Source organism: Winkia neuii subsp. neuii DSM 8576 (genome assembly GCF_000420405.1).
GTDB classification, from domain to species: domain Bacteria; phylum Actinomycetota; class Actinomycetes; order Actinomycetales; family Actinomycetaceae; genus Winkia; species Winkia neuii.
Genome location: NZ_ATUW01000004.1, coordinates 57672 through 173014, shown reverse-complemented (window position 1 = coordinate 173014; position 115343 = coordinate 57672). Strand labels below are relative to the sequence as shown.

110 protein-coding genes, 3 tRNA genes and 1 pseudogene (1 of these 114 only partly in view) are annotated in these 115343 nt (G+C 55.6%); 95 read left to right on the top strand and 19 right to left on the bottom strand.

What is annotated here, in order from left to right; genetic code table 11:
* Positions 1–131, top strand: a pseudogene (locus G437_RS11190) (anchored repeat-type ABC transporter permease subunit) (its annotated part extends 712 nt beyond the left edge of the window); the annotation flags it as partial.
* Here the strand turns inward: G437_RS11190 and G437_RS0105435 are convergent.
* A tRNA-Ile gene (locus G437_RS0105435) sits at positions 117–190 on the bottom strand. The pseudogene G437_RS11190 and the gene G437_RS0105435 sit on opposite strands and share 15 nt — an antisense overlap.
* Positions 191–250: 60 nt before the next feature.
* Between G437_RS0105435 and G437_RS0105430 the strand changes: the two genes are divergently transcribed.
* Both G437_RS0105430 and G437_RS0105425 read left to right on the top strand, forming a co-directional pair.
* The gene (locus G437_RS0105430) at positions 251–781 is read left to right on the top strand and encodes a hypothetical protein (protein ID WP_024331564.1); all 531 of its coding nucleotides are present in this window, start codon (positions 251–253) and stop codon (positions 779–781) included.
* Positions 782–822: 41 nt separating this feature from the next.
* A tRNA-Asn gene (locus tag G437_RS0105425) sits at positions 823–894 on the top strand.
* Between the two features lie 410 nt (positions 895–1304).
* On the opposite strand, the gene G437_RS0105420 is transcribed toward G437_RS0105425, so the two are convergent.
* The 4 genes from G437_RS0105420 to G437_RS11330 form a co-directional block, all read right to left on the bottom strand.
* A complete protein-coding gene (locus tag G437_RS0105420) occupies positions 1305–1565 on the bottom strand; it encodes a hypothetical protein (protein WP_024331563.1) in 261 nt (86 codons plus the stop codon).
* Positions 1566–1590: 25 nt separating this feature from the next.
* Positions 1591–2334 carry a hypothetical protein gene (locus G437_RS0105415; protein WP_024331562.1) on the bottom strand — a complete coding sequence of 248 codons (744 nt, stop codon included), beginning with the start codon at positions 2332–2334 and terminating at the stop codon, positions 1591–1593.
* A 384-nt stretch (positions 2335–2718) separates the two neighbouring features.
* Positions 2719–2937, bottom strand: a complete 219-nt coding sequence (locus tag G437_RS0105410) for a helix-turn-helix transcriptional regulator (RefSeq protein ID WP_024331561.1) — start codon at positions 2935–2937, stop codon at positions 2719–2721.
* Between the two features lie 324 nt (positions 2938–3261).
* Positions 3262–3849, bottom strand: a complete 588-nt coding sequence (locus G437_RS11330; RefSeq protein WP_141739503.1) for a hypothetical protein — start codon at positions 3847–3849, stop codon at positions 3262–3264.
* A 446-nt stretch (positions 3850–4295) separates the two neighbouring features.
* Here G437_RS11330 and G437_RS0105400 point away from each other — a divergent pair, with 446 nt between their 5' ends.
* The 27 genes from G437_RS0105400 to miaA all read left to right on the top strand — a co-directional run bounded on the left by G437_RS0105400 (position 4296) and on the right by miaA (position 32844).
* The gene (locus tag G437_RS0105400) at positions 4296–4751 is read left to right on the top strand and encodes a ribosome maturation factor RimP (protein WP_024331559.1); all 456 of its coding nucleotides are present in this window, start codon (positions 4296–4298) and stop codon (positions 4749–4751) included.
* Between the two features lie 12 nt (positions 4752–4763).
* On the top strand, positions 4764–5810 hold the full coding sequence (gene nusA, locus G437_RS0105395) for a transcription termination factor NusA (protein ID WP_024331558.1): 1047 nt from the start codon (positions 4764–4766) through the stop codon (positions 5808–5810).
* Positions 5807–6190, top strand: a complete 384-nt coding sequence (locus G437_RS11185; RefSeq protein ID WP_060798046.1) for a YlxR family protein — start codon at positions 5807–5809, stop codon at positions 6188–6190. The genes nusA and G437_RS11185 overlap by 4 nt, the downstream gene beginning before the upstream one ends.
* A gap of 57 nt (positions 6191–6247) precedes the next feature.
* On the top strand, positions 6248–9052 hold the full coding sequence (infB, locus tag G437_RS0105390) for a translation initiation factor IF-2 (protein WP_024331557.1): 2805 nt from the start codon (positions 6248–6250) through the stop codon (positions 9050–9052).
* A gap of 45 nt (positions 9053–9097) precedes the next feature.
* Positions 9098–9532: a 30S ribosome-binding factor RbfA gene (rbfA, locus tag G437_RS0105385; protein WP_024331556.1), complete on the top strand. Its 435-nt coding sequence runs from the start codon at positions 9098–9100 to the stop codon at positions 9530–9532.
* Between the two features lie 2 nt (positions 9533–9534).
* Positions 9535–10479 (top strand): tRNA pseudouridine(55) synthase TruB, encoded by a 945-nt coding sequence (gene truB / locus G437_RS0105380; RefSeq protein WP_024331555.1) that lies wholly within the window; start codon positions 9535–9537, stop codon positions 10477–10479.
* On the top strand, positions 10472–10627 hold the full coding sequence (locus G437_RS11325) for a hypothetical protein (RefSeq protein ID WP_155845684.1): 156 nt from the start codon (positions 10472–10474) through the stop codon (positions 10625–10627). Before truB ends, G437_RS11325 begins: the two co-directional genes overlap by 8 nt.
* A gap of 2 nt (positions 10628–10629) precedes the next feature.
* The gene (locus tag G437_RS0105370; RefSeq protein ID WP_024331554.1) at positions 10630–11616 is read left to right on the top strand and encodes a bifunctional riboflavin kinase/FAD synthetase; all 987 of its coding nucleotides are present in this window, start codon (positions 10630–10632) and stop codon (positions 11614–11616) included.
* Between the two features lie 241 nt (positions 11617–11857).
* A complete protein-coding gene (locus G437_RS0105365) occupies positions 11858–13879 on the top strand; it encodes a neutral/alkaline non-lysosomal ceramidase N-terminal domain-containing protein (RefSeq protein WP_029769330.1) in 2022 nt (673 codons plus the stop codon).
* A 116-nt stretch (positions 13880–13995) separates the two neighbouring features.
* The gene (locus tag G437_RS0105360) at positions 13996–14439 is read left to right on the top strand and encodes a GNAT family N-acetyltransferase (protein ID WP_158237524.1); all 444 of its coding nucleotides are present in this window, start codon (positions 13996–13998) and stop codon (positions 14437–14439) included.
* A gap of 148 nt (positions 14440–14587) precedes the next feature.
* Entirely contained in the window at positions 14588–14857 is a 270-nt protein-coding gene (gene rpsO / locus G437_RS0105355) for a 30S ribosomal protein S15 (protein WP_024331551.1), read from the top strand.
* Positions 14858–15065: 208 nt separating this feature from the next.
* Entirely contained in the window at positions 15066–17444 is a 2379-nt protein-coding gene (locus G437_RS0105350) for a polyribonucleotide nucleotidyltransferase (RefSeq protein ID WP_024331550.1), read from the top strand.
* Between the two features lie 318 nt (positions 17445–17762).
* Entirely contained in the window at positions 17763–19100 is a 1338-nt protein-coding gene (locus tag G437_RS0105340) for a M16 family metallopeptidase (RefSeq protein ID WP_024331549.1), read from the top strand.
* 4 nt (positions 19101–19104) lie between these two features.
* Positions 19105–19836: a 4-hydroxy-tetrahydrodipicolinate reductase gene (gene dapB / locus G437_RS0105335; protein WP_024331548.1), complete on the top strand. Its 732-nt coding sequence runs from the start codon at positions 19105–19107 to the stop codon at positions 19834–19836.
* Entirely contained in the window at positions 19833–20411 is a 579-nt protein-coding gene (locus G437_RS0105330; protein WP_024331547.1) for a GNAT family N-acetyltransferase, read from the top strand. The genes dapB and G437_RS0105330 overlap by 4 nt, the downstream gene beginning before the upstream one ends.
* A gap of 54 nt (positions 20412–20465) precedes the next feature.
* On the top strand, positions 20466–21353 hold the full coding sequence (gene dapA, locus G437_RS0105325; RefSeq protein ID WP_024331546.1) for a 4-hydroxy-tetrahydrodipicolinate synthase: 888 nt from the start codon (positions 20466–20468) through the stop codon (positions 21351–21353).
* Between the two features lie 63 nt (positions 21354–21416).
* Positions 21417–23108: a ribonuclease J gene (locus G437_RS0105320; protein WP_024331545.1), complete on the top strand. Its 1692-nt coding sequence runs from the start codon at positions 21417–21419 to the stop codon at positions 23106–23108.
* A gap of 3 nt (positions 23109–23111) precedes the next feature.
* The gene (locus G437_RS0105315; protein ID WP_024331544.1) at positions 23112–24047 is read left to right on the top strand and encodes a PfkB family carbohydrate kinase; all 936 of its coding nucleotides are present in this window, start codon (positions 23112–23114) and stop codon (positions 24045–24047) included.
* 60 nt (positions 24048–24107) lie between these two features.
* Entirely contained in the window at positions 24108–26681 is a 2574-nt protein-coding gene (locus G437_RS0105310) for an FtsK/SpoIIIE family DNA translocase (RefSeq protein WP_029769325.1), read from the top strand.
* 51 nt (positions 26682–26732) lie between these two features.
* Positions 26733–27374, top strand: coding sequence for a CDP-diacylglycerol--glycerol-3-phosphate 3-phosphatidyltransferase (gene pgsA, locus G437_RS10545; RefSeq protein ID WP_231782357.1), 642 nt, complete (start codon positions 26733–26735; stop codon positions 27372–27374).
* A gap of 136 nt (positions 27375–27510) precedes the next feature.
* Positions 27511–27837 carry a helix-turn-helix domain-containing protein gene (locus G437_RS10540; protein WP_051141895.1) on the top strand — a complete coding sequence of 109 codons (327 nt, stop codon included), beginning with the start codon at positions 27511–27513 and terminating at the stop codon, positions 27835–27837.
* Positions 27837–28058: a DUF3046 domain-containing protein gene (locus tag G437_RS0105295; RefSeq protein ID WP_024331540.1), complete on the top strand. Its 222-nt coding sequence runs from the start codon at positions 27837–27839 to the stop codon at positions 28056–28058. The genes G437_RS10540 and G437_RS0105295 overlap by 1 nt, the downstream gene beginning before the upstream one ends.
* A 202-nt stretch (positions 28059–28260) precedes the next feature.
* Positions 28261–29352, top strand: a complete 1092-nt coding sequence (gene recA / locus G437_RS0105290; protein WP_024331539.1) for a recombinase RecA — start codon at positions 28261–28263, stop codon at positions 29350–29352.
* Positions 29352–29924 carry a regulatory protein RecX gene (locus G437_RS0105285; protein ID WP_024331538.1) on the top strand — a complete coding sequence of 191 codons (573 nt, stop codon included), beginning with the start codon at positions 29352–29354 and terminating at the stop codon, positions 29922–29924. The genes recA and G437_RS0105285 overlap by 1 nt, the downstream gene beginning before the upstream one ends.
* A 10-nt stretch (positions 29925–29934) precedes the next feature.
* Positions 29935–30423: a CinA family protein gene (locus G437_RS0105280; RefSeq protein ID WP_024331537.1), complete on the top strand. Its 489-nt coding sequence runs from the start codon at positions 29935–29937 to the stop codon at positions 30421–30423.
* A 34-nt stretch (positions 30424–30457) separates the two neighbouring features.
* Positions 30458–31954, top strand: a complete 1497-nt coding sequence (gene miaB, locus G437_RS0105275; protein WP_024331536.1) for a tRNA (N6-isopentenyl adenosine(37)-C2)-methylthiotransferase MiaB — start codon at positions 30458–30460, stop codon at positions 31952–31954.
* Positions 31951–32844: a tRNA (adenosine(37)-N6)-dimethylallyltransferase MiaA gene (miaA, locus tag G437_RS0105270; protein WP_024331535.1), complete on the top strand. Its 894-nt coding sequence runs from the start codon at positions 31951–31953 to the stop codon at positions 32842–32844. Before miaB ends, miaA begins: the two co-directional genes overlap by 4 nt.
* Here the strand turns inward: miaA and G437_RS0105265 are convergent.
* A complete protein-coding gene (locus tag G437_RS0105265) occupies positions 32837–33430 on the bottom strand; it encodes a class I SAM-dependent methyltransferase (RefSeq protein ID WP_024331534.1) in 594 nt (197 codons plus the stop codon). The two genes, miaA and G437_RS0105265, sit on opposite strands and share 8 nt — an antisense overlap.
* 32 nt (positions 33431–33462) lie before the next feature.
* On the opposite strand from G437_RS0105265, the gene hflX reads away from it, so the two are divergent.
* From hflX to G437_RS0105250, 3 genes are all read left to right on the top strand, one after another.
* On the top strand, positions 33463–34938 hold the full coding sequence (hflX, locus tag G437_RS0105260) for a GTPase HflX (protein ID WP_024331533.1): 1476 nt from the start codon (positions 33463–33465) through the stop codon (positions 34936–34938).
* Entirely contained in the window at positions 34925–36820 is a 1896-nt protein-coding gene (locus G437_RS0105255; protein ID WP_024331532.1) for an ATP-dependent DNA helicase, read from the top strand. The genes hflX and G437_RS0105255 overlap by 14 nt, the downstream gene beginning before the upstream one ends.
* Positions 36821–36896: 76 nt before the next feature.
* Positions 36897–37886 carry an L-lactate dehydrogenase gene (locus G437_RS0105250; protein ID WP_024331531.1) on the top strand — a complete coding sequence of 330 codons (990 nt, stop codon included), beginning with the start codon at positions 36897–36899 and terminating at the stop codon, positions 37884–37886.
* A gap of 8 nt (positions 37887–37894) precedes the next feature.
* Here the strand turns inward: G437_RS0105250 and lexA are convergent, their stop codons facing one another.
* A complete protein-coding gene (lexA, locus tag G437_RS0105245) occupies positions 37895–38554 on the bottom strand; it encodes a transcriptional repressor LexA (protein WP_024331530.1) in 660 nt (219 codons plus the stop codon).
* 169 nt (positions 38555–38723) lie between these two features.
* Here lexA and G437_RS10535 point away from each other — a divergent pair, with 169 nt between their 5' ends.
* Both G437_RS10535 and nrdR read left to right on the top strand, forming a co-directional pair.
* The gene (locus G437_RS10535; protein WP_060798054.1) at positions 38724–39137 is read left to right on the top strand and encodes a LysM peptidoglycan-binding domain-containing protein; all 414 of its coding nucleotides are present in this window, start codon (positions 38724–38726) and stop codon (positions 39135–39137) included.
* A 28-nt stretch (positions 39138–39165) separates the two neighbouring features.
* Positions 39166–39621, top strand: a complete 456-nt coding sequence (gene nrdR, locus G437_RS0105230) for a transcriptional regulator NrdR (protein WP_024331528.1) — start codon at positions 39166–39168, stop codon at positions 39619–39621.
* Here the strand turns inward: nrdR and G437_RS0105225 are convergent.
* Positions 39618–41309 (bottom strand): AMP-binding protein, encoded by a 1692-nt coding sequence (locus G437_RS0105225; protein ID WP_024331527.1) that lies wholly within the window; start codon positions 41307–41309, stop codon positions 39618–39620. The two genes, nrdR and G437_RS0105225, sit on opposite strands and share 4 nt — an antisense overlap.
* Before the next feature lie 118 nt (positions 41310–41427).
* A complete protein-coding gene (locus G437_RS0105220; RefSeq protein ID WP_029769319.1) occupies positions 41428–43602 on the bottom strand; it encodes a HelD family protein in 2175 nt (724 codons plus the stop codon).
* 143 nt (positions 43603–43745) lie between these two features.
* On the opposite strand from G437_RS0105220, the gene G437_RS0105215 reads away from it, so the two are divergent.
* From G437_RS0105215 to G437_RS0105105, 23 genes are all read left to right on the top strand, one after another.
* Entirely contained in the window at positions 43746–44723 is a 978-nt protein-coding gene (locus G437_RS0105215) for a PAC2 family protein (protein WP_070454489.1), read from the top strand.
* A gap of 3 nt (positions 44724–44726) precedes the next feature.
* On the top strand, positions 44727–45983 hold the full coding sequence (gene dinB, locus G437_RS0105210; protein WP_024331524.1) for a DNA polymerase IV: 1257 nt from the start codon (positions 44727–44729) through the stop codon (positions 45981–45983).
* A gap of 35 nt (positions 45984–46018) precedes the next feature.
* On the top strand, positions 46019–46411 hold the full coding sequence (locus G437_RS0105205; protein ID WP_024331523.1) for a DUF3040 domain-containing protein: 393 nt from the start codon (positions 46019–46021) through the stop codon (positions 46409–46411).
* A 230-nt stretch (positions 46412–46641) separates the two neighbouring features.
* Positions 46642–47073 carry a division/cell wall cluster transcriptional repressor MraZ gene (mraZ, locus tag G437_RS0105200; RefSeq protein ID WP_024331522.1) on the top strand — a complete coding sequence of 144 codons (432 nt, stop codon included), beginning with the start codon at positions 46642–46644 and terminating at the stop codon, positions 47071–47073.
* A gap of 75 nt (positions 47074–47148) precedes the next feature.
* Positions 47149–48129: a 16S rRNA (cytosine(1402)-N(4))-methyltransferase RsmH gene (gene rsmH, locus G437_RS0105195; protein ID WP_029769314.1), complete on the top strand. Its 981-nt coding sequence runs from the start codon at positions 47149–47151 to the stop codon at positions 48127–48129.
* On the top strand, positions 48126–48509 hold the full coding sequence (locus tag G437_RS0105190) for a hypothetical protein (protein WP_024331520.1): 384 nt from the start codon (positions 48126–48128) through the stop codon (positions 48507–48509). The genes rsmH and G437_RS0105190 overlap by 4 nt, the downstream gene beginning before the upstream one ends.
* 2 nt (positions 48510–48511) lie before the next feature.
* Positions 48512–50359, top strand: a complete 1848-nt coding sequence (locus G437_RS0105185) for a peptidoglycan D,D-transpeptidase FtsI family protein (protein ID WP_024331519.1) — start codon at positions 48512–48514, stop codon at positions 50357–50359.
* Between the two features lie 33 nt (positions 50360–50392).
* Positions 50393–51814 carry a UDP-N-acetylmuramoyl-tripeptide--D-alanyl-D-alanine ligase gene (locus G437_RS0105180; protein WP_024331518.1) on the top strand — a complete coding sequence of 474 codons (1422 nt, stop codon included), beginning with the start codon at positions 50393–50395 and terminating at the stop codon, positions 51812–51814.
* Positions 51802–52893, top strand: a complete 1092-nt coding sequence (gene mraY, locus G437_RS0105175) for a phospho-N-acetylmuramoyl-pentapeptide-transferase (protein WP_024331517.1) — start codon at positions 51802–51804, stop codon at positions 52891–52893. Before G437_RS0105180 ends, mraY begins: the two co-directional genes overlap by 13 nt.
* Entirely contained in the window at positions 52890–54305 is a 1416-nt protein-coding gene (murD, locus tag G437_RS0105170; protein WP_024331516.1) for a UDP-N-acetylmuramoyl-L-alanine--D-glutamate ligase, read from the top strand. Before mraY ends, murD begins: the two co-directional genes overlap by 4 nt.
* Positions 54306–55586 (top strand): FtsW/RodA/SpoVE family cell cycle protein, encoded by a 1281-nt coding sequence (locus G437_RS0105165; protein WP_051141889.1) that lies wholly within the window; start codon positions 54306–54308, stop codon positions 55584–55586.
* Positions 55583–56683 carry an undecaprenyldiphospho-muramoylpentapeptide beta-N-acetylglucosaminyltransferase gene (gene murG / locus G437_RS0105160; RefSeq protein ID WP_024331515.1) on the top strand — a complete coding sequence of 367 codons (1101 nt, stop codon included), beginning with the start codon at positions 55583–55585 and terminating at the stop codon, positions 56681–56683. The genes G437_RS0105165 and murG overlap by 4 nt, the downstream gene beginning before the upstream one ends.
* The gene (gene murC, locus G437_RS0105155) at positions 56680–57993 is read left to right on the top strand and encodes a UDP-N-acetylmuramate--L-alanine ligase (RefSeq protein ID WP_024331514.1); all 1314 of its coding nucleotides are present in this window, start codon (positions 56680–56682) and stop codon (positions 57991–57993) included. Before murG ends, murC begins: the two co-directional genes overlap by 4 nt.
* Positions 57990–58724: a cell division protein FtsQ/DivIB gene (locus G437_RS0105150; protein WP_024331513.1), complete on the top strand. Its 735-nt coding sequence runs from the start codon at positions 57990–57992 to the stop codon at positions 58722–58724. The genes murC and G437_RS0105150 overlap by 4 nt, the downstream gene beginning before the upstream one ends.
* 150 nt (positions 58725–58874) lie before the next feature.
* Positions 58875–60155, top strand: a complete 1281-nt coding sequence (ftsZ, locus tag G437_RS0105145) for a cell division protein FtsZ (protein ID WP_024331512.1) — start codon at positions 58875–58877, stop codon at positions 60153–60155.
* Positions 60155–60886, top strand: coding sequence for a peptidoglycan editing factor PgeF (pgeF, locus tag G437_RS0105140; RefSeq protein ID WP_024331511.1), 732 nt, complete (start codon positions 60155–60157; stop codon positions 60884–60886). Before ftsZ ends, pgeF begins: the two co-directional genes overlap by 1 nt.
* A gap of 86 nt (positions 60887–60972) precedes the next feature.
* On the top strand, positions 60973–61449 hold the full coding sequence (locus tag G437_RS0105135; RefSeq protein ID WP_024331510.1) for a cell division protein SepF: 477 nt from the start codon (positions 60973–60975) through the stop codon (positions 61447–61449).
* Positions 61450–61452: 3 nt separating this feature from the next.
* On the top strand, positions 61453–61758 hold the full coding sequence (locus tag G437_RS0105130) for a YggT family protein (RefSeq protein ID WP_024331509.1): 306 nt from the start codon (positions 61453–61455) through the stop codon (positions 61756–61758).
* Between the two features lie 146 nt (positions 61759–61904).
* Positions 61905–62639: a DivIVA domain-containing protein gene (locus G437_RS0105125; protein WP_024331508.1), complete on the top strand. Its 735-nt coding sequence runs from the start codon at positions 61905–61907 to the stop codon at positions 62637–62639.
* A 95-nt stretch (positions 62640–62734) separates the two neighbouring features.
* A complete protein-coding gene (gene lspA, locus G437_RS0105120) occupies positions 62735–63202 on the top strand; it encodes a signal peptidase II (RefSeq protein WP_024331507.1) in 468 nt (155 codons plus the stop codon).
* Positions 63199–64113 carry an RluA family pseudouridine synthase gene (locus G437_RS0105115; protein ID WP_024331506.1) on the top strand — a complete coding sequence of 305 codons (915 nt, stop codon included), beginning with the start codon at positions 63199–63201 and terminating at the stop codon, positions 64111–64113. Before lspA ends, G437_RS0105115 begins: the two co-directional genes overlap by 4 nt.
* Positions 64114–64167: 54 nt before the next feature.
* Positions 64168–67746 (top strand): DNA polymerase III subunit alpha, encoded by a 3579-nt coding sequence (gene dnaE / locus G437_RS0105110; protein WP_024331505.1) that lies wholly within the window; start codon positions 64168–64170, stop codon positions 67744–67746.
* A 9-nt stretch (positions 67747–67755) separates the two neighbouring features.
* Positions 67756–68172, top strand: coding sequence for a Fur family transcriptional regulator (locus G437_RS0105105; RefSeq protein WP_024331504.1), 417 nt, complete (start codon positions 67756–67758; stop codon positions 68170–68172).
* On the opposite strand, the gene G437_RS0105100 is transcribed toward G437_RS0105105, so the two are convergent.
* Positions 68162–68389, bottom strand: a complete 228-nt coding sequence (locus tag G437_RS0105100) for an RNA-binding S4 domain-containing protein (protein WP_024331503.1) — start codon at positions 68387–68389, stop codon at positions 68162–68164. The genes G437_RS0105105 and G437_RS0105100 overlap by 11 nt on opposite strands.
* 49 nt (positions 68390–68438) lie before the next feature.
* Here G437_RS0105100 and G437_RS0105095 point away from each other — a divergent pair, with 49 nt between their 5' ends.
* Entirely contained in the window at positions 68439–68849 is a 411-nt protein-coding gene (locus tag G437_RS0105095) for a hypothetical protein (protein ID WP_024331502.1), read from the top strand.
* Between the two features lie 66 nt (positions 68850–68915).
* Positions 68916–70400: a class I adenylate-forming enzyme family protein gene (locus G437_RS0105090; RefSeq protein ID WP_024331501.1), complete on the top strand. Its 1485-nt coding sequence runs from the start codon at positions 68916–68918 to the stop codon at positions 70398–70400.
* Here the strand turns inward: G437_RS0105090 and lipA are convergent.
* Together lipA and lipB are read right to left on the bottom strand one after the other, a co-directional pair.
* Positions 70397–71425, bottom strand: a complete 1029-nt coding sequence (gene lipA, locus G437_RS0105085; protein WP_024331500.1) for a lipoyl synthase — start codon at positions 71423–71425, stop codon at positions 70397–70399. The two genes, G437_RS0105090 and lipA, sit on opposite strands and share 4 nt — an antisense overlap.
* Positions 71425–72072 (bottom strand): lipoyl(octanoyl) transferase LipB, encoded by a 648-nt coding sequence (gene lipB, locus G437_RS0105080; protein ID WP_024331499.1) that lies wholly within the window; start codon positions 72070–72072, stop codon positions 71425–71427. The genes lipA and lipB overlap by 1 nt, the downstream gene beginning before the upstream one ends.
* Positions 72073–72242: 170 nt before the next feature.
* Between lipB and G437_RS0105075 the strand changes: the two genes are divergently transcribed.
* The 15 genes from G437_RS0105075 (at position 72243) to G437_RS0105005 (ending at position 85532) form a co-directional block, all read left to right on the top strand.
* Positions 72243–73484: a dicarboxylate/amino acid:cation symporter gene (locus G437_RS0105075; protein WP_024331498.1), complete on the top strand. Its 1242-nt coding sequence runs from the start codon at positions 72243–72245 to the stop codon at positions 73482–73484.
* Positions 73485–73515: 31 nt separating this feature from the next.
* Positions 73516–74097, top strand: a complete 582-nt coding sequence (locus tag G437_RS0105070; RefSeq protein WP_024331497.1) for a hypothetical protein — start codon at positions 73516–73518, stop codon at positions 74095–74097.
* On the top strand, positions 74094–74705 hold the full coding sequence (locus G437_RS0105065) for a type 1 glutamine amidotransferase family protein (protein WP_024331496.1): 612 nt from the start codon (positions 74094–74096) through the stop codon (positions 74703–74705). Before G437_RS0105070 ends, G437_RS0105065 begins: the two co-directional genes overlap by 4 nt.
* Positions 74705–75418 (top strand): HisA/HisF-related TIM barrel protein, encoded by a 714-nt coding sequence (locus tag G437_RS0105060; protein ID WP_024331495.1) that lies wholly within the window; start codon positions 74705–74707, stop codon positions 75416–75418. The genes G437_RS0105065 and G437_RS0105060 overlap by 1 nt, the downstream gene beginning before the upstream one ends.
* Before the next feature lie 4 nt (positions 75419–75422).
* Positions 75423–76067: an SseB family protein gene (locus tag G437_RS0105055; protein WP_024331494.1), complete on the top strand. Its 645-nt coding sequence runs from the start codon at positions 75423–75425 to the stop codon at positions 76065–76067.
* A 203-nt stretch (positions 76068–76270) separates the two neighbouring features.
* A complete protein-coding gene (gene infC, locus G437_RS0105050) occupies positions 76271–76909 on the top strand; it encodes a translation initiation factor IF-3 (protein ID WP_051141888.1) in 639 nt (212 codons plus the stop codon).
* Between the two features lie 61 nt (positions 76910–76970).
* Entirely contained in the window at positions 76971–77165 is a 195-nt protein-coding gene (rpmI, locus tag G437_RS0105045; RefSeq protein ID WP_024331492.1) for a 50S ribosomal protein L35, read from the top strand.
* A gap of 32 nt (positions 77166–77197) precedes the next feature.
* A complete protein-coding gene (rplT, locus tag G437_RS0105040; RefSeq protein WP_024331491.1) occupies positions 77198–77581 on the top strand; it encodes a 50S ribosomal protein L20 in 384 nt (127 codons plus the stop codon).
* Complete coding sequence (locus G437_RS0105035) at positions 77582–78427, top strand: TrmH family RNA methyltransferase (RefSeq protein WP_024331490.1); 846 nt, start codon at positions 77582–77584, stop codon at positions 78425–78427.
* On the top strand, positions 78424–79365 hold the full coding sequence (locus G437_RS0105030) for a thiamine-phosphate kinase (protein WP_024331489.1): 942 nt from the start codon (positions 78424–78426) through the stop codon (positions 79363–79365). The genes G437_RS0105035 and G437_RS0105030 overlap by 4 nt, the downstream gene beginning before the upstream one ends.
* A 102-nt stretch (positions 79366–79467) precedes the next feature.
* On the top strand, positions 79468–80832 hold the full coding sequence (locus tag G437_RS0105025) for a UTP--glucose-1-phosphate uridylyltransferase (RefSeq protein ID WP_024331488.1): 1365 nt from the start codon (positions 79468–79470) through the stop codon (positions 80830–80832).
* Positions 80829–81353, top strand: a complete 525-nt coding sequence (locus tag G437_RS0105020) for a GNAT family N-acetyltransferase (RefSeq protein WP_231782359.1) — start codon at positions 80829–80831, stop codon at positions 81351–81353. The genes G437_RS0105025 and G437_RS0105020 overlap by 4 nt, the downstream gene beginning before the upstream one ends.
* Positions 81354–81362: 9 nt before the next feature.
* The gene (locus G437_RS0105015) at positions 81363–81740 is read left to right on the top strand and encodes an iron chaperone (RefSeq protein WP_029769305.1); all 378 of its coding nucleotides are present in this window, start codon (positions 81363–81365) and stop codon (positions 81738–81740) included.
* A gap of 139 nt (positions 81741–81879) precedes the next feature.
* A complete protein-coding gene (gene phoA / locus G437_RS0105010; RefSeq protein WP_024331485.1) occupies positions 81880–85110 on the top strand; it encodes an alkaline phosphatase in 3231 nt (1076 codons plus the stop codon).
* 68 nt (positions 85111–85178) lie between these two features.
* Entirely contained in the window at positions 85179–85532 is a 354-nt protein-coding gene (locus G437_RS0105005; protein ID WP_024331484.1) for a DoxX family protein, read from the top strand.
* On the opposite strand, the gene add is transcribed toward G437_RS0105005, so the two are convergent.
* Both add and rpmB read right to left on the bottom strand, forming a co-directional pair.
* The gene (gene add / locus G437_RS0105000) at positions 85529–86530 is read right to left on the bottom strand and encodes an adenosine deaminase (RefSeq protein WP_024331483.1); all 1002 of its coding nucleotides are present in this window, start codon (positions 86528–86530) and stop codon (positions 85529–85531) included. The two genes, G437_RS0105005 and add, sit on opposite strands and share 4 nt — an antisense overlap.
* Positions 86531–86619: 89 nt before the next feature.
* On the bottom strand, positions 86620–86805 hold the full coding sequence (gene rpmB, locus G437_RS0104995) for a 50S ribosomal protein L28 (protein ID WP_004804943.1): 186 nt from the start codon (positions 86803–86805) through the stop codon (positions 86620–86622).
* Between the two features lie 216 nt (positions 86806–87021).
* Here rpmB and G437_RS0104990 point away from each other — a divergent pair, with 216 nt between their 5' ends.
* The 9 genes from G437_RS0104990 to G437_RS0104950 are packed head-to-tail and all read left to right on the top strand — an operon-like array spanning position 87022 to position 95187.
* On the top strand, positions 87022–88428 hold the full coding sequence (locus G437_RS0104990) for a hypothetical protein (protein ID WP_141739502.1): 1407 nt from the start codon (positions 87022–87024) through the stop codon (positions 88426–88428).
* Positions 88425–90545, top strand: coding sequence for an ATP-dependent DNA helicase RecG (locus tag G437_RS0104985; RefSeq protein WP_024331481.1), 2121 nt, complete (start codon positions 88425–88427; stop codon positions 90543–90545). The genes G437_RS0104990 and G437_RS0104985 overlap by 4 nt, the downstream gene beginning before the upstream one ends.
* On the top strand, positions 90545–91123 hold the full coding sequence (gene rsmD, locus G437_RS0104980) for a 16S rRNA (guanine(966)-N(2))-methyltransferase RsmD (protein ID WP_024331480.1): 579 nt from the start codon (positions 90545–90547) through the stop codon (positions 91121–91123). The genes G437_RS0104985 and rsmD overlap by 1 nt, the downstream gene beginning before the upstream one ends.
* A 9-nt stretch (positions 91124–91132) precedes the next feature.
* Complete coding sequence (gene coaD, locus G437_RS0104975) at positions 91133–91609, top strand: pantetheine-phosphate adenylyltransferase (RefSeq protein ID WP_024331479.1); 477 nt, start codon at positions 91133–91135, stop codon at positions 91607–91609.
* Positions 91606–92328 (top strand): hypothetical protein, encoded by a 723-nt coding sequence (locus tag G437_RS0104970; protein WP_024331478.1) that lies wholly within the window; start codon positions 91606–91608, stop codon positions 92326–92328. Before coaD ends, G437_RS0104970 begins: the two co-directional genes overlap by 4 nt.
* A complete protein-coding gene (locus tag G437_RS0104965) occupies positions 92329–92886 on the top strand; it encodes a YceD family protein (RefSeq protein WP_024331477.1) in 558 nt (185 codons plus the stop codon). It begins immediately after the preceding gene.
* A complete protein-coding gene (gene rnc, locus G437_RS0104960) occupies positions 92879–93646 on the top strand; it encodes a ribonuclease III (RefSeq protein WP_024331476.1) in 768 nt (255 codons plus the stop codon). The genes G437_RS0104965 and rnc overlap by 8 nt, the downstream gene beginning before the upstream one ends.
* Entirely contained in the window at positions 93630–94532 is a 903-nt protein-coding gene (gene mutM / locus G437_RS0104955) for a bifunctional DNA-formamidopyrimidine glycosylase/DNA-(apurinic or apyrimidinic site) lyase (RefSeq protein WP_024331475.1), read from the top strand. Before rnc ends, mutM begins: the two co-directional genes overlap by 17 nt.
* 37 nt (positions 94533–94569) lie before the next feature.
* Entirely contained in the window at positions 94570–95187 is a 618-nt protein-coding gene (locus tag G437_RS0104950; protein WP_034490297.1) for a response regulator, read from the top strand.
* 42 nt (positions 95188–95229) lie between these two features.
* Here G437_RS0104950 and G437_RS0104945 read toward each other — a convergent pair whose 3' ends face one another.
* The 5 genes from G437_RS0104945 to G437_RS0104925 form a co-directional block, all read right to left on the bottom strand.
* Positions 95230–96894 carry a GAF domain-containing sensor histidine kinase gene (locus tag G437_RS0104945; RefSeq protein WP_024331473.1) on the bottom strand — a complete coding sequence of 555 codons (1665 nt, stop codon included), beginning with the start codon at positions 96892–96894 and terminating at the stop codon, positions 95230–95232.
* The gene (gene cydC / locus G437_RS0104940; protein ID WP_024331472.1) at positions 96884–98644 is read right to left on the bottom strand and encodes a thiol reductant ABC exporter subunit CydC; all 1761 of its coding nucleotides are present in this window, start codon (positions 98642–98644) and stop codon (positions 96884–96886) included. Before cydC ends, G437_RS0104945 begins: the two co-directional genes overlap by 11 nt.
* The gene (cydD, locus tag G437_RS0104935) at positions 98641–100416 is read right to left on the bottom strand and encodes a thiol reductant ABC exporter subunit CydD (protein WP_024331471.1); all 1776 of its coding nucleotides are present in this window, start codon (positions 100414–100416) and stop codon (positions 98641–98643) included. Before cydD ends, cydC begins: the two co-directional genes overlap by 4 nt.
* A gap of 92 nt (positions 100417–100508) precedes the next feature.
* Positions 100509–101636: a cytochrome d ubiquinol oxidase subunit II gene (gene cydB, locus G437_RS0104930; protein WP_024331470.1), complete on the bottom strand. Its 1128-nt coding sequence runs from the start codon at positions 101634–101636 to the stop codon at positions 100509–100511.
* 17 nt (positions 101637–101653) lie between these two features.
* Positions 101654–103267: a cytochrome ubiquinol oxidase subunit I gene (locus G437_RS0104925; RefSeq protein ID WP_024331469.1), complete on the bottom strand. Its 1614-nt coding sequence runs from the start codon at positions 103265–103267 to the stop codon at positions 101654–101656.
* Between the two features lie 377 nt (positions 103268–103644).
* Between G437_RS0104925 and G437_RS0104920 the strand changes: the two genes are divergently transcribed.
* From G437_RS0104920 to G437_RS0104865, 11 genes are all read left to right on the top strand, one after another.
* A complete protein-coding gene (locus tag G437_RS0104920; RefSeq protein ID WP_024331468.1) occupies positions 103645–105987 on the top strand; it encodes an Rne/Rng family ribonuclease in 2343 nt (780 codons plus the stop codon).
* 144 nt (positions 105988–106131) lie between these two features.
* Positions 106132–106440: a 50S ribosomal protein L21 gene (gene rplU / locus G437_RS0104915; protein ID WP_024331467.1), complete on the top strand. Its 309-nt coding sequence runs from the start codon at positions 106132–106134 to the stop codon at positions 106438–106440.
* 27 nt (positions 106441–106467) lie between these two features.
* Positions 106468–106719, top strand: a complete 252-nt coding sequence (gene rpmA, locus G437_RS0104910; RefSeq protein WP_004804982.1) for a 50S ribosomal protein L27 — start codon at positions 106468–106470, stop codon at positions 106717–106719.
* A gap of 77 nt (positions 106720–106796) precedes the next feature.
* On the top strand, positions 106797–108311 hold the full coding sequence (gene obgE / locus G437_RS0104905; protein WP_024331466.1) for a GTPase ObgE: 1515 nt from the start codon (positions 106797–106799) through the stop codon (positions 108309–108311).
* Positions 108290–109429 carry a glutamate 5-kinase gene (gene proB, locus G437_RS0104900; RefSeq protein ID WP_024331465.1) on the top strand — a complete coding sequence of 380 codons (1140 nt, stop codon included), beginning with the start codon at positions 108290–108292 and terminating at the stop codon, positions 109427–109429. Before obgE ends, proB begins: the two co-directional genes overlap by 22 nt.
* On the top strand, positions 109426–110688 hold the full coding sequence (locus G437_RS0104895) for a glutamate-5-semialdehyde dehydrogenase (RefSeq protein WP_024331464.1): 1263 nt from the start codon (positions 109426–109428) through the stop codon (positions 110686–110688). The genes proB and G437_RS0104895 overlap by 4 nt, the downstream gene beginning before the upstream one ends.
* A gap of 50 nt (positions 110689–110738) precedes the next feature.
* Positions 110739–111365 carry a nicotinate-nucleotide adenylyltransferase gene (gene nadD / locus G437_RS0104890; protein WP_024331463.1) on the top strand — a complete coding sequence of 209 codons (627 nt, stop codon included), beginning with the start codon at positions 110739–110741 and terminating at the stop codon, positions 111363–111365.
* Positions 111366–111470: 105 nt separating this feature from the next.
* A complete protein-coding gene (gene rsfS, locus G437_RS0104885; RefSeq protein ID WP_024331462.1) occupies positions 111471–111860 on the top strand; it encodes a ribosome silencing factor in 390 nt (129 codons plus the stop codon).
* On the top strand, positions 111857–112459 hold the full coding sequence (locus G437_RS0104880; RefSeq protein ID WP_024331461.1) for a histidine phosphatase family protein: 603 nt from the start codon (positions 111857–111859) through the stop codon (positions 112457–112459). The genes rsfS and G437_RS0104880 overlap by 4 nt, the downstream gene beginning before the upstream one ends.
* 97 nt (positions 112460–112556) lie before the next feature.
* Positions 112557–112629: transfer RNA gene (locus G437_RS0104875), tRNA-Ala, on the top strand.
* Between the two features lie 327 nt (positions 112630–112956).
* Entirely contained in the window at positions 112957–115179 is a 2223-nt protein-coding gene (locus G437_RS0104865) for a CAP domain-containing protein (RefSeq protein ID WP_141739501.1), read from the top strand.
* The last annotated feature ends 164 nt before the right edge of the window (positions 115180–115343 follow it).

Sequence of the window (115343 nt, the reverse complement as noted above, 5' to 3'; positions counted from 1 at the left end):
GATCGTTTTTTGGGATCTATTTTTCGTGGGCTCTTGATCTTCCCACGGGGGCGGCAATCGTCTTGACCGTGACTGTCATGTTTTTAGCAGCCTGGACGTTTGCGGCTATGAAAAAGTCCCCCCGGCAGGGCTCGAACCTGCGACAAACGGATTATGAGTCCGCTGCTCTAACCGACTGAGCTACAGGGGGAACGGCAATAGTTTATACGGAAGTTCTGCCTAAGTCACATCGCCGACGTACCTTAGAAGTATGTTCAACAAAGACCACACAAAACCGAGTGCTGAATTGACCGCCCTGCTTCTCCCAAAAGAGAAGGTGTTGCACGTAATTTCGTTGGCGACGGGACAAGCAGCAGCAACCCGCAGGGGTTTAGTTGTGGTAGATAACACTAATTATTTTTCAGCAGCTTGGCATGAAGTGAAGCAGGCCGTATACCGCGACGACGAGTCGTCCATCACAATTACCTTTCAAGATCCCGCCCGTGAAAAGGTGAGACTGCTCACCGAAAAATCAGATCCGATCAGGTTTATGGATGAGATTCGCGAGGGGGTGGAGGAGGCTCAGGTGGCCTCTCTGGCGCGTTCTCTGCCGAATGGGACACGCGTGAGTGTGGCGATTTTGCGGCATGATAATGGGAAATTATTTTCGTTCGTGAGTGCTGACGGGTATGTGCCTGAAAAATATTTAAGCCGGGTTGTAGCTCTGGAAAGTGAGCTGCGCGACCAAGTGGGGATGCCGCTTCGCCCCTCTGCGGACGAGCCGACCCTCGGAGCCGATTAGACGTAGGTAGGGAAAGTCTGCTAGATTCTTTCTCGTCGCGATCCCGCGTAGCTCAATGGCAGAGCATTCGACTGTTAATCGAACGGTTGTTGGTTCGAGTCCAACCGCGGGAGCTCTTAGAGGTTGTTAGCCGCCATCTGGCTGGCAGATAAAAGACCTGTAAATATATTGACGGATCCCAGTTTCCGTTGCTATTTAGCCGTTTTCAAGCATCACGCTTGCGTTGTTGTGGCGATGTATGGGGCGGCGAAAGCTCTACCGTCACTATTAAATTGTGTTTGAGTCCCCTTCTGGGGCTGTTCGGGTGTACTTTGGCCCGGAATTACAACGTTTTCGCCTCCAATCGCGGTCCGTATGTGCCAAGTAGTATAACCTACGTCACGACAATCACCGACAGGTGCCGACAAATAAAACGTCAATAAAACGTCAGTAGAAACAATAAGGCCCCTTATAATTCTGGGTGTAAGAAAGCCTGTAAGCCGGCTGGCCTACAGGCTAAGAGATTGCTTCGACCCCGGGGGCCTCACGAAGAAAACGCCGCTTTTGCGTAATCCATAGTGACCGCCTCGATAGCTTCAAAAGCTTTCGGATCAAGGTCACGAAAGTCTTGAGCGCGTTCTGCAGCATTTAGGAACTCCATCCCATATTTGATCCACTTCTTTCTCCACTCCTCATTGTCTGCGGTCAGTGGCCCCCAAGACTGAATCTGGTCGGGCGTGTAATCCTGGCTTAGCCGGCGAGTAATATAAGTTTGCATCCCGGCTAGGTCTTCGTTCGTAGTCATAATAAGTATCCCTTTAGGTTAGGTTTCATTCTGCACTGCTAATACAGCCAAGCAGGCGAGAAATGACATCCTCAGCCTCCTCACCCGTAATCGAGAAGGTCCTGCGTAAGACTGCGCGAATCTGGGCAAAAGAATCCCCTCTCATGGCCCCTTTAGCGGCCCGCAGCCCCATTACCGCCTGAGTTAGTGGGCGCATCGCAAAGGCTGCACAAATATAGTCAGGCTCTTCTTCCTGGCGGGGTTGGATGATAGTGGCTCCATCAAGTCGGGCCTTACGCACTCCGGCGGCTTCCTTGAGAGTTATGAGCGCGCCCTGCTTGGTGGGGTTTTTGACCTTAGCCCGCTGCTGGGTATTGAAATCCTCAACCGCCTCCCTGACTGAGGCGTAGGAACTCTCGCTCATAAAAGCTTCAAGTTTGCTCTTGCGCCGCACCAATCCGATGACCCCGCTTGCCGGGTGGGTGAGACGTATGATTTCGCGGTTTACAGCATCTTTGGCACCAAAGTGGGTGAGAGCAAAGACATCCCTGATCCCCATCGCCCACTCGGGGTTCGAGGCCGCCTCGTGCAGGTTTTTCAGGTGCTGCATGGTTACAATTTGCAGCACGTCATCTTCCAACCAGTGATTACCTTTGCAGATTCGATTTAAAGATCTGCTGACTCTAAGAAGGTTGCCCCGGGCTTTGTATAGATGTTTGGCAATTAGGGCGGGGGCGGCATCTACTCCAGCCTTGGCTATTTCGTACAGGTCATCTTTGCTTCCATCCACCCCCGGCTAATACAGCCTGAATCAGAACGCCAAGCCTTAGCTACGGTCTTTGCGGGTACCCCAATAAGGGTTCATCTGCTGGGGATGTCCAACCCCGTACTGTATCTAGATACTGTTGGTCCGGTTCCCGCAAAGGTAACCCCTCCCACGGGGCTGGGGTGCCGTGGGCCATAGCGTTAGCTAATGCCACAATACGGCGTGAGTTAGTGCGCCCATCCACCAGCCACGCCAGCGATCTCGCCCGGTATTAAAGGGCTCGAAACCCCGTTGAACTAGCTATTATGATGGTGAAAAGTCTTGGACAACGACTAGGTGAAATCAAGCAAGACGCATCCCATGGGCGCGCAGAGGTGCGCGCTCCCATTCACTATCTCGAAAGAGAAGCTAGCAAGCGTCGCCGGTAGTCTTGTTCCAATTACCGGAACCGGGCCGGGACTTATTCCAAGCGTCAATAGTGGAAACTAGCCACCCTTTGACGGGACGCTTGACCCCAACAATAATGTCCGCCTCGGGTAACATACCCTTAGCCGCATAGCCGCGAATAGTGCCCGGATGCACGCCTAAGTAGTCGGCTATGTCCCCGCGAGTCAAATATGTTTCCATCAATACCGCCTAACCTTTGTTAGAGAAACCCGGGGGCCGGGCTTGCCAGCCCCCGGCTAGCCGTTCCTACTTCTTACGTAGGTAGTTAATCAACTCAATGACTGCTATCATAGAGGAACTCAATGACTGCTACCATAGAGGTAGGAAGAGCTAGGAGTACTGAGATTATCGCTAGGGTTAGCATCTCAGCCTCCTTTTCTCTATGGCCACCGGGTTGCCGCCCGGTGGCATTTTTATGTTGAAGCGGGATTGCCCCCCCCGGAACCGTTAGGCATACTTTGCCAGCCAGCTTCTTTCGATCCCAGTCACTCTAGTCTGCGATAGCTATTGGGAGCTTTTACTATCATCTGATTCTAGGTAGGGCAGTGGGATCTGCTCGTGAGTGAGTTCAATCTGGGCTTTGTAAATAGCCCCGAGCGTTTGAGGAACTTGCCACCGTGTAGCATCCTCGGCGGTGATCAACCTCATTTGCCACTTAGCCGCATTTTCTAGGGCCTTTTTTGCGACACTTTTAGCTTCACCGGCGCTCGGGTAGGAAGCCTGTCGTTTGTCCTGCCCGCCCGCGTTAGCGAGCGCGTCAACTTGCTTCGAGATCTTCTCTGCGGCATCCACAAGAGCTCCGTTCTCGTCCAAATTAGCTGCCGCCCACTGCAGCTGGTAGCGTGACTGATCTAAGCCCGCCAACAGGTCTTCTGGGAGCGAGCCCGCATATTCAGAATTGGCCTTCGGAGCACTAGATTGCGCATCGGTAGGTGCGTACTTACCCGTGGTGCGGTTTAGGCGGAGCGCCTTGGATGCAGAGACTTCAACTTTGGGGAGTGAAGCTGAAACAACGTTAGCGAGGGCGACCCCTTCGGCCTGCCGAGCAACAGAGGCCGAAAGTAAGAGCTTGGCGAGAGAAGGATCTTTCACGGCGCTGCTATCCGCTCCAGCTTGGGCGGCGCAGCGCGAATATTCCCTTAGTGTTTCGGCAATGTCGCTAGGTGCGGCTGGTCTGGGCGGTGGGGTCGCTCCGCCTTCAGGGCGTTTCCGAGACCATCCTCTCCATACCTCACCGAAAGTGCCCAACCTCACTTTTGCGTCTCTAGTGTTAGTTTTCGCTAGTTCTAGCCCGCTTTCTCCAATGTGGAGTTTGGGTAGGGAAGTGGCGATATTTTGCTCGCAGATGGCAGCTGCGTTCCTGGCCGCGTCGTCAATCGAAAGATCAGGCAGAGGAGGGATGCCGGTGTCCACCCGAAGGTTGCAGCCCGAAAGAAGAGCCGTAGCTACAGAAAAACATAGGCACGTAGCAAAAAACTTTTTCATGGCGCCATCATTGCACGGGTAGGATTGGCTTAAGTGAATTTAGGGGAGGCGCCGTGCAAAAGGACCGGTATGAATCTTTACGACTTGAATTCGATCAAGCGGTTAGTCATTTGGGGCTCACAGTCCTACAGGTTGAAAAGATTCCCGCCGGTAAACACTCGCGTTTGCGAGTAGTGCTGGATCTAAACGATGGTCCCGGGGGAGTGGATTCGAAGGCGCTCACGGAGGCAACACACATAGTTTCGCAGATTCTCGATCGCGTGGATCCAATTTCTGGACAGTACACTCTTGAGGTGACCACGCTGGGGGCCGAGCGAGAGTTACTAACCGATCGAGACTTTCGTCGCGCGGAGGGCCAACACGTCGAACTTGAGGTGGGAAACGCAACCTTGGCAGGTAAACTGGTCGGAGTTGGCCCAGATCCGGTTCGGATTATGACCTCGGATGGGCTTCGGGAAGTGGATAGGGCCCAGATCTCTGCGGCACGCACCGTAGTGATGTTCTTTTAGGGAGGACGATCAATGGATATTGATATGAGCGCCTTGCGCGCCGTCGAAAACGAGCGCGGCATCAGCCTGGACCAGCTGGTGGAGGCCATTGAAGACGCGCTACTCAAGGCCTATCACAACGTTCCAGGGGCCCTTCCCAAGGCGCGGGTCGAGATCGATAAACATGGTCATGTCGTTGTCATGGCTACCGAGGAAGACGAGGACGGAAACCCAATTGGGGAGTTCGACGACACCCCCTCGGGATTCGGGCGCATTGCCACATCTGTGGCTCGTTCGATGATTGTCCAGCGCTTGCGCGAAGCCGAAGATGCGCAGGTGCTAGGCGAATTTTCGGATAAAACCGGCACGGTAGTAGCTGGCCGCGTGCAGCAGTCGCGTAATCCGCACATAGTTACGGTCAAAGTTGGTGATTACGAGGCAATCCTTCCTGAGGGAGAACAAATCCCGGGCGAAAAGCTACCGCACAATACCTTGATTCGCGCCTACGTGGTTAGGGCGGTCCGCACCGAAAAAGGGGCTCGAATCGAACTGTCGCGTCGCCACCCCGAGCTGGTGCGGCGCCTGTTTGAGCGGGAAGTGCCTGAGCTGTCCGACGGTGGTCTGAAGATTGAATCCATTGCGAGGGAGGCCGGCTATCGCACTAAGATTGCAGTGAAGCCGCTGCAAAAAGGTGTAAATGCGAAAGGTGCGTGTATTGGGCCCATGGGCGCGCGCGTACGAGCAGTTATGAGGGACCTGGGTGGCGAGAAGATAGACATAATCGATTACTCAGACGATATGGCTACGTTCGTAGCGAACGCACTTTCCCCCGCCCGTGTGTCTTCTGTCACTATGGCCTCTAGTGGGGAAGCTATGGCCAAAGTGTTAGTTCCGGATTTTCAACTGTCTCTAGCCATCGGCAGGGAGGGTCAGAATGCGCGTCTTGCCGCCCGTTTAACTGGTTGCAAGATCGATATCAAGTCCGATACCGAGGAACTGGGGCGGCCCCTGGCTTCTAGTGAATCGAGACCAGATACACACCCGGTGAACGGGGGCGGCGCTGTAGATTCGGCCGAATGACCGCTAAAATGGGACCCGTGTGCGATCGAGCGTCAGACAAGGTCCGCGCTCGAGCGCGCACGTGCGTAGGTTGCAGAAACCAGGATGCTAGGGCCAATTTGGTTCGTCTGGTTTCTGATGGGGAGCGGGCTACGGTTTGGTCCCCTTCGACTCGCAGTGGCAGAGGTGCATGGATTCACCCGGATCTTAAGTGCTTGCACCGGGCAGTCAAAACTCGGGCTATCCCCAGAGCGCTTCGAGCGGCCGTCAAGGTCGATTCGCAGCAGCTGGGTGCGCTGCTGCAGGTCGCAAATAAGAGCATTCAAGGCGGCAAGGTCCTTGAAGCACGAGACGAAAGCGGGTTGGAAGCTGATGGGCACCCGATGAGTACCCAGCGATGAGCTGCCAGCAAAAGTAAATTGTCCGTCCTGTTTGGGGCGGACCCAGACAGGAGAATTGTGGCAAAACTGCGCGTGCATGAGCTTGCTAAAGAGCTCGGTACCACCTCTAAAAATCTTCTTGGAATCTTGAAGGAGCAGGGTGAGTTCGTAAAATCTGCGTCCTCTACAATTGAGGCGCCGGTGGTGCGAAGGATCCGAGAGCAGTTCCCCAAGGGCGTCGCAGACGACAAGAAGTCTGCTTCGGCCAAGGGAACTAAGAAGCCTGCTAAAAAGGAAACTACTTCTAAGGGCACGGCTAAGAAGCCTGCTGCTTCTAAAGCTAATGCTCCCAAGCCTGGGCCGAAGGCTAAAAAAGTTGACTCTGGCGCAAAGGCTGCGGCTAAACCAAAGGCAACTGCGAAGCCAAGGAATGAAGCTAAGCCTGCGGCTAAGACCAGCGCGAAACCCGGTCCTAAGCCGGCGGGTAAGAAGGCGGCTTCTACCGAAAAACCGGCTCCCAGGAAGCCGGCTCCTAAACCAGGTTCCCATATTCCTACGCCTAAGGCGGCAGTGAAGTCCGCTCAGAAGGCACATGAACCTCGTCCGGGCAACAACCCGTTCGCTTCTTCGCAGGGCATGCCACGTCCGGGAGGTAGTCGTCGTCCAGGCCCGCGGCCGGGGCCACGCCCGGGCAATAACCCATACGCCTCCGCCCAGGGGATGCCCAAACCCGGCGGCAGAGGTCGCAACAACAAGCCTGGTGGCGGAGCTAAGAACAGGCGTCCGTCCGGGCCACGTCCAAATCCGAACATGATGCCGGAGCGTTCCAAGCTTGCTGAAGCACAGGCGCACGCCGGGCAGAACAATAGGCCCGGCAATCGCGATTCTCGCCGAGGGGGTCGCGGGGGTGGCCCTCGCGGCGGCTTTGGTGGACCACGTGGTGGTCGCGGTGGACGCGGCTCCACACAGGGGGCATTCGGCCGCGGTGGTGGCTCGAAGCGTCGCAAGTCTAAGCGTGCTAAGCGGCAGGAATTCGAACAGAAGGCTCCAACTATTGGCGGCGTTCAAGTACCCCGCGGCGACGGCACTACCGAGGTGCGCATTCGCTCGGGTGCGTCCTTGGCCGATTTTGCCGACAAGATCAACGTCAACCCGGCAGCCTTGGTAACCGTGATGTTCCACTTGGGCGAAATGGTAACCGCGAATCAGTCTCTCGACCAGGACACCTTCGAGGCACTGGGAGCCGAGCTTGGGTACGTAGTAAAGATCGTTTCCCCCGAGGACGAAGATCGGGAGCTCTTGGAGTCATTCGATATAGATCTGGAGGCCGAAGAGGCTGATGATCAACAGAATATGGCTCCGAGGCCGCCAGTGGTTACTGTTATGGGCCACGTCGACCACGGTAAGACTAAGCTGCTAGACGCTATTCGCCACACGGACGTTGTTGGCGGTGAGCATGGTGGCATAACCCAGCACATCGGCGCCTATCAGGTAAAAGTGTCGTTGAACGACCAGGAGCGAGCCGTTACCTTTATCGATACTCCCGGGCACGAAGCATTCACCGCTATGCGTGCCCGTGGCGCCCAGGCAACGGATATCGCAATCATTGTGGTAGCTGCAGACGATGGGGTTATGCCCCAGACTGTTGAGGCGATTAACCATGCGCAGTCGGCCGAGGTGCCGATTGTGGTCGCAGTAAACAAGATCGATAAGCCAGGTGCTAATCCGGACAAGATCCGCGCCCAGCTCACCGAGTACAACCTGGTTGCCGAAGAATACGGTGGCGACGTAATGTTCGTCGATATTTCTGCTAAGCAGCGCACCGGTATCAAAGAATTGCTCGAGGCCGTGCTACTTACAGCAGATGCCGCCCTCGATCTAAAGGCAAACCCGGATGCGGAAGCTCGGGGTACTGCCATTGAAGCAAATCTGGACCGTGGCCGCGGTGCGGTTGCGACCATGCTTGTTCAGCGTGGCACCCTTCGAGTGGGCGATGCGCTGGTTGTAGGCAATGCACACGGTCGCGTGAGGGCCATGTTCGACGATCGTGGTAACTCTGTGGAAGAGGCTGGGCCTTCTCGCCCGGTTCAGGTCCTAGGCCTCACTTCAGTGCCGCGTGCAGGCGATTCATTCCTCGTCGCTCCCGACGACCGGACTGCTCGTCAGATTGCCGACAAGCGCGAGGCTGCGGAACGGCAGGCTCAGCTCGCCAAGCGCCGCAAGCGTATCTCGTTGGAGGACTTTGACGAGGCCCTCAAGGAAGGCAAGGTTGAGACCCTCAACCTCATTATCAAGGGTGACGTTTCTGGTGCCGTGGAGGCCTTGGAGGATTCGCTTCTCAAGATTGACGTATCGGACGAGGTACAACTGCGTATCATCCATCGCGGTGTCGGCGCTATTACCCAGAACGACGTAAATCTGGCTACTGTCGACAACGCAGTGATTATTGGCTTCAACGTGCGGCCTGCAGAGCGTGTGGCTGAACTCGCTGATTCCGAGGGCGTAGATATCAAGTACTACTCAGTGATCTACGCTGCAATCGAAGATGTCGAGAATGCTCTGAAGGGTATGCTGAAGCCCATTTATGAAGAGGTCGAGCTAGGCAAGGCCGAGATTTTGCAGGTCTTCAAGTCCGGTAAGTTCGGCAACATTGCTGGTTCCATTGTCCGCAGTGGCAAGATCAAGAGGGGTGCGAAGGCACGTCTAATTCGTGACTCTGTGGTTGTCGCTCCCGATCTCGAGATTGCCTCGTTGCGTCGCGAGAAGGACGATGTGACCGAAGTCCGCGAGGGCTACGAGTGCGGTATAACGCTCGGTCACAAGGACATTCAAGTTGGCGACATCATTGAAACTTGGGAGATGCGCGAGAAGCCTCGCGATTAAACCCACCAGGGGCGGGCTCGGGCCCGCCCCCTTTGGGAGGTAGAAATGGCAGATGAAGCACGTCAGCGCAAGGTTGCTGACCGTATTAGGCAAACGGTAGCGCGCCTTTTGGAGCGTCGCATAAAGGACCCTCGGATTGGTTTCGTTACGATTACCGATTGCAGAGTTACCGGGGATCTGCAGCACGCTTCTGTTTTTTACACCGTTTTCGGTGACGAGGCTGCTCGCAGTGGGAGTGCTGCCGCGCTGGAATCGGCTAAGGGGCTTATTCGCTCCGAGGTCGGGAAGGCTCTTGGCATCCGACTAACTCCAACCTTGGAATTTATTCCGGATGCACTTCCCGAGGCTGCGGCCTCTATCGAAGAGGCACTCGCAGCAGCTCGTGACCGAGATGCCCAAATTGCGAAACAGGCCGAGGGAAAGGCATATGCTTCCGAAGCGGATCCATATAAGGCTCCCCGCGTAAAAGACGAGGCATAATAGTGCGTTTAGAAGTACCCCGGGGGCAGTTTCCGGCTGCCCCCGGGTTTGTCGTAATCGATAAACCCGCCGGTTGTACGAGCCACGACGTAGTTTCGGCGGTGCGGAGACTGGCCTGTACTCGGAAAGTCGGCCATGCAGGCACTTTGGATCCCGACGCTACAGGGGTGCTCTTAGTAGCGGTGGGTGCTGCTACTAAGCTGCTCAAGTACTTTAGTGGGGCTGACAAAGAATATGAGGCAACGGTGCGCTTTGGGGTTACAACCAGCACCGAGGACGCCTCCGGGGAGATAGTTTCTCAGCGGGGAGCCCGCCTGCGGATTGAGCAAATCTCCCAAGTACTGCCTAAATTCACTGGCAATATTATGCAGGTTCCTTCTGCGGTTTCTGCTCTAAAGGTGGGTGGAAGACGCGCCTATCAGCTCGTGCGCGAAGGCAGGGAGGTATCTCTCGCGGCTCGCCCTGTGACCATTACCGAGTTAGAGCTGACCTCTGCGGTCACCGTCATTGAGGGGCCAGTTCCCGTCAGCGAGGTTTCGCTGCGACTTTCTTGTTCTTCAGGAACCTACGTCCGTGCGCTTGCCCGCGATTTAGGTGAAGAGCTCGGTTGTGGAGCTCACCTGCGGAAATTGCGGCGGACTCGCGTGGGTTCTTTTACCCAGTCCCAGGCGCTGACCCTACCCGAGGCATTGACGGATGGGAAACTACCCACTGTCGACATGCTTACAGTGGCAAGCAAGCTCTATCCCTCGCTAACTCTGAGCGATGAACAGGTTGCGGACGTGCGCTGCGGACGCCGCCTTCACCTAGATTCCGGCTCAGAGGGGACATGGGCACTTGGCGATGGTGCAAACAACCTAGTTGCTATGGCAACATTGACTAGTCAAGGCAGTGGGTGGCGTTTGCAGCCGCGCACTGTGTTCCCTAAGGAGGGCCTAGATGGCTGAAGAAAAGAGTGCCTGCTCTTGCGGCGGAAAATGCAGTAGTAACGGACACGGCAATAATTCCACTGCCCACAAAGTACGGGGATCTATGGGCGTTGCCCCGGCTGGAAGAAAAGAACTAGGTCTTCGAGGGCAGGCGAAAGAACAGTAACTATGCGAGTCTGGCACGGCTTGGAGGAAGTCCCCGCCGATATTGAATCAGTGGCCACGATTGGTATTTTTGACGGGGTGCACCGTGGGCATCAGAAGATTCTCTCGACAGCGGTGCGCGATGCACGCCGACTGGGAGTGTTGTCGGTAGCTGTTACCTTTGATCCCCATCCCGCGGTAATACACCGCCCAGAGGGGATCGAGCTCATTATGCCCCTGTCTGACCGCCTGGAGCAGATTGCTGCGCTCGGCGTCGATGCGGTGTTAGTAGCAAAATACGACTTGTCTTTAGCCTCTTTGAGTCCCTACGATTTTGTGCAGAGATTTTTTGTCGACGCTCTTGGAGTCTTAGAGGTAGTTGTGGGCGAAGACATGCGCTTCGGCAAGGGCAACGCTGGGGACGTCGCTACACTGCACGAGTTAGGGGATAGATTCGGATTCGACGTTACCGAGATCGTCGACGTTGAGTCTTTCGAGGGGCGCCGTTGGTCATCTACCTGGGTGCGGCAGGCTCTAGCCGCCGGAGACGTCTCTTTGGCAAATCGTATTTTGGGTAGAAATTACCGATTGCGAGGGCATGTAGAGCACGGCTTCAAACGAGGTCGCCAGCTTGGTTTCCCAACTGCAAATTTGAATTCTCAGGGCGTGGGTTTTGTTCCCGCTGACGGCGTCTATGCCGGACTGATTGTGAGGGCGGTAACGGGGACGCGTGCTTGTGAAATGCTGCCCGCTGCAATTTCCGTTGGCACAAATCCGCAATTCGACGGTGAGGAACGCACCGTCGAAGCACACGTTTTAGGCAGGTCCGATCTGAACCTGTATGGCGAGGACATAGCGGTTGATTTTATAGCCCGTATTCGCCCCATGAAGCAATTTGATTCAGTTGAAGAGCTTTTAGAACGTATGGATGCCGACCTCCTCGAAGCAGCTAGAGTCTTGGGGGCACCGCCAACTGGGCGCATTCGCCCGGAAGAGGTTACTGCGCAATAGTGTGCTAAGTATCATACAAGATGTTTTTGCGTGGATAAATTAAAGTTTATTAAAAGTAAAGGAAAAAATTTTAATTAATTTCCGCGCACTATTTTGCTCAAGAGTGCTGGAGAGAGAGTAGAACTACAAGTCTTTTCAGTTCGTATTCCGCCGAAAAGATGAAAGAATATTAATCAGGTGCTGGAGGGCTGATTTTCATATAGTCGCATTGAAGATCCCATTTTCTCAGTAAGGATTTTTTATGCGTAGAAGATTTGCATCCGCTCTCTTGGGGATGTCTCTGGTGCTTTCCGTTGGTGCTTTGGGCGCGCTTACTCCCCAGAGTGCGCAGGCGGAGGAAAACCAGTTTTTGGCCGGCCGCGGTATGGCCGACATGACCGGTGAACCCGGCGAGAATGGCATGATGGGCTATGGTGACTCGCGCCAGCTCAGTGAGGGAATCCATTCACGCCAATTTGCTCGCGCCTACATCGTGCAGGATCCCAACACGAACAAGCGGGTTGCTTTCCTCTCGGGGGACATGCTTTCGGGTACTAATTTGGAGCGCGAGCTGCTACTCAAGAAGCTCAAAGAAAAATATGGTGACAGGTACAACGACGGCAACGTGCTGATTGCTGCCACCCACACTCACGCCACCCCGGGCGGTACTACTGATTATTCGCTCTACAATGTGACCACTATGGGCGTCCACAAGCAGTCGTTGGACGCAACTGTGGACGGTTTCGCTAAGGCAATCGAGCGGGCCGAGGCCGACATGGCGCCCTCGGAAATTTCCTTCGGAGCGGACAAAGTAACCGACGCCGGAGTGAATCGCTCTCTAGACGCGTTTATGAACAACCCCAAAGAGCTCCGCGACAAGCTTCCCGGTAACCGCGACGCGCGTTCGGACACCATGGCTATCTCGCGCAACGGCAAGGTCACAGGGTTCGTGAACTGGATGGCTACCCATGCCACCACTCTTCCCACAGAAAACAAGCTGATATCTTCGGACAACAAGGGCTATGCCGAATATCTGGACGAAGTCAAGGAAGCAGGGGATGACTACACCAAGTTGGACAATCCGGCGATGGTTGCTGCCTACGTGTATTCCAACGGTGCAGACCAAACCCCTAACCTTGGGTTGAAGCCGGCGACGGGACCGTCGAAGGATCCCTATAAGAGCGTCGAGATTATGGGCAGGCGCATCCACGACGGCGCCTCTCGTTCTCTTGCGAAATTAACGGCTCAGCGCGACACCACCGTGGATTACCGCATCGTTTGGGTCGATATGCAAAACCAGCAGGTCGCCCCGGAGTTTTCCACCACAGGCAAGGAGGAGAAGACTTGCCGGGCGATAGTTGGGGCGCCTTTCGGATCCGGCTCTGAAGAAGACGGTGGCGGTGGGGTCACCTTCCTCGGAGAGGGGCTCGACAAGAATGAGCTCATGGATTCGCTGACTAAGACTACCTACGAGGCCACGCCCGGGTTGAGGGGCTGTCAGGGTCCTAAAAAGGTGTTGTTCGAATCCGGAATGGTGGATGGCGTTCAGACTAAGCTTCCGGTTCAGGTACTGCGCATTGGCGATCGCTACATTCTAGGTATGCCTGGCGAGGTTACCTCGGCCTCTGGGGTGCTTATGCGTGAGGCCTTCGCTAAGACCGCAGGTACTACCGTCGATAAGGTCATGATCTCTTCTGCAGCCAATGCCTACGCCCACTATTTCACTACTCCGTGGGAATATGACCGTCAGAACTACGAGGGCGGAGCCACTATCTTCGGCCGCTATACTGTGCCGGCGCTAAACCAGGTCTTAGCGGGCATCGGGAAATCTTTCAAGACTGGGGGTAAAGAAGTAGTTGGTGAGGCACCGAACATTCGCCCCTTCATCTACTCTGCGTACGGTCGCGTCCTTCACGACACTCCCGGGGGTAAGCACTATGGGGACGTCTTGATTCCAGTCCGTTCGGCATATGAGCGCGGCAGTGTGGTCAAAGCGGTCTTCCAGGGTGCTCACCCGAATGTGAATATCCGCCATGAGGGCACTTACATGCAGGTTCAAAAGCAAGAGGGCGACAAGTGGGTAGACGTCGCTAAGGACTCTGACTTTTCTACTAAATTCATTTGGAAACGCAAAGGAATTTCGGCTTCCGAGGTCACCTTGCAGTGGGACACTGCCGAGGCGGAGCCTGGGACATACCGAATGGTTTACAACGGTACCTCCAGGGCGCCGGGCAATCGCGACAGTGAATTCCAGGGGGCCACTGGCTCCTTCCGCGTCGAATAGTTGCTGTGCAAGGGTGACCGCTTCAAAAATTTGGGGCGGTCACCTTCGCGTATTATCGGAATATGTCGTTGAGTTTCAGGAGGGCAAGCCCTGCAGATTTGCCTAGACTCATGCAAATGTTTTCTGAAGGACAGCAGCAGCTTTTGTCTTTAGGGGCGTTTCAGTGGCAAGAGGGCGTGTACCCGAATGAGCAGATTGTTTTAGATGATATTGCTGAGCAGGTGTGCTTTGTAGCTTGCGAGGGCGGGGCAGTGGTGGGCACTTTGGTTATAGATCCCAGGCCGGAACCTTACTTTGCTCAGCCTCAGTTGCGGTGGAGATACCCTGCGCAGAGCTCGCTGGTGTTGCATCGGTTAGCAGTGGCGAAATCGGCGAGGGGCCGTAAGGTTGCTCGGGCGCTTTTGCAGTTTGCGGCGAAAAAGGGGCCTCATTTGCGTTTGGATACCTCCCCGCAGAACTTGCCTATGGTGCATTTGGCTGAGTCCGAGGGCTTTGTGAAGGTTGGGACACTAATCTATTCCGACTATGGGGGGATCATTTGCGATTGTTACGAAAAGTAGCGAGTGCCTCATTTCACGGCTTGAGAGGTGTGGATGGGCGCCCATTCTTGATACGATTGCCTTTGCCGTCATGCCGGCCACGGTAGCGTCATGCTCGGGTGAATGGGCCCCGGTGCTCCGTGCAACAACAATCAGAAAGAGGGACGAAGTGTCGCTTAGCAAAGAAGAAAAAGACCAGATCATTGCCGAATATGCTACTCACGAGGGCGATACCGGTTCGCCCGAGGTGCAGATTGCGCTGCTGTCGAAGCGCATCAAGGATCTGACCGAGCACTTTAAGGATCACAAGCACGATCACCACTCGCGTCGCGGCCTGCTGTTGCTGGTAGGCCAGCGCAAGCGTCTGCTCGGTTACCTAAAGGAAATTGACATCGAGCGTTACCGTTCCCTGATTGAGCGTCTCGGTCTGCGCCACTAGTCTTCTTCATTTCGGCCCGGGCATAAGCTCGGGCCGAAAGTCTATGTTCTGGCACTAGTTAAAAAACCGAATCTAACCGTTAGACTAGCTATCGGGAACCCGATCGCGTCGGTCTTCGGTAGTGGCTTCCGGAAATCTGGTCCGTGAGTCTCGATCGATGACCGCCATGTGGGTTCCTCCGATACCTAACAAGAAGGAAACCATTTTAGTGTTTGAAGGAAATGACATCACTGCTGCCGAGGCAGTAATTGACAATGGGCGCTTTGGTAAGCGCACCATCCGTTTTGAAACTGGGCTTTTAGCCAAGCAGGCTGCGGGGTCTGCGATGGCATATTTGGATGGCGAGACCGCTATTCTTTCGGCCACTACGGTTGGCAAGCATCCGAAGGATCAGTTCGATTTCTTCCCGCTAACTGTCGACGTCGAGGAACGCCAGTACGCAGCTGGCCGTATCCCGGGGAACTTTTTCCGCAGGGAAGGCCGTCCTGGCACCGATGCGATCTTGGCTTGCCGTCTGATCGACCGTCCGTTGCGCCCATCGTTTGTCAAAGGGCTCCGCAACGAGGTCCAGGTAGTCGAGACCGTGCTGGCGGTACATCCCGACGATGCGTATGACGTACTGGCCATCAATGCCGCCTCCATGTCCACCCAGATCGCGGGCTTGCCGTTCTCGGGTCCCATCGGGGGGCTGCGCCTGGCTCTGATCGAGGACCAGTGGGTTGCTTTCCCGCGCTTTAGCGAAATGGAACGCGCTACCTTTAACATGGTTGTCGCAGGGCGCGTGGTCACTCGAGCCGACGGCGAGGACGACATTGCGATCATGATGGTGGAAGCTGGCGGCGGCGAAAATGAGGTAGCGCTCATTGCTAATGGCGGTACTAAGCCCACCGAGCAGGTAGTTGCTTCGGGCTTAGAAGCTGCTAAGCCGTTTATCCGCGAACTTGTGCGTGCTCAGCAGGAAGTTGCTGACAAGGCTTCGAAGCCTACCGCGGAGTTCGAACTGTTCAAGGATTACACCGAGGAGCAGTACAAGGCAGTTGAGGCTAAGGTTGCAGACAAGTTGCCCGAGGCTATTTCGATTGTCGAGAAGCTTCCCCGCGAGGCAAAGCTCGAGGAAATACGCGATGAGGCGCTCGCCGAATTAGAGGAGGAGTTCCCCGAGCAAGAGAAGGATTTGAAGGCCGCATTCAAGGCTATCGAGAAATCCGCCATCCGTTCCCGTACCCTGCACGAGGGCGTCCGTATGGATGGACGTGGCTACACTGATATCCGTACCCTTTCGGCCGAGGTCGAGGTACTGCCTCGCGTACACGGTTCGGCTCTGTTCCAGCGTGGGGAAACTCAGATTCTGGGTGTTACTACCTTGAACATGCTGCGCATGGAACAGCAGATTGACGGGCTCACTCCGGTAACGCACAAGCGCTACATCCATCACTACAACTTCCCACCGTATTCGACTGGTGAAACCGGAAGGGTAGGCTCTCCCAAGCGCCGCGAGATTGGTCATGGCGCCCTTGCTGAACGAGCCCTTGTTCCTGTGCTTCCCTCGAAGGAAGATTTCCCTTACGCGATCCGACAGGTTTCTGAGGCGCTAGGGTCCAATGGATCAACTTCCATGGGCTCTGTGTGTGCGTCGACCCTGTCACTGATGCAGGCCGGCGTGCCGTTGCATGCACCGGTGGCCGGCATTGCTATGGGCCTGATGAGCGAGCCCACCGAAGATGGCAAGACCAAGTATGTTGCGCTGACTGACATCCTGGGTGCCGAAGATGGCTTCGGCGACATGGACTTCAAGGTTGCTGGTACCCGTGATTTCATCACTGCTCTGCAGCTCGATACCAAACTGGACGGGATTCCCTCTGATGTGTTGGCCGCGGCACTGTCGCAGGCCCGCGACGCTCGCTTGCACATCTTGGATGTGATGGCTCAGGCTATAGACACTCCGGATGAACTGGCTGCTACTGCGCCGCGCATTATTACCGTGCAGGTGCCTGTCGACAAGATTGGCGAGGTTATCGGGCCCAAGGGCAAGATGATCAACCAAATTCAGGAGGATACCAGAGCCGAACTTACCATCGAGGACGACGGCACTGTCTACATTGCCTCCGACAATGGCGAGAGCGCGGAGGCCGCCCGGGCTACGGTAAATGCGATTGCTAACCCGCAGCTGCCCGAGGTAGGCGAGCGGTACGTGGGCACGGTTGTAAAAACTACCTCTTTCGGTGCTTTCGTTTCTTTGACCCCGGGTAAAGACGGTCTGCTGCATATTAGTCAGATTCGCCGTTTGGTGGGTGGAAAGCGGATCGACTCTGTCGAGGACGTGCTGAATGTTGGCCAGCAGGTTGAGGTCGAAATTGCCGAGATTGATGCCCGCGGAAAGCTGTCGCTGCACGCGGTGGTTGAGGGCGAAGAAGACGGCGACAAGGCCGACTCCGATAAGGACGGGGCCGGCCAGGACTCGAAGTCCGAGGCGAAGGATGAGGAGCGTCCCCGCCGCCGCCGTAGGCGCGAGGGGGGCAGCGGGGAACGCCGCCAGCGGCGCACTCGCAGCCGTAGCCGCTCGCGTTCTCGTTCCGACGAAGAATAGTCGTAGCTAACTAGCAGTTTGGGTCGCAAGATTTTCTTGCGACCCAAACTCTTTAACGCGCTCGGCGTTGGTACAGTTTCGTAGTGGTCAGCCTGGAGCTACTCTTTTGAGACGGGTTGCTTGCGAAGGAACACAATAGTGTAGCGGCGCCAATATTCGGGCACTAGCAAGATAATGTCCGCCACTCGCCCCATGTCTTTATCTATTTGTGCCGTGAACTCAACTTCCTCTTGGCTACATATTGGCTATGTGTCTAAAGTTGTGGCGTCTGGGAGTATGGTTGGCCTTCTTCGGCAAGGGCAATAGAATAAGAGACCTATGGATACCGGTAGCTATGAATTGCCACGCGTAAGTTATGACCAACCTGGAGCTGACCTAGCGGTTAGCGAAGACGGGACTTTGCTCCGAAGAACTGTCTTGCCTGGCGGGATACGCGTGCTTAGCCAAAATGTTCCTTCTGCGCGCTCAGTTTCGCTGGGAGCTTGGATAGAGGCAGGTTCGCGGGACGAAGCTGAGGGGCATCACGGTTCCACCCATTATCTTGAACATTTGCTGTTTAAAGGCACCCATAGCAAGTCTGCGCTGGATATATCCGCCGCTTTCGACCGGGTGGGAGGCGAATCGAACGCTGCCACTGCAAAGGAATACACCACCTATTACGGCAGAGTCCTAGCCGGAGACTTACCAATGGCACTGGACATCATCCTGGATATGGTATCTAGGGCGAAGCTGAGCCGCGAAGACTTCGATATGGAACGGACAGTCATCCTGGATGAACTGGCCATGGCTGCCGACGATCCCACGGACCTAGCCCACGAGAAGTTTGCACAAGCGATCTTTGCGGGGCACGACCTAGGGCGTCCAATCGGAGGTACCCCTTCGTCCGTGAGTGCCACCCCTTTGGAGGCTGTGCGCGAGCACTACCTGCAAACTTACGTCCCGTCAGGCATCACCATAGCGGCAGCAGGGGGAGTAGATCACGACCGGTTATGCGACCTAGTATCGGAATTTCGCTCTTCGGGGGCGTGGGCAGAGCGGAGCGGAGCGGATGGGCAGGCTCCGCGACCTGCGCGTTCTATGCGAGAAGTAAGGCCTACGGAGGCTGCCTCGCTTCACATTACCCGTCCTATAGAGCAAGCTCATCTACTAGTTGGAGGGCGGGGCTACTCTATTGCTGACGAACGCGGCTATGCCGCTACACTAGCTACCACTATCTTGGGGTCGGGCATGTCGTCGAGACTGTTTCAGCAGGTGCGGGAAAAGCGGGGGCTGGCATATTCTACCTTTGCTTTCCAATCCGCCTATGCCGACGCCGGCTACTTCGGAATGTATGCAGGTTGCCAGCCAGGCAAGGTGGAAGAAGTGCGTAAGGTCATGCTCGGAGAACTCGCCGACCTGGCATCTGGTGGGGTGCAGCCGGAAGAAATAGAACTCGCCCTAGGCCAGTTGCGTGGTGGCACTGCACTGGGTATGGAATCGATGTCCGCGCGCATGAATCGGTTGGGACGGGCCGAAATTGGCAGGCACAGGCTAGACACTTTCGATTACACAATGAGTAAGTTGGAGGCCGTTTCATCCGAGCAGATTAGTAAAATCTGTGCGGATCTTGCAAAGCAAGCATGTGTGGAAGTTGTCGTCGGCCCAAAGGTAGGCTAAAAATATGATCAAAGTTGCGGTAGTTGGTGCCTCCGGCAGGATGGGCTCAACAGTATGTGAAACTGTTTTAAAACAATCCGACATGGAGCTAGTTGCTCGCCTAGATGACGGCGACGCCATAACAAAGGATTCGCTAGGCGGAGCCCAAGTTACCGTGGATTTCACAGTTCCCGACGTAGCTGTGGCCACCGTCAGCGCGGCATTGCGAGCCGGCAGTCACTCGGTGGTGGGAACTACTGGTTGGGATGAAGACAAATACCAGCAGATTCAGGCTGTGTGCGGTGAAACCGGCCAAAATGCGTTGATAGCCCCAAACTTTGCTCTCTCTGCGGTACTTACAATGAAATTTGCTGAACTGGCGGCCCCGTATTTCGAGAGCGCTGAAATTATTGAAATGCACCACCCCAATAAGGTTGATGCTCCATCGGGTACTGCGGTAGCCACGGCAAAGGCGATCTCGCAGGGGCGCAATGGAAAAGCTTCTCCGGATGCAACTCAGATTGATCCGCAGGGCGCGCGTGGAGCCGTTTACGATGGGGTATCTGTGCATTCGGTGCGTCTGCGTGGGCTCAATGCACACCAGGAGGTGCTCTTCGGCAATCCGGGTGAACAGCTCTTGGTTCGTACAGACTGTTTTCAACGGGTTTCCTTCATGCCAGGGGTTATGCTTGCCTGCCGCAAGGTAGCCGATCTTGAGGGCCTTACCGTGGGGCTGGACAAGGTCCTTGGCATATGAGGGCGGACAGATCTGTCCGCCCCGCAACCGTAGCCGACGCTAGCGAGATAGGGCGGATTCAGCTGCAGGCGATGAAGGCCGAGTTGGCTGCCGGGCTCGAAAACCCCTCTCCAGCGTTGCTTGCCAGTTTGCCCGAAGAACAGTTCGTGCAAACTTGGCGTACGTCCATTCAATCCCCGCCCGACGGCCGCCACCTGGTGCTAACCGCACTGGACGGAGCCAGAGTGGTTGGATTCGCTGCGATTGCCCCTGCGGAAGATCTCTCGCAGGCAACTGCGCTGCCCTCCGGGCCTGCTCCTCTGCAGGAAGAGCCAGCCCAGGGGCAGATTGTTGCCCTCGAAGTCGGTGCCAAGGAACGCCAGCGAGGGCATGGGTCTAGGCTGTTGGCAGCCTGCGCAGATATTTTCAAACGCACGGGTGCCCGGCGTGTCCAAGTGTGGATAAGTGCGGGCGATTCGGCAAGAATAAAATTTTATTCAGAGGCGGGATTTGCTCCAGCTGGGCTCAGACGGAAGCTGGCTGTTGGTGGGCAGTCCCTAATCCAACATGTTTGGTATACAGACATAGATTCTTAGACCGAATGTTGGGACGACGAGCCGGCAGTGTAAAAACGGCCTAAAGTTCAGGTTATGACACTACCTACCTTTGGCACTTTAGCGACGGCGATGGTTACCCCGTTTCACTCAGACGGAACAGTTGACTACCGGCAAGCGGCAAAGCTCGCCAAGAAGGTAGTAGACGACGGCTGTGACGCGGTCTTAGTATCTGGCACTACCGGGGAATCGCCAACTACCCACCAGCCCGAAAAAGCCGAGCTCATACGCACCGTGAAGGCTGCTGTGGGCAAGAGAGCGATAGTTTTCGCTGGGGCTTGCTCAAACGATACGGCACACGCAGCCCGCATGGCGGAGGGAGCGCAGGAAGCCGGGGCAGATGGTCTGCTGGTATCTGCCCCCTACTACAACAGGCCTTCTCAAGAGGGGCTATACCGGCACTGTCTCGAGGTAGTGAAGGCCACCGATTTGCCTATTATGCTCTATGACATTCCCGGTAGGACTGGACTGGCATTCGCCGACGAGACTATCGATGCGCTCGCCAAAGTAGACCAAATTGTCGCCCTCAAAGATGCCACTGGCAACGTGGAACGGGCTGCTGAACGCATGGAGCGCACCGGCCTCGACTACTACAGTGGCGACGACGGACTAAATTTTGCCTTCTTGACTCACGGGGCGACAGGCGTGATTTCGGTAGTTTCTCACGTCGGGGCTGCCTACTACCGAAAAATGATCCAGGCAGTGCAAAGTGGAGACTTAGCTCTGGGCAGGCACCTCACCTCGGTGTTGCGACCTCTAGTGAAAGCAATCATGGGGGGCGGACAGGGGGCCGTAATGGCAAAGCACGCGCTGGTGCTGGCGGGGATTTTGGACCAGCCCACCGTTCGCTTGCCCCTGGTGCCTGAGCCGCAGGAAAAAGTGCGAAAGTTGCAAGAAATAATGTCCGAACTGGGATTATGTTAATTTTTCCAGTACTGCTCGCACCAAAAAGTGAGTCTTTTCCAATTTAGATGACACAATAAGAACGTGAACTCTCTTTACCCTGACTTACCCACCCCACCAAAGCTGGCGAAGAACACCCTGCGGGTGACTCCGCTCGGCGGCCTAGGTGAGGTCGGACGAAACATGACCGTTTTCGAGATCAACGGAAAACTGCTTATTGTCGACTGTGGCGTGCTGTTTCCCGAAGAGATCCAGCCTGGGGTAGATCTGATCCTGCCTGACTTTTCGGCTATTGCTTCTCGCATTGACGACGTTGTGGGACTCGTCCTCACCCATGGGCACGAGGACCACATAGGAGCGGTTCCGTACCTGTTGCGTTTGCGTCGGGACATCCCAATTTATGGGTCTCGGTTGACACTGGCGTTCTTGGAGCCCAAATTAGCCGAACATAGGTTGCGCGACTGTGACTTGAATGTAGTTGCCGAGGGAGATTCGGTACAGCTGAAAGGTTTCGAATGCGAGTTCGTAGCCGTGAACCATTCGATTCCTGATGCGCTTGCTGTGATGATCCGTACGAGGGCTGGCAACGCTCTTATTACCGGTGATTTCAAAATGGATCAGTTGCCGCTAGACCGCCGGATTACCGATTTACGCTCTTTTGCCCGTTTTGGCGAAGAGGGCGTCGACCTGTTCCTCGTGGATTCCACCAATGCGGAAGTGCCCGGGTTTGTGATGCACGAGCGCGAGATTGGTCCGGTTATCAGCGCGGTTTTTGGGAAGGCACAAGGGCAGCTGATTGTGGCTTCCTTTTCCTCCCATGTGCATAGGGTCCAGCAGGTACTCGACGCTGCTGCCGAGCATGGCCGCAAGGTGGCGTTCGTGGGCAGGTCTATGGAGCGCAACATGCGCATTGCCATGGAGCTTGGCTATTTGACCGCGCCCGAGGGCGTAATAGTTTCGTCTCGCGAGATCGAGAATCTTCCGCCCAGGCAGCGCGTGTACATGGCTACGGGCTCGCAGGGCGAACCTATGGCGGCTCTCGCCCGGATTGCCAACGGTACCCACAAGTTCATCTCGGTTGGTCCCGAGGACACGGTTATTCTGGCGTCTTCGCTTATTCCGGGCAACGAGAACTCGGTGTACAGGGTTATCAATGCACTTATGCGGCTGGGCACCAAGGTGGTCCACAAGGGCAATGCCAAGGTACACGTTTCTGGCCATGCCGCCGCCGGGGAGCTGCTTTATTGTTACAACATTGTGAAGCCCGCAAACGTGATGCCTATTCACGGCGAGATTAGACACCTGGTCGCCAACGGGCGCCTGGCGGTGCAGACCGGGGTGCCGGCCTCCCATATTGCCCTTGCAGAAGATGGGGTTGTTGTCGACTTGGCCGACGGGCGCGCCACTGTAGTTGGGGCTGTGCCCTGCGACTACGTATATGTAGATGGCGGTTCTATTGGCGAAATATCCGAGAGCGAACTCCACGACCGGCTAGTGCTCGGCGAGGAAGGCTTTGTCACTGTTTTTGCTGTAGTGGATCTCGAGATGGGGCAGGTTCTCGCAGGCCCGCACATTACTGCGCGCGGTATGGCCGAGGACGATGCGGTATTTCGTGAGGTGCTTCCCGACGTGGCCGAGGCTCTTGCGAAGGCTGCTGCACCCGGGCATGTCGATGCCTATTCGCTGCAGCAGGCAATGCGGCGAGCACTGGGGCGTTGGGTTTCGCGCCGGCTGCGGCGCCGTCCGATGATCGTTCCAGTAGTTATAGAGGGTTAGTTCATGGCTGGTTCTCTGGTCGCGGTTGCGTCGGTAATTTTAACAATGCCGATGCACGTGCCGCATTTTCCTGATCGAGGTGGGGAAGTAACAGCCACGATGTCCTCCGTAGGGGTCGGGGGCGCTTTCCCAGTCATGGTTGCTGCCCGCCGTCAAGGCGTCGAGGTCTGGTCTGCCGCCTGTATGGGGACCGGGCCTAACTCGACCATGGTTGCTGAGGAATTGGGACGCGAGGGAATACGCGTGATTTCCTCCGACGTGGTAGGCGATATCGGCATGAAGCTGGTTTTAGTAGAGGCCGACGGGTACATTTCGTCGGTAGTAGCCCCCGGCGTCGAGGCAGAGCAAGAACTCGGATTCTTGCGGCGCATTCAAGTAAGTGCAGGCGATATGGTCTACATTTCTGCTTCGGATCTGGTTTCGCCGGCTTACCAGAGTGCCCTCGAGGGGTGGCTGCCTGAGCTCACCGACGGAGTTAGCTTGACTTTGGCGTTGGGGCCGCAGATAAAAGAGGTGGATCCGGAGTGGCTGGCCAGAATCCTGCCTAACATCGACTTGCTCACAATGAATAGGCGCGAGACCGATTTGCTCAGGAACGTGTTGGGGCGCGAGACATTGCACGAGGCACTTGAGCAGGTAATGAAACCGAGTGCGGTAATTGTGCGCCGGGAATCTTCCCGGGGCTGCTGGGTTACTGTGGGGCCGTCCTCGAATCCAGTCGAGGTACCGGCTTTTCCCTCGAAGGTGCGTGATACCGCCGCAGTAGGGGATGCCCACACAGGCGTACTTTGTGCTTCTTTGCTGCGCGGTTTCGATCCGATCACTGCTGCCAGGCGTGCGAATGCTGCGGGAGCAATAATGGTGGGTCGGCCCGGGGGCCGCAATCTTCCCGATAGTGAGGCTGTAGAAGAACTGATGCGCCAGTCTTCGCTCACATAGCATTGCTTGCGGCGTGGGGGCCTGGGGGCCAACACATAAGTAGGTACCCTGAGAAGCGCTATGGTTACACGCAAAAAATCATCAAAAGCACCGACGCCCCCCAAGGAATATACGCCCTCGTTGGCCCGGGACGGCCTTGCCTTTGCAATAATTGGGCTAGCTGTCGTTATTGCATTGCGCGAATGGTTCGCGCTTTCTGGATTGGCCGGGGACGTGATTCACCACCTAGCGGCCGGTGCTGTTGGTGTTTTCTCAGTGGTTTTACCTTTGGGTGCCATTTGGGTGGCTTTGGGTATCTTCCGTAACCAGGGCCCGGTGGGGGCCAAGGCGCACGTTATTGTGGGTTCCGTTGGGGCTACTGTCGCAGCCACCGGAATCGTGCACGTGGGGCGGGGAGCGCCCTCGATGCAAAATGGGTTTGCCGGTCTTGAGCGAGCTGGAGGCGTAATCGGCTGGTTCTTGGGCCACCCGCTGTCAATCTTGTTTACTCGCGTGGGGGCGGCACTACTGCTCGTTCTGATTTTTGCATATTCGGTTTTGGTTATCACTGAAACGCCGTTGGCCAGTGCTTTCGGAACCGTGAAGGCTTGGGCGGGAGCGGCCAACCAGAAGTATGTCTCTTGGCGGAAGAGCCGTATCCCCAGGGAAGATAAACCGAAGAAGTCTTCGCGTTTCGCCCGCTCTAGTGCTTCCTCCGGCAGCGAACTCGATTCTTACGATGGCGATGAGGCCTTCCGCACCCCGGTGCATTCGGACACGCCGGCCGAACCTACGCGAGTCATTTCGGAGCCAGTGCCGATTGTGCCCGCATTTTCTGCAGAGCCAAACCAGGAAGCTCGCTCTGGCCCCGACCAGCCGACGCGAGTGATGACTTCTACCGAGGGCAACCAGGTAGTGGCTGCCGAAGCAGAGGCGGACCACTCGGCTCCTTCAACTCCCGCACCGCAAGATTCGCAACAGAGGCAAGAGAAAGCGGCGCCTGGCGAGGAAGATACCTCGGACGAAATTAACTTCCGGGCAAATGCTGAACAATATCCCTACGATTTGCCCGACGAATCGCTGCTAGTGCGGGGTGCCCCACAAAAGTTGCGCTCTAGCGCAAACGACAAAATAGTGGCGCAATTGCAAGGGGTACTCGACGAATTCAAAGTTGACGCGAAGGTTACAGGGTTTTCGCGTGGGCCTACTGTAACCCGCTACGAAGTCCATCTCGGCTCGGGAGTGAAGGTAGATAAGATTACCAATCTCGAGAAGAACATTGCTTATGCAGTAGCCAGCGCCGATGTGCGTATTTTGAGCCCGATCCCAGGCAAACAGGCCATTGGCGTCGAGATTCCTAACAGCGATCGCGAAACGGTCGTTTTGGGCGACGTATTGCGCTCTGAGGTTGCGAAGAAGAATAAACATCCACTTGTGGTGGGTCTTGGGAAAGATATCGAGGGCGGATTCGTGGTTACTAATATCGCGAAGACTCCGCACTTACTGGTGGCTGGTGCTACCGGCTCCGGTAAGTCTTCGTTCGTGAACTCGATGATTACCTCGATTATGATGCGGTCTACGCCTGCCCAGGTACGCATGATTTTGGTGGATCCGAAGCGGGTAGAGCTGTCTATTTACGAGGGCATTCCCCATCTGATAACGCCAATAATCACCGATCCTAAGAAGGCAGCCGAGGCTTTGGAGTGGGTGGTTAAAGAGATGGATGCCCGCTACGACGATCTGGCGCGCTTCGGATTTAAACATATAGATGACTTCAATGCGGCTATTGAGGCGGGCACTATTCAGTTGCCGCCGGATTCGAAGCGCAAGTTGGAGCCGTACCCATATTTGTTGGTGGTGGTAGACGAGTTGGCGGACTTGATGATGGTTTCCCCACGCGATGTGGAAGCTTCGATTCAGCGCATCTCACAGCTGGCGCGTGCAGCAGGTATTCACCTGGTGCTCGCTACTCAACGTCCTTCCGTGGATGTGGTGACCGGGTTGATCAAGTCGAATATTCCCTCCCGGTTGGCGTTTGCGACATCCTCGCTGGCTGATTCCAGGGTTATCTTGGACCAGTCGGGTGCCGAAAAGTTGATTGGCCAGGGTGATGCGCTCTATTTGCCGATGGGGTCTTCGAAACCTTTGCGCGTACAGGGCGCTTGGGTAAACGAAAGCGAAATCCACAAAGTAGTCGCTCACGTGAAGTCCCAGCGCGAGACCAGCTACCGCGAGGACGTAATCCCGGCAGAACCCACGAAGCGGGTTATTGACGACGATATTGGCGACGATTTGGATGTGTTGCTGCAGGCAGCCGAACTGGTGGTGTCTACGCAACTGGGATCAACCTCGATGTTGCAGCGCAAGCTCAGGGTTGGATTTGCGCGAGCCGGTAGGCTTATGGACTTACTTGAGTCTCGCGAAATCGTAGGACCGAGCCAGGGGTCCAAGGCCCGCGACGTTCTCATTGCACCCGAGGAATTGCCGCGCGCGCTCGCCATAATTAAGGGCGAACCCGTTCCTGAAGATAAAGGCAGTGATCAGGCTGAGGCTCCCGCTTCTGGCCCGGATATGCGACCTTTGGAAGAGCAATATCCTGATCTTCCCGTAGTGGATAAAGATAGCGAGGATGCGTGGGAACTGACGGGACGCTGAAGCGAGTGTAAAATACTCTGAGGTACGGCAATTTAGCAGATGGGCGAAATAGTGAGTGAACAAGCGGAACCAAAGGGGAAATCCTTCTCTAATCTGAACGTTGCCAATGTGCTGACTATTGTTCGGCTGATTTTGGTCCCGGTGTTCATTGTATTGATGCTGGTGCAGGACTCGCTCGCTGCCCGCGCTTGGGCAACTGTGGTGTTTTGTGTCGCTGCAGCCACCGATCATCTAGATGGGATGTTGGCTAGGCGGTTGCAGATTGTCACTAACTTCGGAAAAATTGCCGACCCCATCGCCGACAAGGCTCTGGTGATTGGGGCCTTCATCATGTTGTCTGTTGTGGGGCAGCTGCCAGTGAAGTACTACTGGTGGTTTTTAGCCATGATTATAGGCCGCGAGCTTGCAGTGACGCTTTTGCGTATGCAAGCGTTGAAGAAGGGCGTGGTGATCCCTGCAAATCGGTGGGGCAAGGCTAAAACTGTTACTCAGCTGCTGCTCATTTTCTTGATGCTCATACATGTTTTTTTCGAGGGCGGGGCGTTTACAGCAATGAGCTACGTGATCCAGGTTCTGCTGGTTGCCACGTTTGTTATAACTGGGCTTTCGGGGTTTATTTACTTCCTCGATGCTCGTAGTAGTGTCAAAGCGGACGTTCAGGCCGATCCCAGGAACTCGAGTAATAATTCGTAGTAGAAAACGGAAGAAGATCCTAACCACGGTTAGTCGCTATGGCGTAAATCACGTAGGTAATGTGCGCTAGCCGGGAATGAATTAGAGGAATGGAGTGTTGACAATTAACGTGACGAAGAAACTTACTAACACGGAAATCAAGTCGACTGTCAACCCAGCTCGTGGAGCATCGATCGGTCGTGTCTCAGTTCCGTTGCTACGGCACGAGGTCGGCGATGTGCTTCGCATGATCCGTCAGTCGCAGGGTCGTACTCTACGCGAGGTTTCGGCTCAGGCGCAGGTTTCTCTGGGGTACCTCTCTGAAGTTGAGCGCGGGCAAAAGGAGGCCTCTTCTGAGCTTTTGGAGGCTATCTGCCAGGCGCTCGAGCTGCCTATGGCTACCTTGCTGCGTGAGGTTGCCGACAGGTTCGCTCTTGCCGAGGGCGTGGGCTTACCGGCCATGCCAATGTCGCTTCACGTGTGATGAAGCATTCGCAGTTCTGGAAGAATTTAGAGGAAGTTTTTGGCTCGGCCTACGGGCGCTCGCTTGCTTCTGACCTGGTGCTGGAGCCTTGGTATAAGTGTGCTCAGGAGGCTATCGGCTCTGGAGTGGAGCCGCAGCAGGTCTGGGAGGCGCTCATAGACGCCACTGCTCGCCCTGCGGAGCTGAAGTGGCTCCACATGTCAGATAGAAAAAAGAAATAGAGATTGGCGTGCTTCGGCGCGCCAATTTTATTTCGAACATTTGTTCGGAGTATTGTTTCCACAGGCGGGTGAAGCACCCTGTAATGGCGATAGCTGTGGGCGGGGTCTTCATATGTCAGTGGCCGGGCATAGTCTCGCTACCAGAACCCCGGAGAGGGGGAACGGCAAAGGCCAGTTCTGCAGGTACTAGAAGGAGTAGGTTATGGCTACCCAGGCAAAAGATCGTTCAAAAGCTTTAGATGTTGCGTTGGCGCAAATTGACAAGGCGTTCGGCAAGGGGTCCGTGATGCGTCTTGGGGATCAAACTCACCGCGCGGTGTCAGTAATCCCTACGGGTTCGCTGGCGCTAGATATTGCCCTCGGGGTGGGCGGTTTGCCTAGGGGAAGGGTAGTCGAGATCTACGGTCCTGAATCATCTGGTAAGACCACTGTTGCGCTGCATGCGGTAGCCTCTGCGCAAAAGGCCGGGGGAAACGCAGCTTTTATCGATGCTGAGCACGCTCTCGATCCCGAATACGCAAAAAAGCTGGGTGTAAATACCGACGATTTGCTGGTAGCCCAGCCCGATACTGGCGAGCAGGCACTTGAAATTGCCGACATGCTGATCCGCTCTGGGGGCATCGATATTATAGTTATTGACTCAGTGGCAGCCCTGGTTCCCAAAGCTGAAATTGAGGGAGAAATGGGGGATTCGCATGTGGGGTTGCAGGCTCGACTCATGTCGCAGGCGCTGCGAAAGATGACCGGCGCTCTGTCGGCTTCTGGTACTACGGCCATATTTATTAATCAGTTACGCGAGAAGATTGGTGTCTTCTTCGGCTCACCTGAAACTACTACGGGGGGTAAGGCGCTGAAGTTTTATTCTTCTGTAAGGCTCGATATTCGCCGTATTGAGACTTTGAAAGATGCTGGTGCTCCGGTCGGGAATAAAACTCGTGTCAAGGTAGTCAAGAACAAGATGGCTCCGCCTTTCAAGCAGGCCGAATTCGACATTTTGTACGGCGAGGGCATTTCTCGCGAGGGCTCGCTCATTGATATGGGTGTCGAAACTGGAATTGTGCGCAAGTCCGGTTCCTGGTTTACCTATGGTTCAGATCAGCTTGGGCAAGGTCGCGAGAACGTTCGGCAGTTCCTAAAGGACAATCCTGAACTAGCCAACGAGATAGAACGCAAGATCCTGGTAGCTGTAGGCATAGTCGACGATGGCGCGGACGAGGCTGCCGCAGCAGCCACGACGGCTCCAAAAAAACGGGGGAAGAACTCTAAGAAGGATCCTGAGGACGGAGGCTTTTAGTGGTCTCGTACTTCGATCCAGAGGAAGTACAAGATGAGTTCTCCCGGCGAGGACGATCAGCTAGGCGGCGCGCAGACCGGCGGTTGCGCAATGCCCAGTTGCCGTTCGAGGAGGCTGTGGATGCAGCTCGGGAGGCAACTTTGCGGATGCTCGACAAAGCTGCTCAGCCAACCGCCAGGGTGCGGGCCAAGCTCAAAGATCGCGGGTTTATACCTCAGGTTGTCGATCAGGTAATAGCCCGTCTCGAAGAGGTTGGCTTGCTCAACGATCTGGAGTATGCCCAGATGTTGGTTAGGACAAAAACGGCAGAGCGAGCCCTGGCCGGCAGAGCGCTGCGACGGGAGTTAGCGAAGAAGGGGATTGCCCCTGCTACAGCCCAGAAAGCGATGGAAGAGGTTGCCGAGGTAGACTTCCAGGAGTTGGCGGATCAGTTAGCTAAGAAAAAGGTGGCTACACTGAAAGGGCGCCCACGCGAGGTTGTTATACGGCGTACTAACGCATTTTTGGCTCGCAAAGGCTATACGGCCGGGCAGTGTCAGCAGGCAATTAATCGAGCGCTGACGCAAGAGTAGAAAGGTGAACATGTCGGAATCGTCTACGAATCACTCCCTTGCCGCCCAACTAATTGAGCGCTGCAAAGAGGCCGGTTATACGGTAGCCGTCGCTGAATCTCTAACCGGGGGGTGGCTCGGATCATCTATCGTCGACATTCCTGGAGCTTCTGCGGTGTTCCGTGGCGGCGCTCTTACCTACCAGGTCGATACCAAGGCATCGGTGTTGGGGGTAGACAGCGACGAGTTAGCTGCAACTGGCCCCTACACCGACTCGGTAGCGAAGCAAATGGCTGAGGGGGCAAGTAAGCTCTTTCAGGCAGACGTTGCCATTGCCACCTCGGGGGTGGCGGGGCCAGGCCCCGATGGGGACCATCCGAGCGGTGAGGTTCACATTTGCGTGCTAACCCCCACGGCGCAGGTCGTGCGCACTGTAAATATTCACGGTGATCGCTCCACCGTTAGAGCTCAAAGTGTGATTCTTGCCCTTGCAGCGGCAAATACTGCGCTCGAAAACTAGTTCTTATAACACCAATGATTTAGACTGACCGGCGATGACTACACCACGCACTTATCACATTCGTACCCTTGGCTGCCAGATGAACGTTCACGATTCTGAGCGCATGGCGGGCTTATTAGATTCAGTTGGCTTGGTACCGGTTGAGCAGGTTCCTGCTGCTGCGGCGCGCGCTACTGAGGCCGGCGATGCCGGGGCAGACGTGGTAGTAATCAACACCTGTTCCGTCCGCGAGAACGCTGCGAACAAGCTTTATGGGAATTTGGGGCAGCTTGCGGCGGTAAAGCGCAAGCGGAAGGGCATGCAGATAGCCGTGGGCGGATGCTTGGCCCAGCAGGAAAGGGCTCGAATTTTGGAGCGGGCTCCCTGGGTCGACGCAGTCTTTGGCACTCACAATATTGACGTATTGCCTGCGCTGCTGGAACGCGCGCGCCACAATCGTGAGGCTGCAGTAGAAATTGAAGAGTCGTTGAAGACCTTCCCCTCAACTTTGCCAACCCACCGCGAATCGGCCTATGCGGCCTGGGTTTCGATAGCGGTTGGGTGTAACAACACCTGTACTTTCTGTATTGTGCCGCATCTGCGCGGGAAGGAGCGCGACAGGCGTCCGGGCGACATTTTGTCGGAAGTTCGGGCTGTAGTAGAGCAGGGGGCAATCGAGGTTACGCTGCTTGGGCAGAATGTGAATTCCTATGGGGTGGGCTTTGGCCAGCGCGGGGCATTCGCCGATCTATTGCGCGCAACTGGCAAGGTAGAAGGGCTCGAGAGGGTAAGGTTCACTAGCCCTCACCCGGCAGCATTTACACAAGATGTGATCGATGCTATGGCAGAAACTGAAAATGTCATGCCTTCTTTGCATATGCCCTTGCAGTCTGGTTCAGATCGGGTACTGCGTGCCATGCGCCGGTCTTATCGCAGGAAGAAATTCTTGGGGATATTGGATTCGGTGAGGCAGGCGATGCCCCATGCGGCCATTACTACCGACATTATTGTCGGCTTCCCAGGGGAGACCGAGGAAGATTTCCAGCAGACTCTTGAGGTCGTTGAACAGTCCCGTTTTTCTTCGGCGTTTACCTTTTTGTACTCAATGCGGCCAGGTACGCCCGCCGCGGATCGTCCAGATCAAGTTCCTGAAGACGTGAAGCTGGAACGCTACCACCGCCTGTTGAAGTTGCAGGAGCGGATCTCTACCGAGGAAAATCAAAAACAAGAGGGGCGAGACCTGAAAATTTTGATTGCCGAGGGCGAGGGGCGAAAAGATTCCGAGACCAGGCGCATCTCGGGGCGCGCCGAGGATAATCGCCTAGTTCACGTGGGGATTCCTCGCGGGGCCGAGGTGCCGCGCCCAGGCGATTTTGTTCGGGCTAGTGTAACTCACGGGGCTCCGCACCACCTGGTTGCTGATTCTGGTTTGGAAGGGGGGCTGTACCAGGTTATCCCCACAAGAGCTGGCGATGCTTGGCAGGCGAAGAATGCGGCCCCCTTGCCAAAGACTGCCGTTTCGTTGGGAATGCCGTTGGTGCGCCCGAAGTGATCATTGGGGTTGTTGGCGCTACTGCAACTGGAAAGTCTGCTCTAGCACTCGAGCTTGCCCGCGAATGCGGTGCTGAGGTTGTTTCTGCCGATGCTTTCCAGCTTTATCGAGGAATGGATATTGGCACTGCTAAGGTCACTAAAGCGGAGGCTGACGGCATAGTTCACCACCAGATCGATGTGCTCGACCTCAGTGAGCGGGCATCCGTGGCCGCCTATCAGCGGTATGCTCGCCAGGATGTGCGCGACATTCTCTCGCGCGGCAAACATGTGGTGGTCGCTGGCGGGTCAGGTCTTTACGTGCGGGCGTTGCTCGACGAACTGGAATTCCCAGGTACTGATGCTTCCATTCGGCAGGCCTACATGGAGCGTCTCGAGCAGGTGGGGCCAGCTCGTCTGCACGAAAAACTTTCCAGGGTCGATCCTTTGGCAGCGCAGAATATTCTCCCCTCGAACGGGCGGCGCATCGTGCGAGCTCTCGAGGTAATCGAACTGACGGGACGCCCTTTTTCGGCCACGATGCCAAAGAATACCTACCACTTCTCCGACACTTTTCAAATCGGGCTGCGCCTTCCAATGCAAGTGCTCCAGGGCCGGATTGCGCGGCGTTGCGAGCAGATGGTTGCCGACGGGTTTGTCGAAGAGGTCCGTGCCTTGCTACAAAAGGGGCTTGCTAGTGCCCCCACGGCGAGCTCGGCCACCGGCTACCCGCAGATGATCAGCTATTTGCGTGGTGAAATAGGGATTCAGGAGGCGATTGCCCAAAATATTGCGGCAACGCGTAAGCTTGCCAAGAAGCAGCTGAAGTGGTTCAAGCGGGATGCGCGGATTCGCTGGTTTGAGGAAGACCCCCAGAAGGCGCTGGAATATGCGTTAGAACGCCTTAATTAGCCGGGTGCACCTCGAGGATGCGAAAGCCCTTCTTAGAGGCGAGTTTTCTAGTGGCAAATCCCTTTTTCGTGAGCCACTTTGCCAGGGAATCGGCCCCTAAATTACGTGCTACTACCAGGTAGGCCACTCCGTCTGGGGCAAGTAAGCAGAGCCATTTTTTTAACATGGCATGGAGTTCTTCTTTGCCGATGCGAATAGGCGGGTTGGACCAAATAGTTTTCAGGGGCCTTCCCCTAGAGCTAAGTTCTTGAAAGGCGTCGTCTGCGTGGGCCACGGTCGCTCTAGGAACGTTGCGCCTGGTTAGGTCCAAAGCTCTTTGTGTAACGTCAACGGCCCAGACTTCCCCGTCGAGCTCATCGGTCAAGGCTAGTGCTATCGGGCCCCACCCGCACCCCAAATCTAGGGCGGGGGCAACCGGGGCGGGCGCGCCCTCGAGCAAGATCTTAGTTGCCTTGTCGAGCCCGTGGGCGGAAAACACTTTGGAGGCGATCTGCACCCGGTGGGGGGTGCCGCGCAAGGTAACGGAGATTTCTTCGATCTCGGCTTCGGGAGCCGGGCAAGCTTCGGTAAAATAGTGTTCAGTCATCGCCTCTAGATTATAGGGGCACGAAAGGTTATATGAAGGAAGATAACAAGTCCCGGGCCGAGGACGTGGTAGCGCGTATTCTGGCGCGTACGGGCACGGCTCTGGAATCCACCGAGGGCGTGGATACTTCCGCTGACGCGGGCGCTCTTGAGCGTGAGGAACGTAGAGCTCTACGGCGAGTAGCCGGCATAGGTACTAGGGACGACGCTATAGAGTCGGTTGAATACCAGCGGTTAGCGCTTGAACGGGTAGTCCTTGTGGGCATCTACTCGGCCGATCAGGCTGCGGCGGAAGCCTCCCTGCGGGAGCTTGCCGCACTGTCTGATACTGCCGGCTCCGTGGTGTTGGACGGGTTGTTGCAGCGTCGCGAGAAACCCGACCCGGGCACGTATTTGGGCTCGGGCAAGGCTAGGGAATTAGGCGAATTAGTTAGGACCCTCGAGGCTGACACCGTTATTGTCGACGGGGAATTAGCTCCTTCACAAAGGCGAGGTCTCGAGGACGTAATCAAGGTTAAGGTGGTCGATCGTACAGCGCTCATTTTGGACATTTTTGCCCAACATGCCAAGTCTCGCGAGGGTAAAGCTCAAGTTGAGTTGGCCCAGCTTGAATATTTATTGCCGCGCCTGCGCGGTTGGGGCAAGTCTCTCTCGCGCCAGGCTGGCGGACGTGCGGCAGGCGGTGAAGGCATTGGCTCGCGTGGCCCTGGGGAAACTAAAATCGAGATGGATCGGCGCCGAATTCGTACTAGAATGGCCAGGTTGCGCAAGCAAATACGGGCTATGAAGGCTGGGCGTGATACCAAGCGCTCTGGGCGTAAGCGTACCAGAACTCCCGCTGCTGTGGTCGTGGGCTACACCAACGCTGGGAAGTCCTCGTTGATGAATGCGCTGGTGGGCAGTCAAATCATGGTGGCAGACGAATTGTTCGCTACTTTGGATCCTACGGTGCGTAGAGCCCTTACCCCGGAAGGGCGTGCATACACCCTTACTGACACGGTTGGCTTTGTGGCGAACCTACCGCACCAGTTGGTGGAGGCCTTCCGCTCCACACTCGAAGAAGTCGCCGGTGCCGATTTACTGCTGCACGTGGTCGATGCTGCCCACCCCGATCCTGAGGCTCAGATTCGGGCGGTGCGTGCCGTGCTCGCGGAAATTCCGGGTGCTATGGATCGTCCGCAACTTATCGTGCTAAACAAAGCGGATCTGGCCTCAAAGGAACGCATTGCAGTGTTGCGCTCAAGACATGCCGATTCCGTGGTGGTTTCTGCGCGAACAGGGCAGGGGATCGAACAATTGCGCGACAAGATTGCCGAATTGTTGCCCCACCCTAACGTGCCTATCGATTTGGTGATTCCCTTCTCTAGAGGGGATTTGGTGGCACGAGCCCACGAGGAGGCCGAGCTGGATGCGGTCGAATATACGGGCAGGGGGACTCGGTTGGTGGGTATGGCCAGGTCAGATTTAGCGGGGCTCTTGCAGGATACAGCTGTAGATGAACAAAGGTAGCGAAGTTCTGCGCCAGGCAGTTGCGATCTTGGGAGGTAGCCCCAGGCAGGGGCAAACTCTAATGGCTCGTGCTATCTGGGAGCTGGAGGGCGAAGAAGTCCTCTTAGTTCAAGCCGGGACCGGGACGGGCAAATCCTTAGGTTATTTGGCTCCGTTGCTCGCCGAGGCAGTCGAAGAAAAACATCGGGTGATTATTTCTACCGCCACCCTGATCTTGCAGCGTCAGCTGATTGGCGGGGACATCCCCGCCGTGCGCAAAGCGGTAAAGGAAGTTACGGGTAAAGTCCCCGCGGTCGCCCTCTTGAAAGGGTGGTCAAATTACGTCTGCAAATTGAAAACTATGGCTCCTGAGGACCAGGGGGCTCTTCTTGAAACTCTGGAGGTAACCGATACCGGGGCCGAGGTGTTGCGCGTGCGCGAGTGGGCGCAAAACGCGAAAAGCGGCGACCGGGACGACATGCCCGCCGGCGTATCCGATAAAATCTGGCGGCAAGTTTCCGTTACTAAGAATGAATGCGTTGGCGAATCATGCCCGTTCGCCGATGAGTGTTTCCCCCGCCTGGCACGCAAACAGGCCGGCGAGGCCGACGTGGTAGTTACCAACCACTCCATCCTGGGGGTGCAAACTATGACCGAGGCTTCGCTGCTAGGCGACTTTGACGTCTTGGTAATTGATGAGGCTCACGAACTAGATTCGCGGATCCGTTCGCAGGGGAGCGTAGAAATTTCGGAAGCCTCCCTAAAACGTCTCGCCCGGTTGGTGCGTAGAGCTACCGGGGTGCCGGCTCAGAAGATAGAGGATGCAGCTAGTCAGTTTGGGGCTGCCGTTTCCGCGGCTCGTCCGGTTATGCTGGCGCAGCTGGGAACAGATTTGCAGCAGATTTTAGTTTCGGCCAGAGCCGCGCTGCGGGAGGCCCTGGAGACCGTGGGGACCAACGAAGCCAAAGACAATAAGAAGCGATTTGCCAGAGCAGAGCTAATTGCTGCTATCGATTCGGCCGACGCTATTTTGATAGACGATCCGCGCGTGAGGGTCAACTGGATTGGGGGCGAGGACGTGGAACGGCGCCGGCTCTATTCTGCTCCGCTCGATGTGGCTCGGCCTATTGCTTCGCGCCTATACGGCGGTCACAAGGTGATCGCTACCTCCGCCACCTTGAAACTGGGGGGCAGTTTTGAGGCAATGGCAACTCGAGTGGGGGCGGTGCTGAGCCAAAAATGGAAGAGTTTGGATGTGGGCTCGCCTTTTGACTATCCGCACCAGGCCATAATGTACACACCCAAACTGCCCCAACCAGGCCGTGACGGCCCGTCGCAGGAGCTGCTAGAGGAAATAGGTTCCCTGGTAGAAGCCTCTGGTGGGGGAGCCCTCTGCCTGTTTACTTCGCGCAGAGCAGCAGTTGCGGCAGGCGAATATTTGCGCGAGCACACCGAACTGCCAGTGTTAGTTCAGGGCGAAGACTATCTGCCAACGCTGGTGAAGCGGTTTCGCGAGGACGGAAATGCCATCCTAGCGGGCACTATTTCGCTATGGCAAGGGGTTGATATTCCCGGCAGAGCTTGCCGACTGGTGACCATTGATCGGATTCCCTTCCCCCGCCCGGACGATCCTATAACCTCGGCGCTCTCGGACGCGGCGAATGCGGCAGGCCGATCCGGATTTGCCCAGGTTTCACTGGTTCACGCTGCGCTCTTGCTGGCACAGGGGGCGGGGCGATTGGTCCGCCGCCAAAGCGACAAAGGCATGGTCGCGCTACTGGACCCTCGGCTCCGCGAAAAGGGCTACGGTAGGTATTTACTATCTTCTCTTCCCCCGATGTGGCCCACGTCCTCGCGGAAAGTAGCGCTCGCCGCGCTGGGCAGATTGCGCAAAGAGGATTAGGCCATTTAGCTCTTACCGTGGGGCGTTTAGCCAGATAAAATACTGCTACATACTGCTGCCGACTTGGAGGAACCAGATGTCAGAACGTGCCACTACCCTTTATCCCTCCGGATCCGAAGGACATCCTTCGAAAGTTGCAATTGTTGGGGCCGGAGCCGTGGGAACTGCGCTCGCATATGCTTCCGTTATTCGTGGAGATGCTCGCGAAGTGGTTTTGTACGACATTAACGAAAAGAAGGTCAAGGCCGAGGCCTTAGACATCGCGCACGGCATTCAATTTACTCCGGTTGGTTCTGTAGTTGGATCTGCTGACATCGAGGTGGTGCGGGGAGCCGACGTGGTGGTTGTAACTGCTGGTGCAAAGCAAAAACCTGGTCAATCCAGGCTCGATTTGGCTGCGGCTACCGTCGGACTTATGGAGAAACTGATCCCACAGCTACTCGAGGTAGCTCCCAATGCCGTGTACATGTTGGTCACGAACCCAGTCGACGTTGTCACCTATGCTTCATTGAAGATTTCTGGGTTGCCGCGCAACCAGATGTTTGGTTCTGGCACAGTGTTAGACACCTCGCGCCTGCGCTATCTAGTTTCGCAGGAGACCGGAGTGGCGGTCCAGAACATTCACGCCTACATTGCGGGTGAACATGGCGACAGCGAGATACCGCTTTGGTCATCTGCTGAAATTGGCAATGTCCCCTTGCGCCATTGGGGTAAGACACTGAACGATCGCCTCTTTGACGCAGATCTACGCGCCGAGATTGCCCAGCAGGTGGTGAATTCGGCATATACCATCATCGAGGGCAAAGGGGCCACAAACTATGCTATTGGGCTGGCAGCGACCAATATTGTGAGTGCGGTTTTGCGCGACGAGCATAGGGTGCTCACTATTTCGACGTTACTGGAAGACTGGCACGGTATCTCGGGAGTTTGCATGGCGGCCCCCACCATTACTTCGCGTAGGGGAGCGGGCCGGGTGCTAGTGCCGCCGCTTACCTTGCACGAGCGCGACGGCCTCACTGAATCAGCTCAGCGGTTGCGCGAAGTAGCCAGGAGTATCGGCTACTAACGCGGTTTTTACAAAGAGCGCAGCACCGTTACTACGCGCCCCATTATCGTGGCTTCATCGCCCGGAATGGGCGCGTAGTTTTCGTTTCGGGGCAACAGCCACTGGTGACCGTCTTTTCTGGAAAGTACCTTCACCGTTGCTTCGCCGTCTACTAGGGCTGCAACAATCTGCCCCTCCTCAGCATCGGGCTGAGAGCGCACTACTACGAAGTCGCCGTCGCAAATTGCGGCATCGATCATTGATTCGCCCTGCACCTGCAGCATGAATAGCTCGCCGCGGCCAGTTAGCTCCTGGGGCAGAGTGTAGACGCCTTCGACGTGTTGTTCGGCGGTTATTGGTGCGCCCGCTGCGATTCGCCCTACGAGCGGCACGGAGGTGGCGGTCCCCTCATCGGTGCTGGCGACGGCAATTGGCACCAGATTTGTTTTTCCCGGTGTCTGCTCGCGGTGGGCTAGCTCAATTGCCCGAGGGCGGGAGGGGTGCCTAGTGATGAACCCTGCCTCTTCTAAAAGATCTAGCTGGTGCTTTATCGATGAAGGCGAGCGCAGGCCGACTGCTTTGCCGAGCTCGCGCAAAGAGGGGGGATATCCCTTGGTCTGGATTGCCCGGGCAAGTGCTGCGTAGACCTCGCGGGTTCGGCTAGGAAGCGAATCTGGATCCAGGCTCATGTATCCCCCTTGTCACCATCTGTGGGTGGTGAGTGATTGGCTGCTTATATCAAGAGCTTACGGGCAGTTTTACGAACAAGCAAACATTTGTTCGAAAGAGTCTTGAAAAGCTTGCTCGGAAGCGTTATCGTACAAGTGTTCGACGAACAGGTGTTCGAAAGGTTTTGAAATGTCCGCTCTACCCATCAGCCCTCAAGCTCAGCCGGTCCGCCATCTGCAGCTCGTAGACCAGGCGTACATGATGCGACTGCGTCGGCGGAAAGATCGGGTAAGGGGAGTAGTTCAAGAACCTGCGGGCTCCGCTAGTGCGGCCAAGAAGCTGGGGGCACGCGTCGGCCTTGTCGTCTGCCTTGGCCTGGCCCTACTGCTGGGGGGCGGCATTGGTCTGTCCTTGCCAGGGGCAACGTATTCTGGTCCTACTGCCTCATATACGGTGTCTTCAGGGGAAACATTGTGGTCTATTGCAAAATACGTGGCAGGAAACGCCTCAGTTGCTGATACTGTAGAACACATAAAAGATCTAAATGGTTTGCGGTCCTCGAAGCTTTACCCTGGTCAACAGCTATCTGTACCTTCCAGGTAGGGGGGCCGCCGAATAACGGAGGTCCCCATTGCACTGTCCATTTTGTCAGCACCCCGATTCGCGAGTAGTAGATTCTCGCACCACTGACGATGGCATGGCAATTAGGCGGCGTAGGCAGTGCCCCCATTGCAATCGCCGTTTTACTACCCAGGAAACTGCGGGACTTACAGTGCTGAAACGGTCCGGTGTTATCGAACCGTTCTCGCGAGCGAAAGTTATATCGGGCGTACGCAAAGCCTGCCAAGGTAGGCCTGTAAGCCAAGATGATCTAGCGCTGCTAGCCCAGAAGGTCGAGGAAGATCTGCGTGGCTCTGGGCGCGCGCAAATAACCACCCAAGACGTAGGCCGCTCCATCCTGCAGCCACTGCGTGAACTGGATGTAGTTGCCTATTTGCGTTTCGCTTCGGTCTACCTGGATTACGACTCGCTCAACGATTTTGAAGAGGCCATCAAACAGCTGCGTGCGGAGCAGCAAGCGCGCTAGTTGCTGCTTAGGAGCTGCTCTCGCACCTCGCGGCGCAGCACTTTCCCCAAGTCTGACTTTGGTAAGTGATCCACCAGAAAAATCTTGCGCGGCATTGCGTAGTGGGGTATTTCGGCATCTATATGTTTCCTAATGCTGGCTAAACTTGGCGAGCATCCCGGGTGGGGGATAACTGCCGCAGCAACTATTTCGCCTCGCTCAGCATCCGGCAGGCCCACCACCGCAACGTCTTCGACCTCGGGGTGGGAGGCAATAGCTTTTTCTACGAGCGTTGGGTAGACGTTGAACCCACCGCACAAGATAAGTTCCTTTCGCCGGTCGGCAAGTGCCAGATAGCCGTCGTCGTTGACTGCTATGTCGCCGGTGCGAAGCCAGCCCTCGCTGGTGTACAGATTTTCCGTTTCGACTGGATCGTTCCAATATCCCTTCGAACAACCAGGGCCTTTTACGATTAGTTCTCCCGGTTCTCCGGCCAGGTCGTCTACGTCCCGGGTGGGGTCGTCTAAACTAACTAGGCGAACCTGTATCGACGGAAACGGTAGACCTAGTGTGCCCACCCGAGTTGAGCCCAGCGGGGAGCCGGTGACAATTGGGGAGGTCTCGGTCATTCCATACCCCTCTATAACAGGTGCGTCGGTTGCTTTGGCCCAAGCGGCAGCATCCTCTTTCTTTAGTGGCATAGCCCCCGAAATCGTGTAGTTGATAGTTTTTAGGTCTACCCGCTTTGCCTTGGCGGCTTTGGCTAAGCGGGCGAACATGGGCGGGACCCCAATCATGAATGTGCAGGGTCGCCTCCGCCAGGCGCTAAGGCAGAGGCTTTCGTCGAACTTAGGGAAAATAACCTGGCTGGCGCCTACCAAGATGCCCGATAGCATAACGAGCGTCATGCCAAAGGCGTGGAAGAAAGGTAGCACTGAGTAAATAACTTCGTGGTCGTGAAGCAGGGGAGTTACCCACTGGGCGGCTGCGCGAGTGTTAGAAACCAGGTTGGTGCTTGAGAGCATCACAGACTTCGGCGACCCTGTGGTACCTCCGGTGTGCATCATAACCGCGGTCTGCTCCGGGTCCACATAAACAGACTCTAAAATGGGCTTAGCCTGCGTAATCAACCGGTCAAAACTCGGCACCCCGGCAGGAACTTTTTGGCAAAGTTGGCGCCGCAAATTACGGGCCTTTGAGATGGGGAGTCTCAGCGCGAGGCGTGCGCTTAGCGGCAATGCCGCCGCCAAATCTACAGCCACAACTTTCGCTGGCGTATCCAGTACCTTTTTCACGGATTTTTGCCAGGCCAATACCACCTTAGACGAAACTCGCTCAATTTCGGTGTGCAGCTCCGAACTAGGAGCCAAAGGGTTGTGAGCTACCGCGATCGCCCCCAGGTGGAGGGCTCCGAAAAAGATGGTAAGAAACTGGGGGCAGTTGGGCATTATTAGGCTCACCCTATCGCCCTTTTCCACCCCGAGGCTGGCTAGTACCCCAGCCGCTTTGCGAGTTTGCTCTTCCAGAGACGCAAACGTGTAGGTGGAGCCCAGAAAATCTGTGGCAACTCGATCTGGCCACTTTCGAGCGGCCTCCTGCAACAGTGTTACCAAGCTAGCAGGGGTGGGGTCCACCTCGTGAGCTACTTTAGGGTCATATCCCTTCCGCAGGCGCCGGGTTAGGTCCGAGATTCCCTCTGCATCATTCACGCAAACACTCTATATGTTTACCAGGCAATAAGCACATCAAAAAATACTCATCAAAAGCAAAGTCTTCATATGGCTGCTGAAGCTCTTTCAATAGTATTTTGCAGGCGCCAGAGCGTCTCTAGATCGCAAACCCCTCCGGCAACCGCTCAGAGTAGACCACATCCAACCGTTTGGTAGGCCGTGTCATGGCTACATACAGATCTCCGGGGCGGCTCGCAAGCTGGAACGGCTCCACTAAAACAACTACGTCGAACTCCAGGCCCTTAGAATCTCGGGCGGGCATTGCCTGGATCCTGTCGTCGACGCAGTGAAAAGTGCGCGCCGCCTCACCCTCGGCAATAACCGCCACCTGCCCCTGACCGGGGCCGTGCTCGGCGTCTAATTCTGCACAGGCTGCTTCGGCCAACTCGCGGGCCTTTTCAAGGGGAGTCTGACTTTGGTGCAGTTTGAGGCAGTCGGCCAGATCGCGCACTGCTGTAACCGGGTAGTCAACGTGCCTGCCCAACTTGCGTGCCACCTTTTCGGCAGCATCCATTATGGTCTGCGGGGTGCGGTAGCAGATCGAGAGTACCGCAGTATCTGAGTAGGCCCGGGCAGCCGGCCCCAACACCTCTTTCCAGTCAGCAACATTCCTGCCCGTCCTCTGAGCTAAATCGCCCACCACCGTAAACGAGCGCGACGGGCACCGGCGCAGCAGCGCTGCCCAAGCCAGCGGAGACAACTCTTGGGCCTCGTCAACCACGATGTGCCCGTAGGTCCAAGAACGATCGGCTCGGGCCCTCTCAGACAAAGTAGAATCAGTACCCGCTCCCTCGGCCCGCTCGGCGAGCATCTGGGCGTTGACAATTCCCCCACCTAAACCATCCATGTCTAAAGCTTGCTGGGCTCGTCTACGAGCAGCATCTCGCTCGGCCTTTTGACGCTCGCGCTGGGCGGCGGCAAAAACATCGGAGGGGCCTAACAGCTCCGCCAATTCGTCTAAAATCGGGATGTCTTCAACCGTGAACGGAGCGTCCTTGGGGCGCTGGCAAGCCGCTACTTCGTCCTCGCTAAAGGTGGGTGCACAAGTTTTCAGCAACTCCGGACGCGTGAACAGTTTAACCAGTAAGGCCTGGGCAGATTCTGGCATCCAGCACAAGTTGATGTTCCGCTTGACTTCTACGTTTGTGCGCAACTCCTCGCGAACCCAATTCCTGTCGGATTCAGTAAGCGATTCGTCGGCTGCCAAAAATTTGTCAGTCAGCCGTTCCAAAAGTGTCAATGCGAAGGTAGTGCGGGCAACGTTGTGCTGCCTGGAAGCCTGCTTTGCACGTCTGGCGGCCACCTTCACATCCTGGGGGCTAAGCGAAAGCTGCTGTCCTGACACCCGCAGCTCAATAGGAGCAGTGGGAATCCTTCTTCTAGAGGCAACTGCCCGCTTGGCAATTTTTGTCCACTCCATGCTTCCCTTCAGGGCCGCCACGTTATCCGAATCATGCGTTGAAGTGGATAGCCCCGGAAGTAGCTCGCCCAAAGTAACTGAAACCACTCCAGTTTCTCCAAGGGCCGGCAAGACTTGTTCAATATAGCGGAGAAATCTGCGTGAGGGGCCCACTACCAAAACCCCCGAACGGGCAAGTTTCTCCCGCTGAGCATAAAGCAGGTATGCCGCGCGGTGTAACGCCACTGCTGTCTTGCCTGTGCCGGGCCCACCCTGCACCACTAGCAGCTCCTTCGCATTCGAGCGAATGACCTCGTCCTGCTCAGCTTGAATAGTCGTCACAATGTCGCCCATGTGCCCGCCTCGAGCGGAATTCATGGCGGCAAACAATGCGCCCTCACCAGCTAGAGAAACTCCTTCCGAGGCAGACACGTCAAACAGATCGTCCTCTAAAGAAATGACCTTCCGCAATCTAGTGCCAATGTGGCGGCGGCGCACAACGCCCTCGTGATTTGCCGGAGTAGCCCTGTAAAACGGCGTAGCTGCCTTGGCGCGCCAATCCACCAAAATAGTTTTCCCGTCCTCGGTCAAACCAACTCTGCCAATGTAGCGTGGGGAAGGCGAATGCCCCGCGGCCATATCCAAACGCCCGAACACCAGTTTGTCCTCAACCTGTTCCAACCGGCTTGCCTGGTCTCCGAAGTGGGCGGCGATCGCGTCGCGCTCAGAACGGGCTTGGGGGGAGCCGTGGGCTCCGGCCGCCTCAGCCTTGCGCTGGCTTGCCCTGTAACTATCGCGGGCGGTGTCCAATGCCCTATATGCCCTATCAACTGCGGGCTGTTCTTGGTCCAGTGGAGTAGAAGTCACGGCCATCCTTGGAATAAAGATCGAAGTTTACTGGTTACACGAAATGAAAGTTAACCTATTGTGTCAGACCAAGATGATAGTTGTTCGCGCGGAGTCTTCAACTATCGGGCCGAACCGATAAAGTAAGACTAAAGAAGGTGGAGGTAAAAATGACAAACATCATCTCTCAGATTGCTGACGTGCCAGTGCGCTCGCGGATTCTGCTCCACCACATGTACGGGGCGATCGACGCCGGGCATGCGGGTAGGTTGACGCTCGAGCAGCTTTTGCCGTCGCTACCTACCGAGAGGGTAGTGACTTTTGACGCAGATAAATTAGTCGACTTTAGAGCGCGGCGTCCGGTAGCCACCCTTTCGCAGTGGACGCTAACTGACATGGAGCCTCCAGAGATCGCGATCGACAAGGTGACTGATTACACGGGGCAAGAAATTTTGGTGTTGCACGGGCCCGAACCAGATCTGCGGTGGAACGAATTTGCCCAGGTGGTATCCGAGTATGCCAAGGAGGCTGGCATTGAAACAGCAATTAACGTTTTGGGTTTACCGGCGGCTACCCCGCACACCCGTCCGCCACTAGTGAACCAAACTGGCACTCGCCTAGATTTGCTTCCGCCACAGGACGAACAAGCCGGGATCATGCAGTTTTCAGCTTCTATGGGGATGTATCTGCAATATAGACTCGGGCAGGTGGGAATCGATTCGATCGGTTTGACTGTGGGAGTGCCTTACTACGTAATGGACGCCGACTACCCAGCCGGTGCCGCCGCCCTCATAAGTAGGATTAGCGACCTCACCGGACTGGAACTGCCTATAGGCGATCTCGAAGCAGCTTCAGACTTGATTTCAAAACGTCTGGACCAAGAAGCCAGTGAATCTAGCGAAATAGGCGGAGTCATTGCCCAGTTGGAGCAACGAATTGATTCTTTGGACATCTCGAAGTTGCAGGTGGGTGCCAATAAGGAGAAGATGCCGTCTGGCGAAGATTTGGCAGAACGTCTTGAAGATTTCTTGGCAGTTGTGGAACGCCAGCGCTCCGACTCTAGCGAGCCCGAGGACGTTAAAGAAGAGAGGCCGCGGGGCAGGCACAGGGCAGATGGGCCAGTAGATGGTCCGTCGAAATCTTCCTAAGTCATGTCCAACGCGCCAAGGTTAGCCAGTGCAAAGCGGGGGTGGGGCAGCGACGATTCCGCGGCAAATATTTTGCACGTTGACATGGACTGCTTCTTCGCTTCGGTCGAACTACTCCATCACCCGGATCTGCGTGGAAAACCGCTCATAGTAGGAGGCCATTCAAATCGGGGAGTAGTCACCTCGGCTACCTACGAGGCGCGTGCCTACGGTGTGCGCGCTGGAATGCCAATGGGGCAAGCGCTTCGAGCGTGTCCGCAGGCTTACGTGCTGCCGACTCGAAAGAACATCTATTCGCAGGTGTCCCGGGCAGTTATGGCGATTTTGGCCTCCTATACTCCCGCGTTTCAGAAAGTCAGCATCGACGAAGCTTACCTAGATGTGGCAGGGGTACGGCGTCTTTTTGGTTCTTCCACTCAAATTGCGGCTTCCCTGCGCCAGAGGATTCGGCGGGAGACAGGAATTGCAGCCTCGGTGGGGATTGCGCCCTCTAAATTAGTAGCAAAGATTGCTTCTTCGCATGCGAAACCGGACGGGGTGCTCTTAGTGCCGGAGAGTGCGGTAACAGACTTTTTGCGCGACCTACCGGTGGGGGCGCTGCCCGGAGTGGGGAGGAGGGCGCAGCAGGTTCTGCTTGGAAGTGGAATTAGAACTGTCGGCCAACTCTCCCAGGTGGAGGTAAAAGACTTGCAGCACAAGGTGGGTAAGGCGGCAGGCGCTAGGCTAGCGCAAATAAGCAGGGGAATAGATCTGTCGGTGGTCGGTGGTGAGGAGGCTGAAAAATCCATTGGCACGGAGGTAACTTTTGCAAGCAACATAGCTACTTTCGCGGATCTTGACGATGTTTTGCTCAGCCAGGCTCACGAGTGTGCAGCGAAACTTAGAGCAAAAAAGTGGCAGGGGCAAACCGTGGTAGTCAAGTTGCGGGGGGCGGACTTTTCTACTATCACCCGTTCGAAGACCGTGACCGCTACTGATGTGGGAGCCAAAATCTTTCAAGTGGCCAGAAACCTGGGGCACTCGGTAAATATCCCCGCGGGAGGATACCGACTAGTGGGAGTTAGAATTGAAGGCCTCATTTCTGCCGAGCTCGGCATTCAACTGTCTTTCGACGGCGAGGACGGGCGCAGGGCGGCGGAAAGCGCTATGGATGGGGTGACTGCTAAGTTTGGCGAAAATGTGCTATTGCCCGCATCGCTGCTTTCCGGGCCAACGGGAAAGAATGAGTTGGGGAAAACCCGCCCCGATGCTTTATCCTGAGAGTGTTTACACGTTTAGTAGTAAGGAAGGTTCACGTGGGACTGTCTGATTACGAAAAGCAGGTCCTCGCAGATCTTGAACAGCAATTGCGCGAGGGTGATCCTTCCTTTGACGCTGCCATGAAAGAAAAGCCTGCGCCCACCCCGCGCAAGACTCCGCCGCGTGTTCTAGCAGCGATGGGGGCCGTGAGCCTTCTAGGGCTGATTGTGCTGGTTGTGGCCGTATCGCTGGGGTACAACTGGGGCGCCATACTGCTCGCAATAGTGGGCTTTTTGCTGATGGTATTTGGTATCACGTTGCCGTGGAATAAGAAGATGGTAGGAAAGCTTACCGGCTCAGCTAAGAAACCGCGTCGTACTTCTAACTTTATGAACAAGCAGCGTGAACGCTGGGATAGGCACGAACCTGGCGATTCAGGCAGATATTAGTTATCCGAACCCCGGGGAAGGCGTTGGCCTTCCCCTTTTTTTATTTAAAGTGTCGTCGCTTCGCCCCCTGCTATGAGGATGAAATAGAAATTTTTACTCCACCTCACTCCACTTCTATTTATGCAGGTAAATAACCATTTTATTGCCGCTTGCAACGCGAAATCGGGGGCATCTCTTCCCTTTGTGGTTGAATGTGGAGTAAAGTGGAGGCGTGCGGTGAGGAGGTGCGTGTGTTCCTTGGTACGGCTGAACCAAAGCTAGACGACAAGGGGCGCCTTATCCTGCCTTCCCGCTACCGTGAGGAACTCGCTGAGGGGCTGGTCCTAACCAGGGGCCAGGACCGCTGCTTATACGTGTTTACTTCCCAAGAATTCGCAAACATGTACCAAGAATTACGCCGGGCACCTATTTCCAGTAGGCAGGCCAGGGATTTCATTAGGGTCATGCTTTCGGGAGCTACGGATGACAAACCTGATAAGCAGGGAAGGATCACTATTCCGGCGCTGCTTCGCTCTTACGCTGGGCTCAAGCGCGACGTGGCAGTGATAGGTGCTGGCTCCCGAATAGAAATTTGGGATCACGCTTCCTGGCAGACGTACCTTGCGGAGCACGAGCAGGCGTTCTCGGACACTGCTGAAGAAGTAATCCCAGGTTTGTTCTAAGGGTCATAATTTCGGTTTCTCTCCGATTTCTGAGGCCACTTCCCCGGTTTCAGAGAGCGGAGGGGGTCCAAGATTATGACCCTTTGGAAGGCGGTATTGATGAAAAATTACGGGCATGTGCCGGTAATGGTTGAACGCTGCCTAGAACTTCTTGCACCCGGGGTAGCAGATGGTTCCATAATCATTGACTGCACTGTTGGCATGGGGGGCCACAGTGAAGCAATTCTGCGCCGGTTTCCTTCAGTGCATCTGCTCGGAATCGACCGAGACAGTGAGGCGCTGGAAATAGCTAAAGAACGTTTGCGGCCTTTCGGTGACCGCTTTGAACCCTTCCACACTACCTACGATCAAGTGGGCGAGGTCGCAGATTCCGTCGGGGGGAAAGTGGCTGGGATCCTTATGGATTTGGGAGTTTCCTCTTACCAGCTCGACCAGGACGAACGTGGCTTTGCCTATTCGCGCGATACCTATTTGGATATGCGGATGGATACCTCTAAGGGGATCTCTGCAGCCGATCTCCTGCGCACGGCTTCCCAGGGGGAACTGGCGCGCATACTGCACGTTTACGGCGAGGAAAAGTTTGCTGGCAAGATCGCTCGCGCCCTCGTGAGGAAAAGGGAAACCGAACCGCTTACCCGTTCAGGGCAGCTGGCGCAATTGGTACGTGAATGCATCCCGGCCCCGGCTCGGCGCAAAGGCGGTAATCCAGCTAAGCGCACGTTTCAAGCTTTGCGTGTGGCTGTTAACAATGAGCTAACTATTCTCGAGGACGCGCTTCCGGCTGCCTTGGAGAGCCTGCGGGTGGGAGCGCGCCTGGTAGTCGAGTCCTACCAGTCTCTGGAAGATCGAATTGTAAAGCAGGCTTTCAAGGATGCTTCGACCTCTGGAGCTCCACCTGATTTGCCCGTAGTGCCAGAAGAACTTCTTCCAAATTTCAAGTTGGTTTTTACGGGTGCGCAAAAGGCAGATGCAACAGAACAAAGTTCTAATCCGCGCTCGGCTCCAGTGCGGCTTCGGGCAATCGAACGAGTTAGCGAAGGAAGGCAGCGGTCATGACTCAGGCAGCATTGGGACGTCCGCGCAGGCAACCAAGAAGAGCTAGCCGCCCGTTGCTTTCGGTCGTGGAGACGACGGCGCCTGCAAAATCCCCAATACTTTCTTGGGTTGGCGTGGCCTTGGCATTGTTAGCACTGATTGTGATGCCCATAGCGATCAACACTCAGATGGCGATGCTGTCGTATTCGATGCACGAGGACCAGGTGGAATTGGACAGAATGGTGGAAGCAAATCAGGATTTGCAGGTGCGGGTGCAATCTTTGTCTTCTCCGGATTCGCTGCGCACTTTTGCGCTTTCGCACGGTATGGTTCCTGGCGTGGAGTTAGGTTATGTGTCTCTCGGTTCTAAAACAATCGAGGGTGGCAAGGCAGCGCAGTAAGCTTGTCGGCCATAACTAACTTTTTTGCGCGGCTGTGGCGGCGCTTTGAGCTTGTCGACCGCATCAAGAAGCTCGCGCTGGTGCTCGTTGCGGGCATGGTTCTTTGTTCCTTGGCGCTGGTCAAGATTCAGGTTGTCGACGGTCCTGCTCTGTCTTCAGAGGCAGCCAAGATGCGTACCGTAACTTATCCGATACGCGCGGAACGCGGCAAAATTACTGACGCTCGAGGCACAGTTTTGGCCACCTCTACGCAGAGGTACAACGTTGTTGCCAATCCCTATCTGTTGCGCACTTACGTTCACAAGGAAATCGTGAACGGGGCCGGTAAAGTCGTAACGAAAACAAAAGCTGCCGAGGGCGCCGACGCTAAAGAGAAGGTAATAGGTACTGGTCCAGTCGAGGCTGCAAAGCAGATAGCCCCGATTTTGGGTATGGATCGGGCGGAAGTCGGTGGCATGATGGTGGCCGATTCCGGTTATCAAATCCTGGCTCGAAATGTCGAGGCGGGCAAGTGGCGCAAAATTAAGGCGTTACAGATTGAAGGCATAAGCTCTGAGTCGACCACGTTGCGCACCTATCCTGCGGGCAATACTGCTGCGACTGTAGTGGGATTTGTTAACCAAGACAATGTGGGCGCTGCCGGGGTTGAAGCTTCTCAGGAAAAGACCTTGGGTGGAAAGGACGGCCAACGCACAGTCGAGATCGCTCCAACGGGACAGATTATTCCCGATGGAAGTGAAACTACCCAGGAGGCGCAATCGGGCCAGGCGTTGACACTTTCACTCGACGCTGATTTGAATCAGCAGGCGCAGACGAGTTTAGACAACGCTGTGAAAAAAACGGGGGCAGCCTGGGGCACAGTGGTTGTTATGGAAGTAGCAACCGGGCGTGTTTTGGCGTTGGCGGATTCTGCCACCTTAGCTCCGATGGAGGCGCGCGAGAAATCGGTCTCTACTAAGTCGCGTGCTGTGCAATCCGTTTATGAACCGGGTTCTACCGGCAAGTTGGTTACCTTCGCTAGTGCGCTCGACGAGGGCAAGATAACCCCGCTAACCCCCTTCCAGATTCCTTACAAAATTACGATGAAGAACGGGGAGTCGTTCGTCGACTCGCACGAGCACCCGGTCCAGCAACTAACCGCGGCAGGGGTACTGGCAGAGTCCTCAAACGTCGGCACTGTTCAAATTGGCGATCTAGTTTCAGATAAATCCCGCCACCAAATGATGAAGAAACTGGGCCTCGGAGAAAGAAGTGGAATTGAGATGCCTGGCGAAAGTGCGGGGATTTTGCCGTCACCCGCATCTTGGGACGGTAGGCAGAGGTATACGACAATGTTTGGCCAGGGTATTGCTACTACGCCGTTGCAGGTGACCCAGCTGATGGCAACCGTCGCCAACGGAGGGGTGCGCATGCCGGCGCGCATAATAGATTCGTGGACCGATAGGAATGGGGCAGTTCACAAGGTGGATGCGCCTAAGGCCGTCCGTGCCATGGAACCGGACACTGCTGCCACGCTAATGCGGATGATGGAATCTGTGACCGGAGACGATGGCACCGCCCAGCTTGCACGGGTGCCTGGGTATCGCACCGCCGGCAAAACGGGCACCACCGAGATCCTCTCGGGCAAGGATTCAGGGGGAGTAGTGGCTTCTTTCGTGGGGGCAGCCCCAGCCGAAAAGCCGGTTGTGGCAGTTTCAGTAGTGTTAAATAAACCGCAAACATCAATCTATGGCGGCGTCGTGGCGGCCCCGGTGTTTTCTGAGGTCACCGGTGCTGCACTGCGGATGTTGGGCGTGAAACCCTCTACGGAAAGCCCCAAACTTTATCCTCTCCATGTTGGCGACAAATAACTAAGGCTCTTCTAGGCGCATACAATGGCAACTATGACGTTAGATGCTACGGCGTTGGCTAATGCGGTCGGTGGACAGGTTCGCCGGTCGGCAAACGAGCCCATTACGCTTCAAGATGCAACCACAGACTCTAGGGAAGTACCTGCTGGCGGTGTATTCTTCGCTCGGATAGGCGAACAACAAGATGGCTTGGACTATTTGCCCCAGGCAGTATCCGCAGGGGCGGCAGCCGTAGTTACGCAAAATGCGGCCAAAGCCCTGGAGCTTTCCGCCGAGGTTGCGGTTATCGAGGTGTCTGATGTCACCACTGCCTACGGCAAGGCTGCTGCCTACTATCTGCGCCAGCTGCGTAGCCATGGTGAGCTCACCGTTATCGGGGTGACTGGCAGTGCAGGGAAAACTACAACAAAGGATTTGTTAGCCAGAATTTGCTCTGCTGCCGGGCCAACCACAGCGCCTATTGGATCGTTCAACAACGAGGTCGGATTACCCCGAACAGTACTGTCTGCCCCAGCTCACACGCGGTATTTGGTACTCGAGATGGGAGCTTCTGGCATAGGGCACATAAAATACTTAACTTCAATTGCGCCACTAGATGTGGCAGTTGAGCTCCTGGTTGGGAGGGCCCACCTTGGGGGGTTCGGCTCGCAAGAAGCCGTTGCGCAGGCAAAATCGGAGCTTTTAGATGGGCTTGTCGAAGGCGGGGTAGCTGTACTAAACGAAGACGATCGGCGCGTGCGGGCTATGGCCGAACGCTTGGGTCCAGACAAGAAGCTTCTCACCTTTTCTGCCGCCGGCAACAGGCAGGCAGACTTTAGAGCTACTGCCGTCAAGGTGGACGAGGCCGATAGGGCAGGTTTCACGCTCGAGCACGCGCAGTTCACCACGGCTATTCAGCTGGGTTTAGTGGGCGCGCACCACGTCTCAAATGCTCTTGGAGCGATAGCAGGTGCCGTCGCAGCTGGCGTCGACCTCCAAACGGCTGTGCACCAGTGCGACAGAGCCACTGCGGCGTCACCTCACCGCATGGACGTGCGTCAACTTTCCAATGGCGCAATAGTTATTGACGATGCGTACAACGCCAACCCTGATTCGATGAAGGCAGCGCTAAAGGCGCTTGAAAAGTTGGGGAAAGGTCGCAGAAAGATTGCGGTGCTTGGCGAGATGCTCGAGCTGGGCCCGGGCTCAGCCGATATTCATCGCGAGGTAGGCAAGCTTGCAGCTCTGGCAGGCGTGGATTGCGTGATAGCTGTCGGCGAGGGCGCAAAACCTTTGTTAGACACAGTTTGCGAACGCGCCGAGGCCATGTATGCGCCTAGCTACAGTGAAGCGGCTAGCCTGATAAAGGATGCCCCCAAAAGCGGGGATGCGATCTTGATTAAAGGCTCCAACGGTTCAGGCGTGTGGCGTCTGGCAGATCAGCTGTTGAAAGGGGATAGAGCGTGCTCGCATTAATTAGTGCGTGTGGTGTCGCGCTAATTGTTTCGTTGCTTGGTACCCCGGCTTTAATCCGCGTTCTGCGAGCGCGTGAATACGGTCAATTTATCCGCCAAGACGGCCCTACCGGCCACTATACGAAGCGTGGCACCCCAACTATGGGAGGCATCGTCATCATTGGAGCGGCAACGGTAGGTTGGCTTGTTTCAATGCTGGTTTCGCGGCAGGGCCCCTCGTGGTCTGCTGCCTTAGAAATGTTCTTGTTCATAGGTCTGGGGGTTATAGGCTTCCTAGACGATTTCATCAAGATATCGCACCAGCGTTCGCTGGGGCTAAACGCTAAGGCCAAATTTTTGGGACAGCTCGCGATAGGCACGATTTTTGCCCTGGGAGCTTCTGCATTTCCCGATCATACGGGCGTCCACCCGGCCTCAATGGCAATCTCGGTGGTGCGCGATAGCTCCTTCACTTTCAAAGCGCTAGGTATTGGCGCCCTCGCCATCCTGGCATTTGTAATCTGGGTGAATTTCATTGTTGCCGCCTGGTCTAACGGGGTGAATCTGACTGACGGCTTGGACGGGCTTGCCACAGGTGCCTCGCTTTTTGCTTTCGGATCGTACGCCTTGCTCGCGGTGTGGCAGTTCTACCAAAAGTGCCCTGGGTCAGATCCGGCGAATATGGCCGCTTGCTACGAGGTGCGAGACCCGCGCGATTTAGCAATTATTGCCGCCGCAATAGTCGGAGCCTGTTTCGGCTTTTTGTGGTGGAACACGTCCCCAGCCCAGATCTTTATGGGAGATACTGGCTCGTTGGCTCTTGGCGGTGCGTTCGCGGGCATGTCTATTTTGACTCGTACCGAGTTTTTGGCCGTCATAATTGGGGGCCTGTTTGTAATTATCGTCTTCTCGGACATAATTCAGGTTGGTTGCTTCAAGATCACCGGCAAGCGCGTATTCAAGATGGCCCCATTGCATCACCATTTCGAGCTGAAGGGCTGGCCTGAGGTAACTATTGTGGTTCGTTTTTGGATCATCGCTGGCTTGTTCGGAATTATAGGGACAATCATTTTTTACGCGGAGTGGGTATTGAGTATATGAGTGCCATTGGCGTTGCCGGCTTAGGCAAATCGGGTTTAGCAGCTGTGGAAGTCCTGTCTACGCTGGGCAGGCAGGTGGTGGCCCTTGACTCTTCTGATGAGGCACTCCAGAGCGTGCAGTTAGGGGCAAAGGTCCCTAGGGTCTTGGTTGAAAGCGCAACCCAGGTAGCCGAGGAGCTTAAATCTCACGGGGTTTCTCAGGTGGTGATGAGCCCCGGAATTCCCCCTGCAAGTCCCGTCTACGAGGGCGCCCGTCTGGCTGGCGCCGAGGTGCTTGGCGAAGTCGAGCTTGCCTGGCGCTTGCAGGCACGGCGCGGCGACACTTCGCCATGGCTGGCAGTTACGGGTACCAACGGGAAGACCACCACTGTCAACATGGCCGAAGCGATTTTGCGTGCTGATGGCCAAAACGCCTACGCGGTAGGTAACGTGGGTTCGCCGGTTGTTTTGAAGGCTGCCGAGGGCGGCTACGATGCGCTGGTGGTCGAGCTCTCGTCCTTTCAGCTTTATTCGACTTCTACCGTGTCCCCGTACGCTTCTATCTGTTTGAATGTTGCTTCTGACCACGTTGACTGGCACGGTAGTGTGCAAGCTTACAAAGCTGCCAAAGCGAAGGTCTATGAGCACACGCAAAAGGCTGCTTTGTTTCCCGTCTCCGACGAAAATGTGCGCCACATGGTAGATGGTGCAGACGTGGTGGAGGGATGCAGGGCGATCGGACTTTCGTTTTCTGCTCCTGCAGTTGGCCAGATTGGGGTAGTAGACGACCTGGTTTTGGATAGGGCGTTCATTGCCAATAGGTGGGCTGAGGCGACTCCACTGTTTAGCTTTGAGGCACTGCGGCACTTGACCGGGGGGCCGATTTCGCACCCGGTTTTGGCTGACGCGTTGGCGGCCGCTGGGCTGACGCGATCTTTGGGGGTAGATTTTTCTTCCGTGGCTAAGGGGCTTGAGGGCTTTCAGGCTGTCAAGCACAGGCGCACACCGTTGGGCATGGCTCGCGACGTAAAATGGATCGACGACTCGAAAGCAACTAATGCCCATGCGGCTCGCAGCTCACTTGCTGGGATGCCGCCCTCGTCGGTGGTGTGGGTAGCAGGTGGCGACACCAAGGGGCAAACCTTTGACGAACTAGTCGCCGCGGTAGCTCCTACCCTCCGTGGGGTTGTGCTAATCGGGAAAGATCGCCGGGCGCTCAAATCGGCTCTCGAAACTCAGGCGCCGTCAGTGCCGGTAGTGGAATGTGCTCCTCCCGACGACATAATGGGATCGGTCGTACACGAATGCGTGGCGCTTTCGCGTCCCGGCGACACTGTCATTTTGGCTCCTGCCTGTGCTTCCTGGGATCAGTTCAACAACTACGCAGAACGAGGCGACCTTTTTGCACAGGCGGTAGCAGGTCTGGAGGGCTAGGTGGCGAAAAGGCTGAGGCTGAAACTACCTAGGATCAAGGTGGTTTCGGACGACGACACGATTCTCGCTACGCGCTCGGTGATCCAAGAGCAGATGCGCACCAATCCCGTGCTTACTTTTTACATGATTTTGGTGTCCACGCTGCTGCTCACCGGGGTGGGGCTGGTGATGGTCTTTTCTGCTTCTTCGATTGGGGACCTTGCCCGCCAGGACAACCCGTTTGTTTCGTTTATAAAGCCTTTTAGTTACGCCATCATGGGGCTTTTGTTAATGTGGTTAGCTACCAAGGCAAGGCCGCAGCTTTATTTCAATCCGAAGGTTTCGGCGGCCGCACTCGTTGGTGCCATTGCATTCCAAACGCTCGTGCTGCCGTTCGGGCAAAATATTGGTGGCAATCAGAACTGGATTGCCATTCCTGGCATAGGAACCGTCCAGCCTTCGGAGTTTTTGAAAGTGGCGCTGATAGTGCATCTTTCAGCACTACTGGGGCACCGGATAGTAGACCTTACTGACTGGTCTTCGATAGCGCGCTATCTGGCCTGGCCCACGGTGGGATCGCTGGGCGCCATTATGCTCGGCGGAGACTTTGGCACCACAGTGGTAGTGGCTGGCATCATCGCGGCGGTGGTGTTCATCGGTGGCCTGCCCGGCTCAAAACTGGCGGCTCTTTTGGTAGCTGGAGTGTTCGGGGCTGCCCTGGCAGCCATGTCCTCCTCCTCACGCCGCGCCCGTATTCGGGCGTTCTTCCCCGGCGCCCCCAAGGATGAGCAGGGGATTGACCTACAGCCGCTACGGGCAAAGTACGGTTTGGGTACCGGTGGGCTCACAGGGGTAGGTCCGGGCGCCTCACGGCAAAAATGGAACTACTTGCCGCAGGCTGAATCGGACTTTATTTTTGCGATTTTAGGTGAAGAATTCGGCCTGGTAGGCACCTTGTCAGTAATAATTTTGTACGTAATCTTGGGCTGGTCCCTGTACAGGCTAGCAAGGCGGGCTAGGTCCAATTCGATCCGAATTGCTGCTTCCTCCACAATGGCTTGGATTGGCTTGCAGGCCCTGGTGAATATTTGGGTGGTGGTGGGGCTCATCCCCGTACTCGGGGTACCTTTGCCGTTCATATCTGCGGGTGGGTCGGCATTGGTTGCCTGTCTAATAGCTATGGGCATAATGCTTTCTTGTGCGCGAGCCGAGCCAGGGGCTAATAAGGTGCTAACTGCCCGCGAAGCTTCAATAAAACGTACTATTGCCGTGGTCGGTTCACGCAGAAAGGCAAAGAAATGAAGGTACTACTTGCCGGGGGCGGAACCGCCGGTCACATAAATCCGCTAATTGCTACGGCACAAAAACTGGTAGCAGCCGGTGCAGAAGTTGTGGCTTTGGGAACTGCAAAGGGGCTCGAGGTCGACCTCCTGCCGCGGGCTGGCATCCAGATGTTTCAGATACCCAAGGTGCCTGCTCCTCGCCGCCCTAACGGAGACCTAATATTCTTTGTGCCCCGCATGCGCCAGGCGCTGCGCACCTGCCGCGAGGTAATAACCTCCGAGCGCATCGACGTTGTGGTAGGGTTTGGCGGATTTGTGTCGACGCCCGCCTATGTGGCGGCGCAGCGCCTGGGCGTACCTGTGATTATTCACGAGCAAAATGCCCGTCCGGGGCTCGCCAACAAGTTGGGAGCTCGTTGGGCCGAGGGCGTTGCCCTCACTTTCCCTTCGACGCCGCTGGCAGCCCGAAAGGGCATAACCGAGGTTACCGGTTTGCCACTGCGGGAGCAGATCGAGAAGCTGGCTAAACAGAAGCTAGCTGACAGACGTGGCGTGCGCGAGAGGGGCGCGAGGGCTTTTGGCCTCGACCCAGAGCGCAAGATTTTGCTAGTAACCGGTGGCTCGCTGGGGGCAAAGAGCATAAATGAGGCCGTAGCCGAGGCCGCCCCTTACCGTGGCGACCTGCAGATTCTACACATAGCTGGCAAGGGCAAAGCCGCCCCCGTGCGCGAAAAGGTGGGCGAGCAGCCGGACTACAAGGTAGTCGAATACTGCACCAACATGGAGGACGCTTTTGCTTGCGCCGATATGGTATTAGCCCGGTCGGGGGCCGGCACGGTGTGCGAGATTTCGGCTTTGGGGCTTGCAGCTACCTACGTACCGCTGCCCATCGGCAACGGCGAACAAAAACTAAATGCGGCTGACGTAACGGCGGGCGGGGGTGCCCAACTGATTGAAGACAAGCATTTGGATGGGAACGCGGTTGTGGACAAAATTTTTGCTTTCCTAGCCGACGACCAAAAGCTGGCAGAGATGGGCGCAGCTGCACAGAAATTTGGACAGATTGAGGCCGCCCAGCGCTTGGCGGACATTATTTTGGGGGTCGCAGGAAAATGAGTCACTTTCATCTGATTGGTATCGGGGGAGCGGGCATGTCGGTAGTTGCCGAGTTGCTCGCAGATCGGGGTCAGCTTGTTACAGGATCTGATCAGAAAGACTCGGCAAACATTTCCCACCTAAGGTCTTTGGGCATTGAAGCGAAAGTGGGGCACGATCCGCAGACTATTTCTGCAGATTCCATAGTGGTGGTTTCCACTGCTGTGCGCGAATCGAATCCCGAGCTAGCCAGGGCGCGCGAACTGGGATGTAAGGTGCTGCACAGGTCTCAGGCGCTTGCTTTGGCAGCAGCCGGCATGGAATTTATTGCTGTGGCGGGAGCCCACGGGAAAACTACTACTTCGGGCATGTTGGCGGTGGCATTGTCCCATTTAGGGGCTGACCCTTCTTTTGCGGTGGGAGGCATCGTCGGCGGCTTTGGCTCCGGGGCACACCTAGGTGAGGGCAAGTACTTTGTAGCTGAGGCCGACGAATCCGATGCTTCGTTCTTGAACTACACCCCGACCGTCGCCCTCGTTACCAATGTAGAGCCAGACCACCTGGATCACTACGGTTCTAAAGAGGCTTTCGAACAGGCTTTTCTAGATTTTTCTGGCCTAGTCACCGACACGTTGGTAACCTGCTCCGACGACGAGGGCGCGCGTGCCCTTGGGGAGGCAAGCTCGAAAGATTTGCGTCATCTCACTTACGGTTTCGGGGAAGGCGGGCCCAACCACGTGAAGGTAAGTGAGTCAGGCTTTATCTGGCGGGGACATACTTATCCGGTGCGCCTGCAAGTTCCCGGTAGACACAACCTGCTAAATGCGGCTGGGGCTTTTGCAGTGTTAATCGCGCTCGATTTTCCCCCGAGCGATTGCGCCCAGGCGCTCGGACAGTTTACTGGGACTGGCAGGCGCTACGAATACAAGGGAACGGTCCACGGGGTCGAGGTACGCGACGACTATGCACACCATCCCACCGAAGTGGCCGCCCTCGTCGCCCAGGCCCGTGAGCAGACTAAGGGGCGGTTGCTGGTGCTGTTCCAGCCGCACCTGTACTCGAGAACGATTAATTTTGCAGCTCGCTTTGCGCGGGCGCTGCGCGGGGCAGACGTGGTGGCTTTAGCTCCAATTTATGGGGCTCGCGAGGATCCGGTAGAGGGCGTCGATTCATCGCTGATAGGTAAATCGCTGCCAGGCTCATATCTGGCCACCTCTTTGGAGGACGGAGCCGAGTACCTAGCCAAGGTTGCGCAGAGCGGCGATCTGATCTGCACCGTGGGGGCCGGTGACGTTACCACCATGGGTCCGCGCCTTTTGGAGCTGCTGTGAAGGAACGCGTCAGCTACGAATTTGCTGAGCGTCTTGCCGAACGCACTAGAGCTGTATCGCGCAGGCGCCGGTATCTGCTTGTCCTGGCACTAGCTGGGGTAGCTGCCGTCGCAGCAGTCGTAGCAGTGGCATTTTTGTCCCCACTCTTTGCCTATCATCCGTCTGCTGCCCAGGTAAGTGGGGCTACAAAGGAGGTTTCGGCCGAAACAGTAGTGCAGGCAACCGAACGGTTTGCGAACATTCCACTTCCTCGTCTGGATACCTCGAAGGTAGCTCAGGAAGTGCAGCGGGCAAACATACGCGTTGCGAGCGCCACTGTTTCCCGAAAGCCGCTGCATGGAATTCAGATAGAGCTTTCGCTGCGCACTCCGATCGGAATTGAAGATACGGGTTCCGGCCGCAAGTTGGTGGATTCAAAGGGAATTGCTTTTGCGAAGGCGGCAGGTGAAAACTTGAAAGAGCTCTCACTTCCCACTGACGAGGAACGCGCGCCGGCAGCAACTACTGTGGCCAAAGTGATTCAAGCGGTGCCCGCCGCCCTCATGCAGAAAGTTGTGCGCATAGAGGCGATAAATCGTGATCGGGTGCAGCTACTTTTAGATTCTGGAGCAACCGTGATCTGGGGCGACGATTCGAATGGGGAACTGAAGGCAAAAGTGGCTTCCGTTTTGCTGCAAAGAAATGCTTCCACATACGATTTAACCGATCCGCTGCGTCCCGTCACTAGCTAACTTTTAGGGCTGGGTGGCCATGTCGCAACACGCCGAGGGGGCGTCGGCGGATAGGGCGCTAAGACTAATAACGTGACAGATACCGGAAATATGACATAACGTTCAACCTTCAGTTGAGGTTGAGGGTTGGATGAAAGGGAAGGGGCCGAGGTGGCATCTCCTCAGAACTATCTTGCAACTATCAAGGTGGTAGGCATTGGCGGTGGCGGTGTGAACGCTGTGAACCGAATGATCGAGGCCGGTTTGGCTGGTGTCGAGTTCATTGCGATCAACACCGATCTGCAGTCTCTGCTTACCTCTGACGCAGACGTGAAGCTCGACATTGGGCGTGAGGAGACTCGTGGGCTGGGAGCTGGTGCAGACCCTTCGGTCGGGCAGAAGTCCGCTGAAGATCACACAGAAGACATCCGCGATGCCCTCGAGGGGGCCGACATGGTTTTCGTCACTGCCGGTGAGGGCGGCGGTACTGGCACCGGGGGTGCGCCCGTCGTGGCCCGCATTGCTCGCGAGCTTGGATCTTTGACCATCGGCGTCGTCACCCGTCCGTTTACCTTTGAAGGGCGCATGCGCTCGCGTCAGGCCGAATCCGGAGTCGAGAATTTGCGTAGCGAGGTAGATACGCTGATCGTCATTCCTAACGATCGCCTGCTCAAGATCTCTGACCCAAACATTTCTGTGCTGGATGCCTTCCGCAGCGCGGATAATGTACTTCTTTCCGGTGTACAGGGCATTACCGACTTGATTACCACCGCGGGGTTGATCAATGTCGACTTCGCCGACGTAAAGTCCGTTATGAAAGATGCCGGTTCTGCTCTTATGGGGATTGGTACCGCTAGTGGCGAGGACAGGGCGGTTCAAGCCGCCGAAATGGCGATTGCCTCCCCGCTTCTCGAAGCTTCTATCGAGGGCGCCCACGGGGCTTTGCTGTTCTTCCAGGGCGGTTCCAACATGGGCTTGTTTGAAATCCAAAAGGCGGCCGAACTGGTTCGCGAATCTGCGCATGAGGAAGCCAACATCATCTTTGGCGCTTCGATCGACGAGGCGTTTGGAGACGAGGTCAGGGTTACCGTTATTGCGGCTGGCTTTGACGATCCGGAGCTCAACGTGCAGAAGAAGGAGGAGGAAAATCAGGCTTTGCGCTCTCAGCCTGCTCCTAAGACTTCCGCTAAACCAGCTCAGGAATCCCCCCAACGGGACTTGGGCTCGCTACCTTCGCGGCCGCAGCATAGGGCACCGCTGGATGTGCCCACTCGTCCTCGGTCTAGTTCTCGGCCGGTGCTGCCCGAGGCCGTAGAACCCGAGACTGAGTCAGAACACGTCTCTACACATGTGTCTACGGACCCAACTCCGTCTTCGGAGCTGGAGCTTCCTCGCGTCTTTGACGATTCGGACAAAGACGACGATCTGGACATTCCTCCGTTCTTGCGCTGATGCGACCCATTGCAGTCGGAGGCGCGAAGGCCGTTTTCACAACCCGCACAGGTGGGGTGTCGAAGGCGGCCTTCGCTACGCTAAATACCGGCTTACATGTAGGTGACGATCCGGCGAGCGTGCTGCGAAACAGGCAGCTTTTGGAACAAAAATTAGATCGTACGATCGTGTGGATGAATCAGACTCACTCGGCGCGCGTGGAGCGCGTAGAGCCAGGTCACACCAACCAGGTGGTAAATGCCGACGGCGTCTTTGCGGTAGCGCAAGATTTCGCCAGTAAGCACCTGCGTCTTCCTGCCTTGGCTGTAATGGTTGCGGATTGTGTGCCTATCCTGCTGGCATCCTCCGGTGGGGAAGTGATGGCCGCGGTGCATGCTGGCCGGGCCGGTCTGTCGACGGGCATTATTCACAAGGCGGTAGTTCGACTGTGCGAATATGTGCCGGCATATTCTATCCATGCTGCGGTTGGGCCGTGCATCTGCGGAAGATGCTATGAAGTGCCTGAACAGCTGCGTGCCCAGCTTTCGGAGATCACCCCTTCGGCGTGGTGTCTTACTCGCTGGGGCAGTCCCGGTTTGGATTTGCGTGCTAGCGCTAAGTCGCAGTTGCAGGCCGAGGGGGTGCAGGTCGATTTTATTTCTAAACTTTGTACCTACGAGGACGAAAATCTGTACTCTTACAGGCGGGAACAGCTGACCGGTCGGTTTTGCGGATTGGTCTTTCCTACCTGATCAACACGCCGACACTAATGGGGCATAAATGTTCAGGTCGCGGCTAGTCTTTTAGCAGTTGCAGGTTCTAAGCAAAGGATGCGTTCATGGCCGGAGCATTTAGCCGTACGATGGATTTTTTTGGGTGGCGCGAGCCCGAAGATTCTGAAGAGGACGACTTTATTCCGCCCGCTGACGACGGGTTCCAGGATTCTTACGACGAGCCTGGCACCGGTGATGGGCTCGACTCCGCAGATACGTTTGCGCCTGCTCAGGTGACAGAATTCCCGCGCCCGGTGCGTTCTCAGAGTGCTGACTTGCGCCGCATTGTGACGTTCCATCCCACCTCATATGCGGATGCTCCCGCTATCGGCAACGCTTTCCGTGAAGGTACCCCGGTCATTATGAATCTGTCGGCTATGAACGACACCGATGCGCGTCGTTTGGTCGATTTCGGAGCGGGGCTGGTGCACGGCCTTTCTGGCCATTACGAACGTGTGACTAAGCGGGTTTTTTTGCTCACTCCAACTGAGGTTGCGGTCGAGGCCGGCTCTTCTGCGTCCGATAGCTCTGTGAGTTTTTAGCTAATGACAGCTATTGGGGTAGCACTGCGCATTATTGCCTACTTATTGCAGGCCTACACGGTCGTACTGTTGATTCGCGTGGTACTGGATTGGGCTCGCATTTTGGCCCGAGACTGGCGGCCGAGTGGCATAATTTTGGTTTTAGCTAATTTTGTGTATGCGATCACGGATCCGCCACTGCGCTATTTGGGACGCTACATCCCCCCGCTTCGGCTCGGCACAATAGCGCTTGACCTGGGATTTTTAGTCCTTTTCTTTGGGGTGTCATTCCTGATTAGGATTCTTTTTTATCTCTCGTACACGGTGTAGCGGTTAGCATTCTTGGCCTGTTACTGTTGTTGAGCGTGTTAAATAAGGCAATTTTTAGTATGATGAACGCGTTGCTTGGTTTTCGCACCAAGTTTGAATCAACCGGGGCCTAGTTGGGCCCACATTCGAAATACGAGGTGACCAATATGGCTCTGCTAACGGCGGAAGACGTCCATTACAAGACGTTTACCCCCACGAAGTTCCGTGAGGGTTACGATCAGGACGAAGTTGATTCGTTCCTTGACGAGGTCGTTCGCACACTTACTGCCCTTCAGGAAGGCGGCGCCGTAGCAAGCGAGAGCCCGGCTGAGGGGGCTCCTGCAACAGCAGATGATGGTGCTCTGCGTGCCGAAAACGACAAGCTACGCGCCGAACTTGAGCAGGCCCGTAAGCGCGCCGCCGAGGTCGAATCCGAGGCTGCTGAAGCTCGCAAGGCTTCCGGCGAGCCCTCTGAGGCCGAGGCAAAGCTGCGTGCCCAGATCGAGCAGCTGCGTGCCGAAAACGACAAGCTACGCACCGAGGCCGAAACTGCTCGTAACGAGGCCCAGAAGGTTGCTCAGGCCCCTGCCGCAGCCGACAATAACGAGCCGGAATCTGCTACCTCGATGCTGGCAATGGCTCAGCGTCTGCACGACGAGTACGTGCACGAGGGCCAGGAAAAGGGCAACAAGATTGTCGACGATGCGCACGCGCAGTCTCAGCAAATCTTGCGTGAGGCTAAAGACGAGAAGACGCGCGTTATCAACCAGCTCGACTCTGAGCGCTCCATGCTCGAGGGCAAGATTAATGAGCTGAAGGGATTTGAATCTGAATACCGCAGCCAGCTGCGTTCTCACTTGCAAAAGCTCATCGAGACTGTTGATGCAGACGACATAAAGTAGCTTGAACTGATCTTTGGCCCCGCTTTGGCGGGGCCAAAGTGTTTAACCGTTGCTGCTAAGTTTTTTTCTTTTGCGCCTCCAGTTAGAGTATTAGGGTGAATAAATGGTGCATTTGGGCCGGGGCTTCTGTGCTTGGGGTAGCGGTCGACTTTGCTAGTAAGGAATGGGCTCTTGGCGCCCTTTCGACCGGCCAAAAGATCCCGCTTTTAGGGAGCCTGCTTTCGTTGGAATTGGTTTTCAACGCGGGGGCGGCGTTTTCGTTCTTGTCTTCACACACCTGGGTTTTCACCGTTCTTGCGGCTCTCGCATGCCTAATAATTCCTTTCTTTGTGCGAAGGGCCCATTCAGGGGAACTTGCCTGTGCCCTCGGCCTGTTAGAAGCGGGCGCGCTGGGGAACTTACTTGACCGTCTGTTCCGCTATCCCGGTTTTGGCGAGGGACACGTAGTTGATTTCCTAAACTACGGAAATTTCTTTGTTGGAAATGTGGCTGACATTGCAATTGTGGCGGCGGTGGTTTGGCTCGCCTTAATTGAACTTACAAAAAAAGAGGTGAAGAAATGATCTCGCGCAGGCTGCCGGTGCCCGAGGGAATGGACGGCGAACGCGTCGACCACGCCTTAAATAGAATGCTGGGCATGTCGCGTGCAGCCGTGCAGAAAATGATCGAGGCCGGCGATGTTGCGTGCGAGGGGCATCTGCTGCGCAAATCCGAACGCTTGCGGGCGGGGACATTTTTGGACATTAGATTGCCCGAACCGAAAAAGCCGGGCATAAAACCCACCCCGTTTGGGATGGACATACTTTTCGAGGACCAGGACATAGTCGTGGTCAATAAGCCTGTTGGTGTTGCCGCACATACGGGCCCCGGGTGGGAGGGGCCCACTGTAATTGGGGCTTTGATAGCTTCTGGAAGGCGCGTGGCAACCTCCGGCCCGGTAGAGCGGCAGGGAATTGTTCACCGTTTGGACGTCGGCACGTCCGGGGCCATGGTGGTGACAAAGTCCGAGCGTGCTTACACGGTTATGAAGAATGCTTTTCGCTACCGCAAGGTAGGCAAGATCTACCATGCTTTGGTTGCTGGTCACCCCGATCCGTCCTCGGGAACTATCGAGGCCCCAATCGGGCGGCATCCGGGACGCGAATTCAAGATGGGGGTTGTCGAAGGCGGCAAGATGGCCGTTACGCACTACGACACTATCGAAGCTATGCCTAAGGCTAGTTTGCTGCGGGTACATTTGGAGACTGGGCGGACCCACCAAATTCGCGTTCACATGCAGGCAATTGGTCACCCGATTGTGGGAGATCCAACATACGGGGCAAATCCGGTCGAGGCTGAAAAGTTGGGGTTGGTTAGGCAGTGGCTACACGCGGTTGAGCTTTCTTTTGCCCACCCGATTAGCGGCCGGAAGATCTGCGTGAAAGCCCCCTATACGCAGGATTTAGAGAGGGCTCTTGAGATAGTTCGGCTTTAAATCACGCCCCTGGAGCCTTCGCCGGGACAATGTCAGGGCGCTGAAGCCGGTACAATGACAGGCATGGCTACCGACGATTTTGTGCACCTTCATGTCCACACTGATTATTCGATGCTCGACGGGGCGGCCAAGATTTCTAAATTGGTTGCCGAGGCTAAGCGGCTCGGCCAACCTGCGGTAGCTATTACGGACCACGGGTATTTGTTCGGGGCCTACGAACTCTACAATGAGTGCCAGAAGGCCGGCATCAAACCTATCGTGGGGCTGGAGGCATATCTGACGCCGGGAACGTCCCGTTTTGACAACACCAGGGTGCAGTGGGGCACTAGGGAACAGCAGGCAGCCGGAGACGATGTTTCTGCACGTGGGGCCTACACGCACATGACTTTGCTTTCTCGCACCACCGAGGGGATGCACAACTTATTTCGGATGGCGTCGCTAGGCTCTATCGAGGGGCAGATGGCGAAGTGGCCGCGCATCGACCGGGAACTGATTGAAAAGTATTCCACTGGGCTTATTGGCTTCACGGGGTGTCCCTCCAGCGAAGTGCAGACCCGTCTGCGGCTGGGACAATGGGATGAGGCAGTCCGTGCGGCTGGGGAATACCAGGATATTTTCGGTAAAGAGAACTATTTCGTGGAATTGATGGACCACGGCCTCGACATTGAACGGCGCGTTAAAAACGAGCTGCTCGAGTTAGCTAAGACTATTGGGGCTCCACTGGTTGCAACCAACGATTCGCACTACGTGCGTAAGGAAGATCGGGACTTCCAAGATGCCTTGCTCTGCATAAACTCGGGCAAACGGCTGGACGATCCAGGCAGGTTTAAGTTCGACGGTTCAGACTACTACCTGCGCCCGGCCTCGGAAATGCGGCAAATCTTTAAGGATTTACCCGAGGCTTGCGACAACACGTTACTGATCGCCGAAATGTGCGACGTCCATTTTAAGACGGTTGACGAGGGCGCTAACTTTATGCCCACTTTCCCCGTTCCCGAGGGCGAAACTTTGGAATCGTGGTTCGTTAAGGAGGTAGCGCGCGGGGCTTCTAAACGCTTCCCGCAGGGGGTTCCCGAAGCCGAGCAGAAACAGATTGACTACGAAATTTCGGTTATCACTTCAATGGGGTTTCCGGGCTATTTCTTGGTCGTAGCTGACTACATCAACTGGGCCAAAGATCACGGCATCCGGGTTGGGCCCGGGCGTGGTTCTGGTGCAGGTTCCATCGTTGCCTACTGCATGGGTATTACCGAGTTGAACCCACTAGAGCACGGGCTGATGTTCGAGCGTTTCTTGAATCCGGAGCGTGTTTCGATGCCCGATATCGACGTCGATTTCGACGATAAGCGCCGCGGCGAAGTTATCAAGTACGTCGAGGACAAATACGGCAAGGACAAGGTTTCGCAGGTTATAACCTACGGCACGATCAAGACTAAGCAGGCTCTGAAAGATTCAGCTCGCATTTTGGGCAAGCCGTTTGTGGTTGGGGAGAAACTTACCAAAGAACTGCCGCCCACGATCATGGGCAAAGATATTTCGGTGCACGGAATTTTCGATCCCGCCGACAAACGCTATGGGGAAGCAAAGTCATTCCGCGACATGGTTGCGGCCGACAAGCCGGGCGCAAGCGAATACTGGGGCTACAAAGAGGTAGTCGACATGGCTTTGGGGATCGAGGGCCTAACTCGCCAGTGGGGGGTGCACGCCTGCGCGGTGATCATGTCCTCGCATACGCTCACCGACATCATCCCCATGATGAAGCGTCTGGCTGACGGAGCCATCATCACCCAGTTTGACTACCCGACCTGTGAGCATCTGGGATTGCTGAAGATGGACTTTTTGGGATTAAAAAATCTCACTATTATCTCGGATTGCCTCGAAAACATTAAGCTGAACGGCAAAGAGGAACTTGACCTTGAAAATGTTTCCCTAGAGGATCCAGCAACTTACGCGCTGCTTGGACGCGGCGAAACGCTTGGCGTCTTCCAACTCGATGGCGGGGGCATGCGTAACCTGCTCAGGCTAATGAAACCCACCAAGTTCGCCGACATCTCGGCTGTTGGCGCCCTCTACCGCCCGGGCCCCATGGGTGCTGGCTCGCACACCAACTACGCGCTGCGCAAAAACGGGCAGCAGCGAATCGAGCCAATTCACCCAGAACTGGCTGAACCGCTTGCAGATATCTTGGAAGAAACCCACGGGTTGATCGTCTACCAGGAACAGGTCATGAAGATCGCCCAGAAACTGGCCGGATTCACCCTGGGGCAGGCAGACATTCTGCGTAAGGCAATGGGTAAGAAAAAGGCCGAGGTACTAGCCCAACAGTTTGAGGGTTTCCGTGCAGGCATGCTCTCGAATGGCTATTCAGACGACTCGATTACCACACTTTGGGAAATCCTCGTTCCGTTCGCTTCCTACGCGTTCAACAAGTCGCATTCGGCCGCTTACGGATTGGTTTCCTACTGGACCGCCTACTTGAAGGCGAACTACCCAGTGGAATACATGGCCGCCCTCCTTACGTCGGCCGGCGCAAACAAGGACAAGCTGCCTCTATACCTGGGCGAGTGCAGGCACTTGGGCATCGAGGTACTGGTGCCGGATGTAAACGAATCCTCCGCAAACTTCACGCCGGTGGGCGACAAGATCCGTTTTGGCCTGGCCTCAGTGCGCAACGTAGGCCTTCCAGTTGTCGAGGGCATTGAGAAGGCTCGTACGGAGCAGGGACGCTTTGAATCCTTCAATGACTTCTTGAAAAAGGTTCCGCAAACAGTGTGCAACAAGCGCACAATTGAATCGCTTATCAAGGGCGGCGCCTTCGATTCTTTGGGGCACACCAGACGTTCACTGGAGCTGAAACACGAAGAGGCAGTAGAGTCCATTATCGGCATTAAACGCAACGAGGCAGCGGGGCAGTTCGACCTGTTTGCGGGCCTGGGCGATGCCGCCGAGGACGTGGGCGGAGGCTTTAGGGTAGAAATTCCGGATTTGCCGGAGTGGGATCGCAAAGAAAAGCTTGGATTCGAACGCGAAATGCTAGGTCTATACGTTTCAGACCACCCCTTGGCCGGCCAAGAGATGGGGTTGTCACGCAATTCCGACGCCTCGATCAGCGACATAAAGGATGACGAATCTAGGCCCGACCGCTCGCGGGTTACCATTGCGGGCCTCATTACGGGCGTGCAGCGGCGCACCACCAAGACAGGTAATCTGTGGGCGATCGTGACTATCGAAGACCTATCCGGTTCTATTGAGTGTCAGTTCTTCCCCTCTACCTACCAGACGGTTTCGGAGCGGCTTCAGCCCGACCAGATAGTTTCAGTTACGGGCAGGCTTTCTAGACGCGAAGGCGGGGTTGAACTGAACGCCGAGTCCATGAAGATTCTGGAGCTCACCCGCACTGGCGATGAGCCGGTGACTTTGGCCATGCACATGAATAACTGCACCAGACCTCTGTTAGAGTCCTTAAAGCAGATATTCCAAGCCCATCCCGGCCCGGCTCCTGTGAATCTGCGGCTTACGAGCGCCGGCAGGACAGTGATCGCCCAGTGCGATGCGTCCCTAAAGGTCAAACCCGAGGCGTCGTTGTTCGCCGAACTGAAGGAGCTATTAGGGCCCAATTGTTTAGCTGAGTAAGGGGAGTAAATGAACACGTCTAGCGAGCTCCTAAGACGAGCTGGCTTGCGCGTAACTGAAACCAGGCTTGCCGTCTTGGCTGCACTCGAAAAGGCTCCCCATGCCAATGCCGACCAAGTGCGTGAACTCGTGGGCGCCGCCCTCGGCAAGATAGCTGGGCAGACTATTTATGACACGCTAAACACGCTTACGGAAAAGGGCATCCTGAACCGCGTGGAACCTGCGGGGGCACGGGCACGTTACGAGATAGATAAGGGAGACAATCACCATCATATGGTGTGCCGGCGTTGTGGCAAGATGGTCGACATCCCATGTGCTGCCGGCTACGCCCCTTGCCTGCAAGCCCACCCTGACAGGGGCTTTGAAGTGGAACGGGTGGAAGTGATTTACTGGGGGCTCTGCCCTGATTGTCAGGCTAATCGATAGCTTTTACCGCAATATCTGCGGCCGCCCCGTCAGGGTAGTGCACTGTGATTACGTCCCCGTCTCTAAGGTGGGAGCCGCGACGCAATTCCGTGTGGCCATTTACGTCTACGTCGCCACTTTGGATGGCAATACGGGCGGTAGCCCCGTCCTCTACGACACCTGCAAGTTTCAAAAACTGACCTAGCCGAATTGAGCCTTTTACCTCGATTGTGTCCATAACGAAAGTCTACCGGTTACGAGCTACACTATTTCAGTGAGGAGGGCGCGTGGATAAGAAGATAGGAATCAGGCGAGCTGGGATTCGCAGGCGCAATCAGAAGTTTGCTCGTAGAATTCGGGTTGCCGATGTCCTAATTGCTGCCGGCATTGCTTCGGTGGCAGTATTTAACGCGGCTGACTCGCACCTTGGTGTGCGTGTATTGGGAATGGTCTTGACAGCGCTGGGGCTAGTGATTTTAGGTGTCTTAGCTGCCCGCCGGGCAATGTCTCGTCCGCTGAGCCTATACATCTTGGCAATGGCAGGTTGGTTTGTGGCATTGACCTTGATTTCGCTATCTTTGACCCGGCTTACCATGGCGGTTGTGGCACTGTGGGCTTTGTGGTTTCTTGCTTTACTTGCAAGCTACGGCGTCGCCAGGGGAATCCGTAAAGTTCGTTTCCCTTCATTGGCGAAGTAGCCGGTGAAGGAATTTTTACCTGCCACGGCGGCGGGAATTTTGTGTTTTTCAGGAAGGCAAGAGGAAATGAGTGAGCTTCCTAAGGTAGATTTTTCGCCTATCTCACATTTGCGTAGGGCGGTGTTTCGTGACCCAGACAAGGTGTCGTTGGCGTACCCCACCGGGCAGCTCAGTGCCGCGCAGAGCTTGGACCTGGTAGCCTCCCTTGCACAGTATTTTGTTTCCGAGGGCGTGCGGGCAGGGGACGTGGTCTCGTTAGTTTGCGCAAATCACCCCTTGCATCTGCTTGCCTATGGGGCTTGCGCCTGGATAGGGGCAATAGTAAACCCGATAAATGTGCGCCTGTCCGCAGTTGAAGTTGCAGATCTCATAGAACGCGCTCGGCCAGTTCTAGCTTTTACGGATCGTGCCGATTCCGCCGAATGGGGTAGGCCAACCAAGGTCGTGCCCGTCACTCCTACGTGGCGCACCTGGCTTGAAGAACAGCCGAAAATCGACGTAGAACCGGTTGAGTGCGATGAGGATAGGCCAGCGGCTATTATCTTTACTTCTGGCACTACGGGAATACCCAAAGGGCCAGTGCTCACGCACGCTAATCTGTGGTGGGGATGGCGGAATCTACGCGAGGGGTTCGGCTACGACCGGAGGGACACGCTAGCTGTAGCTGTACCACTTTCACATATAGGCGGGTTCAACGGCCTCACTACGGATCTTTTTTGCTCGGGGGGCACCGTGGTGATTGTGCCCGCTTTCAGGCCGGCTGAGCTAGTGCAAACGCTGAAGCATTGGCATGTGAACACCATGTTTGCGGTTCCCACAATGTTTAAGGCGCTCTGCGCACAAGGGGGATTTACCAGGGAAAATCTGCCCGATTTTAGGATCCCACTAATTGGTGGCTCCCCCCTGGATAGGGACTTGGCGCTAAAAATGATCGAGGTAGGCCTCACTCCCATCCACGTGTGGGGCATGACCGAGGCAGCGGCCACCTGCACCTGCCTGCCCCAGCGCTTGCTGGCTACGCACCCCATTTCGGCTGGAAGGCCGTTTCCGTATACGCGCGTGGAAGTTCGCGACCAAAACAACCATGTGGTGAAGCAGGCGGGGATAGACGGGGAATTGACTATTACCGGCCCAAACGTGGTCACTCGCTGGCTACGAGGGGGGCAAATAGTCCGAGAAGATCGGTGGCTGCCCACCGGGGACGTGGGGCACTGGGATGAGGACGGCCTCATAACGATTGTGGGACGGTCCAAAGAGATCGTAATTTCGGGGGGCGAAAATATTCACCCGGCAGAAATAGACCGCGCTCTGGCAGGCATTAGCGGGCTCGAGGACTGGTGCACAGTTGGTGTTTCGGACCCCAAATGGGGTGAAACGTTAGCCGTAGTTGCTGTGCCGGGCAAAAATCCGCCCTCATTGGAAGAAATTCGGGCCTGGGCCGAAAAGTCGATTGCGCGCTTCAAATTACCGCGCAAGCTGGTGCTAGTTTCCAAGATCCCGCTGGGCCCCACGGGTAAACACGACCGTAGGGCGGCGGCGAAACTTATCTAGGCGCTGGCCAGGGCCGGGTTGTCCGCCAGGAGAGTAGAGGCCTCCTGGCGGGTAGTGCCCTGGAAGTAAAGCTCCTCTTGTTCCTTTGACAGAGGCCTCCCGTAGGCTCGCATGGCCTTAGCCCACAACCGCCCGGCTCTGTAGGAGGAACGCACCATCGGCCCCGACATGACCCCCTTGAAGCCCAGTTCGTAGGCAATTTTAGAAAGTTCTACGAACTCTTTGGGCTTCACCCACCTATCGATGGGGTGGTGCAGGGGGGAGGGGCGTAGGTATTGAGTAATGGTTAGCAAATCGACCTGCGCTGAACGCATGTCCTTCATCGCTTGAACCACCTCGTCGGTAGTTTCCCCCATTCCTAGAATAAAATTCGATTTGGTGATCAGCCCGGCTTCGTGGGCCTTGCGCAGCACTTCTAGAGAACGCTCGTAGCGGAAGGCTGGGCGAATCTTCTTGAAGATTCGCGGCACTGTTTCGAGGTTGTGCCCGAATACCTCGGGTTTGGAGGAAAAGACTTCGTCTAAGGCCTCGTCCTTGCCACGGAAATCGTCAACTAGCAGTTCAACGCCCGTGCCGGGAGACTGGGCGTGAATCTGCCGGCAGGTTTCGGCGTATAGCCAGGAGGCTCCGTCCTCTAAATCGTCGCGAGACACCCCCGTAACGGTGGCGTAGTTGAGTTTTAATGCCGCAATTTCAGAGGCCACTCGACGAGGTTCGTCGGTGTCGTATTCGGTTGGTTTGCCAGTTGCGATATCGCAAAAATCGCAGCGCCTAGTGCAGAAGGCGCCCCCTATTAGGAAGGTAGCCTCGCGGTCTTCCCAGCATTCAAAAATATTTGGGCAGCCCGCCTCGGCACACACTGTGTGCGAGCCGGCGTCACGCACTCGCTGGCGCATTTCCATGTACCGCTTGCCCGTTACTGCCTTTGTCTTGATCCAGGTGGGCTTTTTTTCGATTGGAGTTTTTGAGTTGCGGACCTCGACACGAAGTAGTTTGCGCCCTTCAGGCTCTGGGACTGTAGACATCAGTTTCCTTCCTGGCGGTTTTCCTTTAGTGCTTCTTCGAGGGCAGGCACCAGCGCCTTAGCCACCTCGTCCAGGGGAACTTCGGCTCCCTCGACACTAAGGGACGTTACCCCAGCATCAGCCAGACCGCAGGGCACAATTTTGCCGAAGCCTGATTCGATATTGGGATAAGAATTGAGTGCCAGTCCATGCATGGTGGTGCCTAGGGCAGTTTTGACCCCGATGGCACATATTTTTCGGTCCTGCATATTGGGCCTCAGGATCCACACTCCTGAGCGCCCTTCTACAACATCGGTCTTGATATGCCAGTTATCCTCGATGCAGGCGCGCACGCCCTTTTCGAGGTTGCGTACGAACTTCACTACATCGATGGGCTCGGCAAGCTTGACGATTGGGTAGCACACCAGCTGGCCCGGTCCGTGCCAGGTGACCGAGCCGCCCCGATCCATCTCAATTACCGGAATCGAAGAATCGGGAATGTCTTGTGGCTTTGTTTTCCGCCCCGCTGTCCAGGTGGGTTTAAATTCCTGCAGTATAAGGGTGTCTTCGCTGCGCCCGGCTGCCACTTCCGCGTGGATCTGCCGCTGCACCGAATCGCCCTCCATGTAGTCTATTGGGCCTCGGTCAAGAAGATTTACGATTCGCACACTGCTAATGTTACCGGCTGGATAGATTCGAGGCATGCGCGAAAAGGTGGGTCATCTCATGGAGTGCAATGTGAGAGAAATAGTTTCAAATTGTGGCCGGTGAGGCTATATTGAGCCGGTAACTCTACAGTGTAGGATGGCCCCTATAGATTACGGAGAACAGAAATACTATGGCTTCCCTCAGGCTGCCTAAGCTCTTTAGGACATTGTTGTTCTGGGTTGTGCTCGCTATCGCAGGCGGTATAGCACTGGGACTGTTTGTGCCAAACTGGTTTGTGGTTCCCTTTGCCACATTCAATGCTCTTTTTGGCCAATATCTGGGGTTTGTGGTGCCCCTAATAATTGTAGGCCTAGTGGCTCCCGCGCTGGCCGACCTCGGCTCCTCGGCTGGCAAGTGGCTGCTCATAACCACGCTAATTGCCTACGGCTCTACCCTGTTTGCCGGTTTTTCTACCTACTTCGTAACGAAAGCGCTCTACCCAACCTTGTTGGCCGGGCAAAAAATGGTGAAGCTAGGTGCTCCCGGAGGGGCCGTGTCCTCCCTCCTTGGTGACAACTTTACGATTCCGCCGGTGTTTAACGTGTTCACCGCCCTCGTGCTTGCTTTCCTGCTGGGGATTGGGGTGGCGTCGGTAGATTCTCGGGTGATGCGCGAAGGCATGCGCGAATTCCGCAACATCATGCTCGCCACCATCAAGAAAACGATCGTGCCGCTACTGCCGTTGCACATCTTCGGGATCTTCATGAACCTAACTAAATCCGGGGAAATAGCCTCGGTCATAGTGGCGATGATAAAAATCGTCGCGGTTTCGATTCTGCTTACGTTCGTCATGCTCATTTTGCAATACCTGCTTGCGGGGATTATTGCCCGAGCTAATCCTTTCCTTGCGTTAGGTCGCATGATGCCCGCATACTTGACGGCCTTGGGCACGGCCTCGTCAGCGGCTACCATTCCGGTAACTTTGCGGTGCTCCGAGAAGAATGGGGTATCCACCGAGGTTGCTTCGTTCACAGTGCCGCTGTGCGCTACCATCCACCTGGCGGGTTCCACCGTGAAGATAGTGGCATTTTCTATGGCAGTCCTGTACATGTCGGGCATTAGCGTTTCCTTTGGAACTTATGCGGGGTTCATCTGCATGTTGGCAATCACTATGATTGCTGCCCCAGGGGTTCCTGGTGGGGCCATTACGGCTGCTCAAGGTGTGCTCCAGGGGATGCTTGCCTTCACAGATCCAATGTACGGGCTGATGGTTGCCCTATACGTGGCGATCGATTCGTTTGGTACTGCGTGTAACGTTACCGGAGACGGGGCTATCGCTATGGTTGTCAACAAGTTGGCTGCAGGTTCGCTGGGGGCGGAGAGAGCCCGCTCCAGGGCGGTGGCTCAGGAATTGGCCTCTGCAAATGACTAGGCTAGTGGCTAAGAACTAACTAGGGGGCTTTGTGAGCGACGAATGGGATGAGGCACTTCGCGAACTAACTGAACAGATGGACGATATTGAGCCCGCGTTCGAGGCGCGCTCTGTGGCCCTGATACTTACTCCCTTGGCGTCCCAGGAGGCTGTGGCTGGGGTGCTAGCCATGTCTTCCTTGCCAGGGCAAGTGGTAATGACCAACACGGGGGCGGCAGTATGGCTCGAGGTGCCTGCTGATCCCGAGGACGATCTAAACGCCTTGCTCGGGTCTGACCGCCCGATGCCGGAAAAAGTAGATGAGTTGGCAGCGGTGCTCTCGCGTACTTCCCCGCTCGGAGTAGTTGCGCTAGTTTCTTGGTTGGGCTCGCAAGACCAAGGCGAACCGGGAGTGTCAGGTCAGGTAGTGGCCAGGCGCTACCTGGGAGGCAAAGAAGAACGCGACCTGCCAGCGGGGCTGGTTATTTCAACCTCTGATGCTAGCGTGGAAGATCTTCTGCTGGGGAAGACCACTCCCGAAGACTACCGGAATATAGATGCCTCTTCGATGGGGCGTATGGCGGGGCTGCGAGCCTTGCGCAAGGCCATGAAAAGGAAGAAAAAGGGCGAATGAACATTGCGTTTTTTGCTCTTGACGAGTCTGCCCTGCAGGCGGCGCCATTGTTCGAGACGGAGGGGGTAAAAGTCCTCCTGTCCCCATCGCGCGAGGAGGCTCTTGCCGCCGAGGCAATGGTAGTAACCGCGCACGCTGGCCTCGGCAACCTACTTAAAGGGTTTGCCGCTACAGGCATAGATGCGCTCGTGGATAGGCGCCTTGCTGGGGGTCGCCCGGTTCTAGTTATGGGTTCTGCAATGGCAGCGCTGTTTCAAAATATAGAAGGTGTGGGCGAAAACGGGCTTGGGCAGTGGCCGGGAAGCGTAAACCGGCGTGTGGGGCGGCAACAATACCTGAAAATTGCCCCGCCCACGGGCTCGCTCCTAAGCGGTATTGAAGATCCGCTTTATTTCCCGTTTGCTCACGCGGCAACCGTAGATCCAGCAACACTTCTCGGGTCGGGACCAATGAAACCTCCGCTGTCTACCATGGTGGTAGGGCAGGAACGATTCCTTGCAGCTGTGGAAAATGGGGCTTTGACTGCTTTCCAGTTCCTTCCGGAAAAGTCGGGGCGAGCTGGCCGGCAGATTGTTGCCAAATGGATTGCGCAAGTGAGGGGAAGCTGATGTTCGAATTACTCCCAGCGGTAGACGTCGAGGCCGGCAAGGCAGTCCGCCTTTCTCAGGGAAAAGTTGATGAAGAGGACGACTACGGATCGCCGCTTGAAGTTGTGCGCCAGTTCATTGCCTCCGGCAGCGAATGGATCCATCTGGTCGATTTGGATGCGGCTTACGGGCGCGGAACTAATGCAGATTTGCTGAGGCAAATCGTCAAATCCGTGAATGTCAAGGTACAGATCTCGGGTGGCGTAACTGACGAGAAAGCTATCAGGAGCGCGCTGAATGCAGGGGCAAGCCGCGTGAACTTATCTACTGCAGCGCTAGCTGATCTGGAGTGGACTGAGCAGATAATACATTCCTATGGCGACTTTGTTGCGGTAGGGCTCGACGTATTGGGGCATACGCTGGCAGCTCGTGGCACTAGCTACAAAGGTCCCGATGTGCTCGAGGTTGTAGAGCGGCTCAATAAGGCCGGCTGTGCCCGATACATAGTTACCGATGTTTCCCGCGACGGCATGATGAGTGGGGCGAATCTGCAGCTGCTGCGCGAAGTAGCTGACCACACAGATGCTGCTATTGTTTCCTCCGGAGGTGTGTCGTCCCTAGCTGATTTGAAGGATTTGGCCGCCCTCGGAGTGGTAGAGGGAGCCATAGTCGGCAAAGCACTCTACCGGGGAGCCTTCAGTCTTGAACAGGCTCTGGCAGCGGTGCGAAACTAGCACAATGGAACCGAGCCAACGGGAAAAACTCTCGCGGCGCCTAGCCTGGCGCCCCGATCGAAGTGACGACGGTAGCGCATCGACTAAGTTAGCTGCAGCTGTAGAAGAGGGCCCTAGTCAATTAGTTTGTGCCCTCGTCGAGGGCGAACGCCTGCTGATACCAATTGTTCCTAGGAATGGTAAAGAGTGCGAAACCCCACTGTTTCCCACTTTCCCGCTCGCGGATGGGGGAGCTGGATTGGCTGCGTTCACTAGGTTGAGCGCTCTGCAGACGGTATTCCCATCTCACAGGCCGATTCCTTTCACTGGCAGGCGGGTGGCACTTCTGGCGATTAGTCAGGATGCGCGTCTAGTTGTCGATCCACCCGGAGGGGTTGTGCTTCCTCCCTCAGCTTTGCTGGCGCTGGCAGCTGGGTCCAGGTGGCTTCCACCTGCTATCGACGAATCGCTGCGAGTCCGGGTAAGCGAATTGTGTAAGCAGCAAGAGTGCGAGCTTATCTCGATTGCCACGAATACAGTTGGCGCCACCGAGATTCGCTTTAGGGCTCCGAATCAGCCGAGGGCGGTGGCCGCGTGCCAGGTTCTTGGCAAGGATGAGACTACGGTGGCTAGGTGTGCTCCCTTGCGACTCATTCCTACCAACGCGTGAGCAGTACCACCTAAATGTGTCTTCTGCTCAAGAGTCATATTTGCTAGGGTTAAGCCAACAGCCGGTTGAAGCCGGCGCGTAAGTGGAGCAATCCCACCTTGGAACCGATCCGGGTCCGGGTAGCCTAGTAGGCTTTATGGGTAACCTCCGCATGCGTATGGTGCGGAGGTTTTTTCGTACCACCACTTTGATAGTCAGGAGTAATCATCAGCGAGCTACGAATTAATGATCGCATTCGCGTTCCCGAGGTCCGCCTAGTTGGCCCTTCGGGCGAACAGGTAGGCGTCGTGCGCGTCGATCAGGCGTTGCATCTAGCGCAGGAAGCAGGTCTAGACCTAGTTGAAGTCGCTCCTAATGCAAAGCCGCCAGTTGCCAAGCTCATGGATTACGGCAAGTACAAGTACGAGGCCGCTCAGAAGGCCCGGGAGGCTCGCCGCAATCAGGCGAACACGCAGCTGAAAGAGATTCGTTTCCGCTTGAAGATTGACGAACACGACTACGAAACCAAGAAGGGGCACGTAGAGCGCTTCCTGAATGGTGGCGACAAAGTTAAGGTCATGATCATGTTCCGTGGGCGTGAACAATCGCGTCCGGAACTCGGCGTGAAGCTGCTTGAACGTTTGGCTGACGACGTTGCTGAGCTCGGCACGGTTGAATCCATGCCGCGCCAGGATGGTCGTAACATGACCATGGTGCTCGGTCCGGTCAAGCGCAAGAAAATGGCCAAGTCGCAACAGCGCAGGTCCCATCAGGATGGTAGGCCTGTAAAGCGCAACCGGCAGGCTGAAAAGGACGCCCGCAAGGCGGCGCGTGCAGCGGCCGCCAAGGCTGAGCAAAAATAGCCTCCTAAGCAAGATTTTCCTAATACACTGCGGCCTTTGCCGCCTAAGACAAGGACACGAAATGCCGAAAATGAAGACGCACTCCGGTGCTAAGAAGCGGTTCCGCGTTACCGGATCCGGCAAGATCATGCACGAACACCCAAACAAGCGTCACCTGCTCGAGGTTAAGTCCTCCAAACGCAAGCGTCGCCTTTCTAAGGACACCGTCATGAACCCGGCTATGACTCGTCACGCAAGGCGCCAGCTGGGCATCTAAAGCTTTTTTGTAAAAATAAGGAGAAAATTAGAATGGCACGTGTCAAGAGGTCTGTAAACGCCCGCAAGAAGCGTCGCACCACCCTGGATCGCGCATCCGGATACAGGGGGCAGCGTTCCCGCCTTTACCGTAAGGCCAAGGAACAAGTCACCCACTCAATGGTCTACAACTACAAGGACCGCAAGAAGCGCAAGGGGAACTTCCGCAGGCTGTGGATCCAGCGCATCAATGCTGCTTGCCGCGGCGAAGGAATGACTTACAACCGCTTCATGCAGGGGCTGCGTCTGGCCGAGGTCGAGGTTGATCGTCGTATGCTGGCTGAGCTAGCTGTCAACGAACCTACTGCCTTCGCAAGCCTGGTGGATATCGCCAAGAAGGCTCTGCCTGAAGACGTAAATGCTCCGGCAGCTAAGTAAATGAGCGAAGGAGTTGCGCGTCCCGAACGTCTTACCGATCCGGACACTCACCGGGTTCGCACGGTAAAGCGCCTTTCGGGGCGCGCTTTCCGCGTTAAGTCGGGACTGATTCGCGTAGAGGGCCCTCAGGCGGTTGCAGAGCTTTGTGCGTATTCCCCTTCGCACGTGCAAGATGTCTACATTGGTGAGTTAGCTACGGGGCGGCGTCCTGACGTAGTTCAGCTAGCTTTAGAGACAACCCAGTGGCTGCACGATTGTACTGACGCTGTGGTGGACCACATGTCTGCTGATGGGCAGGGGTTCGTGGCAGTTGCCTCACGGCGGGCGATCGACGGGGATCTGGACAGGATTGCTGAACAAGTTCTAGCTTCCTCTTGCCCGGTGGTTATTTGCCCACAGACTCAAGATCCGGGTAACGCGGGTACGTTGATTAGGTTGGCTGACGCTTTTGGGGCAGCTGGGGTGGTTATGTGTAAGGGGAGCGCCGATCCTGCTGGCCCCAAGGTGATTCGTGCTTCTGCCGGCTCAGTGTTCCACCTGCCGATTGTCTCAGGGGTAACCTTTGACGAAGCTTGCGAAGCTTTTGCACGGAGGGGCATTGCGTTCCTCGGGGCGGACGGCAAAGGCCAGGTCGGATTACCCAGGTTGAGTGCGGATAGGGGGCCGGTTGGGCTTTCTTCCCCCCACGCTTGGGTGCTGGGAAACGAAGCCCATGGTTTAACTGAAGACCAGCTTGAGGCTTGTACCGCCACGGTGTCTATTCCTATGACCGGAAAGGCCGAATCGCTCAACATCGCCGCGGCTGCAGCCCTTTGTCTTTACGCCTCCCAGCAGGCGCGGCAATGAGGATTTCCGAAGTAGACGAGGCCGCCCTCTTAGGTGCCTTCGTCCCCCATTTGCCTAAGGGGCGGCAAACGCTGCTGGGGCCCGGAGACGATTGTGCGGTCTTAAGGGCTCCGGATTCGCGCTACGTAGTTACCACCGACATGCTAGTCGAGGGCAGCCATTTCAAATGCGAGTGGTCAACTCCGCGCCAAATTGGTGCGCGCGCTGCTGCTCAGAATCTTGCTGACGTTGCCGCGATGGGGGCTTTCCCTACGGGTATCGTCTGTTCTCTTTGCCTTAGGGAAGATCTGCAAGTGGATTGGCTAGTTGAGTTTGCAAAGGGCCTAGCTGACCGCTGTGGTCCGGCTGGGTGCGGAGTAGTTGGCGGGGATTTAACGCGGGGTCCGGCCATAGCTATCTCAATTACCGCTTTTGGCGACTTGCGGGGGCAGACTGCCGTAGTGCGTTCGGGGGCAAAAGTCGGTGATCAGATTGTCGTTGCTGGAACGTTGGGGATGTCTAGCTGTGGGCTTGAGATAGTTTCTCAGGGGGCCTCGCCTGCGGACCCTGCTGAAGCAGAATCGGTCAGCATCTTCCTGGCGCCCAAACCGCCCCTGCATATGGGTCCAGAACTCGCAAAATTGGGCGCTCACGCGATGATGGACGTTTCCGACGGTCTAGTTAAAGATGCCCGTCGCATGGGGAAGGCCTCGGGAGTAGCAATGGCCTTAGAATCGGCCGAACTTGAATATTTTTCTTCTCTCTTGCCGTCGAACTGCACCCGTCCGCTCGACAAGATCCTGACGGGCGGCGAGGATCATGCCCTCCTTGCGACTTTGCCAAAAGAGCTGCAGCTGCCAGAAGGGCTCCGGGCGGTTGGTACCGTGAAAGTTGGCGAGGGCGTGTATTTAGACGGCGAACTTATTTCGGCCTCTGGAGGTTGGGAGAGCTACCGGTAGTGGCTTAGGCGGTGGAAAGTAGGATTTGGTGGTGCTCGTTTTAGTTGCGCATTTTGGACTCTGAGTGCGAAGGCTTCCCAGTCTTTTAGCTATGATGTCCCTATGAGTGAAAAGGGACTTCGGGCAGCGCAGCAAAAGATGGTCGCCAGGGGCGTCGACCAGAATGCTATTAACGTTTTTAGCCACTATTACAGGGAACTGGAGGCCGGGGCAACGGGGCTTATTCCCGAGGAATCTATTGTGCCGCTGACGCAAGTTGAAAGCTTAGAATCAGCCCAAGTCTCGCCCCAGCAGGCTCGCGAAGCGATACAGAAGACCGTCTACATAAAGCTAAATGGGGGACTCGGGACCTCCATGGGGTTAGACGATGCCAAGTCTCTGATTCCGGTGCGCGATGGTAAGACCTTCCTAGATATAATCTGTGAGCAGGTGCGCTCGGTGCGGCAAGAATGGGATGCAAAGTTGCCTATCTTGTTTATGAATTCGTTCCGCACTCGGGAGTCCACGCTCAAGGCATTACAGTCCCATCCCGATATGAAGGTAGATGGGTTGGCTGTTGATTTTTTGCAGAACCAGGAGCCGAAGCTCACGGTGGGTGCTCTCGAGCCCGTCGAATGGCCTGCTGATCCCACGTTGGAGTGGTGTCCTCCGGGCCACGGCGATATATATACAGCCCTTCTGGGATCAGGACTACTACAGAAGCTTTTAAATGCCGGATACCGCTATGCTTGCACTTCGAACTCAGACAACCTGGGAGGTTATCCAAATCCGCACATAGCGGGTTGGTTTGCTGCTTCCGGGGCGCCGTATGCCGCCGAAGTGTGTGCAAGGACCCCTGCTGATCGCAAAGGTGGGCACCTGGCCAGGCGCAAGGAAGACGGTCAGCTGATTTTGCGTGATACTGCCCAAACTCCTAAAGACCAGATGCATTTCTTCACAGATGAACATCGTCATCCCTATTTCCATACAAATAACCTGTGGTTCGATTTGCAGGTGCTCGCCGACACCTTAAAAGAGCGGAAGGCAGTATTAGGGTTGCCGCTGATTCGCAACAAGAAAAATGTGGATCCAACCGATCCCGCTAGCCCAGAGGTTTACCAAATCGAAACTGCCATGGGGGCAGCCATACAGTCCTTTGCGGGCGCCACAGCGATTTTGGTGGGGCGCGAGCGCTTTCTGCCGGTAAAGACTACTGCGGACCTGGCGCTCGTACGCTCTGACGTATACGAGTTGACCGGTGACGGGCGCCTTGTAAAGAATGTCCAGAGGCTTCCGCTGGTGGAGCTAGATCCGCGCTATTACAAGACTATTCGGGCCTTCGAACAACGGTTTCCGCACGGAATTCCTTCTTTGAAACATGCGGAGCTCTTTAGCGTTGAGGGAGACTGGACCTTCGGTCCTGAGGTAGTAATAAGTGGTGAACGCCGCTTTGGCAAGGAAGGCTCCCCCGGGAAAGTGCGTAGGTGAAAGGGCAGCTGCAGGTCAGATCTGCCTGCGTAGGGGACCTGCCGGAAATCACTAAGATATATAACTACGCGGTGCTGCACACGAATGCGGTCTGGACTGAAGCGCCGGTAACCGTTGCACAGCGCAAAGTATGGCTCGAGGACCATCAGCGCCAAGATCTGCCCGTAATAGTTGCTGTCGAGGGCGGTAGCGTTGTGGGCTTTGCCTGCCTGTCACCGTTTCGGGATTGGCCTGGTTACAGGAATACTGTCGAGAACTCGATCTACGTCAGTCCGGATTCATCCAGGCAGGGGATAGGTAAACAGCTGCTTGCAACACTAATTGAGAAGGCAGCGCCCTACCACGTAGTGGTTGCTGGTATAGAGGCCTCTAACGAGGCCTCTATAAGATTGCATCTTAACGCTGGGTTCGTCCAAGTAGGTCTGCTCAGGGAAATAGGGGTCAAGTTCGGCAGACGCTTGGACCTGGTTTTTATGCAGCTGGTTCTTCCACAACAGGAAAAACGGGGTCGTGACATCTAGCATTTAGCTATGTCTGAAATTGCGCTATTCGAAGATTTTGTTGAGGCAGTTCCCGCTGGCGAGCCTCGCGATAAGTATCGGTCGCTGCTCGAGTGGGTGGCTACCGAATTTCCCGAGTTAGAACCGGTAGTTAAGTGGAACAAACCCATGTTCACGTTCGAGGGAACCTTTATCTTTGGGCTTTATTCGGCCACTAAACATATGTCTGTAGCTGTCGAGGGCAACATTTTCAAGGAGTTTTTGCCGGCTATTGACGCATCTGGTTACACCCATGGCAAGAAACTATTCCGGATCCGTTACGACCAACCGGTCGACTATGCTTTGCTCAAGCGGATACTGTCTAGGCAGATCGAGGACAAGCGCGGCTGGGACAAGTTCTGGAAGTAGCGCCCCGTCTTTAGCTGGTGACCAGTGTAGTTTACCTTTCAGTAAACTTTGCTTTCTTTTTTCTTAGCTTCTTCCTGCTTCGATACTGCAGAGGGGAGTTATCCCCATGTGTCTTCGCATTGCTAGACAGGAAAAGGATATGTTGAAAAAGAAAACGAAGCTGATCGGAGGTATTGGCACACTTGCGCTCCTGGCAGCGCCGGTTGCGAGCGCCGCTACTTTCGCAGCTGATTCTCCAACGATTCGAGGCTATGATGGCCCCGATTCATGTGTCGCTATCGACGGCAATGGCAATGTTGTTGCTCCTGGCCCGGGCGATTGCGCCCAATTTGGGGCACAGGGCCAGCAGCGGAGTAACGCCAACGCTCGAAACGTCATTTTGCTCATTGGCGATGGCATGGGGCAACAAGAAATCACGGCCGCGCGCAACTATTTGAAGGGTGCTGGTGGACGTTTTGAGGGCCTTGACGGGCTCACGTCCTCGGGCCTTTACACTCACCATTCCATAAATAAAGATGGCACTTTTAACTATGTAACCGATTCGGCTGCCTCCGGCACCGCTTGGTCAACTGGCACTAAGAGCTACAACGGGGCGATCGGAGTCGATGTCAAGGGTAACCCTCAGCAGAACATGCTTGAGATCGCCAAAAACGCCGGGATGCGAACTGGTAACGTGTCCACCGCCGAAATCCAAGATGCTACTCCTGCGGTGATGGGCGCCCACGCCACCGATCGGTCTTACTATGCACCTTCTGGCGTAAAGGCTGCCAAGGGTGGTGACTTGCGCGAGAACGGTGGTCTTGGTTCCATTTCCGAGCAGTTGGTAGACACCCGAGCCGACGTTACTTTGGGCGGTGGACGGATGTTCTTCAAAGCTCTGGTTGGAAAGGACTCCGGAAACACCAACCCCTTCTTGAAGGGGAAGGCAAAATTCGATACCAAATGGAAGGCCGGCAAGTCCGTCCTTGACAATGCGAAAGATAACGGCTTCCAAATCGCTGAGACCGCCTCCGACTTAGAGAAGATTACCTCAGCAGATCAGTCTAAGCCGGTTCTAGGCCTGTTCTCCCCGGGCAATATGGAGACCACTTTTGCGCCCTCACTTGCGGTAAAGGGAGGAGCCACGCTCGAACCGCAGACCTGCAAGAAGCACGACATCGGCACCGAGCCGGAGCTCAAGGACATGACGAAGAAGGCTATCGAGCTGCTAGATAAGCCCGAGGCCGAAAAGGGCTTTTTCCTGCAGGTAGAGTCCGCTTCGATAGACAAGCAGGATCATGCCTCCGATGCCTGCGGGCAAATCGGCGAGACCGGCAGGCTTGACGAAGCCACTAAGGTAGCGTTGGATTTTGCTAAGGCAGACGGCAACACGCTGGTAATTGTGACTGCTGACCACTCCCACACTAGCCAGGTAGTAGCAGACGGCAAGGATACGGTTTCTTACGCTACTAGGCTGCGCACGGTAGAGGGCTCCAATATGGCGATATCTTACGGTACTAAGCCCACTACTGCTTCCTCCATGCAGCATACTGGGGCACAATTGCGCATTGCTGCCTACGGACCTTCTGAAGAAAATGTCATTGGGCAAACCGACCAAACTGACACATTCTTCACCATGAAGAATGCGCTTGGCCTCGGAGACGGCGAGGGTGCTGCGAACGATGTGGTAAAGCATCCTACTTCTGCTCAGGATGTATCTAGCACCTGTTACAAGGTTGACTCGGACGGCAAGGTAGTTGCTCCCGGTCCAGGCGAATGCTCCCAGTACGGAGCTAAAGGCCCGGGTCGTTCAAACCAGAAAGCTAAGAACGTCATTGTCTTCATTGGCGATGGTATGGGCGACAGCGAGATTACCTCGGCCCGCGATTATTTGTACGGTGCAAATGGGCGGCTTCCGGGGCTAGATAATCTGCAGTACACCGGTTCCTACACCCACTTCTCTCTCAATCCAGAAACGGGTAAACCCAACTACGTGACCGACTCGGCTGCCTCCTCTACCGGTTGGAACACCGGTACCAAAACGTATAACGGAGCTATTGGCGTGAATCTGTTTGGCAAGCCAGTTCCTAATATCATGGAACATGCTAAGGCCCGCGGGATGAAGACCGGTAACGTAACCACCTCCGAGATTGAAGATGCTACTCCGGCGGGGGCAGCTACACACTCGTTGAACCGCAAATGCTACGGTCCGGAAATGGCCAAGAACAAGAAGGCTTGCCAGGGCGAAGAGTTTAAGAAACAGTTCCGCGAGAATGGCGGTCTGGGTTCCATTGCAGAACAGCTAGTAGATGTACGAGCTGACGTCACCCTCGGTGGCGGCGCTAAGGCATTCGAGCAGAACGTGCAAGTGTCCGGAAAATTTGGTGGAGACACCAGCTGGGTCAAGGGCCGAACTGTTCTAGAAAATGCCAAGGCCAATGGGTTTAACGTCGTAACCGACGCGGCTGGTCTAGATTCGGTGAAAAAGGCTGATCAAGATACCCCTGTTCTGGGACTCTTTGCCGAGGGCAACATGCCTAGGCATTTTGAGCGTTCGACTCCTACCCGCGACGGTGCCGAGCGGGAAGCTGCCTATTGCAAGGTTAATCCTGAGCGTACTGACAAGGTGCCCTCACTGGCAGCTATGACAACCAAGGCAATGGATCTGCTGCGCAACGACAAGGGCTTCTTCCTCCAGGTAGAGGGTGCTTCTATCGACAAGGCCGATCACGACGCTGATGCTTGTGGTCAGATTGGCGAGCTAGATGATTTGGATCAGGCGATTTCTGCCGCCCAAAAGTGGGTGGCAGATTCTGGGGAACCCACTTTGATTGTAGCCACTGCCGATCATGCTCACACCAGCCAGATTACGGGTGATGGAACCCGCACTGCTGGTCTCACTACCAAGCTACTGACGGCTGACGGGGCACCGTTGGTTATCAACTATGCCAATGCTGCCAACAATGGCGAGGATGCGCTTGGCGGGCAAGGCCATACTGGGGCTCAGCTGCGTATTGCTGCTTCTGGTCCTGGCGCTCAGAACGTAGTTGGTCGTACCGACCAGACCGACTTGTTCTACACGGTAATGAATGCGCTGCCAGAAATTAAGGATGCAAATCCGTCTGAGCCGTCTGATGAGCCTTCCGATCCGGGAACCAAGCCTTCCGATCCGGATACTCCCTCTACTGGAAAAACCACCCAGCCAGCTGATCCGTCAAAGGGCAGTGGGAATAAATCAACTAAGCCTTCTGCTTCCGGCGTGAAAAAGAAGTCCACATCGACTTCTTCCTCCTTGGCTAGGACAGGTGTTCCGGCTTTGGCTATTGTGCTGATTGCAGGTTCAGCTGTTGGAGCGGGAGCTGGTGTTATTCGCTACCGGCGCACGCGTTAGTAAGTGAAAGAGTAAGAGCGGTGGGGTCTCCCCACCGCTCTTATTCATATGGGTATAAACTTATCTACATGAAATCATCACATCTGCCCCTGGTATTTATTCCCGTGGGGATAATGCACTTCGTGAAGCCTGAAGAATTCGACAAAATTATTCCCAATTTCATTCCTGGAAGTAAACGGTTTTGGACCTATGCCTCCGGAGTTGCCGAGCTGGTTTGTGCGGCAGGTTTGCTGAATGCTAAGACTTCCAAGGCCGCTGGTCTTGCCTCTGCGGGGCTCCTTGCCGGGGTGTGGCCCGCCAATTTCCAAATGGCCTGGGATTGGCGACACGAGCCGTGGCAAAAACAACTAATAACCATAGGTCGTCTGCCACTGCAGATTCCAATGATAAAGGCTGCATTGGAAGCCTACCGGGGCGATTAGGCGCAGTATTCGTCTATTTCATCTAGGATTTGCCGCTTTAGGGTGGGGCTTGCCCACGACATCGCCACCGCGTCGCGGGACCTGTCAGCTAAAAAGGAATGGTCGAGTCCGCTGTCTTCTAGCAGTTGGTAGTTTTCTGCAATGTAGCCGCCGAAGTAGGCTGGGTCGTCGGAATTGATCGAGACTTTGACCCCGCTGCTTGTCAGTTGGATTATTTCCTCAACTTTTGCGGTTTGCGAAATCCAAGAGTTCGAGATCGGGCACGAAGTGAGCCCTATGTTGGAATCTGCCAATTGCCGCACCAGGGCGGGATCTTCTACAACGTTGGTGCCGTGGTCGATCCTGTACGCGCCTATCTGATTTACTACCTGGTTTATGTGTTCGATGGAATTGGGCATGTCCACGTCGCAGTGCGCAGTAAGTAAGTATCCCTCCTGCCTCGCCCGGGCAAAGACTGTAGAGAAGTCGGCTGGGGGATGGTTGTTTTCGTCTGAATCTAGACCAACTCCCAAGATCCACTGAGCGTAGGGGAGGGACTCTAGCAGGGTAGCCATGGCGTATTCGACTTGGAAGTCCCGCAAGAAACACATAATCAGTGTCGAGACAATTCCCCATTTAGCTTCGGCATCCACCTGGGCCCGATGTATACCCCTGATTACAGTGTGAAAGCTAACCCCGCGGGAGGTGTGGGCCTGCGGGTCGAAAAACATTTCGACGTAGCGCACGTTCTGACCCGCTGCTTTTTGTAGATAGCTGAGTGCTAGATCGTAAAAATCAGCTTCGGTCAACAGCACGTTCATACCGTCGTAGTAAGCCTGTAAGAACGAGGTCAGATCGGTGAAGTTGTAGGATTGGCGCACCTGGGCGGGGGTGGGCTCTGCAAGTGTTATGCCGTTTCTTTTAGCGAGAGCAAATTTTAGCTCGGGCTCTAGGGTTCCCTCGACGTGCACATGTAATTCGACTTTGGGAAGGCCGGAAACAAAATTGGAAAGTTTCATTGCTGTCCTTTGGTAGGCGGTAATGAAACTAGGTTAAAACACTTTTGGGCCGCGCACAGACGCGGCCCAAAAATAATCGTTAAAGTGTCTTAGCGCGGAACGCGATCAGACTTGATGCACTTAGTGCAAACGTTGATGCGTTTCGGGGTGCCGTTCACAACGGCGCGCACGCGCTGAATGTTAGGGTTCCAACGGCGGTTGGTGCGCACGTGAGAGTGCGAGACGGACTTCCCGAAGCCGGGTCCCTTGCCGCAGATTTCGCAGGTAGCAGCCACGGTTTCTCCTTACAAAATTATGGCCGACAGTGGAAAATGTTTCGCTAAAGGCCTTAGCAACTTGTCTAGAGTAACTGATTTTAGATCTCTAGCCAAACCTCTTGTGCTTTTTGTCGTCTGTTTCACGTCGGTTGTGCTACTTCGATCTGTGTGCCTGCCTGGGCGAGAAAGCTTTGCCATACTTAAAGGGTGTTGGAGATAAGTGGGCAAACTCGCGTGGATGGACCTGCATTGCGCCGGCTGTGGAGCAGTGGGGTGGATTGTCTTTCTAAACAGGGGCAAAGAGAACCAGTTCGTAGTGTTGTCGGGTTCGCGCAGGCGCTGGCAACACTGCAGGCTGGTTTTGAGGCGGTTGCGGAGCTGCCCCAGGAAGCAGATGTTTCATGGTGGGGGGCAGAATTCGCTGATGCCTGCGCGAGCCTAGCAGAGGGGCGTTTAGGAGTGGCTATTGCGTCTGGGCTGCAAAACGCTTCTGTCAATTTACCCCGCGAGCTGCGACCTGTGGATTTTGCTGATTTTCTGCTGCGGTTCTTTGAGGGGATTAACCAATCCCTTGCAAATACGGATTCGCCCGCCTGGGTCGGCCAGATTGTTGAAGCTTTAGAAGGGCGCGACGATTACTTGAGTATAGATCAGGTAGTTTTTATCCTGGCGCTGACCTTGCTCTATCCAGGCGAGGGATTCTCCGGTGCGGGGGAACTGGTGGCTGCCTGTCTTACTCAGGGGCTAGCGCAAATATATAGCGATGACATTCGTGCAGATACGCTTCCGGCAGACCCGGTGGCGCATCGTTTTGCTAAGTCGTCGCTTTCTGATTCGGTAGATTTGTTTGAAATCAGTGTCAGCTGGTCGGATGTCAGCCCCGCAGCTTTGTACAAAACCAGACAAAGAATAGATGGGTTTGGTGGTCAGGCGGCCTGGAGTAGCCCCCAGGTGCGTCTCGGTGAGTCTGTGATGCGTTCGGCAGTCTGGCATTCCTCTGCTCTGGTACCTTTCGACGTGCAGAGCCTGGACGTAACTATTAGGCATTTGCAAAAGCCTCACTCTGATCAGCCTGGTTCTAATGTCATTGCTCTGCGCCCCGGGTGCGACAAACAGTTACGCATGGCTTTTGTGGCCTGCCTTGAAGCTCCTGGGATCGCTCAACAGATCGCTAGTGCTGGGGCCACTGTAGTACTAAACGTCGCCTCTTCCCATGCTCTGATCAGAGCAGAAAAGAGTGCGTTCGCACGTGGAGCGGACGCGCTTACCTATCTATGTGGATCGGCTAGGGCGCGCGAGTTTGCCGCTCAGAGGGCGAAACTAGATGAGCGCGTACAGGTGGCACCTCTAAGGAACGATCTGGATGTGCTCTCTTTTATGGAATTAGGGGGACCTTGGCGGGCGCGTTCTATGAGCGATTTGGTTGCGGTGATTCGTGATGCGGTGCGCGCTTTGCCGCCCTCGTATTCCACAGACGAGCTTGGCGAGGTAGAAATAGATAGCTCACGGCCGCTGCGCCTTTTGGCTGCCAGTAAGGATGGTCCTATTGAGATCGCGAATTACGAGGCTTTACTTGGGGCGCCACTGCAGATCATTTACGGGGGGCAGGCAGGTATCTCACTTATAGGGGAAGCCCTATGAGTGTTACAGCTGACACCGCTCTGAATCGCATATTTGCTACGGCGCTGGTAAAGAAGTTTGTGAAGCTAGGCATTACTACAGCGGGTGAACTACTAGAACATTTTCCCTTCCGCTACCAGCATAAGGGCCGCCTGCAACCGATGGCCCGCCTGGAAGAGGGCAGTGAGGTAACTGTCTACGGCAGGGTCACCTCAGCGTTGGCCAGGCAAGCCCGCACTGGCCGGCGCGCGATTTTGAACGTGCAGGTCACAGATGGCACCTCTAGTATCGGTTTGACTTTCTTTGCTCGACATGTGCGCGCCCTTAGCGGCCATCAACGGCGATTGCAGGAGGGCGCGACCGGCTTTTTCTCAGGGAAAGTTACTTCCTACCGGGGCCAATTGCAGCTTACCTACCCAAGTTACATACTTGACGACGACGAACAGCTTGCCGCTTTCGACCAGAACACTCCGATTCCGATCTACCACACTACGGCCAAGCTAAGGAACGAACAGGTCATTGAAGCCGTAAAAATGGTGCTCGGAACTGTAGATCCCGATTCGTTCCCAGATCTTATACCGCCCGAATTAGGCCCTGCATATTCTAGATTTGAGGCTATAAAGAAACTTCACCTTCCCGCTAGTGACGAGGAGGTACGCCGAGCTCGTGAACAGATGCGCTACCAAGAAGCTCTGCTAACTCAAAGCGCCCTGTTGCAGATGCGAGCAAAGTCGCGCCGGGGCAAGGCCCCAGACTGTACTCCCAAGCCTGGTGGGCTTCGCGAAAGACTCGAATCCTCCCTGCCGTTCGTCCTCACCGGCGGCCAGATCTCCGCCCTCGAGCAAATTGATGAGGATATGGGCGCGCCAAGGCCCATGTCTCGTCTGGTGCAAGGCGATGTGGGCTCGGGCAAAACCATAGTGGCGCTTTTAGCTATGGCCAACGCGGTTGAAAATGACTTTCAGGCAGCATTGCTAGCCCCAACCGAGATTCTGGCAGAGCAACACTATGCATCCCTGCGGAAGATACTGGGGGAGCTTGGAGAGGACGAACTGGTAGGCCCCGCGGGGGGAGGGGTACCTATACATCTGCTAACCGGATCCATGAAGACTGCTCGTAAACGCGAGGTGCTAGGGCGGCTCGCTTCCGGGGAGCCAGCAATAGTGGTAGGTACCCATGCCCTCTTGTCCGAGGGCGTGCAGCTTCCCTTCCTTGGCCTGGCAGTAATCGATGAGCAGCACCGCTTCGGGGTGGTCCAACGCGACAACATCCGCGCCAGCGCTCTAACTAGACCCCATATGCTCGTTACTACCGCCACCCCAATACCTCGTACCCTAGCTATGACCGTATTCGGGGACCTGGATGTGACCACTATAAAAGAGCTGCCCAAAGGGCGAAAGCCTGTCTCCACCTACGTGGTTCCCGCCCAAAATTCCGCCTGGATGGAACGGCTCTGGCAGCGCGCAAGCGAAGAGATAGCAAGTGGCGGCAGAGTATTTGTCGTGTGCCCGGCCATCGAAAGTGAGGACCAGCTGGCCTCTGTAACCAGTACGGCGCAAAACCTCCAGGCCAACCCTGCTCTCGCCAACGTAACAATTGCCAGCCTGCACGGAAAAATGCCCTCAGCCGAAAAAGATGCAGTAATGGAAGCATTCGTCAGCGGACAAGCCCCACTGCTGGTCTCCACCACAGTAGTAGAAGTGGGAGTAGACGTGCCCGAAGCAACTATGATGGTGCTCCTGGACGCAGACCGCTTTGGCCTCTCACAATTGCACCAACTGCGCGGACGAGTCGGACGAGGGCGAAAACCAGCACTGTGTATGGCAGTCACCAAGGCCGAACCAAACTCGCTTGCCGGCCAAAGGTTGGCCGCCTTTGCTTCCACAACCGACGGGTTCAAACTTTCAGAACTAGATCTGAATCTGCGTTCGTCGGGAAACGTCTTAGGCGCAGCCCAATCTGGGCGGACGTCCTCGCTGAAGTTTCTCGACGTGCTAAAAGACACCGAGGTCATAACTAAAGCCCGCAAAGATGCCGCAGAGATACTACAATCTGATCCGGAACTCAGACAGCATCCAGCCCTAGCTCAGACCATAAAGGCCCAGCTAGAAGACATGACATTCCTGGAGAAAAACTAATGACCCGCATAATAGCTGGCAGCGCTAAAGGAAGAAAGCTAGCAGTACCCGCCCGCGGCACCCGCCCCACTTCGGAACGGGTACGCGAAGCAATATTTTCTAAGCTGGAACACTACGACGCGCTCGCGGACGCGAATGTGCTTGATTTGTATGCGGGCACGGGGGCACTCGGGTTAGAGGCACTTTCAAGAGGTAGTGCCCGAGCTGTTTTAGTAGACAAATCCCAACGAGCCTGTGACCTGATAAGGCAGAATATTCGGGCTACCGACTTCCGTGCAGTAGCTAAAGCTAGACCTACCTCGGCCTTAAGCTATGTAGAATCCGCTGCAGAAGTCTGGGATCTAGTATTTTTAGATCCTCCCTACGAGGTTTCCAACGAGGAAATTGCTACTTTGCTGAAGACACTTGTTCCCAAGCTATCCGGGGCGGCAGTAGTGGTAATTGAACGAGACAAACGCGATGACGCTCCGCCTTTGCCGTGCGGGCTCGATTTAATTAGTGCAAAAAATTATGGGGATACCACCGTCTACTATGCAGACACCCCTCCGCAGGTCGAAAGCGAGAAGGCGGAGGGCTAAAGTAGTGCCATGACTTGCGCTGTATACCCGGGTTCCTTTGATCCGCCCACGTTAGGGCACATTAACCTGGTAGAACGAGCTGCCCCTCTGTTTTCGCATCTTTACGTAGCTGTTGCGCACAACACTGCAAAGAAGAGCTTATTTACTACCGTCGAGAGGGTGGAGCTGTTTGCCGAGGCCGTTTCCCATGTGCAAAATGTCTCGGTGATCAGCGCCGAGGGGCTTATTGCCGATACGGCTTCCGAGTTGGGGGCGCAGGTGCTGATCAAAGGGGTTCGCGGTATGGTAGACGTCGAAAATGAGGTGACTCAAGCGCGTTTGAATAAACAGATTGGTAAAGTTGAAACTCTGCTGTTGCCGTCTGAGGCGCGCTATACTTGCGTCTCTTCTTCCGCCGTAAAGGAAATTGCGAGTTTCGGTGGCGATTTTTCGTCTTTAGTGCCTGAAAATGTATATAGGAAGATGAAACAGCTGGAGGGCAAATGAGCAACGAGGAAAATGATCCCAAAACGGATCAGGTAGATACTTTGGAAGGGGTCGAAGAACAGTACGCTCCTTCGGACGTGATTGCGGTTTTGGACCGACTCAGCGAATTGATCGCCTCGGGAAGGTCGTTGCCGATGTCGGCGTCGGTATTGGTAAACCAGGCCGAAGCACTCGAGCTTTTACACAACGCGCGCGAAGCTCTGCCCTACGATCTGGTCCAGGCCGACGGCATTGTGCAAGATGCCTCCAAGGTCCTAGACCAGGCAGACGCCGAGGCTGCTGCCACCATAGCCGATGCGAATGCAAAGGCAGAGCAGGCTAGGAGTGAGGCCGACAAATATGCGTCCACCACCCGTGCCAAGGCGGACAAGTCGGCTCAACAAAGCGTTTCCGAGGCTGAATCTCGCTCTCAGCAAATACTGCAGGAGGCGCACGATGAGGCTGAAAAGTTAGCGGCTAACGCTCGTGCTAGGGCCGAGGATTTGATTGCGAGGGCGAGGGCTAAGGCAGACGAACTTGTTTCTCAAGAGGAGGTCGTTGCCAAGGCGCAGCAGAAGGCGCAGAACCTGGTTGCAGAAGCGCAAAGCAAAGCCGGCAAGCTGGCTGGCGATGCAGATCGCTATGTGGATTCTAAGCTTGAAGAGTTTGAAGGATTGCTCCAGCAGATTATGCGGCAAACCCGCGGGGGGCGTCAGTCCCTGTCTCGAAAAGGACGGTAGATGAGCACAGATTTTAACGAGGGGTTGAACGTTTCGCTGCGTGAGCTGCCCGCCCAGGTTGGTTCCACCATAGAACTTGACCTTGAGGTTACGCTTCCTAGGGACCTGGGAACCGAAGTATTAAAAGTAGACTCTACTAAGTTGCCGGTGCATCTGCGGCTTACTTCTTTGGAGGATGGTGTGTTGGCGCATCTCGATGGCCACACGCAGGTGCAGGGGGAGTGCTCCAGGTGTTTGGATCCGCTCACCCTCCAGGTGCCTATTAGCACCGATCAGATGTTCTTTTATGAAGACCACATTGAAAGGATGGTAGCCGAGGGCGATTCTGAGGCATCCTCACTTCCTACAGTAGGATCAGACGAGGTTTCGTTGGCCGACACGCTGCGCGATTCCATCGTGGCCGATTTGCCTTTCGCCCCGCTATGCCGGCCGGACTGTCCGGGTCTGTGCCCGGAGTGTGGCATCCGGCTCGCGGATAACCCAGATCATGAACACGTAATTGTTGACCCCCGGTGGGCCGGCCTAGCCGAATTGAAGGATAAACTAGAAAGTGAATAACGGTACCGCTGACGTTCGCAAATTGCTTGAGGCATGGGGAATTGGCATTGATCCAGATCTTCTGGTCTTGGCGCTGACACACCGTTCTTTCGCAAACGAAGAAGGGGGTCTTCCAACTAATGAGCGCCTAGAATTTCTAGGGGATTCTGTCCTTTCAATTGTGGTAACCGAAAAATTGTACAGGGATTACCCTTCCCATCCTGAGGGGCACCTGGCTAAGATGCGTGCCGCTACGGTTTCGCAGCCAGCGCTTGCAGCCGTGGCCCGCAAAATCGATCTGGGGCCGTACATTTTGCTGGGCAAGGGGGAGTCGGCCTCTGGGGGACGCGACAAAGACTCGATTCTTTCTGATACGGTCGAGGCTTTGATCGGGGCTACCTATCTCACTCATAAGCTCGAAAAGACTCGCAAAGTAGTCGAAAACCTCTTGGCAGATCTACTCGACCAGGTAGTCCAACGTGGCATCGGCATGGATTGGAAAACTACTCTGCAGGAACTAACTGCGGCTCTCAAGCTGGAATCTCCGCAGTATGAGTCTACTTTCACCGGCCCGGATCATGCTCGGGTTTTTACGGCCACGGCCCTTATCGGCGGAAAAGCGGTTGCTGAGGGTACTGCTAGCTCTAAGAAATTGGCGCAGCACGAAGCTGCTCGCGCAGCCGTTCAGGAATTGCAACGTCGTTACCAAATCCAGACTCCATTGGGCTTTGACGTAGATGTGGAAGCGGTGCGGAAGGAAATCAATGCCCGAACTGCCTGAGGTGGAGGTAGTTCGCCGGGGGCTGGCGAAGAATGCTAGTCAGTTTTTGATTGTCGACGCTAAGATCTCCCATCCACGTACTAGCCGGCATATGGTTGGCGGTCCACACGCTCTCGAGCAGGCTTTGCGGGGGCGCACGGTTCTGGGGTGGGCTGTGCGAGGGAAGTATCTTTGGGGCGTTTTAGACAACGATCGGGCACTTGTGGTTCACCTGGGAATGTCTGGGCAGATGCTGGTCCACTTGGGGGGCCGCGTATACAACAAGCACGAGAGGGCCGTTTTAATCGGGCAAAATAAGGTCTTGCAGTTCGTGGATCAGCGTACATTCGGGTATATGCGCGTCGAGGAATTTGCTGCGGGGCTAAAGGGTGTTCCTGCTGGGAGGGGCGATAGTGATGAACGGTTGCCGGTTTCGCTTGCCCACGTGGGGCGGGACGTTTTAGATCCGAATTTGGATTTGGAACGCGTTAGCTGGTTGGCGAAACATTCTAATAGGGCGATAAAGGCCATTTTACTTGATCAAACGGTGGCTTCGGGGGTTGGCAACATTTATGCTGACGAGTCCCTCTGGCTATCTGGGGTGCACCCACTCCGCAGGGGCAGCGAGCTTACTAAGCCGAAGATCAGAGCTGTTTACCAGAGTGCTCGCGAGGTAATGGTGCGTGCTCTTGCCGAGGGCGGAACCTCATTCGATTCTCTATACGTCAATACGAGTGGCGAAGCTGGATATTTCGCTAGGTCTCTGGCAGCTTATGGAAGGGCGGGCCAGCCGTGTTTGCGGTGTGGCCAGGCGTTGAAAAAAATTGTTGTGGCCGGCCGTTCGAGTACAGTTTGCGTAAGATGTCAAAAGGCGCCGCGCGGATCGCTGGCGGCGCACACAGGTTAGGATAGTGGGTATGGAAGAGCACAAGAATATTCGCGTTATGATAGTCGACGACCACGAGATCGTGCGCCGTGGTATTGCTGAAATTGTCGACCGCGCCGATGGTCTTGAGGTAGTTGCTGAAGCTGGATCTGTCGAGGATGCGGTTCGACGTGCTGATTTGGTACGTCCGGATATTATTTTGGTTGATTTGCAGCTGCCTGACGGTACTGGGATCGATGTTATGAACAGGCTGAAGGAACTTTGTCCGGATACGCACCCTATAGTTTTAACTTCTTTTGACGACGATGATGCGCTGGCAGAATCTTTAGAGGCTGGAGCACGGGCCTATATTCTGAAAACTGTCAGGGGGGCCGAGATAACTGATGTGATTAGGGCTGTGGCATCGGGGCGCGTCTTGCTAGATGAGCGCACCGTAACGCGCCGGCGTGCCGATTCCGGGGATCCAACCGCGAACTTGACCTCGTCTGAGCGGAAGGTTTTGGAGCTCATCGGCGATGGTCTGTCTAATCGTGAAATTGGCGAGAAGCTTGGCGTTGCCGAGAAAACGGTGAAGAACCATATTACTTCGCTGTTGGCAAAGATGGGTTTGCAGCGGCGCACGCAAGTTGCCGCCTGGGTTGCCGGCCAACGCGCGCAGGCATGGCGGAATAATTAGTCTCTGAGCATCTAAATGGGTGGGCTATTTGCCCACCCATTTCTATTTGAGTGGCACCTGCCATTCCATTAGCGTTCCCCTGTGGGTGGGGCGCGCTCCAATTGAAAAATTGCCGCCGTGTCGGCGCGCACGGGCCGCTAGGTTATCTAGTCCGGAGCGCCGGGTATTTGACCGGTCCAGCCCGGCTCCGTCGTCGGTTACCTCGATGCGCACGCGCCCTTGTTGGATTCTGCTCGAGACGTCAACGCGAACCATTACCGAGGAGGCGTGGGCGTGGCGGGCGGCATTAGAAAGCCCTTCGCGGACCACAGCTACTACGTCGTCGGCTATGTCGGAGCCGACCTGATCGTCGATCATCTGGATTAGTTCTTCTTCGTCAATGTCGTCGCCGGTTAGTTCAGTATTGTCGGCAACAATTATTAGCGAGGGCGCAAAGCCCAGCAGGGTGCGTGCGAGGGATGCCTCTCGCCGCAGTCGTTCTACGAGTACTACACCGGCATCTGGCTCGCGTAGGTTGTGCACGATGGCCCGAATTTGTTTTACTGAATCGTCTACGGAGGCGAGAGCTTTTTCGAGGATGTCAATTGCCTCTTTGTCGTCACGCTTGCCGGTAGCAATGGCGTGTTTAGCTCCATCTATTTGCATGCCTGTGGCAAATAACTGCTGAATGGCTAGGTCGTGTAGATCGCGGCCTATCCGTGAACGTTCATCGAGCAGTGTGGCTATGTCCTCGCTGTGCCGGGCTGAGGCCAATTCCAAGGCTAGAGCTGCCTGCGCTGAGACGGATTCGGCAAGCTCCAGTTCGCCCTGGGTAAACTCGGGGTGGCCGGGCCTGCGCAAGAGGAGGAGGACCCCGGTTGCAGTTCCGCGAGCTAGCAGTGGGGCGTACAGCGCCGGGCCCCATTTTGACAGTTCGGGTACGCGCATTGTTTGCGCTCTGCGCATTGAATCTACTACTAGGCCGGCGCCTTCGTGCAGTACGGACATGGCCCTGCCATCTTCGGGGAAGCGCAGGCCAATTAGCCCTTGGGCTCCGTCTCCGTCAGCAATTTCGCACGCGTATACGTCGCCTACCGAAGGAAGGATAAGCAGGGCTGTGTCGGCCTCGGCAACCTCCCGCACTCGGCGGGCGATGGCTTCCAGTGCTTCTTCTTCGTCAGTGCCTTCTAGGAGCATCGTGGTAAGTGATTGGGATACTTTCACCCATTTTTCGCGTTTTCGCGCGTCTTGGTATAGGCGCGCATTTTCCACTGCCACGGCGGCTACTGCAGCCAGTCCCAATATAACCTTGAGGTCGTCGTCGGAAAAGTCGCGGTCGTCACTAATTAGGTAGAGCCTGCCAATAATCTGTTCGTGCATAGAAACGGGCACGCACATCAGTGACTGTGCCTGCGGCCAGATGGAATTGAACAGCTCGTTGTCTGGACCCAGGATTACTCCGTGACCGTGTGCTAGTCCGATCTGCTTTTCGGCCTTAGAGAGTAGGGATTGTTGGGAGGGAATGTCGAGCCCGTCGATCCCGGAGTGGTAGATTCTGGAGAGTTCCCCCCGGTTGTCGAGCATAGTCATTGACCCGCAGGAAGCATCCACTAGCTGGCAGGCCTTGTTGACAAAATCCTGTAGCACTCCGGGAACTGCTAGGCGGCCAGCTAATTCTAAGAAGGCCGTCAGTAGCGACATGTCCTTGTGCAGTCGGTCAGTCTCCATATACATATTCCTCCTGTCGTGCTGCCCACGCGTAGGAATCGTTTGTACGCATCAGTGTGCCGTGGCTGCCGCGGGCGACGACTTTGGCTTTATCCCCATCTGGAGCCATCATAAGCACCTCGTCGGCGGCGCCAAGAGCAGACAGGCGGTGGGTCACGACAAGTACACCTTTGTCAGTTTTGGGGGAAAGGATGTCGGAGAGAATTTTGTCGGCAGTTTTTGGGTCTATGTGTTCGCCGGGCTCATCTAACAACATAAGGGGAGCCGCGGAGGCAAGCGCACGGGCAATGAGTATGCGCCTGCGTTCACCGCCAGAGATGGTAGTTCCTCCAGAACCAATTACGGTGTCTAATCCTTCTGGTAAGGAATCCGCCCACTGTCCAAGACCTGCCTGCGAAAGAAGGGCGTGAGCCTGCTCTTTCGAAATGTCGCCGCGGGCGACGCGAATGTTTTCTAAAACGGTGGTTTCGAAGATGTGGGCGTCTTCGGCCGTTACTGTGACCGCTTTGGTGGCTGCTGGTCTAGACAGCAAACTGATGGGTTTTCCGTCAATTAGCACACTGCCAGCCTTGGGTTCTAGCATGCCGGCAAGTGTGAACAGCAGGGTGGATTTGCCTATTCCCGAGGGCCCTACAATTGCTAGGCGGGAAGAGGGCGTGATTGTCAGGTTTATGCCTTCGGCAATTACCGGACCGCCGGGCCAACCAATTGCTAAGTCTTTTGCTTCCAGCCGGGAGCCGGCGGGGGTGAAAGAAGAATATTTTTTGTAGTGCTCAGGGTTTTCCAGCAGTCCTTCAATCCTTTTTGCTGCTCCTGCAGAGGCTACGAGCTGGACGGCTGCCGGCCCTAGCAATGCGGTACCTTCAAAGGCGGACAGGGGGGTTAGCACCACTACTGCGAGCCCGACCGGAGAGAGCGTTCCTGCGTGCATCGCCCAGATGCCAAAGACAATGGCTCCGATTACTGAAAGGGAAGTGGCTATATCGTTCATTGCGCCTGCCCAGCCGTTTGGATAGGCTGCCTTGTCTTTTGCCTGCGTTAGCTGCTGGTCGGTGCGTACAAAATGGGCGTCCATCGCTTCGGTACGTCCGAGCACCGCTAATTCAGATGCGCCGTCGAGCATGGTCATTGCGGAACTAGACATCTCGGTGCGAGCGCGTTGGTTGGCAAGTTCAGCGTTCCTGGTGGCTTTGGCGCTGAGCAAGGGGGATATAAGTCCGGAAAGAACTAAGCACAGTGCCAGCACCAGGGCACATTTCGGATCTAGCAATGCAATTCCCAAGCAGGTAAATACTCCAACCACGACTGCTACCGTTGCTGGCAGAAGGGATTTCACTACAAAATCCCCTACGGCGTCTACATCTGCACCAGTGCGTGCTAACAGGTCACCGCGTCTAATGCTGGCCACCTTGGATGTGGAGGAGGAGGCTAGCGATTCGTAGACTCCTGCGCGTAGGGACCCCATCCCGGAAAGGGCTACCCAGTGTGAGCTAAGACGCTCTAGGTACCTTAGTACTGCCCTAGAGATCCCGAACATGCGCACCCCTGTGGCAGCGACCGACAGTGTAAGTACGGGGGGCATTTGGGAGGCTCGGGCGATAAGCCAAGCAGAGGTTGCCCCGAGGGAAACCGCTGCGCCAAGCCCCAGAGAACCGAATAGCACCGATAGTGCGAACCATTTCTTGTTGATATTTAAAAGACGCAGAGTTTTGCGCAGAGCGCGGAATTCGTCTGGTTTCAAGAAAATCATTTTTGCTCCACTGCTCTCTCGTCTAGAAAACCATATTCTTCTAGGGGCACTGCTCCAGCTCCAGAGACATTGCTTGTCAAAAGCTCTTTATCTTCTTCGCTCATGGGCGCAGAAGTAACGCGCACGAGTTGGTCGGCTACTTTTTGCAAGGGGGCGCGGTGGGCGATGAGGAGGATCGTTTTGCCTTGCTCACGCAGCTTGACTACTGCGCGGGCTACCTGTGCTTCGAGCTGTGCATCCAAATGGGCTGTCGGTTCGTCCAGTATGACCAACTGTTCTTTTCCTAGCAGTGCCCTGGTGAGGGCGAGCCGTTGCCGTTGACCCACGGACAGGCCGACACCGCCTTGGCCAATTTGGGTGCGCCAGCCGTCTTTACAAGAGCGCACCACCACGTCGAATCCAGTTGCCCTGGCAGCCTCTGCGAGTGGTCCGGTGGCGACCCCGTCTGGGCAGAGCGTCGCCTGTTTGGCAGGCTCGTCACAGATGTTCTGGATTATTGATCCGGGTAGCAGTACAGGGGATTGGGGGACCCAGGTAATTTGTTGTCGCCAAGAGTCCATATTCACGTCGGTCAGTGCTACATTCGTATCGCCATGAAGTAGGATCGCTCCTCTCTCAAATCGTTGCAAACCCAAAAGAGCCATGACAGTAGTTGTTTTTCCTGCGCCGGAAGCACCGACGAGGGCGGTCATAGAACCCGGAGACATGGTGAAACTTAGCTCGTGAGGAGCCCACATACCGCGTGCTGCAACGGACAATGCCTCAACTTTGATGTCAGTGCGAGCTAGATCCGGGGCGGGGATGGTGCCGGCCTCGAGCTGTGGAGTTTCTAAGATCGCAAATGCAGATTCAGCTGCAGCTAGACCATTTGAGGAAGCATGGAATTGTTTGCCTACCTCGCGTAGGGGCAGGTAGACCTCGGGGGCGAGCATTATTACTGCTAAAGCGGGAGCTAGGCCAATATTTCCGTACACCAATCGGAAGCCAGTTTCCACCGCCACCAGAGCTACAGAAAGTGTAGCGATGAACTCCAATACGCCTCCAGAGAGGAACGCAACTGAAAGGGTGCGCATAGTGGTGCGCGCGTAGTTGTCACCCAATTTGCGCACTTCACGAATGGGGCCCCGTTCGCGCCCGAGCGCTTTGAGGGTGGTCAGCCCCGATATTAGATCTAACAGTTGGCGGCCTAATTGCTGCATCGAGGCCAGACGGCGGTTGGAGGCCTCCTGAGTGAGTCTGCCAATCAAAATCATGAAGATAGGAATCAACGGAATAGTTATTACGGCTACAATTGCCGAGAGCCAATCGAGCCAGAGCATCACCGCTAAGGCTGCTGGGGTAACGGTGCAGGTGAGTATGAGCTGCGGGAGGTAGTTTACGAAGTAGGGGCCGAGGTCGTCTAGTGCGCGTGTTAGCAATGTGACGGTGTCTGCCCCCTTGCGGGCTTGCCAGCGAGGGCCTAGTTGCATCGCTTTGCGAAGCACACTATGGCGCAGTTCCACGATAGTTTTAGTGGCTGCTTTGTGGGACTGGGATTCGCGGACGAACATAACAAGCGCGCGTGCAAGCGCTACGCCTAGGAGCACCCAAACTAGGTGTTTTACGTCGCTCAGCTTTTTCCCCTCGGTAATGACCGGACTAATGGTCCAGGCAATTAGAACGTCCTGAGCGATTACCAAGATCGCGGTTATGAACCCTAGTACCGCAACTAGAGCAATATAGTTACGGGCAGATTTTGCGTATTTTAGAAGACGCGGATCGAATGGTTTCACAGGCCTTAGGCTTTCATACTTATTTGCAGATTGACCATATGACGAGGCTGGAGGGGCCACTAATGTGACCCCTCCAGCCTGCTCAGGTGTGTCTAGCCAACTAGGAAGTTAGCTCCAGAGCGAATTTTGTCCCATACAACACCGGGGTTGGACGAGACGTTATCAATAGAGATCCTTTCGCGGAACTTCCAGTAGCTCCAGCACGTGTAGCCAAGAACCACAGGTACCAAGATAACTGCGACTATGGACATCACGATGAGTGTGGAGTTCGTAGAAGAAGCTTGTTCGATGGTCAGGTTGAAGGCAGGATCGATGCTGGACTTCATCACTGACGGGAACATAGAGGTGAAGACCCACGCCACGGCGCCGGCGATACCAATGCCGGAGCAGATGAATGCGGCGCCCTCGCGATTCACGTTGGCGAAGAATGCTGCAGCGATAAATGCCAAAGCGGCTACTACGAGCGGAATCCAACCGAAGAGCTTTTGCGAGGAGTAGGCGAACTGGCCCCAGAGTGCCACTACAGCTACTAATACGACCGCTACCAGAGTAGCCTTCTTAGACAGCGACTTGAAGCGATCATAGACGATTCCGGTGGTCTTAAGCTCACCGTACAAGGTTGCGTGAGCGAACCATACTGCGGCGAGCATCAAACCCCCAAGAATGGTGTACGGGGTTAAAAGTGAGAAGAAACCACCGGTGAGGTTGTGTACGTGAGTTTGCAGCAGAGCTGGGGTGACATCGGCTGGGTTAACACCTTGCAGCGGATGCGCCGGATCTACTACCTGAATCTTCATCCCCTGAACCAGATTGGCAAAGGCGACGCCGAATAGGATCGGCACAAGCCAGGCAACTACTACGTGGATTGCGTCCCAGCGAGCCCTCCATTTTTCGGAAGCAACCTTGGCGCGCCATTCAACTGCAGAAATACGCAAAATTAGGCAAACCAGGATCAGGAATAGAGCCAGGTACATGCCCGAGAACATGGTCGCGTACCATTCGGGGAAGGCCGCGAAGGTTGCGCCACCTGCGGTCAGTAGCCAAACCTCGTTAGCGTCCCAGACTGGGCCGACAGTGCGAATAACTTGAGTGCGTTCCCTGTCGTTTTTTGCTACGAACGGAAGGGTCATTCCGATACCTAGCGAAAAACCTTCGAGGAACAGGTAGCCAGTCCAGAGGACGGCGATGAGGATAAACCAAAGAACCTGTAAAAATGTCATTTTTGTGCCTCGAGTCCTTAGTACGCGAACGAGAGCGACTGGTCGTCGGCGTGGTCGGCTTGTCCGTCACTAGCTTTGGCGGTGTGTACGCCTTCCTTTGCGTAACGGATCATGAGCAGGAGCCAAATCACGCCAAGTGCACCGTATAGGACGGTAAACAAGATCATGGTTAGTAGCACCTGCACTGCCGGTACAGCGCCGGAAACGCCGAATTGGGTAAGCATCCAAACCTGACCCACAGGGCTGTCTAGGTTGTTCGGGAAAACAACGAAGGGTTGGCGGCCAATTTCGGTGAAGATCCACCCAAAGGCGATGCCCAATAGGGGGAACGGAATCATGGCGAGACCGAACTTAGCTAGGCCGGTCGAGGTTGAAACCTTGCCCTTGCGAGTGGCGTAGAGGCCAACGAGGGCGAAGATCATCGAGATCAGACCGAGTCCGATCATTGCGCGGAATGACCAGAACGTGGCCATTACCGGAGGGGTCACCTTGTCTACCCCAAAGTCGGAGGCGTAGCTCTTGTTCAGGTCGTTCATGCCTTCAACTTCTGTCGAGGGGGAATTGCCCGAAAGGATAGAAGCTACCGAAGGGATCTGCCCCACGTGCGTTATGCCCTTGCCATCAGCTCCGCATTCAGAGCCGAAAGCCGCGATTGTAAAGGGAGCGTGGGATTGGGTGTTGCAAATTGCCTCGGCAGCCGCCATCTTGGTGGGCTGCTCGGCAACCATGTGCACACCTTCCATGTGACCGGTAATACCGGTCAAGATGCCGGCAACGAGCATGAGCATCAGGCCAAACCGGGTAATCGGATGCCAGACGTTCTGTGACTCCTCGAGCGCCTCCTGATGGGCCGATACCTGGGAGCTGTCGGAGTTAGAAGCTGCGACAGTGGAACTGCCAGCGCGGGCAGCGCGCGCAGCCTGGTCGACATCAAGATTCTTTGCTCCAGCAGAGGTAGTTGCGCCGGCTCGCGCAGTGCGGACCATCCACCACATAGCGACACCGGCGATCAGGCCGGCACTCAGCAGCCAAGAGGTAGTTAATACGTGCAGCCAAGCTAGCCACAGAGTGGGGTTGAAAACAACCTCTAAAAAGCCTGAGGTCCCATCCAGTTCTGCGCGTCCTGTTTCTGCATTGAAAACGGCGCCAACCGGGTGCTGCATCCACGAGTTCGCTCCGATGATCCATAGGGCAGAGGTGTTTACGCCCAGAGCTGCCAACCAGATCATTGCGGTGTGGGCCTTCTTGGATAGGCGCCCCCACCCGAAGATCCAAAGTCCGATGAAAGTGGATTCGAGGAAGAAGGAGAGTAGGGCTTCGACTGCTAGAGGAGCACCGAAGATGTCGCCCACGTAGCGAGAATATTCGGACCAGTTCATACCGAACTGGAATTCCTGCACGATGCCGGTGGAAACACCGAGGGCGAAGTTGATCAAGAATAATTTGCCAAATAGCCGCGTCGCCTTCAGCCAGTAATCCTTACCAGTGCGTAGCCACATGGTCTGCATGCACGCAACGAATAGGGATAGACCGATGGTGAGCGGAACCAGAATGAAGTGGTAGACGGTAGTTATACCGAACTGCCACCGCGCCAAAGTTAGCGCGTCGAGCGCTGTTGGGGCGACAGACATCATTATGCCTTTCCGCTTGAAATGGTGGATCTATTGATATTTGTGTTGTCTGTTGGTAGGTAACTAAACCCACTTGGTGACAACCATGTCATTAAGATACTAAACAACGACGCAGAAAACATAGAAATCGGCAGCGTTTTGAATGTTTCTCAGCGGTTTGAGCGAGGTTACCAGGTGCTTGTTTTTCGCATCACTGATATCACTTAATCTTTAATTTGTTTCCTGTGGAATAATGGGACCAGACGTTGGGCTGCGCATCCAGACTCAGCGACTTTCTCCGGCTGCGGCCGTTGGCAGAAAGTGTAGAAAGGCTTCCGCGTTTCGACGCGAGACGGGACGGTAGGTGCGTGCCAGTCCGCAATATAAAGGAATATCTAGTGTCAAACTCAACAGAACAGAGCTCGGCGGGCCTCCCTCGTCCGCCGGCAGCTACTTTGCTCTTTCAAGCACCCGACCTTGCAAATGCTGTTCCAGCTCCGGCGTCTAATTTGGTCGAAGATGGCGATGGGCGAGCCAGGGGGTCTAAAGCTAAGAGCTCCGAAAAAGACGGACCGAAGAGGGCGCGTCCGGCTAAAAAGCGCGACTCCAATAAAAAGGATGGGAAAAAGTCCGAACTCTCACGCGGTGGGGAGGGCGAGCAGGTCGAGGAGGCTAAGCCCGCCAAGAAGGCTAGGCGTCGGCGCAGGAGTGAAACAGAATCGGCCAAGTCGCAAAAAGGGGATGCCGACGAAAAATCCGAGGAGGTATCCAAAGATGTCGACTCTGACTCAGATGGAAGTGTAGAGTCGGATTCTTCTTCTCGGCGCAGGCGTAGGCGCAGGCGGGGAGTAGCTTCGACCGAGGAGGTTATGAGCGAGGTTACTGCGCTGAAGGGCTCTACCCGTCTCGAAGCGAAAAAGCAGCGCAGGCGCGAGGGCGGGCGCGAGGGACGCAAGCGTCACTCAATTACCGAGGCTGAGTTTTTAGCTCGGCGGGAGTCGGTAAAGCGCGACATGATTGTGCGCGAGCAGGATGGCTTAAATCAGATCGCCGTTTTGGAAGATGACCTGCTAGTCGAACACTATGTTGCCTCCCATACGCAGGTATCGATGGTGGGATCCATCTTTTTGGGGCGGGTGCAAAACGTCTTGCCGTCTATGGAGGCTGCTTTCGTCGACCTCGGGCGAGGCCGAAATGCGGTGCTCTATGCTGGCGAGGTCAATTGGGATGGCCTGGGGATGGCGGGCAAACCCCGCAAAATAGAGCAGGCGTTGAAATCTGGCGACAAGATAATGGTCCAGGTAACCAAGGATCCGATCGGCCATAAAGGAGCCCGCCTTACTGCGCAGATCACCTTGGCGGGGCGCTACCTGGTGATGGTTCCGGGTGGCAACATGATGGGGATTTCGCGCAAACTGCCCAGCAGTGAACGTTCCCGTTTGAAGGGGATCCTCAAGGATGTTGTTCCCAAGGGCAATGGGGTGATCGTGCGCACGGCTGCAGAGGGTGCTAGCGAAGAACAGATCCGAGCCGACATAGAGCGTCTAGCGAACCAATGGCAGTCTGTCCAAGACAAGGCTGCAAAGGCCACCAAAGCCCCCTTGCTGCTAAAAGGTGAGCCTGAATTGGCCCTGCGGGTGGTGCGCGACATCTTTAACGAAGATTTCAACTCCCTCCAAATTCAGGGCAAGGACGCTTACAAGTCCATCCACGACTACGTGGAGGAATTGAGTCCAGATCTGCTTGACCGAGTTCACCAGTGGGCAAAGAACCAGGACATTTTCGCTTCTCATAGAATCGACGAACAGCTTGCCAAAGGTATGGACCGCAAGGTTTGGTTGCCCTCTGGTGGGTATCTGATTATCGACCGCACCGAAGCTATGACGGTGATCGACGTAAATACCGGCAAGTACACTGGTGGCAAACAGGGTACCCTCGAGGAAACTGTTACAAAGAACAACTTGGAATCCGCAGAAGAGATAGTGCGGCAGCTGCGGTTGCGCGATATCGGTGGCATCATTGTGATCGATTTTGTCGACATGGTGCTTGAATCTAATCGCGAGCTCGTGCTTAGGCGCCTAATTGAGTGCCTGGGCAGAGACCGCACGCGTCACCAGGTAACTGAGGTAACCGCTCTGGGCCTGGTTCAGATGACTCGAAAACGTGTCGGCCAGGGGCTAGTTGAAGCCTTCTCGACTCCCTGCGAGTGCTGCGACGGGCGGGGTTTCATTGTTCACCAGCATCCCGTAGAGCGTGGCGAAACCAACGCTGCCGCTAACAAGAAGGATCGCAAGGCAGCCCAGAAGCGCAAGGCCGCTTCCGCAAAGGGCGAGCAATCTTCTGAGCACGTCCACGAGGCTGATCAGAAAACTCGTGACACGTTGGCAGCAATAGCAAAGGCAGCCGAGAGGTCTCATGACGAGTCCGCCGAGGGCGAAGCCCGCCCCGAACATGAGAAGGGTGGGTCTAAGAGGAAAGCTGCTAAGTCGAAGAGCAGCCGCAAGGAAGCTAAAGAAAAGCGGAATACGCCACAAATAGAACTTCCCGAGGTAAAAACTCGTGTCGAAACTAAACCAGCTGCGAAGATGGATCTCTCCGAGATTCAGCTCCCCGAAAGGAAGCCTGAATCGGAGGGCGGTTCTAAGCAGGCTCCGAAGCGGCGTTCTAGGCGTCGTGCAGCAACCTCAGCGCCGGTGAAAACTGACTCTGCCAGCAGTGGGAGCGGGGTTATGATTCGCTAGGCGTGATGTCGCATACAATCGAGCCAAGGCGGTTGCCCAAGGGGTCATAAACCGCGTAGTCTTGATCGTCGGTGCGCTAGTTGCGCGAGCAGCCCAGGCTGTTTTAAAAAATTTGTCCATATCAACAAGAGGAATGAGTCTAACGTGGTCTACGCGATCGTCAAGGCCGGTGGCCGCCAGGAGAAGGTCTCCGTCGGAGACGTTATCGTCGTCGACCGGCTGGATGCAGCAGTAGGTGACGAGGTCACCTTCCAGCCCGTCATGATCGGCGATGGTGACAAGGTCACCACCGATGCCTCCGCCCTGGAAAAGGCAACTGTCAAGGCAGAGGTCCTCGAGCCCACCAAGGGCCCGAAGATCAACATCATCAAGTACAAGAACAAGACGGGTTACCGCAAGCGTCAGGGGCATCGTCAACCACTGACCGCGGTCAAGATCACCTCGATCGCCTGATCTTTACAACTAAGGAAGCGTGAAAATATGTCAACTAAGAAGGGTCTTAGTTCGTCCCGCAACGGCCGTGATTCGAACGCGCAGCACCTTGGTGTGAAGCGTTTCGGCGGTCAGACTGTAAACGCAGGCGAGATTCTGGTCCGTCAGCGTGGCACCCACTTCCACCCCGGCGTCAACGTCGGCCGTGGCAAGGATGACACCCTGTTCGCCCTGGCAGCCGGCGCCGTCGAATTCGGCACCCGCCACGGCCGCAAGGTTGTAAATATCGTCACTGCCTAACTTTTAGGCTGCAGTGGGGGCGGACTCCTTGTCCGCCCCCACTTTTGTATATCCTGGCTACTTGTAAGGAGTAACCAATGGCTAACTTTGTAGATCGAGTAACCCTCTCTGCTGCTGGTGGAAACGGCGGACATGGATGTGTATCTATCCGGCGCGAAAAATATAAGCCGTTGGGCGGTCCCGATGGTGGTAATGGCGGTAATGGTGGATCTGTGATTGCCCGCGTTGATTTGGGTACCACTACTTTGTTGGATTTTCACCACTTACCTCACCGAAGGGCAGCTAACGGCACCCCAGGAATGGGGGATTTGCGCTCTGGTAAGAACGGGGAAGATCTGATTTTGCCGGTCCCTGAGGGTACCGTCATAAAAGATCAGCAGGGCAATGTGCTTGCGGATTTGAGTAGTGAGGGGCAGGAATATCTGATTGCCGCCGGGGGAATCGGGGGAGCCGGAAACGCTGCTTTAGCCTCAAAGAAACGAAAGGCTCCGGGGTTTGCTTTGCTCGGCGAACCGGGAACGGAGGCAACTGTAGTACTTGAGCTGAAATCGGTTGCAGATGTCGCGTTGGTCGGTTACCCGTCGGCTGGGAAATCCTCTCTTATCGCGGCGCTGTCGGCGGCACGTCCAAAGATCGCTGATTATCCGTTTACTACATTGGTTCCTAATCTTGGGGTAGTGAAGGCGGATCAGTTCCGCTACACGGTCGCTGACGTGCCCGGTCTGATACCGGGAGCCTCCCAGGGGAAGGGGCTGGGATTGGATTTCTTGCGCCACATTGAGCGTTGTTCGGTGATCGTTCACGTTCTCGACACGGTTGCTTTTGAACCGGAGCGCAATCCTGCAGACGATCTGGAAGTCATCGAGGACGAGTTAGCCAACTATCAGTCTGATCTGGATAAGCTCGAGGGCGTGATTCCGCTTAGCGAGCGGCCGCGCGTGATCGTGCTAAATAAGACCGATATACCCGATGGTTCTGATATGGCCGATTTGGTGCGTGAGTCTCTCGCGGATAAGGGGTGGCCCATATACCAGGTTTCAGCTGTCACTCATTCCGGGTTGCGGGAGCTGTCTTTTGCTCTGGGAAAGCTGGTCGAGGAAGAGCGGGCGAAAATGCCTGCGGCGCAGGAGTCGCGTCCGATTATTCGCCCCGTGCCCGTAGGGCCGCCAAAGATTACCGTTACCAAGCACACTCGCGATGGGGAACCTTTATTCCAGATTCGAGGACGCCGACCCGAGCGTTGGGTAATACAGACTGACTTCGGCAATGACGAGGCAGTGGGTTACTTGGCTGACCGGCTTAATGCCGCCGGGGTGGAAGAGCTCCTACTGGAGGCCGGAGCCCGTGCCGGGGATACCGTGGTTATTGGCGATCTAACAGATGGAGTCTTATTCGACTGGGAGCCCACCATGTCAACCGGGGCAGAGCTGCTGGGTAGAAGGGGCGAGGATCTTCGGTTGCAGCAGCGTTCCAGACCAACTCGCGAGGAAAAACGACGCGACTACTACGCGCGCATGGATGCGAAAACTGCTGCCCGCTCTGAGCTCGCAGCCGAGAAAGAAGAAGGACTGTGGACGGATCCCGACCAGTAGAAAAAATAGCGACCGCCCGAAGGGTGGTAATAAAACTTGGCTCTTCTTCTCTGACTCGTGCAGATGGCGGCTTGGATCTGAATCGCTTGGATCGGGTTGCAGCGCTGGTTGCGAACCGGTGTGCGCGTGGGGGACAGGCAGTTATAGTTTCTTCGGGCGCGGTGGCCGCAGGCATAACCCCGCTGGGGTTTGGTCGGCGTCCTCGTGATTTACCTGCCGTGCAAGCATGTGCGGCTATGGGGCAGGGGCTGCTGGTAGCCCGCTGGTCGGCTGCCTTCCAGGCTCATCACAAACTTGTAGCACAAATACTGCTGACCGGCGACGACGTAATGCGTCGGAGCCACTACACCAACGCTAAAGCTTCCTTTGAAAAGCTACTCAGCCTGGGCGTGGTGCCGATAGTAAACGAGAATGACGCGGTTACTACAGGCGAAATTCGCTTTGGTGACAACGACCGGCTTGCTGCTCTAGTTGCCCAGCTCGTCGATGCAGATTTGCTTGTGCTAGCTACTGACGTGGATGGCCTATACGATAAGCCGCCTGCTGTTGCGGGGGCAAAACGCATTAGCACTGTGCGAACGTTTTCCGATATTGCGAACGTGCAGGCGAGCGGGGCCGGCAAAGAAATTGGGACCGGGGGAATGGTTACAAAGCTGCACGCAGCCGCAATGGCTACTAGCGCAGGAATAGACACGCTGCTGCTATCTGCTGACAATTTGGGCCGAGGCTTGGATGGGGCCGATACCGGAACTTGGTTTAAGGCCACGGGGAAGCGACGTCCGTCGAGGGCGGATTGGATAGCAGACGCGGCGCGCGTGGCCGGTGCGATAGATATCGACAAGGGTGCAGCTCTGGCTATTGGGCGTGGCCACTCTTCGCTATTGGCCGCCGGAGTTGTGAGTGTCGAAGGGGAGTTCCCGGCTGGTTCAGTGGTGCAAGTGCGTTATCGAAATCAAGAACTCGGTAGAGGGGTCGTAGGGTTTGATTCAACAGAAATCGAGCATATTAAGGGGCTTACTTCCGTAAAGATCGAGGCAGCAGGGGAAGTTGCACGTCCTGTTGTACACCGTGACGATATGTCGATGAACGAGGCTGATTTAGAGGTGGCGGGAATATGAGGAGCGAAATTACGAAAGAAGTACGCGCCCGTGCTCAACGCGCGGCACGCGCACAGAAGGAACTGCGTGCAGCTGCAACCTGGCGGAAGAATGCTGCGCTCGAAAACATTGCCGCTGCTCTGTGCGCTAATGCCGATACGATCGTGGGGGCAAATCAGCTTGACATAGCCCGTGGCAAAGAGCAGGACATGAGCCAAGGCCTACTAGACCGCCTAGCATTGTCGAGGGCCCGCTTGGAGCAGATTTGCCGGGGGATAAAAGAGGTGGTTTCGCTTCCTGATCCGGTGGGGAAGGTAGTGCGTGGACAGAACCTCGAGAATGGTCTTCAACTTTGCCAGAAGAGGGTCCCAATTGGGACTCTCGGGGTAATCTACGAGGCCCGCCCTAACGTAACCGTCGACGTGGCTGCCCTGGCGCTAAAATCTGGTAACGCCGCTTTGCTCAGAGGTGGTTCTGCCGCTCGAAACTCGAATGAAGAATTGATTCGGGTAATAGGACAGGCGTTAGTCGAATCTGGTTTTTGCGCAGATTTGATCGTCTCCCTGGACGACTTAGGCAGGCCCGGGGCGAGTGCCCTCATGGAGGCACGTGGCTACATTGATCTACTCATTCCGCGTGGAGGCCATTCTCTGATTCAGGCGGTAGTTGAAAATGCTAAGGTCCCTGTAATCGAGACCGGCACTGGAAACTGTCACATTTACGTGTCTGCTAGTGCGGATATTGACCAGGCCGAGGCAGTCGTTTTGAATGCTAAGACCTCTAGGGTGGGGGTCTGTAATGCTGCAGAGACTCTACTACTCGATGCAGCCCTGCCTGAGCAGGCAAAAGTGCGCCTCTGCGAGGCGCTGACGCAGGCGGGGGTTACTTTGCATGCAGATCCCGAGGTCCGAAAAATGTTCCCCGGTGCCCAGGTAGCTACCAACGAGGATTGGGATCGCGAATATTTGTCTATGGATATTGCTGTAAAGATAGTTGACGGGGTCATAGAGGCGACTGATTTTATTGGCAAGCACTCCTCTGGCCACACGGAGGCTATTCTTGCGACCGATACCCGGGTTGTATCCGAATTTATCGCTCGCGTGGACAGTGCTGCGATTGCCGTGAATGCATCCACTCGATTTACCGATGGCGGCCAGCTTGGTTTGGGTGCGGAAATCGGTATTTCAACTCAGAAGATGCATGCTCGGGGGCCAATGGGGCTTGAGGAACTTACCACCACTACCTGGATATATACGGGGGAGGGACACATTAGGAAGTAAAATGGCGCGCAAAGCGAGTATTATTTTCCTATCTTCGGGAAGGTAGAGACATGGCAGTGGGGCCAGGAACAAAATCAAAACGCATCGGCATTATGGGTGGAACTTTCGATCCTATTCACAACGGCCACTTGGTCGCTGCTTCGGAAGTGCAGGATGTTTTCAACCTGGACGAGGTTATTTTCGTTCCTACTGCAACCCAGCCTTTCAAGAAGGGACGCAGGGTTACCCCGCCGGAACACCGGTACTTGATGACTGTAATTGCTACTTCCGAAAATCCTCGGTTTACGGTTTCCAGGGTCGACATTGATCGGGGTGGTACTACTTATACGATCGATACTCTTAGGGATTTGCGTAAGGAGCGTCCTGGGGCAGAATTTTTCTTTATTACTGGTGCCGATGCACTAGCGAAAATTATGCAGTGGAAAGACCACCAGGAAATGTTTAAGTTAGCTCATTTTGTGGGGGTGTCCCGCCCTGGGCATGAATTGCCCGAGGGGGTTGGGGGAAGTGCCGTAATGAGCTTGCTCGAGGTGCCTGCTTTGGCGATTTCCTCGACCGACGTGCGCGAGCGCGCTTCGCGGGGAGCTCCCATCTGGTACTTGGTTCCCGACGGGGTCGTGCGCTACGTGGATAAATACGAGCTTTATCAGGACCTGCAACCTTCGGGCAACAGGTAGGTGAAGTTCGAAAAAGTTCGTGTCTAGTGCTGAAGGGCTAACTTCCTCGCTATGCTGGAGGTGGGCCTGGCCCAACAAGAACAATCGAATTAACTTAGGAGCCCTGTGGCTGTTAGCGATACTGTACTGTCCGCTGTTCACGTTGCCGCCAAAGCTGCGGCAGATAAACTTTCAGACGATATTGTTGCGATCGATGTTTCTTCTAGATTGCCTTTTGTCGATGCGTTTCTTCTAGTTAGCGCCGATACGGACAGGCAGGTGGGGGCTGTCGTGTCTGCGGTAGAAGAAGACTTGCTCGAGGCCGGTTTCAAGGTGAGCCGCCGCGAGGGTTTGCAGGAGGCTACGTGGGTGGCTCTGGAGGCCGATGGGCTGCTGGTGCACGTTTTCCAACCTGAAGAACGCCACTATTACGGCTTAGAGCGCCTGTGGAAGGATTGTCCTAGGATAGATGTCTCTGGCGACCTTGGGATTTCTCAGACTGCGGTAACTGCATGAGTCAGATAGTGTTTTTGCGCCACGGGCAAACGGATTACAACCTTCAGCGGCGCTACCAAGGCCGAATTGATATCGGGTTGAATCAGACCGGTAGACAACAGGCTGCACGGGCTGCGCGGGTTTTGGCAGAAGAATTTGATTTTGAACGCATTGTTTCTTCTCCGCTGAGCCGTGCCAAAGTTACGGCGAGGGCTGTGGCTGATCTGGTTGGCCTTGCTGTCGAGGTCGACGACCGGCTTCTGGAACGAAGCTACGGTCTGGTGGAGGGACACACCTTCGGCGAATTTCAAAGCGAATTTAGTCAGGAATATTCGTTTTATAAGGAATCTGGCGAATGCCCCAGGTTGCGAATAGAACCACGTGCGCAGGTTGCCGAGCGTATCAGCGCGGCTATCTCAGAAATAGCTGCACACCTCGAGGGGACAGCCCTTGTTGTATCCCACGGTTCCGCTATCAGCCAAGGTATTGCCGGGGTGCTGGGATTAGATGCTTCTAGTTGGCAGGGAATAGGGGGGCCAGACAACTGCCACTGGTCGGTGCTTGCCTCAGCAAAACGTACTCCAGGATGGCGAATAACCCACCATAACCTGGGCGTTTAGCTACCTCCCAGAAAGCGTGACCAGTGCCACGCGTTCTGGATTTGGTTTTTCTGGGCCACTCCCGCTAAACTTATGGAGTCCGAACGGAACAGCTCAAGGGGCTATGGCGCAGTTGGTAGCGCGCTTCCATGGCATGGAAGAGGTCGGGGGTTCGAATCCCCCTAGCTCCACAAAATTTCAGATCCGCAGCAAAGTTGCGGATCTTTTTTATTTGGCATTTTGATGCGTTACTGAAGGTTTTGCTCCAATGTCTTGCCAAATATTAAGGGCTGGTATAAATTCCGCATTATTCCAACGAATAGTCTTTCTCTGGGACTAAAGCCTATTGTGTTTACCTCAGCTTTCCTGCAGTAATAAATTTTCTGAGTTAGCTCCCTCATACTCCCTCGAATGAGGTGTCTTTTTTACGGTGGCGGTGCAATCCTGTGGCTGCCTTGGTGCGCTCGCTGCGTGGGCGAACGCACCTAATAGTGAAGATTTCTAAGAAGGAGTAGAAATTGGCCAACAGGAACATGTTTCGCCCTCGGCAAGTTGTTGCGGCCTCTGCGCTCGCTGCTTTGACCGTAGCTGCGTTAGGCGGATGCGCTACCGGCAGTAAAAACGCAACTGATCGCTTCCAGCGCGAGGGAAACTCGATAGCAAAAAACGACTCTCCGTCGACGCCAACTGAAAAGCCCAAGCAGGAGAAAAAGACGCCTCCGCAAAACGAGACGGATGAATCCGGCTCGTCTGGGCAGGGAACCGAAGCCGGGGCACCTCCACTAGTTGCCCCTGGGGAACAAAGTGGATCTGGATGGACTGAAGATAGCGATTCTAGATTGATTGATCCGGCTTTTCCATCTGCAGTTCCCGGCGGCAAGAAGGCTCCCACTTGGAGCTACAAGGGCCCTGCGGGAGGGAGCCCGTACCCCTCTGGAGGACAGACGAGTGAAGCTAGCGAGCAGAGAACGTCTAGTACATCTGCGCATCCTACGCAGTCGGGCGAACTGCCCATGCCGGTTGAGCAGGCTAACCCTCCTAAACCCGCTAAAGGCGATCGGCAGGATAAACCGTCTAAGGGGAACGAGCAGACAGAGGCGACCGGGAAGGATTCGGCGAGGCCCGAGGATCCGCCCAAACAGAATGAGTCGGCAGAAGATGAAGGTAAGGGTGGAACCCAAGAAGGCTCCCTTTCGGAAGCTGTCGGATTCGCCCAGAAATCCTACGAGCAGGCTAGGGCTGCGTCGGAGCAGGCTAGGACCATTCTCCGGGGAGCGAATCTGCAGTTGCAGAAGAAGCAGCAAAATCTTTCGGCTGCTCGCTCAGAGCTCTCGGCCGCAAAGGATGCCCTAGCGAAGGCTCGCCAGAAGGCTACTTCCAGTAGCCGAAGGGCGCAGCGCAGCGCCCAGGCCTTGGCTGCCTTGCAAGAAAAGGCCAATGGGCAGCTGCAGCAGGCCCGCAGCAGGTTGGAGGCAGCCAGAGTAAGTGTAGCGAAGGCAAGTACTGCAGAACAGGCAGCTCGTGAACGTCTGGAGGATGCCCGATCTGAGGCTTTGCAGGCGCGTGAAATTGCGAGTGAGGCCGAAGTAGTTGCAGGCCAGGCGCAAGTTGCCTATGAAAAAGCGAAAGCTGCAGACGGGCACACCCAGGCCTGGCCAATAGGGGACTGGAGGAAGGTCTCGGTTCGAGACCGAGAGACCATGATCGCGCACGTGCTCATGGAGAAGATTAACGCTTACCGAGTGAAGGCGAATGCCCAACCTTTGGTATCCAACCATGCTGCGGACCATGCCTCTAAGGTGTGGTCTCAGTTTATGGCAGACACGAACACGTTTGAGCACACTAATCCAGCCCTTACTAAAGGAGATCCAAAGTACGCGGACGGACTTAAATACATGTACGCCGAAAATATCGCCTGGGTTGGGGGCGGGAAGTGGATGAGCCCGCTAGTAGTTGCCGACGAGATTTTCGACGCTTGGAAAAAGTCTCCTGGCCATAACACCAACATGCTTAGAGCAACCTGGACCTACCAGGGGCTAGGGGTAGTTACGACCAAAACAGGAGGCGTCTACGCCACACATCGCATGTATTCTGAGGGCAAACTTCCTCCGGAGGAGTCCTATAAGGTAGCCTCCAGTGAACCTATAGTAGGCGTGGATGTCACCGGCGATATCACCTACGAAGGCAAGCCGCAGGGCATTTCAACCTCGTACACCCCCAGCGGTGACGACGCACCCACCGAGCTGCCAGCTGGTTATGCGGACGGCTCTCAGGCTGTTAAGAAGGTTGAAGAGGCAAAGGAAAAGGTTGCACTCTCTCGAGGTGAAGCGGAGCGGGCTGCGGCCAGAGCCGGTGAAGCTGAAGAGAATGCTGCCCAGGCGCAGGCAGAGCATGAGCGGACTCTAACCGATGTGCAAACGGCTAAGGGGGTTGAGGCGGCGGCAGCCGCGCGCGTACGGGCAGAGGAAGATACCGTTGAAAATTCGCAGGTAGCCAAGGCGAAACAGGTGGCTGCAGAGGATGCGGCTGCTGCAGAGGCGGACCAGCGAACCCTCGCCGAGGACGAAGCTAGGGCCGAAAGTGCCGAGGACGCGGTCGACAGGGCAACGAGCGAGGTAAGAAGCGCCGAACGTCATCAGCAAGCAGCGCAGGCTAACGTGGAAGAAAAGGAAGCTGCCCAAGTACAAGCAGCTAATGCGTTGGAGAATGCGCAAAAGCAGGTAGAATCCTCCAATCGCTAATTAGTTAGTGGCGTGGTCCATTAATGGGCCACGCCACTAGTGTTTTAAAGAGCGTGTTTCATGAAAATGGAATATTTAATTGCGCATAATCTAGGTAATATCGGAAAACGTCTTGTATAGTTTTGGAAGAGCTACAGATAAATATTCAATGGTGAATATATGTT

What these genes read in the sequence shown, in the direction of transcription:
- obgE (WP_024331466.1), top strand. Translation starts at nt 106,797, where the DNA reads ATGGCTAACTTTGTAGATCGAGTAACCCTCTCTGCTGCTGGTGGAAAC.
- rpmA (WP_004804982.1), top strand. Translation starts at nt 106,468, where the DNA reads ATGTCAACTAAGAAGGGTCTTAGTTCGTCCCGCAACGGCCGTGATTCG.
- dnaE (WP_024331505.1), top strand. Translation starts at nt 64,168, where the DNA reads ATGACAGGCATGGCTACCGACGATTTTGTGCACCTTCATGTCCACACT.
- G437_RS0105280 (WP_024331537.1), top strand. Translation starts at nt 29,935, where the DNA reads ATGTCGGAATCGTCTACGAATCACTCCCTTGCCGCCCAACTAATTGAG.
- coaD (WP_024331479.1), top strand. Translation starts at nt 91,133, where the DNA reads ATGACTTGCGCTGTATACCCGGGTTCCTTTGATCCGCCCACGTTAGGG.
- G437_RS0105025 (WP_024331488.1), top strand. Translation starts at nt 79,468, where the DNA reads ATGAGTGAAAAGGGACTTCGGGCAGCGCAGCAAAAGATGGTCGCCAGG.
- recA (WP_024331539.1), top strand. Translation starts at nt 28,261, where the DNA reads ATGGCTACCCAGGCAAAAGATCGTTCAAAAGCTTTAGATGTTGCGTTG.
- G437_RS0105005 (WP_024331484.1), top strand. Translation starts at nt 85,179, where the DNA reads ATGAAATCATCACATCTGCCCCTGGTATTTATTCCCGTGGGGATAATG.
- lipA (WP_024331500.1), bottom strand. Translation starts at nt 71,425, where the DNA reads ATGTCTACAGTCCCAGAGCCTGAAGGGCGCAAACTACTTCGTGTCGAG.
- G437_RS0105370 (WP_024331554.1), top strand. Translation starts at nt 10,630, where the DNA reads ATGCGAGTCTGGCACGGCTTGGAGGAAGTCCCCGCCGATATTGAATCA.
- G437_RS0105330 (WP_024331547.1), top strand. Translation starts at nt 19,833, where the DNA reads ATGAGGGCGGACAGATCTGTCCGCCCCGCAACCGTAGCCGACGCTAGC.
- G437_RS0105100 (WP_024331503.1), bottom strand. Translation starts at nt 68,389, where the DNA reads ATGGACACAATCGAGGTAAAAGGCTCAATTCGGCTAGGTCAGTTTTTG.
- rplT (WP_024331491.1), top strand. Translation starts at nt 77,198, where the DNA reads ATGGCACGTGTCAAGAGGTCTGTAAACGCCCGCAAGAAGCGTCGCACC.
- G437_RS0105065 (WP_024331496.1), top strand. Translation starts at nt 74,094, where the DNA reads ATGAACATTGCGTTTTTTGCTCTTGACGAGTCTGCCCTGCAGGCGGCG.
- G437_RS10535 (WP_060798054.1), top strand. Translation starts at nt 38,724, where the DNA reads ATGTCCGCTCTACCCATCAGCCCTCAAGCTCAGCCGGTCCGCCATCTG.
- G437_RS0105365 (WP_029769330.1), top strand. Translation starts at nt 11,858, where the DNA reads ATGCGTAGAAGATTTGCATCCGCTCTCTTGGGGATGTCTCTGGTGCTT.
- pgeF (WP_024331511.1), top strand. Translation starts at nt 60,155, where the DNA reads ATGCGACCCATTGCAGTCGGAGGCGCGAAGGCCGTTTTCACAACCCGC.
- add (WP_024331483.1), bottom strand. Translation starts at nt 86,530, where the DNA reads ATGAAACTTTCCAATTTTGTTTCCGGCCTTCCCAAAGTCGAATTACAT.
- G437_RS0104945 (WP_024331473.1), bottom strand. Translation starts at nt 96,894, where the DNA reads ATGGAGACTGACCGACTGCACAAGGACATGTCGCTACTGACGGCCTTC.
- dapA (WP_024331546.1), top strand. Translation starts at nt 20,466, where the DNA reads ATGACACTACCTACCTTTGGCACTTTAGCGACGGCGATGGTTACCCCG.
- G437_RS0105410 (WP_024331561.1), bottom strand. Translation starts at nt 2,937, where the DNA reads ATGGAAACATATTTGACTCGCGGGGACATAGCCGACTACTTAGGCGTG.
- mutM (WP_024331475.1), top strand. Translation starts at nt 93,630, where the DNA reads ATGCCCGAACTGCCTGAGGTGGAGGTAGTTCGCCGGGGGCTGGCGAAG.
- rbfA (WP_024331556.1), top strand. Translation starts at nt 9,098, where the DNA reads ATGGCAGATGAAGCACGTCAGCGCAAGGTTGCTGACCGTATTAGGCAA.
- G437_RS0105030 (WP_024331489.1), top strand. Translation starts at nt 78,424, where the DNA reads ATGAGGATTTCCGAAGTAGACGAGGCCGCCCTCTTAGGTGCCTTCGTC.
- G437_RS0104950 (WP_034490297.1), top strand. Translation starts at nt 94,570, where the DNA reads ATGATAGTCGACGACCACGAGATCGTGCGCCGTGGTATTGCTGAAATT.
- G437_RS0105180 (WP_024331518.1), top strand. Translation starts at nt 50,393, where the DNA reads ATGACGTTAGATGCTACGGCGTTGGCTAATGCGGTCGGTGGACAGGTT.
- rpmI (WP_024331492.1), top strand. Translation starts at nt 76,971, where the DNA reads ATGCCGAAAATGAAGACGCACTCCGGTGCTAAGAAGCGGTTCCGCGTT.
- G437_RS0104970 (WP_024331478.1), top strand. Translation starts at nt 91,606, where the DNA reads ATGAGCAACGAGGAAAATGATCCCAAAACGGATCAGGTAGATACTTTG.
- G437_RS0105130 (WP_024331509.1), top strand. Translation starts at nt 61,453, where the DNA reads ATGACAGCTATTGGGGTAGCACTGCGCATTATTGCCTACTTATTGCAG.
- G437_RS0105310 (WP_029769325.1), top strand. Translation starts at nt 24,108, where the DNA reads ATGGTTACACGCAAAAAATCATCAAAAGCACCGACGCCCCCCAAGGAA.
- G437_RS0105295 (WP_024331540.1), top strand. Translation starts at nt 27,837, where the DNA reads ATGAAGCATTCGCAGTTCTGGAAGAATTTAGAGGAAGTTTTTGGCTCG.
- G437_RS0105035 (WP_024331490.1), top strand. Translation starts at nt 77,582, where the DNA reads ATGAGCGAAGGAGTTGCGCGTCCCGAACGTCTTACCGATCCGGACACT.
- G437_RS0105220 (WP_029769319.1), bottom strand. Translation starts at nt 43,602, where the DNA reads ATGGCCGTGACTTCTACTCCACTGGACCAAGAACAGCCCGCAGTTGAT.
- G437_RS0105250 (WP_024331531.1), top strand. Translation starts at nt 36,897, where the DNA reads ATGTCAGAACGTGCCACTACCCTTTATCCCTCCGGATCCGAAGGACAT.
- phoA (WP_024331485.1), top strand. Translation starts at nt 81,880, where the DNA reads ATGTTGAAAAAGAAAACGAAGCTGATCGGAGGTATTGGCACACTTGCG.
- G437_RS0105340 (WP_024331549.1), top strand. Translation starts at nt 17,763, where the DNA reads ATGGATACCGGTAGCTATGAATTGCCACGCGTAAGTTATGACCAACCT.
- G437_RS0105135 (WP_024331510.1), top strand. Translation starts at nt 60,973, where the DNA reads ATGGCCGGAGCATTTAGCCGTACGATGGATTTTTTTGGGTGGCGCGAG.
- G437_RS0105115 (WP_024331506.1), top strand. Translation starts at nt 63,199, where the DNA reads ATGATCTCGCGCAGGCTGCCGGTGCCCGAGGGAATGGACGGCGAACGC.
- G437_RS0105360 (WP_158237524.1), top strand. Translation starts at nt 13,996, where the DNA reads ATGTTTTCTGAAGGACAGCAGCAGCTTTTGTCTTTAGGGGCGTTTCAG.
- murD (WP_024331516.1), top strand. Translation starts at nt 52,890, where the DNA reads ATGAGTGCCATTGGCGTTGCCGGCTTAGGCAAATCGGGTTTAGCAGCT.
- G437_RS0105125 (WP_024331508.1), top strand. Translation starts at nt 61,905, where the DNA reads ATGGCTCTGCTAACGGCGGAAGACGTCCATTACAAGACGTTTACCCCC.
- G437_RS0105315 (WP_024331544.1), top strand. Translation starts at nt 23,112, where the DNA reads ATGGCTGGTTCTCTGGTCGCGGTTGCGTCGGTAATTTTAACAATGCCG.
- G437_RS0104880 (WP_024331461.1), top strand. Translation starts at nt 111,857, where the DNA reads ATGAGTCAGATAGTGTTTTTGCGCCACGGGCAAACGGATTACAACCTT.
- G437_RS11325 (WP_155845684.1), top strand. Translation starts at nt 10,472, where the DNA reads ATGGCTGAAGAAAAGAGTGCCTGCTCTTGCGGCGGAAAATGCAGTAGT.
- G437_RS0104985 (WP_024331481.1), top strand. Translation starts at nt 88,425, where the DNA reads ATGAGTGTTACAGCTGACACCGCTCTGAATCGCATATTTGCTACGGCG.
- G437_RS0105215 (WP_070454489.1), top strand. Translation starts at nt 43,746, where the DNA reads ATGACAAACATCATCTCTCAGATTGCTGACGTGCCAGTGCGCTCGCGG.
- murC (WP_024331514.1), top strand. Translation starts at nt 56,680, where the DNA reads ATGAGTCACTTTCATCTGATTGGTATCGGGGGAGCGGGCATGTCGGTA.
- G437_RS0105255 (WP_024331532.1), top strand. Translation starts at nt 34,925, where the DNA reads ATGAACAAAGGTAGCGAAGTTCTGCGCCAGGCAGTTGCGATCTTGGGA.
- G437_RS0105055 (WP_024331494.1), top strand. Translation starts at nt 75,423, where the DNA reads ATGGAACCGAGCCAACGGGAAAAACTCTCGCGGCGCCTAGCCTGGCGC.
- G437_RS0105265 (WP_024331534.1), bottom strand. Translation starts at nt 33,430, where the DNA reads ATGACTGAACACTATTTTACCGAAGCTTGCCCGGCTCCCGAAGCCGAG.
- miaB (WP_024331536.1), top strand. Translation starts at nt 30,458, where the DNA reads ATGACTACACCACGCACTTATCACATTCGTACCCTTGGCTGCCAGATG.
- G437_RS0105015 (WP_029769305.1), top strand. Translation starts at nt 81,363, where the DNA reads ATGTCTGAAATTGCGCTATTCGAAGATTTTGTTGAGGCAGTTCCCGCT.
- G437_RS0104925 (WP_024331469.1), bottom strand. Translation starts at nt 103,267, where the DNA reads ATGTCTGTCGCCCCAACAGCGCTCGACGCGCTAACTTTGGCGCGGTGG.
- murG (WP_024331515.1), top strand. Translation starts at nt 55,583, where the DNA reads ATGAAGGTACTACTTGCCGGGGGCGGAACCGCCGGTCACATAAATCCG.
- nadD (WP_024331463.1), top strand. Translation starts at nt 110,739, where the DNA reads ATGGCAGTGGGGCCAGGAACAAAATCAAAACGCATCGGCATTATGGGT.
- G437_RS0105105 (WP_024331504.1), top strand. Translation starts at nt 67,756, where the DNA reads ATGAACACGTCTAGCGAGCTCCTAAGACGAGCTGGCTTGCGCGTAACT.
- dapB (WP_024331548.1), top strand. Translation starts at nt 19,105, where the DNA reads ATGATCAAAGTTGCGGTAGTTGGTGCCTCCGGCAGGATGGGCTCAACA.
- G437_RS0105075 (WP_024331498.1), top strand. Translation starts at nt 72,243, where the DNA reads ATGGCTTCCCTCAGGCTGCCTAAGCTCTTTAGGACATTGTTGTTCTGG.
- G437_RS0104965 (WP_024331477.1), top strand. Translation starts at nt 92,329, where the DNA reads ATGAGCACAGATTTTAACGAGGGGTTGAACGTTTCGCTGCGTGAGCTG.
- G437_RS0105060 (WP_024331495.1), top strand. Translation starts at nt 74,705, where the DNA reads ATGTTCGAATTACTCCCAGCGGTAGACGTCGAGGCCGGCAAGGCAGTC.
- G437_RS0105430 (WP_024331564.1), top strand. Translation starts at nt 251, where the DNA reads ATGTTCAACAAAGACCACACAAAACCGAGTGCTGAATTGACCGCCCTG.
- G437_RS0105190 (WP_024331520.1), top strand. Translation starts at nt 48,126, where the DNA reads ATGACTCAGGCAGCATTGGGACGTCCGCGCAGGCAACCAAGAAGAGCT.
- nusA (WP_024331558.1), top strand. Translation starts at nt 4,764, where the DNA reads ATGGATATTGATATGAGCGCCTTGCGCGCCGTCGAAAACGAGCGCGGC.
- hflX (WP_024331533.1), top strand. Translation starts at nt 33,463, where the DNA reads ATGAAGGAAGATAACAAGTCCCGGGCCGAGGACGTGGTAGCGCGTATT.
- rsmH (WP_029769314.1), top strand. Translation starts at nt 47,149, where the DNA reads ATGACCCTTTGGAAGGCGGTATTGATGAAAAATTACGGGCATGTGCCG.
- G437_RS0105090 (WP_024331501.1), top strand. Translation starts at nt 68,916, where the DNA reads ATGAGTGAGCTTCCTAAGGTAGATTTTTCGCCTATCTCACATTTGCGT.
- rsmD (WP_024331480.1), top strand. Translation starts at nt 90,545, where the DNA reads ATGACCCGCATAATAGCTGGCAGCGCTAAAGGAAGAAAGCTAGCAGTA.
- G437_RS0105420 (WP_024331563.1), bottom strand. Translation starts at nt 1,565, where the DNA reads ATGACTACGAACGAAGACCTAGCCGGGATGCAAACTTATATTACTCGC.
- lexA (WP_024331530.1), bottom strand. Translation starts at nt 38,554, where the DNA reads ATGAGCCTGGATCCAGATTCGCTTCCTAGCCGAACCCGCGAGGTCTAC.
- G437_RS11185 (WP_060798046.1), top strand. Translation starts at nt 5,807, where the DNA reads ATGACCGCTAAAATGGGACCCGTGTGCGATCGAGCGTCAGACAAGGTC.
- dinB (WP_024331524.1), top strand. Translation starts at nt 44,727, where the DNA reads ATGTCCAACGCGCCAAGGTTAGCCAGTGCAAAGCGGGGGTGGGGCAGC.
- cydB (WP_024331470.1), bottom strand. Translation starts at nt 101,636, where the DNA reads ATGACATTTTTACAGGTTCTTTGGTTTATCCTCATCGCCGTCCTCTGG.
- G437_RS0104895 (WP_024331464.1), top strand. Translation starts at nt 109,426, where the DNA reads ATGAGGAGCGAAATTACGAAAGAAGTACGCGCCCGTGCTCAACGCGCG.
- cydC (WP_024331472.1), bottom strand. Translation starts at nt 98,644, where the DNA reads ATGATTTTCTTGAAACCAGACGAATTCCGCGCTCTGCGCAAAACTCTG.